Below are 88,878 nucleotides of genomic sequence, written 5' to 3' on the forward strand. Positions count from 1 at the left end.
GTGCGGTGCCCGCCGACGCCGTCTCCGCAACCGTTCCGGAACGGCTCCGGAACCGCGCCGGGGGGCCGCCCGGCGCTGTCACGGCGGAGGCGCCGTTGGGGAAGGGCGGGCCACATGACGTCTTCGCGACAGCTGGTGCACGAAGCACATCGAGGGCACTCACGGGTCACCCACGGCGGGTCCGTAAAGTGTGGGTCATGTCGGCGGAATCCCCTCTTGTACAGAGCATGCGAGCGGCCGTTGCAGCGGCGCCCGATGACGTGCCGCTGCGGCTGCACCTGGCCGAGTTGCTGCTGACCGCTGGGCACGGTGATGCCGCAGTGGAGGAGGTCTCCGTGGCGTTGCAGCACGCGCCTGCTGATGTCCAGGCCCGCGAGTTGATGGTTCGGGCCCTGACAGACGCTCCGGCAACCATGCCCGGTGAAGCCGCGCTGCCCGCGTCGCCGCAGGCCCCGCCCGCCCCCGCCGTCGTGCCACCACCTGCGCAGGTGCCAAAGCAGCCTCCGGCCGCTGCAGCCAAACCACCGCAGGACCCCGCGGCCGGGCACGCTCCGGCGCCCGCCCGCGCCTCGGGCCCGCGCTTCGACTGGAACGCCGCCGAGGATCAGGTCGGCGATGTCGTGCCGCCCCGGTTCGTGGAGGCGCCGCTGGCCGTCGACGGCGGCGCCCCTGAGGAGGCCGCCGCCTGGGACGTGGAACGGCCGGGCGCCCTCCGCCTCGCCGATGTGGGCGGCATGCAGGAGGTCAAGGAGCGGCTGGAGGCCGCCTTTCTGGCACCGTTGCGCAATCCGGAGCTGCGCCGCCTGTACGGCAAGAGTCTGCGCGGCGGGCTCCTGCTGTACGGGCCGCCCGGCTGCGGCAAGACCTTCATCGCGCGGGCCGTCGCCGGTGAACTCGGGGCGAACTTCCTGTCCGTGTCGGTCAACGATGTGCTGGACATGTGGATCGGCAACTCCGAGCGCAATATGCACGAGCTCTTCCAGACCGCCCGCCGCCAGGCCCCGTGCGTGGTCTTCCTGGACGAGATGGACGCGCTCGGCGGAAAGCGCAGCCGCACCCAGAGCGCGGGGATGCGCAACACCGTCAACCAGTTGCTGACCGAACTGGACGGCGTCGAGGCGGAGGCGAACGAGGGCGTGTTCGTGCTCGCTGCCACCAATGTGCCCTGGGACGTGGACATCGCCCTGCGCCGCCCCGGCCGGCTGGACCGGACCTTGCTGGTGCTGCCACCGGACGCACCGGCCCGGGAGGCGATTCTCCGCTACCACCTGCGGGATCGGCCCATCGAGAACGTCGACCTCGGCAAGCTCGTCAAAGCCACCGACGGCCTGTCCGGCGCCGACCTGGCCCATGTGTGCGAGGCCGCGGCCGAACACGCACTGCTGGACTCGGCCCGCACCGGGACCGTACGCCTGATCGGGATGAAGGACCTGCTGGCCGCGGCGGGACAGATCAAGCCCTCGACCCAGTCGTGGTTCGCGGCCGCCCGCAACGTGGCGATGTACGCCAACGACGGCGGCATGTACGACGACCTGGTGGCCTACCTGAAGAAGAAGCGGAAACTGTGACCGAACCGAACACGGCCGCGGAGCAGGCCCAGGCCCTCATCGACTTCGAACGCTTCGACCAGGCCCGGGACCTGCTGTCGCAGCACCTGGCCGAAGATCCCGGCGATATCCGCGCCTGGGTACGGATCGGCTACTGCCACGTGAACATGGGGCAGCGGGAGCAGGCACTAGAGGCGGCTGACGAGGCTCTCCAACTTGCCCCCGAGGACGTCGGCGCACTCCTCCTGCGTGCCCAGGCGATGGTCAACGGGCCCGGCAGCTCATGGCTCGAGGTCGAGCCCGTACTGCGCGAAGCGGTCCGCGTCGCGCCTGATCACTGGTTCGGCTATGCGATGCTCGCCGACGCCGTATGGCGCGACTCGGTCGGCCGTTACGCCCGGGAGGCCGGCACCAGGGACCTGCAGGGCCATGACCTCAGCGGCGTGTTGCGCGAGGCGGCCGACCTGGCCGCGGAGGCGCTGCGCCTGGGTCCGGAGGAGATCTACGCCCACGAAGTCGCCCGGAACATCGCCGGCATCTCGCTCAACACCACCCTCGCCGACCAGCTCGACCACGCCATCCTCCGCCTCGATCCCACCCACGCCGAGGCCCTGGCCCGGCAGACCCAGAAGGCCGCCAACGCCCCCGGCGTCAAGGCCGCCAGGGCCGCCGACCTCTACGCCACCGGGCTCGCCGCCGCACCGGACTCCGCCGAAATGCAACGCGGCCTGGACCAGGCCACGTACCGCATGCTGCGCGGGGTACGGTGGCTCGCCCTGCTCTGCGTCGCCTTCGCCGGGTCGGGGATGGACCTGTTCGCCGTCGCGGGCAAGGCGCAGCGGGAATTGCCACTGCCGCTCGGCCAACGCCTGTGGTACCTCGTGGTGGCGACCGCCATCTGGCTCGTCGGCGCCCTGCTGCGCTACCGGCGGCGGCGCGCCGGCGTCCAGCTCAACGTGCGGTCACTGATACGCCGCCGCCGGTGGCCCCGCATAGTGCTGGCCCAGGCGGCCTGGGCCATGCTGTGTGCCCTGGTGATCGCCGAAGTCCCCTGGACGGACCGGCCGTTGCCGCAGGTGCTTTTCTGGGCAGGTCTCACCCCGACATTCGCCACGATCTGGTTCGACCGGAAGAAGACCCGGTGAAGAAGGGCCCGAGCCGGGACCCCGCTATCGCGGCCAGGGCCTCGCGGTCACCCGCCCGCCTCCCGGTCTCCGGCCTCCGTCTTGGGGACGCTTCACCTCCGTGGACGGCACCACCCGCCGTAACAGCACCCACCAACTCGTCCGGCACCAGCCGCTCCACCAGATCAACCGTGAACTGCTCAACGGTCGTCGGCCCCAGCAGAATCGACACTTTAGACTCGACGGACACCATGCCGGATCACAGCTGAAAAAGGAGATGAAATGAATCGGCCTCCCTTCGCCTCCCTGTCCGCCGCACTTGCGGCGCTCGGGACGGTGCTGGGCTTTCTCGCAGTCCAGTTGCGTACGGACGGATACGAGCAGTACGTCGAGTCCGTGGCCACCGCCAGCGTCGTGATGTGGACGACCGCCTTGCTGACGGTCGTGACATGGTCCCGCTGGCGCCAGGGGAAATCGAGCTGAGCTCCCCACACGCCGACGGGTGCCGGGGCATCAACCCCGGCGCCCGTGGCCCGCGGCACAGCCGCGAAGTGCGCCACACACACGCGTAGTTCCCCGTACAGCCGCCGTTCGCGGCGTGCGCAGGAGCCGCCACCTGGCAGCAATACCCCAGCGCCGCAGCAACACAAGACCACAGCGCCTTCAGCAAGCACGTCCGTCGCGAAGGGATACCGCCGTCATGGACGATCTCCTGCACTTCCGGGCCGCCGGGGTCAGCCTGGTGCTGGATGTGTCCGGTGCCGGTCTGCCGCGCGTCGTGCACTGGGGCGCCGGCCTCGGTGCGCTCGCACCGGGCCGTCTCACCGAGCTGCGGTGCGGGGCTGGTGCGGCTGCACGCCGCCGTCACCAACACCGGCGGCGGCCCGTACCACCTCACCGAGCTCACACCCGCCCTTCCGGTGCCCGCACAAAGCCACCGAGCTTCTGGATCTCACGGGCCGGCATCTGCGCGAACGCGCCCCACAGCGGCATGTGTTCACCGTCGGCACCCATCTGCGTGCGAGCCGGCGGGGGCGCACCGGCGGCGATGCGACGCTGCTGCAGACCGCCGGGGAGGCGGGCTTCGGATTCCGGTGCCGATGCAGGCGCTGCTGGACGACGGGGACGAGGTGCTGGTCCCGGCCCCGGACTATCCGCTGTGGACGGCGTCGGTCTCGCTCTCCGGCGGCACGGCCGTGCACTACCGCTGTGACGAGCAGGCCGACTGGATGCCGGACCTCGCCGACATCGAGCGCAAGGTCACCGACCGCACCAAGGCCATCGTCGTCATCAACCCCAACAACCCCACGGGCGCGGTGTACGACGACGAGCTGCTGCGAGGCACGCGGTCGCCACGGCCCTCGGCGGCCGCCAGTCGATCAACGAACTGGTGCTGCCCGGCGGCCGGCTGCTGGAGCAGCGCGACACGGCGTACGAGCTGCTGACGCAGATCCCCGGCGTCAGCTGCGTCAAGCCGAAGGGCGCGCTGTACGCCTTCCCCCGGCTGGATCCCAAGGTCTACAAGGTCAAGGACGACCGGCGGATGGTGCTCGACCTGCTGCGCGCCGAGAAGATCATGATCGTGCACGGCACCGACTTCAACTGGCCGGAGCCGGATCACTTCCGCCTGGTCACGCTGCCCAGCAAGGACGATCTGACGGACGCCGTCACCCGGATCGGCTCCTTCCACGACGGTTACGGACAGTGCTGAGCCGGAGGAGGACCCGAGTAACACCTTGGTCGCGCCGTGCCCCATCCCCAAGTGGCGAAGTGGACCTCTCCGCAGGCGTACAAGACCGCGACACGCGGGCAGCATGGTCCAACCACGGCTGCGGAACACCCACCGGGCTCGGGGGTTGGCTCCACCCGAGTTCCCGACGCCCCGCGGGGGTCGTGGCGCCGGGAGTCTTCTACCTCTGCGCGTCCGCGAGCGGCAGGGCGTCGGAAGTAATCGGATCCGTGCTGGGCTCGGAGCGACGGATGAGACAGAAGCTTGCGACGGCTCCCAGGAGCGCGACACAGGCCCCGACGATGAACGAAGTGCGCATGCCGACGGAGAAGGCGTGATCGGCTGCGGTGCGGAAGGCGCTGCGCAGCTGGGCGGGCACGGTGTCGGCGGTGCCGGCGATGTTGCCCGTGGCCACTTCGGTCGCCAGCGTGCGGAGGTTTTGGTGCGGGCCGACCAACCGGCCGGCGTGGGAGGTCAGATCAGATGTGACGGCGCCGGCCAGGACAGCGCCGATACCGCCGAAGCCGGCAGTCATGCCCACGATGCGCATGGTGGAGTTGATTCCGGAGGCCATCCCCGATCGGGAGGCGGGCACGATGCTGATCGCCACATTGCTCATCTCGCCGTTGATGAGGCCGGTTCCGATCCCACTGATGAGGCCGCCGACGGCGTAGTTGGTCCAGGTGCTGTGCAGTGGTGCGAAGGCAAGGACCGTGGCACCCACGGCGACCAGAGCCTGGCCGAGGCCCAGCAGTGCGCGGGAGGAGATGCGGTGGGCCAGGCGAGCGCCGAGCGGGCCAGCTCCGAAGAGGGGGACGGCAAAGGGCAACATGGCCATGCCGGCCTGCAGGGGGCTGTAGCCGAGAACACCTTGGAAATACAGCGGGGTGTACAGGAACAGCCCCCAGAAGGCGATGGAAAGCACGAGGGGGGCCAGGCTGGCGCCGAGGAACGTGCGGTTGGTGAACAAGCGCAGGTCGATCAGTGGGTAGCGCTGCCGCAGTTCCAACGGGACGAAGACGATGACGAGGAGAGCTGCCGCGGCCAGCGTGACGAGGATGGTCGGGCTGGTCCAACCGATCTGCGGAGCAGTGACGATGGAGTACACGACCAGGAGCACCGCGCCGCTGAAGAGGACCAGGCCCTTGAGGTCCAGACGTGTGGCATGGGGGTCCTTGGACTCCCTGGTGCGCAACAGTCCCAGGATGAGCATGGCGATGCCGAACGGCGCGTTGAGGAGGAAGGCCCATCGCCAGCCACCCAGGTTGACTGCAAGGCCTCCGATGAAGGGGCCCAGGGAGGCTCCCAATCCGGAGGCGACGCCGAAGACGGCGAAGGCGTGGACCCGGCGTGGACCAGTGAACTCCTGGACGAGCAGGGCGAGCGAGGAACTGAACATCCCAGCAGCGCCGAGACCTTGCGCAACGCGCCCGACATTGAGCCAGATGACGGCCGGTGCCAGGCCGGCCAGGACAGAGGCTGCCGTGAAGATGGCCAGTCCTGACAGGAAGACCTTTCGGCGGCCGAACAGGTCGGCCAGTCCGCCGCCTGCCATCAGCAAGGCGGCAAACGCCATGGTGTAGCCGTTGATCACCCACTGCTGGTCGCTGAAGCTGACGGAGAAGTCACGGTGGATGTCGCGGAGGGCGACCGAGGCGACCGTGTAGTCCAAGGGCAGCAGGAACGTGGTCACACTGCTGGCGATCAGCGTGGCGGCCGCATAGCTGAGGCGAAATTTCGAGGTCATGCAATTCCTAGGTCGGTTGCAACACTTGAGGTGTGGCGATAAGCGTCTGAGAACGACGGCCCCCAGGGAGTCCTTGCGAGTTTTACATGCAGTGAGACTGCTCGTCGTCAGATGCCTTACGGATTCCCTCCGTGATACCGGGGGGAATTTCCATCATCTAGATCTTGGCAGGTTCTCGCGCAGGATCTCCAGCCGCTATCGGACCAGCACATCCACGTCAGGGGCCCGGTGGGTGATCGGTTTCGTCCGATGAGGTCGCCCAAGGCTGGTGCTCGCTATGCGTGCGCGGCAGGAACCACTGTGGCCTGCTCGACGATGAGAGCGCATGCGTGGCGCAGGAAGTGGGCTATCGCCGGCTGGGCCAGGCGGTAGTACCGGTGGCGTCCACGAGGCTCGACCTGCAGCAGACCGCCGGCGACCAGTTTGCTCAGGTGCGTGCTGGCGGTCGAGGCCGCAGTGCCCGCGGCGTCGGTCAGTTCGCTGGCGGAATAGTCCTGTCCGTCCAGTAGCTTGTACAGAATCCGTACGCGACTGGAGTCCGCCAGCAAGGAAGCGATCATGACCAGCCGCTTTTCCTTGTCATCCCGGAAGCGTCTTTGCTCCCCGTTCTGCCTTCGGCAGCGTAACTGATGTGACGAGCATATGGAGTAGACGGAACCGCTGTGCATTCCACTCAGCCCTTTCTTCGCTGGCGGCCGATGCCGGGGTGCCGACTGCTCCCCCGGCATCGGCTGCGACGTCTTGTAACGTGCTCAGCTGAAACTTTGGCCGTGCTGCTCTCAGAAGCCGATGTCGACTCCGTAGTTCTTGATCCACTTATTGAAGCTGACAATGCAGGACATGCTGTGCGCCGTGCTGGGAGCTGTGCCGACGCAGGGCACCGGCCGGGTGCTGTCGAGCATGGCAGCCACCTTGGCGCGGTCGAGGATGTCGAAGACCGGCTCCGTCGGCCGCTGTACGAGAGCGGCCAGTTGCGCACGGACGTGCTTGAGGTACCTGTCGTCGCGTGCTGCCGGATAGCCGCTCTTCTTTCGCCAGGCGACCGAGGCGGGAAGCGTGTCGGCGACGGCGTGCCGCAGGAGGCCCTTCTCCATTCCGCCCATCTGCTTGATCGGAACGGCTTCGATCGCACCATACGGTGTTACGCGGTTCTGGAGCGGCATGGCTCCCCTTTCCTGCGACTCCTCGTCGTCTGCTGGCCGAACGGTTACGCCGCCAAGATCGCGTGCCGTGAGGACGGCACGTGGCTCGGCGCGAACAGCTCAGAGTCACCGGACTGCTGGTGCCACAGCTGCATGACCGCGTAGGAGCGCCAAGGCCGCCACTGCTCCGCCCGGCGCATCACCGCGGAGAGCTCTGTCGGCTGCCTGAGAGCCCGCAGGGCGCGGGTGGTTGCTGGAGCCTGCGCGAGGAAGACATCGGGATTTTTCAGCGCCCGCATGACGAGATAGGCGGCACCTTGCCCGCTCAGGCCGGCCTGCATCAGTTGACGCTCGGTATCGGCACGATCGCTTCCGTCGCTCATGGTCAAGGCTCCGGTGGCCAGGTCGGTGGCAACGCGGTGCAGCAACTTCGCCGCACCGGCGGGGAGCAGGTCGTCCAACGGTGCCTCGGAGAGCGTCTCGGGCAGCGGGAACAGATGGGTCACGGTACCCATCGGGGACGACAGCGGACATCCGTACCGACGCGTGAGTTCGGCTGCCGCCAGGCGTCCCTGAGCTCCAGGCATCGCCTGCTGCAAGGTGGTGCGCAGCAACAGTTCCTCGGGGTCCGCCGCGCCCGCCACCCGCAACCCGGGATGGGCCTTGACGAGCGCGGCCATCAGCGGCTCATCGGCCAGCAGCTCGGTGATCGCGAGCGGGTCGGCATCCAGGTCCAGGAGACGTCGACAGCGGTGGATGGCGGTGGCCAGATCCCGTATGTCTTCGAGCCGGAAATGCGCCTCAACGTATCTGTTTTGTGGCGTGAGAGAGACCGCGGCCGCCCCGTGAGGCAGTGTCAGGCTCCGGCGATAGGTGTCCCCGTCGATCTCTTCGATCCCCGGTACGGCATGGGCTGCGAAGAACCGCAACAGCGCCGGCCCGTCGAAGGGTTCGCGGACCGAAAGGCGCACCACAATGCTCCCGGTCGCCTGGTCTGCCGGCGAGGCCGCCATCTCCCGCAACACGGTGGGAGTGCGGTCGAACACGGCGGCCATGGTGGCGTTGAACTGACGAACACTGGAGAAGCCGGCCGCCATCGCCACATCGGTGACGTTCAAAGTGGTTGTCTCCAGCAGGATGCGAGCGGTCTGCGCGCGCTGCGCACGGGCAAGCGCCTGCGGGCCGACCCCGACCTCAGCGGTGAGCAGCCGGTGTAGATGACGTGTGGTGTAGCCCAGACGGGCAGCGAGTCCGGCCACTCCTTCGCGGTCACAGACACCATCGGCGATGAGCCGCATGGCCCGGCCCACCACGTCAGCTCGAAGGTTCCACTCAGGCGATCCTGGGCTGGCGTCTGGATTGCACCGCTTGCAGGCGCGGTAACCAGCCTCCTGTGCAGCTGCCGCACTTCGGTAGAAGCGGACGTTCTTGCGCTTTGGACAGCCAGGGCAACTGGGACGACAGTAGATGCCGGTGGTAACGACAGCAGAATAGAACATTCCATCGAATCGGGTGTCTCGGCTGAGTGTGGCCCGCCAGCAGCGTTCAAAGTCAAGCACGGTTGAAACCTTTCCACTGAAGAGCGCGCGACGCTGGCAGCTATCGGACATGCAGGCCCCGTATCGACTTGGACAGCACTGGCACTGAAACTCAATCGCACAACCCAACTGATCCGGAACGTACGGTTCAGGCGAGCATCGGACTTCGCTCGCACCGGGAAGGTCGTGGTTCCACTCGGCCGACCCGCGACACAAGGCCACCACGACCCGTTCCGACATGGAGCCCGCCGAATTCCCTGGCAGACCCAGCCGACCAGATCGTTCAGCAATTCCGCCCCTTGGGTATGCCTTCAAGAACCGTGACGTCCGGCGATTCCCGCGTCTCACGATGCGGGAAGGGCCGGCATACGCTCCACCAGATGCGTTACGGCCCACAAGAGGGCGACGTCGCAGCAAACCGGATGGGGAGCTTCGCGCAGACGTGTTGCTCCGCAGCGACATCCTTCCTCCAGCCGCTGCCACCAGGGCGAGCAGCGGATTCAGCGCAGCGCTGTCGACCCCCTTGCCATCCCTCGCTCTTTAGGTTGCACTGACGTGATTGCGCCTCCACTTGTGTACCTCGTGGCCGAAAATTCGCCAGTCGGTCGCGCACGAACCGCCCCATTGCCACAGACAGACCAGGGGCCATGAATTCATAACCCAAACGCCTGCGAGAAGCCATAACCGGCATCTCGTGCAAGCTACACCTACCTCGCGACAGACAGGCAAGCAGAACAGAGGATGGGGTTCGATCACCGCAGAGCGAGGCATGTTGAGATTCACAGGGGTGCTAGAGAACCGCTTACTGCGAAGAGGGAGCCGTTCCAGGTAGTGGATTACTCGCGCTAGCCGCCTCCGATGAATGGCATGGTCGACCAGCAGGCGCTGTGACCATTCACCCTCTGTTGAGCCTACGTTGCGCCCAAGGGGCAGGCACTCTCCGGTCCGGCATTTGCGTCGTCAAAATTCCTGGGAGCGGCAGGACCACGTCACCGTCCGTGCCATCCAGGCGATAGCACGACGAATGCATATCGCTACGCTCTCCAGAACAGTCTGACCGTCGCTGGTGCGTAGTGCGAGGAGCCCCTCGGCGACTGACTCGCTGCGGCTTCAGACAGCGCACGAGATCGTCCTCCGCCTGGTGCCCAGCGGTGACAGCCCACCAGAAGAGCGGGCTGCCTGAAGACTCCGCCCGACTGCTGCGACCTTGCCGCCCAATCGCCATCGCTGTACTAGAAGTCGAGTTCGACGGAGTCGATGTCGCTGAACCCCACCAACAGCCCATCGGCCCGTCGGCCGCTCTCCTTGAACTCCCCGCGGCCGGTCACCCCGTACACCTGGGAGGCGGTCTACTTCGACCAGGACCTGGCCACGCTGACCCGGCTGGCGCAGGCGGCGGCCGAGGTCGGCGCGGAGCGCTTCGTGCTGGACGACGGGTGGTTCCGGGGGCGGCGGGACGATCGTGCCGGGCTCGGCGACTGGTATGTGGATGCGGAGGTCTGGCCGGACGGGCTGCATCCGCTGATCGATACCGTGCACCGTCTGGGCCTGCGGTTCGGGCTGCGGGTCGAACCGGAGATGATCAACCCGGACTCCGATCTGGCCCGTGCGCACCCGGACTGGATCCTGGCCGCCTCCCCGTCACGGCTGCCGCCGGCCTCGCGTCACCAGCAGGTTCTCGATCTGGCGCGCCCCGAGGCGTACGCACACATCCTGCAGCGGCTGGACACCCTGCTGCGCGAGCACCGCATCGACTACCTCAAGTGGGACCACAACCGTGATCTCGTGGACGCGGCAGCACACCACCAGACGACAGCCGCCTACCGACTGATGGACGAACTGAGGGCGCATCACCCGCAGTTGAAAATCGAATCCTGTGCGTCCGGTGGCGGCCGGGTCGATCCGGGGGTGCTGGAGCGCACCGACCGGGTGTGGACCAGTGGCTGTGTCGATGCGCTGGAGCGTCAGCGGATCCAGCGCTGGACCGGTCTGCTGCTCCCGCCGGAATTGCTCGGCGCGCATGTGGGGGCGCCGGTCGCCCATACGACGGGGCGCACGCACACCCTGGACTTCCGCGCGGGGACGGCGCTGTTCTGCCACTTCGGGATCGAGTGGGATCTGTAGAGTCCGGCCATGGCTTATACCTTCCAGGTAACCGTGGACTCGGCCGACCCGCACTCCCTCGCCGACTGGTGGGCCGACGCTCTCGGCTGGGAAGTGGAGCCGGGCGACGAGGCGTTCATCCGCCGGATGGTCGCCGAGGGCCAGGCGAGTGAGGACGACACCACCACCCACCACGGCACCCTCGTATGGAAGGGCGGCGCCGCGATCCGCCATCCGGAGGGCCTGGACCGGGCGCCGCGCATCCTCTTTCAGCTCGTGACGGAGCCCAAGGTGGCCAAGAACCGCGTCCACCTGGACGTGCGCACGGGTCCCGACGATCCCCGGACCGTGGTCGAGCGGCTGATCGCCAAGGGGGCCACGCTCGTGCACCACGGCAAGCAGGGTCCCTTTGCCTGGACCACACTCGCCGACCCGGAGAACAACGAACTCTGCGTATCGACCTGACGCGAGGGCGGACGGGCCCGACACCCGGACGGGCCCCACACCCCGGCGGGCCCGGAGCTCAGATCGCGCCGTGATGCTCCGCCCAGTACGGGTCCCGCAGCTGCCTCTTGAAGAGCTTTCCCGACTCGTCACGCGGCAGCAGTTCCTCGAAGACCACGGCCCGGGGGACCTTGTACCCGGCAAGCCGCTCGGCGACGTGGGCGCGTACCACCTCGGCGCTGAGCAGCACACCGGGTTCGGTCTGCAGATGGGCGGCGAGCACTTCGCCGAACTCCTCGTCGGGGATACCGAAGACCGCCACGTCACGGACCCCGTCGAGGGCGAGCAGGCAGCCTTCGATCTCCGCGGGGTAGATGTTGACGCCGCCCGAGATGACCATGTCGTTCCGGCGGTCACTGAGGAAGAGGTAGCCGTCCGCGTCGAGATGGCCGATGTCTCCGATGGTGACGTATCCGGGCAGGCCCGGTGCTTCCATGGCGGCGCGCCGGCCGGGGTCGCCGAGGTAGGTGAACCGGGGCCAGCCGTCGCCGGGTTTCAGGTAGATGTCACCGGTGACTCCGGCCGGCAGCGGCTTGTTGTCCGGGCCGATGACCGCCACCTCGCAGGTTCCGGTGGCGCGTCCGACGGTGCCGGGGTGGGCCAGCCACTCGGCGCTGTCGCACCAGGTCACAGCGCCGGTCTCACTGCCGCCGTAGTACTCCCGCAGTACCGGTCCCAGCCAGTCGATCATGGCGTACTTGATATGCGGCGGACAGGGCGCCGCGGCGTGTACGACGGAGGTGAGCGAGGACAGGTCGTAGCGCTCGCGTACGTCCTTCGCCAGCCGCAGCAGCCGTACGAACATCGTGGGCACGACCTGCACCTGCTCGATGCGGTGGTGGGCGATCAGCCGCAGGAATTCCTCGGCGTCGAATCGCGGCATGAGAGTGATGTCCAGGCCGGCCGCGAGGGCGAGGACGGCGTGCTGGCTGGGTGAGGCGTGGTAGAGCGGGGCGGGGATGAGCGTGCGTCCGCCGGGGACGACGGCGAAGCGCTCCAGGAATAACCGCACCCCTTCTTCGAGCTGCTGGGGAGCGACGGGTTCGCGCAGAACTCCCTTGGGGAGCCCGGTGGTTCCCGAGCTGTAGATCACGGTGGGCGGGCGTTCCCCGGCTTCCTGGTCCAGCGGGGCAAAGCCTTCCAGCCACCGGTCGAGCAGCGGGTGCTCTCCCGAGACGGGCGGCACGGCGATCCCGCAGGCGGCCGCGACCCCGGCGGGAACGGCGGCCTCGACGATCCGTACACCGTCCGGGAGCACGGCGGTCACCGCGTCGAGCATGTCGCTGTGCGCAAAGACGACCTTGCTGCCGCTGTCGGTGAGCACATGCCGCAGGTCGTCCTGGCGGAAATGCCAGTTGACGGGTACCGCCGAGGCGCCCAGCAAGGCGGCCCCGGCGGTGATCTCCAGGTGGGCGGGCTCGTTGCGCATCACGACGGCGATCCGGTCGCCGGGCTCGACTCCCGCCGCCCGCAGCCCGGTGGCGATCCGCGCCGCACGGTCGAGGAAGGACGGATAGTCGCGTTCATGACCCGCGCAGCGAATGGCCGGGGCGCCGGCGACGGGCGGGACGACGGCTTCCATGGTGCCTCCAGTGAATGCGACCGGAAGGCCCATTGAACCGACAAGTGCGGTGGTTATCCAGAGCGCCCGCCGCCGGCCGGCACTCCCCCGGGCCCTCGGCGGCGTCCCTTGCAACCCCTCTTTCCCAAGGCTCCGCTGAGATCCGAGGTCTTGCACCCTTCCAACCCTCCCCTTCACCAACTTCCTTACATTTTCCGGCAGATGCTCCGATGTTTGTCGCATCCAGGGTCTTCCGGTCCGGGTTCGGGCGCTGCACCATGCGGGGTGGCACAGGAGGCACGTACGTGACCAACTGACCCGAGGAGCGAGCGATGCACAGCCGCACCAGACCGTTCCGGCTGCTGGGGCTCATGGGGGTGCTGGGCACCCTGCTACTGGCCGCAGGCAGCCCCGTGGCCGCCGCGGAGCCCCCGCCGCGGCCCGCCGCCGGCCCCGGAACCAACCACGCGAACGACGATCCCTTCACCTCGTCGCGGACCTCGTGGTGGCGTCAGGACCGCTTCGGGATGTTCATCCACTTCGGCGCGTACTCCCACCTGGAGGGCGAGTACACCCGGCCCGACGGCACGGTGTGCCGCAACGCGGAGTGGATCAAGCGCGAGTGCCGGATCCCGGACGACGTGTACGAGCAGCAGGCCGCCGCCTTCAACCCGTCCGCCTTCGACGCCGGGGCGATCGTCCGGGCGGCCAAGGACGCCGGCCAGCGCTACATCGTCATCACGGCCAAGCACCACGACGGCTATGCGATGTGGCCGACGCGGCAGAACACCTGGAACCTGCGCGACCACTCCTCCTTCGACCCGCACCGCGACATCCTCGCCGAGCTGAAGAGGGCCGCCGACGCCGCCGGGATCAAGCTCGGCTTCTACTACTCGATCTGGGACTGGCACGACCCGGACTTCGCCGGCCCGGCGACCTTCCCGCGCTACAAGAAGCGGATGTACGGCCAGCTCAAGGAGCTGATCGACAACTACGACCCGGCGCTTTTGTGGTTCGACGGCGAATGGGACACGGACAACCCCACCAACCGCTGGTCGCGCCGGGACGGCGCCGACCTCCAGGCGTATCTGCACGGGCTGAACCCGCGCCTGATCGTCAACAACCGCGTCGGCAAGCGCGAGGTGGTCGACGGGGACTTCGGCACACCGGAGCAGGAGATTCCCGCGGAGCCGGTCGACGGGCAGTTGTGGGAGAGCTGTATGACGCTCAACGACCACTGGGGCTTCGCCAAGTACGACACCAACTGGAAGCCTGCGGCAACGGTGGTGCGCAACCTGCTGGACGTGGCGAGCCGCGGCGGCAACTATCTGCTCAACGTGGGCCCCGACAAATCCGGGCGGATCCCGCAGCCGTCCGCCGAACGGCTGCGCGAGACCGGCAGGTGGCTGGGCGCGCACGGTCAGGGCGACGCGGTCCACGGGGCCGGCTACACCGGGCTGGTGGCGGACCCGGCCTGGGGCACGGTCTCCCGGCGGGACGACGCACTGTACGCCTCGGTCACCTCCTGGCCGGCCGCCGGCACGCCCCTCCACCTCACCGCCAAGGGGCGGTTCGAGATCACCGCGGCCCGGGTGCTGGGCAGTTCTCAGCAGGTCAAGGTCACCCGGGCCGGGGACGGCTTCGACCTCACCCCGTCCGGCACCGCCACCGGTCCGCTCGCGACCGTCATCCGGCTCACGATCACACCGCCGGCCGCCGCACCCGCCGGCACCGGAAAGGGGCTGACGGCCCGGAGCTGGGCGAACGGCTCCTTCACCGGCCCGCCCGCGGTGACCACCGTCGACCCGACGGTGAACAAGGCCTACCGCTTCGACGGATCACCGGACCCGGCGATCCCCTCCGATCACTTCAGCACCCGCTGGACCGGCAGTATTCAGCCGCGCTTCGACGAGACGTACACCTTCACCACCGTCTCCGACGACACCGTGCGGCTGTGGATCGACGGCAAGCCGGTGATCGACAGCACCACCCCGCACGGCCCGAAGGCCGACAAGGGGACCGTCACCCTGCGGGCCGGTCACCGGCACAGCATCCGGCTCGACTACACGGAGCAGACCGGTGAGGCCTATATGAAGCTGCTGTGGTCCAGCCCGAGCCAGCCCCAGCAGATCGTGCCGCAACGACAGCTCTACGCCGACTGACCACTGCTGTCCTGGCCGACCACGGCCAGGCGGGCACAGCCGGGCAGGCACAGCCGAGCAGGCACAGCCGGGCAGGCGGCGGCGGAGAGGCGGAGAGGCAGAGTCGGGCAGGCGGGAAAGGGTTCGCGCCCGGTTGGGCCGTTCGGGTCGGTTCGAGCCCCCTGAGGTGCCCGGTTCGCTCCCGCGGTGGCGGCGCGGCCGATGCCGACGAGCTCACCCGGCCGCTGTGTCCGCTCGGGCGCCGGCCCTGACCCCGGAGGAAGAGGCCCACGGGTCAGGGCCGACGCCCGAGCGATCGGTGATTCAGTCGATGCCGCGGAAGATGTTCGGTTCGGCGGGATCGTCGTCGCAGCCGGCGAGACGCACGGGGGCGCAGCGGTCCCAGACTTCCAGATTGCGGACTTCCTTGATCCGTCCGGGCCGCTCGCCCTGCTTCAAACGGGGCTGCTTGTATTGAGCCTTGTGCAATGCCACCACGCACTCCTTCATCTGAGGTATTGGTCCGACGCGGTGGCGCCTTGTTCACAAACCGGGAGGTCAGCCAAGGTTTGTGGCGTTCCCGCGACGGGCCAATGGTGTTGGCGTCTCCCAGAAAGGTCGTCCGTCGCCCCTCAGAGTAACGACGCCGCACTCCGCGCGCTCGACGTTTTCCGGCGGCAAAGGCACGTCATCGGAAGATGCGGATACGGGGCCCCTGAACGAGGGGAAAGCGGGCGGAATATGTGACGCACGTCACTCACTCCAATGGCCCTCAGGTTGCTGCATTCGCCCCGATCCCTACGCTGAAGAGTGAGCGACGGATCCGGCTCCGGTCGCCGCGCGCCCTGCTGCGGGGCACGCGGCGGCAGTGCTACCCATGGGCAGGTGGCTTGGTTCTCGGATTCCGGTTACTGGCTCGGGCGGCTGGCCTTCCAGCGCATGCTGGCGGTCCTCTACGTGGTCGCGTTCCTGGCGGCGGCCCGGCAGTTCCGGGCACTCATCGGCGCGCGCGGCATGCTGCCGGTGCCCGTCTTCGTGGCGCGGGTGCCGTTCCGCGCGGCACCCTCGGTCTTTCACCGGCACTATTCGGACCGTTTCTTCGCCCTCTGGTCATGGAGCGGGGCGCTGCTGGCCGCGGCCGTGGCGGCGGGGGCGGCGGATGCCGTGCCGCTGTGGGCGTCGATGGTGCTGTGGGCCGTGCTGTGGGCGATGTATCTGTCCATCGTGAACGTCGGGCAGACCTGGTACAGCTTCGGCTGGGAGTCGCTGCTGCTGGAGGCCGGCTCCCTCGCGGTGTTCCTCGGCAACGGCGAGATCGCTCCCCCGGTGCCCGTGATGTGGCTGCTGCGCTGGGTGCTGTTCCGGGTGGAGTTCGGGGCCGGGTTGATCAAGATGCGCGGCGACCACTGCTGGCGTGACTTGACCTGCCTGTACTACCACCACGAGACGCAGCCGATGCCCGGCCCGTTGAGCTGGTTCTTCCACCATCTGCCCGGGCCCCTGCACCGGGTCGAGGCGGCCGCCAACCATGTCGCCCAACTCGCCGTACCCGTCCTGCTGTTCACCCCGCAGCCGGTCGCCGGGTGGGCCGCGGTCGCGATGGTCGTCACCCAGCTGTGGCTGGTACTGTCCGGCAACTTCGCCTGGCTGAACTGGGTGACCATCGCGCTCGCCCTGTCGGCCGCCGCTCCGTTGTGGGGGCCACCGTCCACGCCGCTGCCCGGGCCTCCGGTGTGGTTCGAGGTCCTGGCCCTCATCGCCACGGCCGGAGTCCTCTTCCTCAGCTATCGGCCGGCGCGCAATCTGCTGGCCCGGCAGCAGATGATGAACACGTCCTACGAGTCACTGCATCTGGTCAATTCGTACGGGGCCTTCGGCAGCATCACCCGAGTGCGCCGGGAAATCGTCGTGGAGGGCACCGCGGACGCCGTGACCGGGCCGGAGACGACCTGGCTTCCCTATGAATTCCGCGGAAAGCCGGGGGCGGTAGGGCGGCCGCCGCGCCAATTCGCGCCGTATCACCTCCGGCTGGACTGGCTGATGTGGTTCGCCGCGCTGTCGCCGGCCTATGCGCGGTCGTGGTTCGTCCCGTTCGTCGCACGGCTGCTGGAGAACGACCGGGACACACTGCGGCTGTTGCGCCACAATCCGTTCCCGGATCTGCCGCCGGCCCGGATCAGGGCCCGGGTCTTCCGCTACCGCTTCACGACCTGGCAGGAACTGCGGGAGACCCGGGCGTGGTGGCATCGCACCGAGGAGCGGGAGTTTCTGGCGCCGGTTGCGCGGTCAGCTCTGCACGGAAGGCGATGACCATATCGCGGGCGTGGCGCAGTCCGATGCGGGTGAAGTCCGCTTCCAGGGAGGCGAGTTCGGCCATGGTCTCGTCCCGGTCGCGGCCGAGGCGGGAGCGGGATTTGGCCAGGCCCAGCCGGGAGAGCGCCAGCCCGCGGGGCTCCTGCATCTCGCGGAACTCCCGCAGCGAGAGGGTGTACATCTCGCGCGCGGACTCGTAACGGCCCGCCCGGTAGAAGACATTGCCGCGCATCTTGTGGTTGTAGGCGAGCGCGCTGGCCAGGTCCATGGTGCGGCAGATCGCCTCCGCCTCGGACAGCAGCGTCAGCGCCCGTTCCGTCTGGCCCTGGACGGACAGGACGTCGGCGACGCCGCGCAGCGACCAGGCGCGCCCGCGGAAGTCATCGGCCTCGGCGGCGATGCGGGCGGACTCCTCGAACAGCTCCAGGGCCTTGTCGTAGCCGCCGGTGTTGCGGTGCATCTGGGCTATGCCGGACATCGCCCAGACCATGTGCCGGGCCTCGCCGTGCGCCCGGCCCTGGGCGAGCAACTGCTCATGGAGCTCGGCGACCGCTTCGTAGTCGCCCTGTATCCGGCCGGTCTCGGCGAGGCCGGCGAGCGAGTAGCCGTGGGCGAGCCGGTCGCCGCTGCCGTCGGCCAGCGTCACGGCATGGGTGAGCAGCCGGCGGGCGAGCGGCAGGGAGCCGCACTGACGGGCCAGGGTGCCGCCGCTCCACAGCGCCCAGGCCATCGCGCCCCGGTCACCGGCACCACGGGCACTGCGGTAGCTCTCCCGCCAGGCGTCGCCCGCCTGCGCCACCCGGCCGAGCCGCCGGTTCGCCTCGGCGACCGCGAGCGCGGCCCGGGACCGCTCCAGCGCCGTGCCAGCTTCGGCGTGCGCGCGGCTCGCCTTCGTCAGCACCTCCTCGTAAGAGGAGTTCACGCCCAGTGCCGTGCCCAACTCGCCCTGATATTCCGGGGCGAATGCCTTGCCGTACATAGATACCCGTGGCCTCTCGATCATCTTTGCGCCTTGATCAACAACCTATGAGCTGGGAGAGCGCGGCGAATCAGTCCGTGTATGGGTTGTGCTGTACGACTCGAGTGCTACGGGAGGGGTCATGGTCATCACGGGGATGTAGGGGGACGTCAGGGTCGCCCCTGCCGGGGTACCGCCATCGCGTTGCACCTCACGCCCTTCGGGGGCGTCACTTGCCGGAGCAGGGGCGGACGGGACACCCTGCTGCCACGACCACCCGATCACGGACCACCGACCGCCGAGCACCGAGGTGTGGCATGAGCGCAGCGCGTACGGGAACGCAGACCGGGACAGGGAGCAACCGCATCGGCCGCAGGCGGTTCCTCGGCGTCGCGGCGGGGCTGGCCGCGGCGGGCGGGGCAGGCGGGGCGGGACTGCTGACGGCGGAGGATCCGGCGCCCGGGCACGCCACCCGCCACGCTGCCGGGCACCGCCGGCGCCGCGTCCGGCCGCTCTTCCTGGGGACGTACACCTCGGCCGCGGGCGGCGGTGCCGGGGTCGGACTCGGTACGTACGACACCGTCACGGGCCGGATCACCGGCACCGGTGCCGTCGACGGGGTCGCCGACCCCTCCTACCTCGCACTGGCACCGTCCGGCCGTACCCTCTACGCGGTCGACGAGCAGGAGCGGGGCGAGGTGACCGCGATGGCGCTGAGGACGGACGGACCGCCCACGGTGCTGGGCACCCGGTCCACCGGCGGCGCCGGTCCCTGTCATCTGTCGGTCCACCCCAGCGGCCGCTGGCTGCTCAGCGCCAACTACCTCTCCGGCAGCGTCGCCGTGCATCCGGTCGACCTCGCCACCGGCTCCCTGGGCGCGCGCACGGATCTGGTCACCCACACCGGCCCGCCGCCCGGGCCCGGCCAGGACGGGCCGCATGCCCACCAGATCATCACCGCCCCGGACGGCCGGCACGTACTGGCCGTCGATCTCGGCAACGACACCGTCTACACCTACCGGCTGGACGAGTCGGCCGGAGAACTCACCCAGGTGTCGTATGCGTCGCTGCGGCCCGGCGCCGGCCCCCGGCATCTGACGTTCCACCCGTCGGGTGCCTTCGCCTATCTGGCGAACGAGGTCGACAACACGGTCGTGGTCTGCCGCTACGACCGCGGAACCGGGCGGCTGACGCCCGGTGCACCGCAGTCCACGGGAACCGGCCCGGGCACCAGCTATCCGGCGCAGATCCTGGTCACCCGCGGCGGCGGCTTCGCCTTTCTCGCCAATCGCGGTCACAACAGCCTCACCCGCTATGCCGTGGAGGCGGCCGGGGCACGGCTGCGGCTGCTGGACACCGTGCCGGTGGGCGGGGACTTCCCCCGGCAGATCGCCTTTTCGCCGGATCAGCGGTGGCTGTTCGCGGCGAACCAGAAGTCCGGGTCGGTGACGGTGTTCTCGGTGGATGCCCGGACCGGGTCGCTCCATCGCACGGACGCGCCGTTCGCGGCGCCCGTCCCGGTATGTGTCCTGCCGCTGTGAGCGCGGATCACGGCCCCACGCGGAACTCCGGTGCCGGAACTCCGCGGCCGGGGGAAACGGGCCGCCCGCCCGCGCGGTGCCGCCGCTGAGTGTGAGCGGCCGGCACCACGCCGGTCCGGGCGCGAGCCGCGGTTACTCGGAAGCGGCCCCGCCCCAGCTCTGGGAGATGGCGAGCTTGGCATTGCTCTGCTGGGTCTCGGTCGGGAAGCTCGGCGTACCGGAGACCTTCGGCAGCTTTGCCGCCGCGGCCTTGTCGAGCTTGCCGGCCTTCTTCATGGCGTCCATCAGGGCCGGGCGGGCGTAGCCCTTGAGTCTGAGGTTCTGGCCCTCGGGGCTGTAGAGGTACTCCTGCCACAGGCGCGCGGCCGCGGGGTGCGGCGCGTCCTTGTTGATGGCCTGCGAGTAGTACTGGGAGAACTTGCCGTCCGTGGGGACCGTGACCGTCCAGTCGAGGCCCTTGGACTTGAACGCGTCGGTGTACCCGGCGTTCAAGTAGTCCCAGTCGATACTGATCGGCGTCCGGCCCTTCGTGATGGTGGCCGCGGTGGATTTCACGGGCGCGAGAACGCCGTCCTTCTTCAGCTTGGTGAAGAAGTCTATGCCGGGCTGGATGTCCTCGAAGGAACCGCCGCGGGCGAGGGCGGCCGCGTACACGGCGCCGAAGGCCGAGCCCGAGGAGGTCGGGCTGCCGTTGAGCGCGACCTTCCCCTTGTACTGCGGCTGGAGCAGATCCTTGAAGCTGGTCGGGCAGGTCTGCACCCGCTTGGCGTCGCAGCCGAAGGAGATGTAGCCGCCGTAGTCGTTCGCCCAGCGGCCGATCGAGTCCCGCTGGACGTCGGGGATGTCGGCGAAACCGGTGACCATGTACGGCGCGAGCAGCCCGTCCTGGGCGGCGCTCTGTGCGAAGGAGCTGCCGAGGTCGAGGACGTCGGGCGCGTTGTCCTGGCCCTGGCGCGAGGTGACCGCTTTGATCTCGTCCTGGCTGGCGCCCTTCGAGTTCTCGACCTCGACCTTGATGCCGTACTTCTTGGTGAAGCCGTCGATCAGGGCGCCGTAGTTGGCCCAGTCGCGGGGCAGCGCGATCGCATGCAGGGTGCCTTCCTTCTTGGCCGCCTCGGCCAGGGCGTCGACGCCGCCCAGGGCCTCGGCCGTGGTCGCGGTGGCCGCGTTCTTTCCGTCAGCGGTGTTCGCGTCGGAAGCCCCGCCACATGCGCTGAGGGCGAGTGCGGCGGGGATGGCGAGGACGCCGGTGAGGACGGCTGTCCTCGGTGGGAACACGGTCACGGTCTCTCCAGAGGGGTACGCGCAGAGGGTTGAGGGGAATCATGCGGGGCCACACAGGGGATGCACGTGGGGGGTGAGCACCTGTCCGACGGGTTGTCTGACAAGTTGGGCCTCAGTAGGCCCAACTATGGGGACCGGCAGGTAAACATTGGTAAAAGTACTGACTCCGATTCGCTCGCAATCGCAGCTCGCGGGGGTCACGAAGGCACCTCGTCCGGGCCGGCCGCGCTCCACACTCCGCACACAACTTCGCGCACAACTTCGCGCGGTCCGGCGAGCAGAGCGGCGCGACACGAGGCGATCGCCGGCGAGCCGGGGCGGGCTGATTCACAGGACACTCCCTAGCCGGCCAGGTACTGCCGCAGCAGATCGCGCAGATCGGTCTCGAACACGGCGTACCGGCTGCGGAGCCGGTCGCCGGGCCAGGCCTCGGGCAGGAGCTCGGTGGGAAGCAGGGGGTCGGAGAGGAGATGCCGGAGTGCGGCCGCAGCGATGGTGAAACGGTCGGCGGGGGCGTCGGCGCGGTCCAGTGCGGAGGCCAGGGCGCGGGCACGGCGCGCCCATCCGGTCAGGTCCCACAGCCGGGCGGCGAGCGCGGCCGGGTCGCCGTCCGGGGCACCGGTGAGCCAGGTGCACTGCTCGGTGACGACGGCGGGGCGGGGCCGGTCGAGGTTGGCGGGGCGCAGCCAGCTGCCCTCGCGGAGTTCGGCCAGCCGCAGCGCCGCCATGGCCTGGCGCAGGGCGGTACGTTCGGCCGGCGGCCGGCCCTCCGCCGTGGCGACCACGGCGATCTCCCAGTCCCCGCTCCAGGGCCGGGTCCTCGGTGAGCGGCTCTCGTCCTGCCGGGCCTGGCGCGCCAGGAGGCGGGTGGTGAGGGCATAGGAGCCGTCGTCCTGCCGCAGGTCGTCGGCGGCCACCATGCGGGAGAGCGCGACCCGGACGGTTCCCTCGGCGATGCCGAACAGCTCGCCCACCCGTACCAGGGCGCGCGCGGGCAGCCGTGGCGGGTGGTGGCCGAGGAGAGTGCTCAGCACGATGGAGCGTGCGGTGAGCGGCCGCAATGCCAGTGCGGCGGCCTCGGTGGCGTCGGAGGTACCGGTGCCGTGGGCGGTGCCGGTGTCGTGGTCGTTCATATGTGCAGGGGATTCTAGGGGGTGGCTCCCCGAACGTCGCGGGCCCTCGGCGCCGGCCGGCGGGACGCCCGCCCGCGTGACAGCGCATGACCGTCTCCGCATGACCAACTCCGCATGCCCGTCTCCGCATGACGATCTGCGCGCCGTATCGTCATTACAGTCTTCCATCGACTGTTCTGGTTCTGTAACGTCAAGGCATGACCGTCACCCGTGAAGTCGTGAACCAGGCCCCGCCGCTGACCGGTTTCAGCACGGCGGACGAACCGGCCCTGAGGGAGGCGCTGGTCCGGGACGGCGCCGAGTGGGGCACCCGGGAAGTGGCCGAGCTCGGCGCGCTCGCCGGTTCCCCGGCGGTGCAGGACCAGGCCCGCTGGGCGGAGGAGCAGCCGCCCCGGCTGCACACCCACGACCGCTTCGGGCACCGCATCGACGAGGTCGCCTTCCACCCGGCCTGGCATCAGCTGATGACCGTCGCGGTGGAGCACGGTCTGCACGCCGCGCCCTGGGCCGACGACCGCCCCGGGGCGCATCTGGTGCGCGCCGCCAAGTTCTACGTCTGGTCGCAGGCCGAGGCGGGGCACGGCTGCCCGGTCTCGATGACGTACGCCGCCGTCCCCGCGCTGCGCGCCGCGCCGGAACTCGCCGCGCAGTACGAGCCGCTGCTCGCCGCCCGCAGCTACGACTTCGGACTGCGGGCGCCGCTGACCAAGTCGGGCCTGATCGCGGGCATGTCGATGACGGAGAAGCAAGGTGGCTCCGACGTGCGGGCCAACACGACCCGCGCCGTCCCGGCCGGCGACGGCACCTACCGCCTCACCGGCCACAAATGGTTCACCTCGGCGCCGATGAGCGATGTCTTCCTCGCGCTGGCGCAGACCGAGGAGGGCCTTGGCTGCTTCCTGGTCCCGAGGGTGCTGCCGGACGGCACGCTCAACGGCATGCGGCTGATGCGGCTCAAGGACAAACTGGGCAACCGCTCCAATGCGTCCTCCGAGATCGAGTACGACGAGGCGGTGGCCTGGCCGGTCGGCGAACCGGGCCGCGGGGTGCGGACCATCGTCGAGATGGTGAACATGACCCGGCTGGACTGTGTGCTGGGGTCGGCCGCCGGGATGCGGGCGGGGCTGCGGCAGGCGCTGCACCACACCGCGCACCGGCAGGCCTTCGGGCGGGAACTGGGCCGGCAGCCGCTGATGCGCTCGGTGCTCGCCGACCTGGCGGTCGAGTCGGAGGCGGCGACCGTGCTGGGGATGCGGCTGGCGACGGCGGTGGACCGGTCACAGGCCGGGGACGCCGGCGAGACGGCGCTGCGCCGGCTGGCGCTGGCGGCCGGGAAGTACTGGGTGTGCAAGCGCGGCAGCACCCACGCGGCGGAGGCGCTGGAGTGCCTGGGCGGCAACGGCTACGTCGAGGATTCCGGCATGCCGCGGCTCTACCGGGAAGCGCCGCTGCTGTCGATCTGGGAGGGCTCGGGGAACGTCGCCGCGCTCGATGTGCTGCGGGCGCTGGGCAAGGAGCCGGCCGCGCTGGACGCGTTCTTCGCGGAGGTGGAGACCGCGGCCGGCGCGGACCGCCGGCTGGACGCGGCGGTGGCCGGGGTCCGCAAGATGCTCGGCGGGCTCGCAGAGCCGGAGCGGGCGCAGCTGATGGCGCGGTCGCTGGCGGAGCGGATGGCGCTGGTACTGCAGGGGTCGCTGTTGGTGCGGTACAGCCACCCGGCGGTGGCCGACGCGTTCTGCGCCTCGCGGCTCGACGGGGAGTGGGGCAATGCCTTCGGCACCCTGCCGGCCGGCGCCGATCTGACCGCGATCCTGGAGCGCACCCGGCCGACGGCACCGGATGCGGCCGCGGCCGGGGCCGGAGCCTGATGTCCGTACGGGTGGAGCGCGCCGGACCGGTGACGACGGTGGTGCTCTCCCGGCCCGCGTCGCGCAATGCCGTGGACGGCGCGACGGCCGGACGACTCGCGGCCGCCTTCCGGGAGTTCGATGAGGACGACGGCGCACGGGTCGCGGTGCTGTGGGGCGAGGGCGGGACGTTCTGCTCCGGTGCCGACCTCAAGGCGGTCGGCACCGAGCGCGGCAACCGTGTGGCCCCGGACGGGGACGGGCCGATGGGGCCGACCCGGATGCGGCTCGGCAAGCCGGTGATCGCGGCGGTCGCCGGCCATGCGGTGGCCGGCGGCCTGGAGCTGGCTCTGTGGTGCGATCTCCGGGTGGCGGAGGAAGACGCCGTCTTCGGGGTGTTCTGCCGGCGCTGGGGAGTGCCGCTGATAGACGGCGGCACGGTGCGGCTGCCCCGGCTGATCGGGGCGAGCCGGGCGATGGACCTGGTGCTGACGGGGCGCCCGGTCCCGGCCGCCGAGGCGCGGGACATCGGCCTCGTCCATCGTGTGGTGCCGACCGGGACGGCCCGCGCCGAGGCGGAACTGCTGGCCGCGGAGATCGCCCGCTTCCCGCAGGCGTGCCTGCGCAGCGACCGCGCCTCCCTGCTGGATCAGGAGGGCCTGGACGAACAGTCCGCAATGGCCACGGAACTCCGCCACGGCCAGGCGGTACTGGCCGGGTCGTCGGCAGGCGCGGCCCGGTTCGCCGCGGGAGCGGGACGGCACGGGGCGCCGGACGGGGGGCCGGAAGGGGCGCCGGACGGGGCGCCGGACGGGGCGCCGGAAGGGGCGCCGGACGGGGCGCCGGACGGGGCGCCGGGGCGCTGAACGGGGGGACGCCCCGAGCGGACCCGGCCAGCGGCCGTGAGCGGGGCTGCTGGTCGCTTACGGTCTCCGCACAGCCGTCTCACTCACGGTCTCCGTATAACCGTCGCCTCCCCCACCCACACCCGCCCGCCCGCCCGCCCCGAGGAGCGCATGCCATGACCGGACTGAACTATCCCGAGGAGGGCGGAACTCGGCGTACTCCTCTGCCGCCCGGCTACCACCACCTTCATGAGGAGCTGCCGATCGGCCACGGCCCGGCGGTGCTGGCCGCGGCGGGCGAGGCGATCACCACCTTCCGGATGCATCGCGCGGCCGGTACCCGGATCCGGTCCGATGCCCCGCGGGCCGCGCCGGGGGTGGGCGTCGAGGTGTCGCTGGGCGTCGGCCCGTTCCGGCTGCGGGCACCGTGCACCGTGGTGTGGACGGTCGCCGAGGAGGACCGGATCGGCTTCGGATACGGGGCGAGGAAGGGGCATCCCGAGTGCGGCGAGGAGGCGTTCGTCGCCGAGCTGCGCCACGACGGCTCGGTGTGGTTCACCGTGACCGCCTTCAGCCGGCCCGCCAAGGCGGTCACCCGGCTCGCCGGCCCGCTGGTGCCCGTGTTCCAGCGTCAGTACGTCCGCCACCTGGGCCGGACGCTCCGTCGCCTGGCGAACTCGTGATGTTGCGCTGAGCCCGCCCTGCCGGGCGGGCGAGTCCGGGATCCCCCACGGCGGCTGGGCGTGCGCGCTCACCGCCTGGTTCGGCGATCCGCTCACCGCCTGATGGCCCCTGGAATACGCTTTGTTACCGGCGCGTAGCGGTGGGCCTCGTGATCGCCATACGTCCACCTCGGCTTCATCGTTTCGTCACCATCATCTCTGCCGACCGTGAAAGAAAACCAGGCATGTGTGAAGACGAAATGATCCCGCCGCAGGCGGACATGACCGAGCGGGAGTGGCTGCGGACCGGCTCGGCGGCAGCGGGCGGCGGGCCGCCGGTGCGTACGACGGGACGCGTTCCGCAGTGGGTGAACCGGCGGACCCTGCTGGGCGGCGCGATGGCCGGTGCGGCGCTTGCGGTGCTGCCGTCTCCGGCCCAGTCGCCCGCGTCCGCCGCGCCCCGCCACCAGGCCCCCGGCGCCTTTCCGTTCCCCGAACACCCCAACGGCAAGGGCGAGTTCACGATTCTGGTCACCGGGGACGCGGGGACGGGGGACGAGGCGCAGTATGCGGTGGCGGCCGCCGCGCGGGATGTCTGCAAGACCGAGGGCATCGGCCTCGCGGTGGGACTCGGCGACAATATCTATGAGAACGGCCCGGAGTCCGATGACGATTCCGAGTTCCAGGACAAGTTCGAGAAGCCGAACGGCGGCATCGACGTGCCCTGGCTGATGGTCCTGGGCAACCACGACTGCTCGGGGCTGATCCCCGGCAGCGGCGGCGACCCGTCGCGCGGTGACCGCGAGGTCGCCTATGCCGCCACTTCACGGCGCTGGTACATGCCCAGCCGCTACTACAGCGTGCCGCTGCCGGCCGCCGACCCGCTGGTGGAGTTCTTCGCGATCGACACCATCCCCTGGTCGTCGTATGTCGCCCAGCTCGACCCGCACTACCGGTGGGACGGGCCGTACATGCGCGAGCAGCGAAGCTGGCTGGACGGTGCGCTGCGCGCCTCGCGGGCCCGCTGGAAGGTGGTGATCGGACACCACCCGTACCTCAACAACGGCAAGCACGGCAGCGCCGGTTCCTACGACGGTTTCGAGATCGGGAACTACACCAGCGGTATCCATCTCAAGGACATGTACGAGAAGGTGGTGTGCGGACGGGCCGATCTGATTCTGTCCGGCCACGACCACACGCTGCAGATCCTGGAGCCGACGGCCCGTACGGGCGGCACCCGGCAGGTGGTGTGCGGAGCGTCGGCCAAGACGGAGGACGGCACGGCGCACTTCCACCACCCGGCGGCCTGGCAGAACTTCTCCGACCACGGGTTCATGGTGCTCAAGGTGTCCGGCGCGCGGCTGACCATCGATGCGTACACGGTCGATGTGGCCACGCGGAAGGCCACCCTGCGGCACCGCGCCCGGCAGACCCGGCCGGTCGCTGCGGTGCCGGCGCACGCCTGAGGGCGGAGGCCGTACCGGGCCCGGGGTGACGCGCCCGGGACGGCCCACCGTGCGGGGTGCGCCGCCGCCCTCGAACCGCTGGTAGGTCACCGAGTCGTCGACGGTGATGCCGCGGGCGCCGCCCGGGGTGATAGGGAGCGGGGCCTGCTTCTCCAGTCCCTTGACGACCTGCCGCCCGCCGGGTGTCCACCGGCGGTCCGGTGAGGTCACGGCCCTGCTGGTGCTGTCGCCGGAGTGGTCCCGGCCGGCGGTTCGGTCCGCCGGCCCGTGTCGGCCCGTCTGTCCGTGTCGGCCCTGTGTCCGTGTGGCCCGTCGAGCCGTGTCGGCCCGTCAGTTCCTCGACCGGGCATTGAAGGTACCGCGGCAAGAGCCCTGCTCGATGGCGGAGTTACCGGGGCGTAACGCCCGGCTGCGGGTCACCTCCGGCGCGCACGCGGGTGACCGGCGGCGGACGGCCGCCGAACGGCCGGGGCACACTGGCCCCACCGGCGCGTTCACCCCCACCGGCGCGTTCACCCCCACCGGCGCTTTCACCCCCACCGGCGCGTTCACCCCCACCGGCGCTTTCACCCCTCTTCCGTACCCCTGGACGGCATCCGGAGCACCGGACATGCGGGCCTTCCGGCCCCCGCCTAGGGTGAGCGCATGGCCGCGTTCCGGTGGATATCGGCCCCGGTCAACGGCCCGCGACCGTGGGCACGAGGCAGGCTCGGCCCGGCGTCGCCGGCCGCTGCCGCGATGCGCCGATGCCGCGGACGCGTGCGTACGGAGGTTCTGCGACGCGTGCGTGTGAAGGCTCCGCGCCGCCCGGCCCCCAGGCGTGGCACGCCATGACCGACATCCCTCCGCACCCGTTCGGCGAGGGCTACGACCCCCGCGACAACCGGGACTGGCGCCTCGTCGAGGAGGACGCGCCCGGGGTGTCGCACCATGAGCCGATCGGACTGCGCGAACGGCTCTCGCTCAACCGGATGGGCACCTTCGACTGGGATCTGGACCGCGGTTCCATGGATCTGGACCCCGGTGCCATGGACGTCTTCGATCTGCGCCCGGACGAGTACGACGGCGCGCCGGCGTCCCTGGTCACGCGGGTGCCGCCGGCGGAGGGCCGCCGGCTGGACGAGGCGCTTTCCCAGGCCCTGCTGGACGGCCACTCGTCCTACGGCGCCTACTTCCGGGTCCAGTGCCGCGACGGCACCCAGCGCTGGACACACTCCCAGGGCCGGATCCTGCACACCGCGGACGGAGTGCCCTACCGGGTCATCGGCATCGTCCGGGAGGCGACCAGCGAACTGGCGGACTCCGCACTGCTGCGCTCGCTCCAGCAGGAGCGGCAGCGGCAGACGGTGATGGTGCAGCAGACCACCGCCGCGCTGGCCCGTGCGCTGTCGGTCAAGGACGTGACCCGGGTGCTCACCGGCACCGGCGGCGCCCGGCGGTTCGGCGCGGACGGCCTGGTCCTCGGCTTGGTCGCGAACGACCGGTTCGAGATCATCGCCACCGCCGGGATGGAGGGCGAGGTGCCCGACGACATGATGACCTCGCGGCTCGACGACACCCTGCCGCTGGCCGACGCGGCGCGCTCGCGGCGTCCCATCTTCCTCAGCACCCGCGGAGAGCTGATCGCCCGCTATCCACGGCTGCGCCCGTATACCAGGGTGCTCCCGGCGGGCAGCGCGGCGTTCTTGCCGCTGGTCGCGCAGAACACCGTCATCGGGGCGCTGGGGCTGTTCAACGCCGAGCCGTCGGTGCAGTCGCCGGAGGCCAGGAACCTGGCACTGGCGCTGGCCGGTGTCGTCGCGCAGTCGGTGCAGCGGGCGACCCTCTTCGACCAGGAGCGGGAGTTCGCGACAGGGCTGCAGGCGACGATGCTGCCGCGCCGGCTCCCGCCCATCGAAGGCGGCGCGGTCACCGTCCGCTACCACCCGGCGAGCGTCGGGCGGGACATCGGCGGCGACTGGTACGACGTGATCGCACTGCCCCAGGGGCGGACCGGGCTGGTGGTGGGCGACGTACAGGGCCATGACACCCATGCGGCCGCCGTGATGGGCCAGCTGCGCATCGCCCTGCGCGCCTACGCCAGCGAGGGACACTCACCGGAGACCGTGCTGGTACGGGCGTCCCGGTTCCTGGCGGAGCTGGACACCGAACGGTTCGCGACCTGCACGTACATCCAGGCCGATATGGAATCGGGAGCGCTGCACCTCGCCCGGGCCGGCCACCTCGGCCCGCTGATCAGCAACAGCGCCCGGCACATCGACTGGCCCGAGGTCCGCGGTGGGCTGCCGCTCGGTCTGGCCACGGTCTTCGGGCACGACCACTTCCCGGAGACCCAGCTGTTCCTGGAGCCCGGGTCGACGCTGCTGCTGTGCACCGACGGCCTGGTCGAACAGCCCGGCCAGGACATCTCCCGCGGTATCGACGCGCTGTCAGCGGCGGTCCGCACCGGGCCCACGGATCTGGAGGCGCTTGCCGACCGGCTCTCGGACCATCTGTGGGCCGACCCCGGCTCGGAGGACGATATGGCCCTCCTGCTGCTGCACCGGCTGCCCGGTTCCGGCGCCGTCGCCACCCCGCGGCTGCGGCTGCACGTCCATCAGGCAGACCCGTCGGGCACCGCGGAGGTCCGTTCCGCACTGCGCCGCACGCTGGACCAGTGGCGGGCGGGCACCGTCATGCACAACATCGAGGTCGCCGCCTCCGAGCTGATCGCCAACGCGCTGACCCACACCGAGAGCGGCGCCCTGGTCTCGATGGAGCTGCTGCCGGGCTCCCCGCGCCGGATCCGGCTGGAGGTCGAGGACCGTTCCAGCCGGTGGCCGCGGCGGCGCAGCCCCGGCGAGACCGCTACGTCCGGGCGCGGGCTGATGCTGGTCGAGGCGCTGGCGGACGCCTGGGGCGCCGAACCGCGCGGCGCGGGCAAGGCGCTGTGGTGTGAGTTCGCGGTACCGGACGGCCAGGAGGCGGTGTGGTGAAGGCCCGGGCCGCGGTGTGCGGTGTGCGGTGTGCGGTGCGCTGAACGTCAGGGCTGCGGTGTGGCGAACGTCCGGTCCGGCGAGGGGTGGTGTTCGCCCAGGGAACATGTCCACGTTCAGGGGTGATGACAGCACGTCAACTGTGCTGCTGGAAACAGGGAATGGGCTTCCACGTCGGGGCCCGGCAGCGGCCGAGAAGTGGCCGAGCCGACCAACCTGGCCGTTGGCCGACTCGACCTGACCGGAACGTACACCTTCACGTCCGTGACGCAAACCGCTCCGGCGCCTGCGCCCTCCCGGGGCCACTGTTTCCGCCACCTGGCTCGGTCTTCTGTCACCAGCTCAGGTTCGCGGCGCCGGCTCGGGTTCCTGACTCAGCCTCCCGACACCGGCTCAGTTCTCCGACGCCTGCCCGGGTTTCCGACCCAGGTCCCGGCGCCGGCTCGCTCCCTCGGCACCTGCTCATTCCTCCGGCACCGGCTCATTCCTCCGGCCCGTACCACAGCGTCGTCATATTGCAGAACTCCCTGATGCCGTGCCCGGACAGTTCCCGCCCGTAGCCGGAGCGCTTGGCCCCTCCGAAGGGGAGGCCCGGATGCGAGGCGGTCATCCCGTTGAAGAAGACACCGCCGGCGTCGATATCGCGGGCGAGGCGCTGCTGTTCCTCGGGGTCCCGGGTCCAGGCGTTGGAACTGAGACCGAACGGGGTGTCGTTGGCGAGGCGGACCGCCTCGTCGAGGTCGGCGACGCGGTAGAGCGTGGCGACCGGGCCGAACGCCTCCTCGCGGTGGATACGCATCCCTTCGGTGATGCCGGACAGCACCGTCGGCTCGTAGAACCAGCCCGCGCTGTGCTCGGGCGGCCGTCGGCCGCCGCACAGTGCGGCGGCGCCCTGGTGGACCGCGTCGTCGACCAGCTCCTCCAGGTCGGAGCGGCCCTGCGCGCTGGAGAGCGGTCCGACGTCGGTGTGCTCGTCCATCGGGTCGCCGACGGTCAGCGCGGCCATGCGGGCGGTGAACCGCTCGGCGAAGGCGTCGTAGATGTCCTGGTGCACCAGGAACCGTTTGGCCGCGATACACGACTGCCCGTTGTTCTGGACGCGGGCGGTGACCGCGACGCGGACCGCCTTGTCGAGGTCGGCGGAGGGCAGGACGAGGAACGGGTCGCTGCCGCCGAGTTCGAGGACGGTCTTCTTGACCTCGTCACCGGCGATGGATGCCACCGCGCGGCCGGCCGGCTCGCTGCCGGTCAGCGTGGCGGCGACCACCCTCGGGTCCCGCAGGATGTCCTCGACCGCGCCGGACCCGATCAGCAGGGTCTGGAAGCAGCCCTCGGGGAAACCTGCGCGGCGGAAAAGCTCCTCCAGGTAGAGCGCGGTCTGCGGCACGTTCGAGGCGTGCTTGAGCAGCCCGGTGTTGCCCGCCATCAGGGCGGGCGCGGCGAACCGCACGACCTGCCAGAGCGGGAAATTCCAGGGCATCACCGCGAGGACGGGGCCGAGGGGGCGGTAGCGCACCACGGCACGGATCGCGCCGGAGTCGCTCACATCGGCCGGATCGGGGTGCTCGTCGGCGAGCAGTTCCTCGGCGTGGTGGGCGTACCAGCGCATGGTCTTGGCGCACTTCGCCGCCTCCGCGCGCGCCTGGGCCAGTGGTTTGCCCATCTCGGTGGTCATGGTGCGGGCGATGCCGTCCTGGTCGGCGTCGAGCAGGTCGGCGGCCGCGAGCATCCGCTCCCTGCGGTAGCCGAAGCTGGTGATGCGGTGCTCCTGGAAGGCCTGGTCCGCCCGGACCAGGTGATCTTCGATCTCACCTCCGTTGAGGGCGTCGAAGGTCTTCAGGGTCTCGCCGGTGGCCGGGTTGACCGTGGCGATGGCCATGATCAGCACCTCCTTGGTGGGTGCGGGAGCGGGATACCCCCGGTGGAGAGGGCGACGGGTCCGGGCGGCCCTCCTAGGAGAGCGGCGACGGCTCCGGGGACGGCTCCGGGACCGGATCGGGGTCGGGTCCGGGCGGACGGGGTATCGGCGACGGTTCCGGCGGAATGGGATCCGGTTGCCCAGGCGGGCTCGGTGGGCCGGGAAGCGGGTCCGGGACGGGCGGCGGGCCTCCCGGATCCGGGGGCGTGGGCTGCGGATCGCGGTCGAGCGTGCGCTCACTGCGCGTATGCGGTTGCCGCTGCACGGTGGGCCTCCAGACTGAGACGGCTAGTGGCACATGAGCCCCCGTACCCGAGTTTCGCCCGTCCATGGCCCCCGCGCACGGCGGATTGCCGCGGACGGGTTGCGCACGGCCCGGGGGCGGCGTATATGACCTGATCGGACGACGCCGGGCGGGCCGGTCGCGCTCTAGATTGCGGTCATGCCCATGATGCGTAGGAGGACGATGCGCCTGGTGACCGCCGGGAGCACGGCCGCGGCCGGGCGGGCGGTGCGGGCGGTGCGGAGGGTACGGACGGTCCGGAGGGTACGGACGGCGCGGGCCGTGGTCCGGCGCCGTGCCGCCGGGCCGCTGTCCGCGGTCGCCCCGGCGCTGCTCGCGCTCGCCGCGCTCGCCCCGGCGGCCGGCGCGTCCGCCGCCGCTCCCTTCCACCAGCCACCGCTTCCGGGCCACCGCATCCTTCTTCCCGGCCACCGCATCCCCCTTCCCGTCCTCATGGCCGACACCGGCGGCGGCGAGCAGCTGATCACCGCCCGTGCGCCCACGGCGCGCGCCACCACCGGGACCGTGCGGTGGTGGCAGCGGCACAACGGCCGCTGGCGGCAGGTGGGTTGGGCGCCGGCCCGCTTCGGAGCCGGCGGGCTGACCGAGGGAAGTACCCGGGTGCAGGGCACGTCGACCACTCCGGCCGGGCTGTACGGCCTGCCGTTCGCGTTCGGGACCGCCCCGCCCCCGCCCGGCACCGCCGTGCCGTACCGCCGGGCCGGCGCGGACTCCTGGTGGTGCGAGGACAACGCCTCCGCCTCCTACAACCGCTGGGTGGCGCCACTGCCGCCGGACTGCGCGGCGGGTGAGTCCGAACGGCTGGCGGACTATCCCACGCAGTACGCCCGGGCCCTGGTCATCGGCTTCAACTATCACCGTCCGGTGCACGGCCGCGGCGCCGGGATCTTCCTCCATGTCCACGGGAAGGGGGCCACAGCCGGCTGTGTCTCCGTACCGGCCGGGGCGATGGCACGGATCCTGTCCTGGATCCGTCCGTCGGCGCACCCGCACATCGCCCTCGGCACGGCGTACGGGCCGACCGCCGTCACACGCTACTGACGGCGGCCGCGGTGGGCGGGAGATGGGGTGAGCGGGAAGTGGCAGGCCACCCGGTGCCCCGCCGTCTCGGGTTCGGCCGGCAGCGGTTCCACCGTCGCGCACAGCCCGGTCGCGAGGGCACAGCGGGTGCGGAAGCGGCAGCCGGAAGGCGGGGCGGCGGCCGACGGGGCCTCACCGCCGGGCGGGGGGCAGGCCGGGACGGCATCAGGGTCGGGGGCATTGACGCTGTCCAGCAGCCCCCGGGTGTACGGGTGCAGCGGGCGGGCGAAGACCTGATGGGCGGGGCCGGTCTCCACGAGCTTGCCCAGGTACATCACGCCGACCGAGTCCGCGAGATGCCGCACCACCGCCAGGTCGTGCGAGATGAAGAGATAGCCGATGCCCCTCTCGCGCTGCAGCTCGCGCATCAGGTCGAGGATCTGCGCCTGGACGGAGACATCGAGCGCGGAGACCGGCTCGTCGGCGACGACCAGGGACGGGTCCAGGGCCAGGGCGCGGGCCAGGCCGAGGCGCTGGCGCTGGCCGCCGGAGAATTCGTGCGGGTAGCGCTCCACCGCGCCGCGGGGCAGCCCGACGTCGTCCAGCAGACCCGCGATCCGTCGCCGCTGCTCGGCCCGGTCACCGATGCCCTGGATGACCAGCGGTTCGCGCAGGATGGTGCCCGCGCGCATCCGCGGGTCCATGGACGCGGAGGAGTCCTGGAACATCAGCTGGACATGGCGCCGGTGAGCGCGCAGTTCACGCTTCTTCAGGCCGCTGAGGTCGCGACCCGCGACGTGGACGGTACCGGCGGTCGGCGTCTCCAGGCCGACCGCCAGCCGGCCGAGGGTGGACTTCCCGCAGCCGGACTCCCCGATGATGCCGAAGGTCTCGCCGCGCCGGACGGTGAGCGAGACCCCGGCCACCGCGCTGACCTCGGCGGCGCCCGTCGGACCCGGCTTGCGGCGGGTGAAGAGCCCGCCGTGCAGCGGGTAGCTCCTGCTGACGTCGGCGAGCCGCAGCAGTGGTTCGTCCGTCCGTACCGGGGGCTCGGCGGGCGCGGGCGGGCGGAGCCCGGGGGCCGGTCCGGCCTCCGGCGCGGCGGGGTGAAAGCAGGCGAAGGCGTGGGCGGCCGAAGCGGGCACAGCCTCATCGAGGGCGTCGGTGAGTTCCGGCTCGGCGGCGCGGCAGATGTCGGTGGCGAAGCCGCATCGTGGGGCGAAGCGGCAGCCGACGGGCCGGGCAAGGAGGGACGGCGGCAGGCCGGGGAGGGGGTCCCGCGGTCGGCAGTCGTCGGTGTGCGGGGCACTCGGCCGGTCCATGCCGACGGACCCCCCATCACCGAGCCGCACGGGGGCACCCTCACCGCACCGTATCGGGGCGCCCTCACCCAGCGGCGGCCGGGGGAGTTCGGGGCGGGCCCCGAACAGCGCCCGGGTGTAGCGATGCCGCGGTGCGGCGAACAGCGGTCGTACGGCGGCCCGTTCGGCGATCCGGCCTGCGTACATCACCGCGACCCGGTCGACCCGGCGGGCGATCACTCCGAGGTCGTGGGTGACCAGGATCATCGCCATGCCGAGGCGGGTGCGCAGCTCGTCGACGAGTTCGAGGATCTGGTGCTGGGTGGTGACGTCGAGGGCGGTGGTCGGTTCGTCGGCGATCAGCAGCCGGGGCTCACAGATCAGCGCCATGGCGATCGCCACGCGCTGCCGCATCCCGCCGCTGAGCTGGTGGGGATAGCTCTTCAGCCGTTCGGCGGGGCGCGGCATGCCGACCAGCCGCAGGGTCTCCTCGGCCTTGGCCCAGGCCTCGGCCGAGGTCACCTGCCGGTGCAGCAGCAGGGGTTCGGCGACCTGGGCGCCGATGGTGAGAGTGGGGTTGAGGGAGCTCAGCGGGTCCTGGAAGACCATGCCGGCGGTGTTCCCGCGGACCTTACGCAGGACGGGTTCCGGAGCGGCCGCGAGGTCGGTGCCCCCGAACAGGATCCGGCCGCCGGTGACCCTTCCGCCGGGCGGCAGCAGGCCGAGGACGGACAGCGCGGTCATGGTCTTGCCGCAGCCCGACTCGCCGACGATGCCGAGCGCTTCACCGGGGGCGAGGTCGAGGTCGATGCCGTCAAGGGCACGGACGGTGCCGCCGCGGCCGGTGATCTCGACGTGCAGGTCCTCGATCCGCAGGAGCGAGTCGGTCATGGTGTGGGTCCTCGCTTCCGTTCTTCCGAAGCCGTCAGTTCTTCCGAAGCCGCCAGTGCTTCCGGACCCGCCAGTGCTTCCGGACCCGTCAGTTCTTCCGGACCCGTCAGTTCTTCTGCAGCCGCACGTCGAAGACGTCCCGCAGACCGTCCCCGAGGCAATGGAAGGCCGCGACGACCAGCACGATCGCCAGGCCCGGCGGGAAGATCAGCCACCAGTGGCCGACCTGGGTGTAGGTGATGCCGGAGGAGAGCAGGGAGCCCCAGTCGGCGGCGGGCGGCGGGATGGACAGGCCCAGGAAGGACAGATAGGCGACGTAGAGGATGGCGTCGGCCACCTGGAAGGTGGCGTTGACGAGGACGGTGCCGACGGCGTTGGGGACGATGTGCCGGAAGACGGCCCGCCCCCCGCCGCCGCCCATCATCCGCATCGCATGGATGTAGTCGCGGCCGCGCAGTGCCAGTGCCTCGCCGCGGATGAGCCGGGCCGGGGAGAGCCAGGCGACGGAGGCGATGATCAGGATGAGGACAGGCTTGCTGGGGGTGACGATCGCGGCGACCACGACGAGCAGGAAGAGCGCCGGGACGGCGAGCGCGGCGTCGGTGATGCGCATCATCACGGCGTCCGTCCATCCGCCGAAGTAGCCCGCGACCGAGCCGTAGACCGTACCGAAGAGCGTCGCCAACAACCCGGCGGCCAGGCCGACTTCAAGGGACGTACGGCCGCCGTACATCAGCCTGCCGAGCAGGTCGTAGCCGAGATCGGTGGTGCCCAGCAGATGGCCGGCTCCGGGGGCGCGGCCGGCCTGGGAAAGATCGGTGTGGACCTGGTCGGTGGGGTGGACCAGCGGCCCGAGAAAGCAGAAGGCGAGCAGCACGAGCAGCACCAGGGCGCCGGTGAGGGCGAGCTTGTTGCGGGCGAAGAGGGCCGGCGTGCGGCGGGCCGGACCCGGGGCGGTCTGGTCCGCGGCTGGCTGCGTGGCGGCAAGGGCTGGAGGCGTCACGTCACGCTCCTGATGCGCGGGTCGAGGGCGGCATAGGCGATATCGGTGATCAGCGAGCCGAGGACGGTGGCGACGCCGACGACGAGGGTGACGCCGAGCAGGACCGGGAAGTCCGAGCTCTGGGCGGCGTTCCAGAACAGCAGCCCCATCCCCGGGTAGTTGAACATCGACTCGATGACGAGCGTGCCGCTGAAGAGGGTGGGGAGGTAGAGGCCGAGGAGGGTGGCCAGCGGGATGAGGGCGTTGCGCAGGACGTGCCGGACCATGATGCGGGTGTGCGACTGGCCTTTGGCCCGGGCGGTGCGTACGTAGTCCTCGCCGAGGTTGTCGAGGACGGCGGAGCGCATATAGCGGCTGAAGGCGGCGATGATGCCGAGCGCGCCCGTCGTCACGGGAAGGACGAGCGCGGGCGGCTCGGCGAGGATGCCGGCGACCGTGTCGGCCTGCGGCGCCTCGGCGGGCAGCAGGGGCAGTTGCTGGCTGAAGACGAGGATGAGCACCAGGCCGAGGAAGAACACCGGGGTGGCGTAGGCGAGGAAGGCCGCGCCCGTCAGGACGTAGTCGGCGGCCTTTCCGCGGCGTACGGCCTGCAGGATGCCGAGCGGGACGGCCGGCAGCGCGGCGAGCCCGACGGCGAGGCCGGCCAGCAGGGCGGTCTTGGGCAGTCGTTCGGCGAGCAGGTCGGCGACGCTCCGGTTGAGCTTGTAGGACTCGCCGAGGTCGCCGGTGAGCAGCCGTCCCAGGTATCTGACGTACTGCTCGGGCAGCGAACGGTCGTACCCCTGCTGATGGTTGAAGTGGGCGAGGGATTCCGGGGTGGCCTGGATGCCGAGGATGGCGCGGGCCGGTCCGCCCGGGAGCAGGTGCAGCAGGACGAAGACGATGACGGAGACCAGCAGCAGCACGACCAGGGCCTGCGCGAGGCGCTTGGCCAGGAATCGGATCACCGGCCCGGCCCGCCCTTCTTCACGTAGTACCAGTTCTGCGGGGCGAGGGAGAGCGTCGGGTTCTGGTCGACGCCCCGCAGGTCGTTGCGGATGACGGAGACCTGGTAGGCGGGGTTGGGCGTCCACAGGACCGGGAGCTGACGGGCCACCTCACGGCCGTAGTTGCCCAGCGCGGCCGGGGCGTCGGAGTACTCGGTGGCACGGATGAGCCGGTCGGTGTGGGGATCGGACCAGTTGCCCATGTTGGAGGGCGCGTGGGTGGCGAAGAGCTTCTCGCCGCTGGGGTCGGGCGGGAAGTACCAGCTGCCCTGGGTGCCGAAGAAGCCGAGCTGCCATTGCGCGCAGAGCGGTTCGGCCTGCCGGCAGGGGACGGTGGTTCCCAGGACGGTGTTCAGCGGCTGCTGGCGGATGTCGAGGGCGATGCCGGCCGTGTCGTATGCGGACTTGATGGCCTGCATGGTGTTGGAGGTCTCGGTCGAGCCGGACTGTGAGAGCAGGGTGAGCCGCAGTTCCCGGCCGCCCTCGATGCCCGCGCCGCACTCCCCCGCGCCGTCCCCGGGCCGGGTGCAGCGCAGCACGCCGTTTCGGCCGGTCCAGCCGTGCCCGGCGAGCAGCGTCTTCGCCCGCGGCGGGTCGTACGGATACGGGTCGCGGTCCAGGAGGCCGGCGGGGACCGGACCGAGGGTAGGTGCGGCGCTGCCGTGCCAGATCACCCGGGAGATCGATTTCTGGTCGATCAGGTACTGGAGCGCCTGGCGCAGATAGGCCTGGCGCAGCAGCGGTCCGGCCGTGGGGTGCTGGAAGTTGAGCACGATATAGGTGATCGCCCAGCCTTCCCACGGGTCGATGCGATAGCCCCGCTCCTTGAATTGCGCGGACCGCGCCATGACGGAGGGCGGGATATAGCCGTAGTCGATGCCACCGGCGCGCAGCACATTGAATTCGGAGTCGGCGGTGGTGAAGGGCTTGAGGACCACGCGGTCGAGATGGGGCCGGTCAGGCCCGCGGTATGCCCTGTTGGGGACCAGGGAGACCTGTCCGGACGTGGTCCATTGCGCGATGCGCCAAGGGCCGTTGACGGTCTTCCACAGCGGATCGGTGGCGAACGCCGATAACTGCCTGGCATGTCGCATCAGCCGGGCGAAGACCCGCTCGGGGCTCTGGTGGCCGGGGTTCCAGGCGTGTACGGGAAGGGCGACGAAGTCCTGGAGCTCATTGGCGGTGAACCACGCGGGGTTGTAGGCACGGTCCAGCCGGAGGCGGAAGGTGCGGTCGTCGACCGTCTCGAAGGCCTTGACGTCGTCCGGCATCAGCTTCGGCGCGTATCCGGCCCAGTTTCGCTTGTCGGCCTTGATCAGATCGAACCAGAACTTCACATCGCGGGTGGTGACGGGCTTGCCGTCGGACCACTGGTACCCCTTCTTCAGCGTGATGCCGACGGTGGTGTTCCCCTGGCTGTAGCGGGGCGGCTCCGCGAGGCCGCGGGGCGAGTCCATGGTCAGCGCGGCGCCCTTCCGCTCGGGTGCGAAGAGCGGCAGGAACAGCAGGTTCTGGATGGCGCTGTTGTACGTGGCCAGATAGCCGGGGGCGCTGATGGGGAAGATCCAGTTGGGGCCGGCGGCGGGCGGCAGGGCCATGGTGGCGGTGCCGCCCTCGACACGGGTACCGCCGGTGGCGCCAAGGTCGGTGACAACGTTGCCAGACGGCGTGCAGCCGATGAGCACGAAGGTGCCGAGCAGGAGGGCAGCGGCCACGCGCCCCAGGGGCCCGCGAATGCGTGTACTGCGCAGCCCCATACCGCCTCCGGGATATCGCCGGTCGAGAGTGCGAGCAAAGTACGGAGGGCCGGGAAAGGAAGTCAAGGCCCCCTGGCGAAACCACGCCGACTGCGGTCTACTGCTGGCGAGTTGCCCCCTGCCTCCCTTGCGATCGGCGAACCGAGTTGCCCCGGGGAACCCTTCCTTCACTGCGGCGCCGCGGACGGACCGCCCTCGGTCGGGCGCTGCCGACGGACCCGCCTTGGCCTGCCGCTGCCGCCGGGCACGACCGCCTGCCGCTCGGCCGCAAGCCCCGGTCGGGCCCCCTCACCCCCGGAAGGTGTGCCTCATGACCTCACCGACCAGCCGCCGTATCCGCATCGGCATCGGCGGAATGGCCATCGAGTCCAGCCAGTTCTGCCCGCACCGCTCGGCCTACGACGACTTCCGCATCACCCGGGGGCGCGCCCTGCTGGACCGCTACACCTGGACCCGGCCCGACGCCGGGCCGGCCGGGCCCGTCGAGTGGGTGCCGCTGGTGCATGCCGTCGCGGTGCCCGGCGGGCCGGTCGAGCGCACCGCGTACGATCGCATCAAGGCCGAACTGACCGGCAGGATCCGGGAGTCGGGCCCGCTGGACGGGCTGGTGTACGACATCCACGGCGCCATGAGCGTGGTCGGACTGGACGACGCGGAGGCCGATCTCACGGACGCGGTACGGGCCGCGACCGGCCCCGGCACCCTGATCTCGGCCGCCATGGACCTGCACGGCAATGTCTCGCGGCGCTTCGCCGCGCAGCTCGATCTGCTCACCGCGCACCGGATGGCCCCGCACGAGGACGCCTGGGAGACCCGGGAGCGGGCCGCACGCAAGCTCGTGGAGCGGCTGGTGCACGGGACGGGCCGCCCGCACCGGGCCTGGGTGCAGATTCCGGTGCTCCTTCCCGGCGAGAAGACCAGCACCCGGCTGGAGCCGGCCAGATCGCTCTACGGCCGGCTGGCCTCGGTCGAGGCCGTCGACGGGGTCGTGGACGCGGCGCTCTGGGTGGGGTACGCCTGGGCCGACGAGCAGCGCTGCCGGGCCGCGGTGGTGGTCACCGCGGACGATGCGGCACTCGCCGTGGCACAGGCCGGGTCACTGGCCCGCGCGTACTGGGACGCGCGCCGGGACTTCGTCTTCGCCGGCCCGACGGGCGATGCGGACAGCTGTATCGCCCGTGCCGTCGCCTCCTCGGCCCGCCCGTTCCTGATCAGCGACTCCGGCGACAACCCCACCGCGGGCGGGGCCGGCGACCTCGCCTACATGCTCGGCCGGCTGCTGGCCGACGAGGAGTTGGCGAGCGGACGGGTCACCGCGCTGCACCCGGGCATCACCGACCCGGAGGCCGTCGCCGTCTGCTTCGGTGCCGGAGTGGGCGGCGAGGTCACGCTCGCTGTGGGCGGCCGGTTCAGTGCGGGTACCGGTCCGCATGCGGAACCCTACGAGCTGACCGGCACGGTCACCGCCCTGGAGGACGGGGCCGCTCCCGGCTCCGGCGGGCCGCGGGGGAATCCGGCCTACGACGGGTCCGGCCGGTCCGCGGCCGTCACCCGTGGCGGGGTGACGGTGGTGCTGACCGAGCGCCGCCGGCCGTTCCACACCCGTGCGGACTTCGGGTCGCTGGACCCGCTGGCTTACGACCTGGTGGTCGTCAAGATCGGCTACCTGGAGCCCGAGCTCCATGCCATGGCGGCGGACTGGCTGCTCGCCCTCACCCCGGGCGGGGTGGACCAGGATCTGCTGCGGCTCGGGCACCACAAGGTGCTGCGGCCCCTTTACCCCTTCGACGACGAGGGTTTCGAGGAGCCGGACCTGACCCCGGCGTTGCTCCAGGGCCTGCCGGCACGGCCCCGTCCGCCCCGCGGGCGGACGACGGGACTGTGACGAGGGACTGTGACGACAGGCCCTGGCGAGTGGGCCGCGCGTCCCTCCCACGCGCGGCGCCCGCCGAACGCCGCACAGGCCAGGGCAACTTGACACCGGACCACCGGAATGCCGCCCGGGCCTGCCACCTCGTGGCTTTGCGCCACGGCACGCCCGCGGAACCCCGCGGCGTTCCGCGACCGGCGCTCGGTGCGTGCCCGCCGGGAGTCGGGGTCGCCGAGCCCGAGGACATGGAGCCGGTCCACTTCGGCTCCGCTCGTCTCGTCCGGCCGTGCACTGCCTTCCCCTCCAGCGTGTACGGGCCGCCATGACACGCGTCGACGGTTTCCGGCCGTGCGGGGGCGCCGTGTCGAGCCGGTGTCGTGCCCCGAAAGCGGCTTTCCCGTGGACATCGAAGGCGTGCGGGCGCAGGCTGGTGCCGACCGGACTTGGTCCGTGCGGATGGCCCTGCCGGCGGGCAACGCCCAGCGTCGATGGAAGGGGAATGGCATCCGGTGAGCGGAGTGCACGTGCGACGACTGGTCCGGTATCCGGTCAAGGGCTGCGCCGGGCAGGACATCACCAGCGCGTGGCTGCGCCCGGGACTCGGACTGCCGGGGGACCGCGTGCTGGCCATCGCCAACGGGCAGTGTCCGGCGCCCCAGGCGGGGCGATGGGCTCCCACCGAAACCTTCGCCCGGCTGACCACCAACACCGACCTGCTGCGGTTGAGAGCCGCCTACGACGACACCGCCGCCACCGTCACCCTGCACCCCATGGATCAGGGCCCGGTGACCGTACCGCTGGATCAGCCGGAGAGCCGCAAGGAAGCCGATGCGCTGCTGCGCCACTGGCTACCGGCCGGCCCCCATGGCGGACCGGAGCTGGTACGCGCCGATCGGGGCTACTGGGACGACCGGGAGGGCACCGTCTCGCTGATCAACCTGGACACCGTCAACGCCCTGGCTGACGCGGTCGGCACACCGGTCGATCCGCTGCGCTTCCGCGGCAACGTCTACCTGGCCGGACTCGGTGCGTGGGCGGAGATGTCCCTCCCCGGCGAACGTATCGCGCTCGGCGAGGCGGAACTCGAGGTACTGCACCCGATCAACCGGTGCCGGGCCACCTGCGTCAACCCCGTGACCCACGAGGTGGACCTCAACATTCCCGCCTCGCTGATGATCCACTTCGGGCATCTCTTCTGCGGCGTCCGGGCCCGCGTCGTCTCCCCCGGGGCGTTGCGCACCGGGGACCGGCTGATCCGCTTCCGGCACCGCGGCAGACCTCAGCCGCCCACGACGGGGCTGCCGCCCGAGCAGTGGCCCCGGCCTGCCCGCGTCGTCCGGTACGAGGCCGAGAGCGACGACGTGGTGAGCCTCTGGTTGCGCGATCCGCTGCAGCAACTCCGCGGCCCCCACAGCCCGGGACAGCACCTGCGTATCCACCTCACCGACGACCGAGGGCCGGTCTGGCGTTGCTACACCATCTCCGGCAGCCACCACGGCGACCTGCGCATCAGCGTCAAACGGCATCCCGGCGGACGCATGTCACCGTGGCTGCACCGCCACGCCCGCCTCGATACGACGCTGCTCGTCTCCGGCCCGCACGGGTCCCTGACCGCCGAGCCCGGATCCGGTCCCGGCTCCCTCCCACCGCTGCTGTTGGCCGGCGCCGGAATCGGAATCACCCAGACCCTCGCCCTTCTGCAGGCCGCAGCCCAGGAAGACCCCGGTCGTCCCCTCGTGCTCTGCCACACCGCCCGCAGCGGCCGCGGGCTCGCACTGTGGGAGGAAGCCCTCGCATTGATCTCCGCGCTGCCTCAAGGGCGCGCCCGTTTGTTCCTGACCCACCCCGACGAAGGCGACCTCACCCGGTGGAACGCCACAGCCGGTCGCCCCGATCTCGGCGCCGTCGCCACACCGCTGCTCGACCTTCCGACGGCGACGGCCTACCTCTGCGGACCCCCGAAGTTCATGGAGGCCGCTCGGGACGGCCTGATACGCCGCGGGCTGCCCGCCGAGGCGGTTCACCAGGAGATCTTCGCCTCGCCCCGCGCTCCGCTGCCCCCGCCCAAGCCCCCGCTCCCCGGACCGTTCCGCGTGTCGTTCACCGTCAGCGACCGCCAGGCACACTGGACACCGGACCACGGAACGCTCCTCGACCTTGCCGACGAAATGGGGGTACCGGCCCCGTCCGGATGCCGGGTCGGCGCCTGCCACCTCTGCCAACAGCCCCTCAGCAGCGGAAGCGTCACCTACACCACGCCGCCCGCCCTGCCTCCGAAGCCCGACTGCGCGCTCCTGTGCTGCGCCGTCCCCACCAGCGACGTCCATATCCCGCTGTGAGCCCGCTGGTCGGTCCACCTGTCGGGTCGCAAGGCGACCGGCGAGCTGCGGAAACAGACCCGCCCCTTGCTCCGCGCACGCGGGAATCGGCCCTCGGCGCTCCGCCGCACCTCTGTCCTCGCAGGGCGTGAGGTCCGTCACGGACGCGGCCGGAACAGGGGTGTGGTGGTGCCCGAAAGGGCACGACTCGGCCACCGCCGCGTTCCGCCCGGCGGGAGCTCGCCCCGCGGCCAAAGCGGTCTCTATTCTGCGGTAACTCACGATTACTCTGGTTTTGAACTCGGGCTCTGCGAACGAGCGGAAATTGATTTTCAGCCACTGCGTCCCGGCTCTGCCCAGCGTTGACGCCCGCCCGGAACCGCCGTAGATTAGCTGATGATCAAGAGGTATGCATTCACGCGGAGTCGCTGTTACGGGGGAGTCGAGAGCCGTGGTTGCGCAGTTCAGGTTAGTCGTCGCCGACAGCCACGAACTATTCCGTGAAGGGTTGTCTGCGCTTTGTACGGCGGAGCCGGGAATCCAGGTGGTGGGTCAGGCCGACGATGGGCTCGAGGCCCTGTCGCTCATCCGCAGGGAGCGCCCCGAAGTTGTGCTCATCGATGCCGAGCTTCCGGAAGTCGGGGCCGTACGGACGGCTCACCAAGAGCCCATGGCCCCGCGCTTGGTGATGCTGACCCCGCATGAAGATGCGCACTTGATGGAGCTGGCGATGTCCGTAAGGCCGCACGCGTGCGTCTCGAAGGATTCGACGCGTGAGGAGCTGTTCGAGACGGTACGGGCCATAGTGAGCAACGGGGACCGCATGTTCATCTCCTTCTCCAGAGGGGTGGCCGAGCAATTGAGGTTTCCCACGAAGAACCCCCTTACGGCTCGGGAGAAAGAGATTCTGCAACTCGTCTCCAGCGGATTCCGCAATGCGCAGGTCGCTTCGTCTCTGTGTGTCACGGAGGGGACAGTTAAACGACATCTCTCCAACATCTATGTGAAACTTGATGTCGGATCGCGTATGGAGGCCGTGCACACCGGCGTCAAACTGCGGCTGATCACGGGAATTCATTGAGCCTCTCTTCTGCCGTCGCGCCCAGTCGCCGGCCGCGGCGTGCCCGGGGGTGGCACCACCGGCGGTATGCGGGAGGACAGGGCCTGGCGGGGCGTCCGGCGTCCGGCGGGGCCGGCACGAAGCCGTACGGCGATGTCATTGATTCCTCGTCACCACTGCCAGGGACGCGGCCACCACACAGCCCAACGCCACCCATTGGCTGGGGCCGAGCTGTTGGGAGAGGACCACGAGACCGACCAGGGCGGCGATCGCCGGCTCCAGGCTCATCAGCACTCCGAAAACCCGCGGAGGTATCTGCCGCAGGGCCCTGAACTCCAGGGAGTAGGGAACCACGGAGGACAGCAGGGCGAGACAGAAGCCGATGGCCAGCACGTGCGGCTGCAGAAGGCTGGTTCCGGCGTCGGCGAAGCCCACCGGGAGAGCGAGCAGTGCACCCCACACCATGGCCAGGGCCAGGCCCGCGCCGTCGTTGGTACGGCTGCTGAGCTTCGCCCCGAGCAGGATGTACCCCACCCAGCACCCAGCGGCGATCAGCGCAAAGGCGACACCGACCCAGGAAAGGCCGCCGTCCACCTCGGTGAGCAGTACCACCCCGACGGCGGCCAGGAGTGCCCACGCGGCATCGGACCAGCGACGGGAGCTCACGACGGCAAGGGCCAGCGGTCCCAGCAGTTCGATGGCGACGGTGACGCCCATGGGGATACGGTCCAGCGCTTGGTAAAAGGCGAAGTTCATCCCGGCGAGCACCGTTCCGCAGGCGAACACGGCGGGCAGAGCGCGCCGTCCGACCCGCAGGGACGTGCGCCACGCGACCGAGAGGACCAGGGCGGAGAAGACCAGCCGCAGCGTCGTCACTCCGAACGCCCCGGCGACCTGGAACAACGGCTTGGCCAGTGCGGCACCCAGTTGCCGGAAGAGCATTCCGCACAGGATGAGCGCCGGCGGCGGCACCGCCGTCAGCAGGCGTCCGGCGCTCCGCCCGGCACCGGGCCGCGGCGCTGCCCGGTCGGTGTGCTGCACCGTCTGTGCAGTGGTGGTTTCTGGCGTCCCCGTCATGGTGCTCCTCGAAAATCTTCACAGTGACACAACGCCGGGCGGACAGCCGGCGCACACCCCCGCAGCGCCGGCCCGGTGCCGGCCTTCTTCTCCTGGTCCTCCGGTATTTTGGTCCGGCGGTTCCACGACCGGGTGACGACCGCCCGCCGGGGGCAGACGTCTCCCGAGCCGTGCCGTGCCGTGTGCCGCGCCGTGCCGCGGCCGGTCGGAGATCCTTCGGCTGCCCGCCCTCGGCGAGCCGCGCCCGGTCAGTCCGGGTTGATGCGGAGGGCGGCCGCGGGGCAGCGCTGAACAGCGTCTTCGACCGTACCGAGGGTGTCCGCCAGAGGTCCTTCGTCGAGCAGTTCGACGAGACCGTCGTCGTCGTTCTGGTCGAAAACGGCAGGCTCGATGAGCACGCACTGGCCCGATCCGACACAGGCTTCCCGGTCGATGGTGATCCGCATGACATGTCCTCCAGGTCACCAGGTGACGGGCAGTTCATGAACCCCGTACACGATCTGATCGTTCTTCAGCGGGAGTTCTGTCGCGGGAACTGCCAGGCGCAGACCGGGAACACGGGCGAACAAGGTGCTGAAGACGACCTCCAGGTTCATCCGGACAAGGTTCTGACCGATGCATTGATGCGGGCCGTAGCCGAATGCCAGATGACGGCCCACGTCACGATGAATGTCCAGAACTTCTGGATTATCGTAGAATTCACTGTCCCAATTGGCCGATGCATTGAGCCCGAGGACGCCGTCACCTTCCCGTATCGTCACGCCGCCGATCTTGATATCGGACAGAGCGACACGGAAAGTGGCCTGGTCCGAGATGCTGAAATAGCGCAGCAACTCCTCGACAGCTTGCGGGACAAGGCCGGGGTCGGCCCGCAGTTCCGCCAGTTGGTCAGGATGCTCCAGCAGACCGATCGTGCCGAGGGCGATCATGTTCGGCGTCGCCTCGTGACCGGCGACGAGGAGCAGCCTGGCCATGCCGAGGACGAGGTCCCGGTCGTAGGCTCCCGATGCACGGAGGTTGCTGATGAGCCGGCCGATCAGGTCGTCCGACGGTTCGCGCTCCTTGTCGGAGACCACCACCTCAAGATAGTCGAGGAGTTCGGCGTAGGCGTTCTCCTGCTCCGCCCGGGTCGCGTTGCGGGAGAGGATGACCGCCGTCTTGGCCAGGAAGAACGCGTTGTCCGCGTACGGCACTCCCAGCAGTTCACAGGCGATCATCGAGGGCACCGGGGCGGCGAAGGCCTCGATCAGGTCCGCCGTAGGGCCGGCGTCGAGCATGGACGTGAGGCATGTGTCCACGATCTCCTGGACGCGTGGCCGCATCTGCCGGATCCGTTTGACCGTGAACTCCGGGAGAACCAGCCGGCGTCGCGCGATGTGCTCCGGGCCGTCCATCCCGACCATGCCGACGAGTCGTTCTTTCGGCACCCCGACGGGAAGGCGCACCTGCAGGGGAGAGCCGGGGTGCAGGCGGTCCGTGCTCACCTGGGGATGGACGAGGAATTCTCGGATGTCTTCCTGCCGGGTCAGCAGCCACGCAGTGCTTCCGTGCTGCAGAGTCACCTTGGAAATGGGCGCCTCGGCACGTAGCTGCGCGTACTCTCCGGGTATTCGCATCGGGCAGGACCGGGGCATGGGGAATTCCGGGTATTCGCTTTGCACGCTCTGAGCTTCGGAATCGGTTGCATGAGGCACGTGCATGTCACCTGTCTCCTCGCATCTGATCAGTAATGCCTCAAACGTAGGTCGCTCAGGAATGCGGGCGCATCACCCGGCCGGGGTGTCCCGGAGCATGCCTGAGGGTGCAGTGGTGATGCATCAAAAGATGTAGCGCAGGTCCGGGCGGGTCGGGGCGGCTGCTGGATTCCGTCCGCCGCCGATCAGTGAGGTCGTCGACCGGACCGACCCGAGGGGGCACCTCCCTGAGCCGGCCTGAGCGCGGAGGCACCCCCTGGCGCGCCCCTAAGGCTGCGGATCCCGTGCGTCGTAGCGGGCGAAGGCGCGGCGGCCGAGGCCCAGGCCGGTCACCACCAGGACACACGCCAGGCCGCCGCCGATGACCGCGGTGGCCGGGGAGGTCAGATCGGCCATGGACCCGGCGAGGAAGTCGCCCAGCCGCGGCCCGCCGGCGACCACGACGATGAAGACGCCCTGGAGCCGGCCGCGCATCGCGTCCGGTGTCGCGGCCTGCAGCATGGTGCTGCGGAACACCATCGAGATGGTGTCCGCACAACCGGCCACGGCCAGGAAGAACAGGCCGAGCCACAGCTGCCGGCAGAGGCCGAAGGAGGCGATGGCCGCGCCCCAGGCGGCCACCGCGATCAGAATGGCCAGGCCGTGCCGGCGGATCCCGCCGAGCCAGCCGGAGAACAACCCGCCCAGTACGGCGCCCACCGCGGGCGCGGCGACCAGGAGGCCGACGGTCTTGGCGTCCCCGGCGAACCAGACCACCGCGACCGCGGGAAACAGGGCGCGCGGCTGGGCGAGCACCATCGCGGCCAGGTCCGAGAAGAACGTCATCCGCAGATTAGGCCGGGTGGCGAGAAAGCGCAGGCCGTCCAGTACAAAGGCCCGGCGCCGTGGGCCCTCCCCCTGCTCGGGCCGCATGGACGGCAGCCGCCACATCGCGTACAGCGAGCCGCTGAAGGCCGCCACATCGATCAGGTAGGCGGCCTGGTAACCCCACAGACCGACGATGACCCCGCCCAGCATCGGCCCGCCCATCAGACCGAGGTTGCTGGTCAGGGAGTTGAGGGCGTTGGCGGCCGGCAGCTGTTCGGTGGGCAGCAGCCGCGGGATCATCGACGAGCGGGCCGGCGAGTTCATCGCGAAGCAGACGGCCTGGAAGGCAACCACGGTGTAGAGCAGCCAGACCCGGTGGTATCCGGCCAGGGCGGCGGTGGCCAGCGTGAGGGACATCGCGGTGGCGCCCGTGGCGCTGTAGAGGCCCAGTTTGCGGCGGTCGACGGTATCGGCGATGGCGCCGCCGTACAGCCCGAAGACGACCAGGGGGACGAGTGAGCACAGGCCCACCAGGCCGACCGCGAAGGTGGAGTGGGTGAGGGTGTAGACCTGCAAGGAGACCGCGAGCGCGGTCATCTGCTGGCCCATCCAGGAGATGGTGTTGCCGCACCACAGGCGGCGGTAGTCCGGGGAGAGGCGCAGCGGGGTCAGATCGGCGAGTATTCGGGAGCGCGGGGATATGTCGCTCTTCCCGGGGGTCGTTGTAGGGGCCACGCGGCGCAGTAAAGCACGTGGCAGGGGCGCGGCGGACGGCAGGGAAGAAGCGGCGCCCGGCCCGATCGCCCCTTACCCGCCCGGCGTTCGGCACGCTCGGTGCGTACGGGCTTGACGGGCTCGTCCGGCCCTGGCGGCTTCGTCCGGCCGTGCGCGCTCGTCCGCCTCTGCCGGCCCGGTCAGCCGTCCGGAAGGCCGTACACCCGACGGGCGTTGTCCGCAGCGATCATCGCGCCCACCCGCCGGGCGTCCTCGTCGGACCACGCCCCGGACGCCGTCCAGTCGCCGAGGACGGTCGCCAGCGCGGTCCGGAACAGGGCGCTGCCGACGACATACAGCTCCGGCAGGCCGTAGGCGTCGGTGGAGAAGAGCAGTTTGCCGAAGGGTGCGAGCTCCAGGAATTCGGCGAGCACGGCCGCGGCGCGCGGGCCGGTGTGGGTGAGCGTCAGCCCGATATCGGCGTAGACGTGCGGGAACACGGCCGCCAGGTAGGCGGCTTGGCGGTGGTACGGGTAGCAGTGCAGCAGCACGAGGTCCGTACCGGTGCCGGCGGTGGCCCGCACCAGGTCGGTCAGCAGCGCCGGGTCGGCGTGGTCGAGCCGGAGGTCGGGGTCGCCGAAGCCGGTGTGGAGCTGGAGGGGGCGGCCGGTGGCAACGGCGAGTTGGACGAGATGGCGCAGCACTACCGGGTCGGTGAGCCGGGGCGCCGCGGCGGCCAGCCAGGAGCGGGCGGCGGTGTGCACCGCGCCCGGGGCGGGCGGCGCGGGGTCCAGGGCGAGACCGTGGCGGTAGGCGGCGACTGACTTGAAGGCGACGGCGGTGCGCGCGGCGTCCCGGACCGCACGGGCCAGGGCCTCGGTGAACTCCTCTGCGTCGCGGGAGCCGGCCGCGATCCGCTCGGCCAGTGTCTCCAGCCGTACGACCTCGAAGCCGGCGCCGCCCCCGTCCTCCGCGGTCTCGGCCGGGCCCGTCAGCTCGCCGGGCAGCCCGGTGTCCAGGAGGTAGGCGCCGATGCCGGTGGCACGCAGCAGACGGCGGCGGGTCTCGCCCGGGCCCAGTTCGGCGCGGCGGGCCAGATAGCGGTCGGGCGGGCAGTGCGCCGGCAGGTCGAGCAGCGGCGGGCACCAGCGGCGTACCGCGAAGCCCGCCTGGGTGTCGAAGAAGGTGGTGCCCGCGGCGGGCGGCCGGTCCGACTCGGTGAGGTAGGCGGCGAACGTCCCGGGGTCCGGGGCGTGCCGGAGCACCCCGTGGCAGTGGTGGTCCACCAGCGGCGGCAGGCCGTCGCCGGGGCCGCCTCCCACCGCGTCCGCGGGCCTCACCAGCGCCAGCGGGTGGCCGCGGCGATCTCGTCGTCCTCGCTCTCGGCGAAGTGGGCCTCCTCCGCGCGCCGGACGGCGAGCACCGCGCCGTGCAGCACCTCGCCCATCGCCTCGTACAGCGGGGCCGACTTCTCCAGCCGGTCGGCCGCCTCGGTGAGGGTGGCGGGCAGCCGGACGATGCCCCGCCGGGCGCGCTCGCGGACGCCGAGCACCCCCGGGTCACCGGTCTCCGGTTCCGGCAGCCGGTCAGCGGAGTCGACGCCGTGCAGTCCGGCGGCGATGACCGAGCCGACCGCGAGGTACGGGTTGGCGGCGGCGTCGAACGTCTTGATCTCGGCGTGGCCGCCGTCCGCGTCGTCCGGGGCGCCGGTGATCAGGCGCAGCGCCGCCTCCCGGTTCTCCACGCCCCAGCACTGGTAGACGCCGGCCCAATGGGAGGGCTGCAGCCGCAGGTAGCTGGCGGGTGAGGGGCAGCCGATGGCGAGCAGGGCGGGCAGGGCGCCGAGGACGCCGCCGAGGAAAGCCACCGCGTCCGGCGCCAGGCCCCAGGGGGCGTCGGGGCTGCGGTGCAGGCTGGTGCCGTCGCGATACAGGCCGAGGTGGAGGTGGCAGCCGTTGCCGACCTGCCCGGCGACGAACGACGGGGCGAAGGAGGCACGCAGTCCGTGCCGGACGGAGACGGCGCGGATGGTCTCGCGGACCAGCACCACGTCGTCGGCGGCGCGGACCGGATCGCCGGGGGCGGTGGTGACCTCGAACTGGCCGGGGGCGTACTCGGGGTGGAGCTGGAGGACGTCGATGCCCTGGACGCTCAGCGCCTCGGTGACATCGCGGAGGTAATCGGAGAGTTCGACGACCCGGGTCATGCCGTAGGCGGGGCCCGCGCAAGGGTAGTCGAGCGGTTCGTCCCCGGTGGGGGCCTGGTGCCCCGCGGGGGCGCGGGTGACCACCCACTCGGTTTCGAAGCCCATCCGCAACTCCAGGCCGGCGGTGGCCGCCCGCTCCGTCATCCGCCGGGCGAACTGCCGCTGGCAGGCGGGGTGCGGCAGCCCGAGCTGGTCGTAGCGGTCCGCCGGCGCCCAGGCCCAGCCGGGCTGTGCGGCGAGCGTGGTGACCCGGTCCAGGTCGGGGAAGAGCCGCAGGTCACCATCGGGTCCGCCGAGGTGGTCGGAGGCGGTGATGGCGTCGTCCGAGGTGAACACGTCGAAGACGGGCGACATCCCGACTCCGCGTTCCGCCGCGGCCGCGAGCCGTTCGGCCGGCACCGTCTTGACGCGGGCGATGCCCGCATTGTCCACCCAGGTCAGCGCCACGTTCCGGACGCCTTCCGCGGAGAGACGTGCCGCCAACTGGCGGGCTTCCTGGCGCTGTTGTGCAGCCCGCGATCCCATAGAGCCGTCCTCACTGACCATGCCGATGCCTCGGCGCCCGTTCGCGCTGGGTGCCCTTCCCGGTACGGTGCGACGCCTTCCCGGTCAGGAGCAGTTGAACTCGCACCATACGCACTTTCCGCTGCCGCGCGGTTCCACACCCCAGACATCGGCCAGGCGGTCCACGAGCAGCAGCCCGCGGCCGGAGACACCGGCCTCCCCCGGCTCGCGGCGCCGCGGCAGACTGCTGGAGTGGTCCTCGACCTCCAGCCGCAGCAGCCGCCCGACGCTGTGCGGCATGCGGATGTTGACCACGGCCTCGCCGTCGGTGTGCAGCAGCGCATTGGTGATCAGCTCGTCGGCGACCAGCTCGATCTCCTCGGATCGCTCCGCCGCGCCCCAGGCGCGTACCGCGGCCCGGATCATGTGCCGGGCAGCGGAGAGGCCTTCGGGGTCGGCGGGCGCGATGTGCTGGCGGAAGCGTCCGACGATGTCGTGTTCGGGGGCACCGAGGCGGCGGAGCAGAAGCAGCGCCATATCGTCCTCGCCGGTCCGCTCGTCCGCCGACTCGCACAGCCGGTCGGCGAGTTGCTGGACGTCATGGGGGCCCTGGCGGACCTCGCGGGCCAGGTGGCGCATCCCGTCGTCGAGGTCGGTGCCGGGCTGTTCGACGATGCCGTCGGTGCACAGCAGCAGGGTGTCGCCGGGGGCGAGCAGGACGGTGGTGACCGGGTAGTCGAGCCGCCGGAATTCGGAGGCGATACCGAGCGGCAGCCCGCCGGCCACCGGCAGCCTGCGGCAGATCCCTTCGGCGTGCCGCAGCAGCGGGTCGATATGGCCGGCCCGGACGATCCGGGCAGCGCCGGTGCTCAGATCCGCGTCGACGTAGATGCAGGTCGCGAAGCGGTCGGTGTCGAGCTCGTTGAGGAAGGCGGAGGCGCGGGCCATGACGGTGGCCGGGGCGTGCCCTTCGGAGGCGTAGGCGCGCAGCACGATGCGCAGCTGGCCCATGAGCGCGGCGGCCTGGGTGTCGTGGCCCTGGACGTCGCCGATGACGGCGGCGACCCGGCCGTCGGGCAGCGGAATCACGTCGTACCAGTCGCCGCCGATGTCCCGGCCCATCCGGGCGGAGCGGTAGCGGACGGCGATCTGCGCACCGGCGACGCCGGGGATCCGGCGCGGCAGCATGGCCTGCTGGAGACCGGCGGCGAGATCGTGTTCCTGGTCGTAGAGCATGGCGCGGGCCAGGCTCTGCGCGATGCTGCTGCCGAGCGCCACCAGGACGTTGCGCTCCTGGTCACGGAAGTCGCTCTCCCGCTCGAAGAAGAGGCCGATCACGCCGATCGGGCGGCCCTGTGCGATCAGTGGCAGGTAGGCCGCCGAGTGGACGTTGAGCGGCTCGATGGCCGGCCACAGCCGTGGGTAGTTGCGCTTGAATTCCGCGCGGCTGCCCACATAACGCGGAGTGAGGGTGCGGACCACTTCGCTCATCGGGAATTCGTCCCCCACCCGGGTGTACTCGAGATCGGGTACGAAGCTGCCCGCCTTGCCCTCGGAGACCAGCCGGATGCGCCCCGCCTCGACCAGCCCGAGGATCACGTTCTCGGCACCCAGCCGGCTCAGCCCCTGCTCGTCGGCGAGCACGGCGATCACTTCGCCGACCGTTCTGGCGTGTGCCAGGGCGGCGGTGGTGCGCTCGACGACGCTGGTGTGCCGGCGGCGCTCCTCGTCGACGGCGAGCCGCTCCGCCGCATGGGTGTATTCGTGGCTGGCGTCGCGGACCACGCCGATGATGCGGCGTGGCCTGCCGGTGCCGTCCCGGCGGATGCTGCCCTGACTGTGGGTCCAGCGCAGCTCGCCGTCGCGCAGCCGGACCCGGAAGTAGGCGCCGTAGGAGTCGCTGCCGTCCTTGAGCGCCCGTGCGACCAGGGCGTCCAGGCGGGCCGCCTCATGGGCCGGGACGCGGCAGCCGAGCGTGGCCGGACGGTCGTCGTACTCCTCCGGCAGCATGTCGAACACCTCGAGGGCGGGCGCGTCCATGTGCATCAGCCCGCTGTCGAGGTCCCAGTCGAAGCCGCCCATGCCGTTGAGGGCCAGGGTCAGGTCCGGGTGGGCGGGCCAGTCGTCCGGCACCGACACGGTGGGCCTCTTCGCTCCCCGGTCAGCCATGTCGTCACTTTGCCACATTCACCCGGATTGCGGCGGGTCCGGCCGCTTCCCCCTCCCCCGCTTCGGCGGCCTCGGCCATCGCACTGACTCATCCATCAGTTCTCCCGCAACACCTTCCCTCGAAGCCCACTGGGCCCGCACATTCCCGGGACTTCGCTCTCGCCGATCCGTTGCGATGTTCTCAACGCGCTGTTACGGTCCCTGACCATGAAGGACACCGCCGGAACCCGGGTCACCGACGACGCCGGAGAGGTCACGGACCGTGTCCGTGAGGTGATCGGCCGGATCGGCTGCAGCCACCGCGAATTCGCCCGCCGGATCGTGATGGACCCGTCGAAACTGTCCAGGTCACTGGGGGGCACCCGGCGTTTCACCCTGGCCGAGATCGTCCGTATCGCCGACATCGGCGAGGTCGGCACGGGCTGGCTGCTCGGCGCCCCCGAGCGGCCCTCGGCAGCGCCGGACCGCGCGCCGGCGGCCGTCCCCGAGGGCGGCCGGCCGCTGCAGATCGTGCGGGAGACCGTCCGGCTGATCGCCGAGCACGGCTTCCACGGCGTACGGGTCGCCGATATCGCCGCCGCCTGCGGTACCAGCCCGGCCGCGGTGCACTACCACTTCCCCGGCCGTGACGAGCTGCTGGAGGCGGCCGTGCGCTGGTGCATGGACGAGGACACCGAACGCCGCGCCGCGGGCCTGGCCGCGGCCCCCGACGCCCGCGGCGAGCTGCTGCATCTGATCGCGCTGCAGACGCCGCGCTCCGAGCAGCAGCGCCGGCAGTGGCTGGTCTGGCTCGATCTGTGGGCCCAGGCCGCCCGCTCCACCGCCGTGGGGCGGCTGCACGAGCACTACTACCGGCAGTGGCGCACCACCGTCGCCGACGTCGTGCGCCGCGGCGTCGGCCAGGGCGTCTTCCGCGCCGTCGATCCGGAGTTCGCCGCGCTGCGGCTGACCGCCCTGATCGACGGCCTGGCCACCCAGGTGCTCGCCACCGCGCCGGACAGCACCGGCCCCGACACCATGCACGCCGCCCTGCTCGCCTTCGTCGACAGCGAACTCACCGCCGCCCCCGCCGGCTGAGGGCGCCGCTCCCCCGCCGCCCACCCGCCGATCCCCTACCGCTCACCCGCCGCCCACCGGACCGGGCCCCGAGACACACCACAAGGCACGACACGAGGCACGACACCCCATCGAAGGGACCCCCGTGAACAACGAGGTCATCATCACCTGCGCGCTCACCGGCGCCGGCGACACCGTCCACCGCTCCCCGCACGTCCCCGTGACGCCCGAGCAGATCGCCGCGTCGGCCGTCGAGGCGGCCTCCGCGGGCGCCGCGGTGGTGCACATCCACGTACGCGACCCCGGGACCGGCGCCCCGTCGCGCGACCCGCGGCTGTACGCCGAGGTGGTCGAGCGGATCAAGGAGACCGGCACCGACGTCGTCATCAACCTCACCGCGGGTATGGGCGGCGACCTGGTGATCGACCCCGCCCGGCCGCTCCGGCAACTGCCCGGTACGGACCTGGTGAGCGGCCTGGAGCGGCTGCCGCACGTCGAGGAACTGCTGCCCGACATCTGCACCTTGGACTGCGGCTCCCTCAACTTCGGCGACGGCTCCAACCTCTACGTCTCCACCCCCGACATGCTGCGGGCGGGCGCCCGGCGCATCCAGGAGCTCGGGGTACGGCCCGAGTTGGAGATCTTCGACACCGGTCAGCTCTGGTTCGCCAAGCGGCTGCTGGCCGAGGGGCTGCTGGACGACCCGACGGTCTTCCAGCTGTGCATGGGCATCCCGTGGGGCGCGCCGGCCGACCCGGGCGTCCTGCAGTCGATGGTGAACCTGCTGCCCGAGGGCGCCCAGTGGGCGAGCTTCGCGCTCGGCCGCATGCAGATGCCGTGGGTCGCCCAGTCGATCCTCCTCGGCGGCCATGTACGGGTCGGCCTGGAGGACAACCTCTACCTCAGCAAGGGCGTCAAGGCCACCAACGGCCAGCTCGTCGAACGCGCCGTCCGGATCACCGAGTTGCTGGGAGCCACGGTCGCCACCCCCGACCGGGCACGTGCCCGCCTGGGCCTCAAGCCGCGCGGCTGAGCGCCCCTCGCCTTCCCTTCCCTCGCCTTCCCTTCCTCGCCTTGCCTTCCTCGCTCCGCCTCTGCGTCTCTCCCCTTCTCCCCTCCTCTCCACCAGGAGTCGCTTCCCCATGCCCGAAACCACCCCCGCAGCCTGTGCCCCCTGTGCCCCCTGTGCCCCCGAGGACGTACGCCGTATCGCCTGTATCGGCGCCGGAGTGATCGGCGGCGGCTGGGTCGCCCACTTCCTCGCCCGCGGCTACGACGTCGCCGCCTGGGACCCGGCCGACGACGCCGAGGACAAGCTCCGCCGCCTGGTTGCCGCCGCCTGGCCCGCGCTGGAACAGATAGGCCTGGCCGACGGCGCCTCGCCGGACCGGCTGACCCTCGCCCCCACCCTCACCGAGGCGGTCGCCGACGCCGACTTCGTCCAGGAAAGCGCCCCCGAGAACCTGGAGTTGAAGCGTTCCCTGCTCGCCGAGCTCGCCGCCGCGACCCGGCCCGGCGTGGTCATCGCCTCCTCCACCTCCGGCTACCCGATGACCGATATGCAGACGGCGGCCGAGGACGCCGGCCGCCTGGTCGTCGGCCACCCCTTCAACCCGCCGTACCTCATCCCGCTGGTCGAGGTCGTCGGCGGCGAGCGGACCGACCAGGAGGCCGTCGCCTGGGCCTCGCGCTTCTACGACCTGGCGGGCAAGTCCGTGATCACCATGGACCGCGAGCTGCCCGGTTTCATCGCCAACCGCCTCCAGGAAGCACTCTGGCGCGAGGCGCTGCACATGGTCGCGAACGGCGAGGCCTCGGTCGAGGACATCGACGCCTCGATCACCGAGGGCCCGGGGCTGCGCTGGGCCTTCATGGGCCCCTGTCTGACCTTCGCGCTGGCCGGCGGCGAGGGCGGGATGGCCCATATGCTCGACCACTTCGGCCCGTCCCTGAAGTCGCCGTGGACCCGGCTGGCGGCTCCCGAGCTGGACCGCGAGCTGCGCGGCGCCATGGTCGGCGGGTGTGCGGAGGCGGCGGGCGGCCGTACGTACGCGGACCTGGTCGCCGAACGCGACCAGGGCGTCATCGACGTCCTGCGCGCCACGGGCCGGCTGGGGAGCACCCGCCGATGACCGCCGACACCGCGGGCGGCCTCCCGCTCTTCCACCAGACCGTCCGGGACGACTGGATCGACTACAACGGCCACCTCAGCGAGGCCTACTACGTCCTGGTCTTCGGCTTCGCCACCGATGCCCTGATGGACGCGGCCGGCCTCGACGCGGCCTACCGGGGCCGTACCGGCTGCTCCCTGTACACGGTCGAGGCCCACGTCCGGTATCTCCACGAGGTCGCCCGCGGCAGCGAACTCACCGTCCGTACGACCGTGCTGGGCGTGGACGACGGGAAACTGCGCCTCGTCCACGAGATGTTCACCGGTGCGCCGTCGGGCTCGGCGGTGGCCACCGAGGAGCTGTTCGCCCTGCATGTCGACCAGGCCGCCGGGAGCGCGGCACCCCTGCCCGACGCGAGCCGGGAGTACTTCGCCGGGCTCCTGGCTCCGGCGCCCCCATGGGCGGGCAACGGGATCCGCGCGGTGCAGCCGCGCCGGTGAGGACGACCGCAGGCACGGCCGGGACGACGCCGTGGCCCCCCGGCCGTGCCTCCGCCACACACCTCCGTCATCTACCTCCGCCGCACCCCGCCGCCATGCCCCTCCGCCACGTGCCTCCGCCGGCCGGGCCCGCCCCATCGTTGCGGTGCCATCCTGGAAGGAGCGAGGATCTTCACCACTCACCGAGGGGAAGCCACCATGACCGCCACCAAGGGCCATCACATCGAGGTCAGGCAGGGCACCGACCGAGTCCGCGTCACGGTCGACGGCCGGTTGCTGGCCGACAGCCGCCGCCCGCTCCTCCTCCAGGAGACCGGCTACCCCGTGCGCTACTACCTCCCGCCCGAGGACGTCCGCACCGACCTGCTGACGCCGTCCGAGACGCACACCGTCTGCCCCTTCAAGGGCACCGCCTTCTACTGGTCGCTTCCCGACGGGCCGGAGGACATCGCATGGGCCTACCCGGAACCACGCCCCGAGGTGGCGCGGATCAAAGATCACTTCTGCTTCTACGAGGTCGACCCGGACTGAGCCGGGAGCGGGTCGGGCACCCCTCCCGCGCCGCGGGACCCGCGCACGGCGCACAATCGAAGGGTGAATGACGCGGAGCGACCCCACGACGAGCCCGGCACCTCCCGCGAGCCCGGCACCTCCCGCGAGCCCGGCGCGCTTGCGCCGCACGAGGGCGGCGACCCGGCCTGCTGGCTGGACCAGGTGTGCGACGCCTGCGGCCGGATCCGCGAACGGCCCCGCAGCGCGGTCTGCGAACACTGCGGGGCCGGGCCCGACGGCACGACGACGGAGGCGGCGCCGAGCGCGGCGGGCCCATCCGCCGCCGGCCGGCGGGCCCCCCGCCGGGATCGCGACGAGGAGGGCCGGGCCCGCAACGCCCGCCCGCGCGACGGCCTCGGCCGGCCGTTGCCGTACGGCTCCCCGGGCGTGGCACGGCAGCCGGAGGGGGTGCCCCGTACGCCCGCGCAGTCGCTGGCCGAGGCTCAGCGACTGCTCGACGAGGGGATGCCGTTCCACGCCCATGAGGTACTGGAGGACGCCTGGAAGGCGGCTCCGGAGGCGGAGCGGGAGCTGTGGCGGGGGCTCGCCCAGCTCGCGGTGGGCCTCACCCATGCGGCGCGTGGCAATGCCGTGGGCGGCACGGCACTGCTCGACCGGGGTGCGGCGGCCATCGCGCCGTATGCGGACGCCGCCCCCTACGGGATCGATATCGCGGGACTGGTGTCGTGGGCCGGGGAGCTGACCGGACGGCTGACCGGCACCGGGGAGGCCGTACCGGCGGCACGGACCGCGCCCCGGCTGTGCGCCACCGGGCAGGGCACCGGGAACGACACCGGGAACCGCCCCACCGGCAACAGGACCGGCGACCGCCCCGGCGCGGGCGGCTGACGCCGGGCTCCGCCGGGACGAGCGGAGCCACGGGCCCGGGCCGGCCGCTACCCGCTACCGGCCACCGGCCACCGGCCACCGGCCCAAAGGGTCTACGCCGCCCGTTGCCTGCGGCGCCCGCGAGCCTGGCGCCACCGGCCGAGCAGAGCGCCCAGCCCGAGGGCCGCGACGCCGGCGCCGCCCGCGCCCAGGACGAGGGTGGAGCGCCTGGGCTGACCGCCGTGTGCCGCGGCCCCGGTGATGTCGGCGGCCACCGGGCGAAGCGGCGCACCGCCGTCGTCGGGGGTGCGCACGGCGTGCAGGGTGCCCACCGGCTGGGCCTTTCCTGCGGTGTCGAAGCCCCAGTCCAGCAGCGAACCGGCCTCCTTGTAGACGGCGTTGCTCACGTTCGACTGCGGGTTCAGCACGGTGACCAGCAGGGTGCGGCCGTTCCGCCGGGCGGCGGCGATCAGGGTGTTGCCGGCCTTGCTGGTGTAGCCGTTCTTGACGCCGATGATGCCGGGGTAGCGGGACAGCCCGTGCGAGCCCACCAGTATCCGGTTGGTGTTCTCGATCATCGAGGTGCCGCCGGGGCCGGGGAAGGCAGCACGGCTGGTGGCGCAGTAGCGGGCGAAGTCGTCGTTGGCGAGTCCGGCGCGGGCGAAGACGGTCAGGTCGTACGCCGAGGACACCTGGCCGGGTGCGTCATAGCCGTCCGGGGACTTGACGGTGGTGTCGCGCGCTCCGAGTTTGCGGGCGGTCTCCTGCATCTCCTGTGCAGTGGTCCGCCAGCCGCCGTTCATCGCGGCCAGCACGTGCACCGCGTCGTTGCCGGAGCGCAGGAAGACCCCGCGCCACAGGTCGGCGACGGTGTAGCGGCGCCCCTCCCTGACGCCGACGACACTGCTGCCGGCCCCGATGCCCTTCAGGTCCGCCGAGCTGACCCGGCGTACGGAGCCGGACGGGAACTTCGGCAGGACGGTGACCGCGAACAGCGTCTTGAGGGTGCTGGCCGGGGGGAGCTTGCGGTGGGCGTTCTTCGCGGCCAGCACGCTGCCGGTGTCCGCGTCGGCCACCATCCAGGACAGGGCGGACAGACCACCGGGCAGCCTCGGTGCGCCGGGGGCGGCGACGGCCTGCACCCCGGCACCGGCCGCGGCGGGCTGACGCGCCGTCGAGCCGTGTGCCGTGGCCGGTATGGACGTCAGCGATACACCGGCGACGGCGATCAGTGTCATCGCCGCTGCCTTCTGGGACACTCGCGCGTCAATTGCCATGCCGACACGCTAAGAAGCGGTGCCGCGGCCCGCAGCACAGTTGAGCCAGACGGACCACGCGGTGTACCGCGCACCCGGCGTGTCGCAACTGCAACGGCTGCAAAGAAGGACCCGCCCGGTGCGACGGGGGATGCACACCGGGCGGGTCTCAGAGACCTTTCTACCTCATGAGCGAACGGTTATGCCTCAAAAACTTGTTCGTTCGCCGTTCAGAAGGCGACGGGGAGCGAAATCAGGCCACGTGACCGCAGGGACCGCCGATGCCGCAAATCGCCACGCGGGACGTCCAGACGCAGCCCAGGGAAGCGGTCGAGGAGCGCTTCCAGGGCAATGGCCGCCTCCATACGGGCCAGCGGGGCACCGAGGCAGTAGTGGATGCCGTGTCCCAGCGCGAGGTGCCCCGAGAGGTCCCGGCCGCGGTCGAAAGTGTCCGGATCCGCAAAGCGCGCCGGGTCGCGGTTCGCGGACGCTATCGACAGCAACACGCTCTCCCCGGCCGCGATCCGTACGCCACCGATCTCCACGTCCTCCTTGGGAAAGCGGCGGAGCGCCAGCGGGCCGGGCCCGTCGTAGCGAAGGAACTCCTCCACGGCGGCGGGCAGTTCGGCCGGATGGTGCTGCAGCCGGCGGAGCTGGTCGGGGTGGTCGAGCAGGGTGAGCACGGCATTGCCGATGAGGTGGACGGTGTTCTCGTATCCGCCGAAGAGGATGAGGAAGGCGAGCGAGGTCAGTTCGTCCTCGCTGAGCCGCTCGCTCCCCTCCCCGCCCGCTTCCCCGGCGCCCGGCTCATCGCGTACCGCGATCAGGTCCGAGAGCAGATCGTCGCCCGGCTCCGCGCGCTTGGCGGCGATCAGGCCGGTGTAGAACTCCAGCATCGCCCCGACCGCCTCCTTCATCGCCTCCGGGCGGTTCGGATCCGGTGTGATGAGCGCGTCCGACCAGGCCAGGAAGTCGCGGCGGTCACGGTGCGGAATGCCGAGCAGATCGCAGATCACGGTGATCGGCAGCGGCCCCGCATAGTCGGCGATCAGCTCCGCACGGCCCCGCTCCGCCATCGCGTCCAGCAGTTCGTCGGCGATTTTCCGTACGGGCGCCCGCAGCGCCTCGATCCGGCGCGGGGTGAAGGCCTTGGCCACCAGACGCCGGATCCGTGTGTGGTCCGGGGGGTCCATGTTCGCCATGTTGGCGTCCAGCGCGGGCGGCAGCGAGAACCCGCGGTAGCCGCCGGGCGCGGCGTGGCGCTTGTCCAGGGAGAGCCGGGGGTCGGCGAGACCCCGGCGGACGTCGTCGTAGCGGGTCACCAGCCAGGCGGGGTTGCCGTCGGGGCCGGTGATCCGGTGGACCGGCCCGGCTTCGCGCAGCGCGGCGTAGGTGGCGTACGGATCGTCGAGGAGCGGCGTCACGTCGAGGGGGGCATCGGGTCCGGTATCGGCGGTGTTCGGCATGATCCCGACCTTAGGCCCTTACCGCCCTGCGTCTTGCGGCAGGCCGGGGCCGGCCCGCCCAAGTCCCCTCCCCCGCACGCCGGCTGACGGCGGCGGCACCGATCCGCCGGACCGGTGCCGCCTGGGTGGTTCGGGCGGCCCGGACCCCCGTACCGGGCCACCCCGTCTGTGTGGTGCTTCCTCAGTTGCGCGCCAGTGCGCTCCGCTGCCTCAACTCGGTGAGCACGGTCTCGATCAACGGCGAATGGTAGACGTCCGCGACCAGGGCCAAGTGCTCGTACTCCGCCGCGAGTTCGACGGGTTCCGTGCCGCTGGAGACCACCACGCTGTCGGCCCCGTGGGCGGGGACATGGCCCACCGCGCGGTTCTCCAGACCACGGCGGAGTGCGGCGGCCTCCGCGACGGCGGCCAGCTGCCGGTCGTCCAGGGCGACCGCCCGGGCGCGTTCACGGGCGATGTCGAGGGCGTCGGACTCCACATGGCGGCGGATGCCGCGCTGTACGTCCCGGATCTCGGCCATCTGGCGGTTGGCCCGCCACTCCAGGTCCGCGAACGGCCACCGTACGGCCCACGCCGAGGCCTCCATCGTGACCTCCGGGGAGCGGGCGGTGACGGTCCGCCAGAGCGGGGAGAGCCGGCGCAGCCGGCGCCAGGCGGCGACCCGGGGGCCGGCCGCCGGCAGCGCGAATCCGGCGAGGACCATGAGCGCCGCGACCGAGGCGCTGAGCGGGGCCACCCCGTTGGAGAGCCACAGCGCCGGGTGGCCCGTCCAGGACAGGACGAAGCCGATGACCTTGCAGCCGCAGTAGCCCAGGCCGAGCCAGCAGCCGGCGGCCAGCAACCGCAGACCGCGGGCCAGATACGTCGTGCCGAGCCGGGCGGCGAGCCGCGGGCAGAGCGTCCCCAGGGCTGCCGAGCTCAGGCCGAAGATGGCCAGATACAGCACCAGGAAGAGCATGACTCCGGGTGAGTCGGTGTAGGCGGTGCTGAAGTCGCGGGGGTGCTCGACGGCGTCCGGCCTGCCGACCGCGAATCCGGTGACCGCCACCGCCCACAGCGCGGCCACGGCCCCGACGGCGGCGCGCGCTCTGGTGCGCGCACGGGCCCGCGCGGCCGCGCCCTCGCCCGCCGTCCAGCGCAGCAGCAGTACCAGCGCGCCCGCGGCGAACACCACGACGGAGGAGTACAGGAAGACCATGGCGAGGTTGGCGACGCCGGCCAGCCGGTCGAAGGCGCGGTAGAGGCTCGGCGCGGAGAAGAGGAAGACCGTGGCCACGCCACCGGTCATCACACAGGCCAGTCCCAGGTCGGCATTGCTGCGGTCGCGGAACCAGGCCAGGGACTTGTACCCGACGATCGCCCAGGCCGCCACGCCGAACGACAGATAGATGACGTCAAACACGCGGACCCCCGTCCCCCGCCGCGTCCGCACCGACACCGTCGTGGCCCGCACCGCCGGACGGCGCTTCCTCCCGCCGCCTGAGGTGCTGCAGCGCGGGCCCGAGCGCCGCCGCGAGCTCGGCCGCCTGCCCCTCCAGGGGGAGTTCGTGCTCGTCGGCGGACGGCGCCACCCGTTCCATCAGCAGCGTGCCGAGCACTTCGGTCTCCCGCTCGGCGAGGTTGTCATAGCCGTGGTGCCGCGCGAAGCCCATGGTCAGTCCCATGCGCCGCATGGCGGTGGCCACATCGACCGAGGGCGTCCACAGCTTCAGCGCGTCCTCGGTGACCGCGGGGTCCTGGCCGTGCCCCAGAAGGAGATGGCTCAGTTCGTGCAGCACGATGTGGGCCTGGTGCCAGGGGGAGGTCTTCAGTTCGTAGAAGACCCAGTAGCCGTCGTCGGTGACGGCCGTCATCCCCGAGACCACCCCGCCCAGGCTCATCGGCACCAGATGGACGGGCCGCGCCACCCGTGCGGCGACGATCTCGCACATCCCCCGTAGGTCGGTTGTGGCGGGCAGCGCCAGCTCCTTGATGAGCCGCTTGCACCGCCTGCGTATCTGCCCCACTCGCATGCTCGTCCCGTCCTCGTGTCCGGCCCGCTGCCAGGAAGCGAAAATCCGGCCGCGCTCAGCGGTCCGCGTCGGATCACTCACCGTTTTGGTCACCGCCCTGCTCCGGCGGATCGGCCGGCAGGTTCATCTGCTGCCGGAACTGCGAGATGATCGTCGTCAGGCTGTCCTGCACCTCCGGCGGCAGCCCCACGGAGCGCAGCGCGATGGCGCGCACCCGCTGGTCCCGCATGGCGGCGAGGAAGCGGACCTCTTCCTCCACCCGTGCGGCCTGCGGCTGCGAGAGGTCCCCCAGCAGATAACCGACCGGCACGGCAAAGAACTTGGACAGCGCGCGCAGCAGCTCAGGGCTCGGGTTCGTACGCCGGCCGTTGCGCAGCATCGACAGATACTGCTCGGTGACCTTGACGCCGCCGTACTCCCCGTCCCCGGCGCTGATCTCCTCGGCCACAAAGGCGTTGGTATACGGGGCCCCCGGCGGATGCATATTCGCGAAGAGGTGGCTCAGCCGCTCCGCGAGCGTGCTGCCCGCCTCGTCGGACCGGCCGTCGTCCCCCACGCTCATGCCCACCGTCCCCCATCGATCGGCCCCAACGAACAGTTAAGGCCCCGTCACCGCCGCTCTCATCCTGGCACGGGGGGTACGCGGCGCACCAGTCCACTTACGGACAGTAGGGACCGCACCGGCTTAACCGGGAGTTGAGCTGGATTTGAGGTTCGCCGGCGGCAGGGCCGGCCGGACCGCGTGGCTACCCCCGGCGGTGGTGAGTGCCCGGGGTGTATCCGTAGGCACGGCGGAAGACATCGATGAAGGCACTGGTGGAGGACCAGCCGCAGCGACGGGCGACGGTGGTGACGGGTGTGCCGTCGGCGAGCATCCTGAGGGCGTGATACAGGCGCAGTTGGGTGCGCCACTGGGGGAAGGTCATCCCGAGTTCGGAGCGGAAGAGGCGGCTGAGAGTGCGTTCCCCGGTATGCGTGTGGGCACCGAGCTCGGTGAGGGTGCGGGGGTCGGCGGGGTTGTCGTGCAGGAGGGCGCAGGCCGCGGCCAGCCGCGGATCGGCCGGCGAGGGGAGCTGAACGGGCTGCTGCGGTGAGGCGCGGAGCTGATCGAGGAGAACGGCGCGCAGTCGGCGGCGCTCCGGGCCGCTCCCGGTGGGCTCGCAGGTGTAGGCGAGGATCAGCTCGCGCAGGAGGGGGCTGACGGCCAGGACGGTGGGCGCGTCCAGACGCAGGGGGTTGTCGCCGACGGGCAGGCCGAGGGTGTGCAGATCGAGGTGGCCGTAGGCGCGGTGGGCGTGGACGGTACCGGCGGGGACCCAGATGGCGCGGGTACCGGGGGCGAACCAGGTGCCGGCGTCGGTGGTGACGGCCAGGACGCCGGAGCCCGCGTAGACGATCTGGTGGTTGTCATGGCGGTGGGCGTCGATGCGTTCACCGGCCGCCAGCGCCAGCGTGTGGGTCGGCGCGGCAGGCGTGTGGCGGATATTCGGCATACCTTGGCACTTTATCGGAAGCGGGACAGCCGGCGCGGCGGTGACGATCGGGAAATGTCCACCATCCAGCCACGGGCTCGCTCCACCACATCCCTCAAACTGCTGTCACTGAGCCACGCCTGCGTGGACGTCTACCAGGGCGCCGTGGCCGCGCTCGTGCCGTTCTTCCTCTCCGAGCGGGCGTACACCTACGCCGCGGCCTCCGGCATCGTCCTGGCCGCCTCCCTGCTCTCCTCGGTGGCGCAGCCGCTGTTCGGCGCGCTGACCGACCGGCGGGCGATGCCCTGGCTGCTGCCCGTGAGCGCCCTGACCGCGGGCGTCGGTGTCGCCCTCAGCGGCATCGGCGGTTCCTACGCGCTGACCCTGGCCGTCGTCGCCGTCGCCGGTATGGGGGTTGCGGCCTACCACCCCGAGTCCGCCCGCGTCGCCCGTATCGCGAGCCGCGGCAGCCACACCGCGATGGGCCTGTTCTCCCTCGGCGGCAACATCGGCTTCGCGACCGCGCCGCTGATGGTCTCCGCCGTGATCGCCACCGGTGGTCTGCGCGCCTCGCCCCTGCTGGTCGTCCCGGCCCTGGCGGGCGCCGCCCTGTGCGTGGCCGCACTGCGGACCGCCGGCCTCCCCGCCACGGCCGCAACCACCGCCTCCACCGGAGGCCGTCCGGCGGCCAGGGACGACTGGCCGGCCTTCCTCAGGATGTCCGGCGCCGTCGTGTGCCGCTCGATCGTCTTCGTCGGCCTGAGCGCCTTCCTCTCCCTGTATGCCCGCCAGCGCACCGGAGGAGGGGAGTTCGCGGGCACCGCGGCCCTGTTCGTGCTCTACCTCGGCGGCGCGATCGGCACCGTCGCCGGAGGCCGGCTCGCCACCCGTTACGGCCGTATCACGGTGGTCCGTTGGTCCTACGCCCTGACCGTCCCCGCCGTCGCCGGCGTGGTCCTGGTCCCCGGCCCGCTCCTGTACCTGTTCACCGCCCTGACCTCGGCCGGCCTGTACGTGCCGTTCTCCCTGCACGTCACCCTCGGCCAGGACTACCTCCCGCGGCGCGTGGGCACCGCCGGCGGCGTCACCCTGGGCCTGACCGTCAGCATCGGCGGCCTCGCCGGCCCGCTCATCGGCGCCGCCGCCGACGCCACCTCCCTGCACACCGCACTCACCCCGCTCATCGCCCTGCCCGCCGTGGGATGGCTGCTGCTGCGCACCCTGCACGAACCAGAGATGCCGGAAAAGGTGTCGGTCCCCGGCCCCGGTTCCGGTCCCGGTCCCGGTCCCGGTCCCGGTCCCCAGGGCAACATCACGCCCGCTTCCCGTTCGTGAGCCGGCCTCCGCCTCGCCGGCCCCCTTCAGGGCGGCCGGCCGGAAGTCCGCCGCGAAGGGCTGGTGGACCCCGCGGATCAGCCCCGACCCACGGCTGCCGCGTCGCATCGCACCCGGGCACGATGCGGACCCCGGTCATGGAGCGGCGACTCCGTAGAACGCCTCGCTGACATAGGGGACTTCGACCCGCCCGCCGTCCGCGTGACGCCCGCACAGCTCGCGCACGCGGTTCAGGAACTCCGGGCCGACGGCGGCGATGGCAGGCTGCGCCTGGGCGGAGGAAGCGCTCATGGTGACGAACTCCTCGACCGGCAGCGGCCGGCGCCACCGGGCCTCGGCTGGTTCGGGGCGGATCCGGGACAGCAGGCCGCCTCCGGTGATCATGTCAAGCAGGAAGGCCGCTGGCGGCACGAAGGCGGCGAGCACCCCGGTGTCGGAGCGGATCTCCCCCGGCCGAGGTCGAGGGCGATCATTGCGCCCTCAGCCGGCCGGGACACAGGTGTGCGGGGCACGGCCTCCGCCCCGCGCCGCCGCTGTACGGCCGGCGCCGCTACGCGGCCCGGCCCGACCGGGCGTTCACCCGTCCCCGGCGAGTCTGCGCACGGCCGCTTCGGCGTCCCGGTCATCGGGCAGGTAGCACAGCAGGTGATGACCGGGCTCGTCGACGGCTGCCAACTTGACGTAGCGCAGGCGGAGTTCGCCTGCCGTGGGATGCCTGAAGTGCCGCACCGCGGGACGGTAGAGCGCCGTCTCCCGCCCGCCGTACCAGCGGGCCGCGTCCGCGTCCTGGGTGATCTCGGCGACGATCTCGCCGTACCGCCGGTCCGCGGGGTGGCGGGCGGCGTTGGCGCGGAACTGCCCCAGCAGATAGCGCGCCTCGGCCTCCCAGTTGACGATCAGGCTGCGAGCGGGAGCCCAGCGGAAGACCAGCCACGGCAGATTGCGCCGCTCGGGCGGCAGTCGCGCGGGGTCGGTCAGCAGCGCCGCGTAACCGGCGTTCCAGGCCAGCAGGTCCCAGTGCGGGTCGATGACCGCGGCCGGGTTCGGCGAGACCGACTCCACCAGCGACAACAGGTTGCGCGAGACCCAGCCCGGCGGCTCCCCGGCCGCTGCCGCGTCCTCGGTGAACGACAGGACGTGCGCGGTCTCCGCCTCATCCAGCCGCAGGGCCCGCGCCACCGACCGCAGCACCTGCTCGGAGGTGCGCACCCGCCCCTGCTCCAGCCACGCGTACCAGGAGCTGCTGATGCCGGCCAGGTCGGCCACCTCGCCGCGGCGCAGCCCCGGGGTGCGGCGCCGCGGCGCCACCGGCAGGCCCAGCTCCGCCGGGGAAAGCCGCTCCCGGCGCGAGCGCAGGAACGCGCCGAGCTCCCGGCGCAGGGCCTGCGCCGTGCCGCCCTCACCGTACGGCCGCTCCGCCCCGCCCACCACGCACTCCCTTCCCCTGTCCGCCGAGCCACGGTGCCCACACAGCGGCGCACGGCAGGGTGTGAGTGATCGTAATCGCTTGGGACGACCATCCGGACGGCCAGGGTGGTGATCTTGAGGGGACCCCGGTACACCCCGGGCACCGAAAGGAGCCGACCGCCCATGTCCACCGCCCCCGCCACCGCGCCCACCACCGCGCTCCCCAACTCCGTCGTCTTATCCGCCCCTTCACTCCGGCTGCTGCGTTCGGCCGGATTCGTCAGCAACTTCGACCGCTTCTGCATCACCCCCATGCTGGTGCTCATCGCAGCCCAACTCGGTGCCGGCATGGCCACGGTGGTGCTCACGGCCAGTGTCTACTTCCTGTGCTACGGCCTGATGCAGCCGGTGTGGGGGCCGGCCAGTGACCGGCTGGGCCGGGTGCGGGTGATGCGGCTCTCGTTGGCGGCGGGCGCGCTCTCCTCACTGCTGTCCGCCCTCGCCCCCGATCTCACGTTCCTGATCGTGGCTCGCGCCCTCGCCGGGGCCTGCTTCGCCGCCTGCGTACCGGCCTCGCTGAGCTACGTCGGTGACGTCGTGCCCGCCGAGGTCCGCCAGCGCCCGCTCAGCGACCTGATGACCGCGTTCTCCCTGGGGACCGCGCTGGGCACCGTGGTGGCCGGGGCACTGGCGCACTACGCCGGCTGGCGCACGGTGTTCCTGCTGCCGGGCCTGGTCGCGGCCTACCTGGCCCGGGCGCTGCGGCACCTGCCCGAACCCGAGCGGGAGCCCGCCGGTTCCCTGCTGGCGCCCTTCCGTATCGTGCTGGGGTCGCGGTGGATGTGGTACGTCATGGCGCTCGCCCTGGCCGAAGGGGCCGTGCTGCTGGGCTTCTTGACGTACCTGGCGCCCGCGCTGGAAGCCCGGGGCGTGCCGACCGCCGTGGCCGGTGCGGTGTCCGCGCTGTACGGCGCGGGGGCCATGGGTTTCGCGCAGGTGGTCAAGAGGCTGGTGGGGCGGTGGAGCCCGGCGGTGCTGATCCTGGCCGGCGGGACGGCGGCGGCCGCGGCCTACGCCGTCGCAGCGACGAGCCGGTCCATCCCGGCACTGGCGGTCACCGCACTGCTGCTGGGCGGCAGTTGGTCGTTCATGCACACCACCTTGCAGTCGTGGGCGATCGCCGTCGCCCCGACGGCCAGGGCCACCGGCGTGGCGATGTTCGGGGTCAGCCTCTACGGCGGCAGCGCCCTCGCCGGCAGCCTGACGGCCACCACGGCGGCCGACCACAGGTACGGGCAGCTCTTCCTGACCGCCCTGTTGCTGACGGTTCCGCTGACCCTCGCGGCGGTGGTGGGGCGCAGCCGGTACCGGTGACCGGAGGACGCCGTGCCGGACGTGCGGCCAGGCAGGCCGCCCCGCCAACCATGATCATCACCGGTAGGGGAAGTCCGAGAGGGATCCGAAAACGGTCAAGAGCCCTGCTTCACTCTCGTGAAACAAGGCTCTGACCTGCGACAATGGAGAGAACTCCAGTCGGGACGACAGGATTTGAACCTGCGACCCCTTGACCCCCAGTCAAGTGCGCTACCAAGCTGCGCCACGTCCCGGTGCCCGTTTCGGCCGGGAATCCCCGGCTGACCGCGCACGAGAACAATACCGCATGTCAGAGGGTGGGTGCTGCCACATATCCCGGGTCGGCACACGTACGGCCGACAGGAGAGATGAGTACCCGTACTCATGCACCGTCGTCACCGCGCCGTCACGCTACGCGCATGACTACTCCATCGATTCAGCGGCCGACGACCACGGCCTTCTTCGTGCAGGCCGCGATCTCCTTCGGACTGTCGCTGGCGGCGCTGGTGATCGGGATCATCAAACTGCCGGTGGGGCCCTGGGAGCGCGGCTTCCTCGCCATCGGCCTGGTCTTCGTGGTGTCCTCGGCGTTCACGCTGGCCAAGTGCATCCGCGACCGTCAGGAGGTCGAGGAGGTGACGAACCGGGTGGACAAGGCCCGGATCGACAAGATCCTCATCGAGCAGGACGTCTTCAAGCCGGGGCAGGTCTGATCCCCGCACCCAGGGGGTGCCTCCCCGCCCTCCGGGGGAGGCACCCCTCGGGCCGCGGCACTCCCGGCCGCCACCTCCCCGCTGGACGCCCTCTGGGCGCGCCACGACCGGGTGCTGCGGGTGTCCCCCGGCACCGCCGAGGACCCCGGCCCGGACCGTTTTCTGCTCTCCAAAAGGCAGCCCGATGGCCTATTACGCCGTGCTGGCCGCCAAGGGCGTCTTCCCCGTCGAGTGGCTGCCGGGCTTCGGCGCGTACGACTCCCCGCTCGGCCGCCGGCTGGTCCGCCGCCACTGACGACGGCCGCGACCACCAGGCCCTCCACGAGGCCTGCGGCGCGCCGCACCCGGGCCGTCCGCATGCGGTGACCGCCTGCGCCGAGCCCGAGGGCGGCCGAGCGGCCCGCCCCCGCACCCCTGCCCACCAGGACTTCGCGAGGGTCTTCGCGACGGGCACCATGCGTGAGCGCTTCGCCGAGGCCGCGCAACGGATCCGGACCGGTGGCGCATGTCGGCGTCCGCGAGCAGGTACTGAGCGGCGTGGGCGGCGGGATGGCGCTCACCGGGCTCCGCCCGTTCCTGCACACCTTCGCCGGCTCTCCGTGGAGCGCCCCTTCGAACAGGTGAAGCTGGGCTTCGGCCACCAGGGCGTCGGCGGGGCGGGGCACCGCGGGCGCCTCCTACCGCACCGGCTGCTGGGGCTCGGCGTCGGCCGCCAGGAGCCGCGCCGGTACGGGCGGCCCGACGGGCACGTGGCGGCGCACAGCCTCGACCCGCACGGCCTGCACGCACGGTTCACCGGGTTCCTGGGGGCACGGCCCTGACGGTGGGCGTGGCGCCTTGCCCGGAGCGCGGCGGCGGCTCAGACGCGCTTGTCGAGCCAGGCCAGCAGGTCGTCCTGGACCTCGTCACGGTTGGTCTCGTTAAGGATCTCGTGACGGGCGTCCGGATAGGCCCGCCAGGTCAGATCGCGGGTGCCCAGGTAGCGGAAGTCCTCCAGGAGTTCATGGATCAGGGTCATCCGCTGATGGCAGGGGTCCTGGTCGCCGACGGCGAGGTGGACGGGCAGTCCGCGCGGGATGCGGGACAGATGCGCCGGGTCGTTGATCTTGCGGATGGCGCGTACCCAGTCGGCGGCGAGACCGGCGCAGAACGGGAAGCCGCAGTCCTCGTCGGCAACGTAGGTGTCCACCTCGGCGGCGTCGCGGGAGAGCCATTCGTAGCCGGTGCGGTGGGCGAAGGCGTCGTTGAAGGAGCTGAAGGTGCGCGGGATGAAGGAGGAGAGCGCGCCGCGGCCGTGCCGGGCGATCTCCTGGTCCAGTTCGCCGACGGCGCCGTCGAGGTCCAGGCCGGGCAGGGTGCGGAAGGCGCCGGTGAGAATCAGTCCGGCGAGGTCGGCGCCGTACTCCTGGGCGTAGTCGCGGGCCAGCATCGCACCCATGCTGTGGCCGAGCAGCACCAGTGGGACGCCGGGGTGGGCGGCCGCCGCATGGTTGCCGATGCCCTTGAGGTCGCTGACGATCGCCCGCCAGGCGTCCTCGCCGACCACCCCGCGGCCGCCGGTGGAGGCGGCGGTGGCACCGTGGCCCCGGTGGTCGGAGGCGAGGACGGCATAGCCGTGGCCGGTCAGGAAGCGTGCGAAGCGGTCGTAGCGCCGGCCGTGTTCCGCGGCGCCGTGGGCGATCTGGACCAGGGCGCGCGGGTGACCGGACTGCGGGAGCCAGGTGTAGGTGGCGATACGGGCACCGTCCGGGGCCTGGTGGAAGTCCTGCTGCATGGCCTGCATGGCGTCGTCTCCTGACTGCCGGGGCGGTGGCTGACGGGCGATAGCTGACGGGCGGTGGCTGACGAGTCGTCGGCGCCCACTCTTGCGCGCGAGGCGGCGGTGCGCCATGGGGCGCGCGTGGGCGTGGTTGCCCCGGCCCCCGGGCGGCGTGACACGATCAGCCGGTTCTTTGATGACTTTGTGCCGCAACCCCCCTTCGCAGGAGGAACGTTGGACACCACGGACCGTTTCGAGGACCGTTTCGAGGATCATTTCGAGAACTCCCCCCTTCCCCCCGCGCCGCTGTCCCGCCGCAGATTTCTGCAGGGCACCGCCACGGCCGCCGCGGCGGCGGGTCTGGCCGGCGTCACGGGCACGGGCGCCTGGGCGCAGGACGCCGGCGCGCGCGGCGCCGCCCTGTCCTTCACGGCCGCGACCAACGGCGCCGCCTCGCTCTCCCCGGCCGGTGACCGGCTGGTCGCCGAGGTTCAGAACGTCCTGTGGTCGCTGCCGCGGGCCGGCGGCGACGCGGTGGCGCTGACCCCGCCCGACCTGGAGCCCACCCGTCCGGTGTACTCCCCCGACGGCCGGCGGATCGCCGTCTGCGCCTACCGGGGCGGCACTTTCCATCTGTGGACGCTCGCCGCCGACGGCTCCGGACTCCAGCAGCTGACCGACGGCCCGTGGGACGACCGCGGTCCCGCCTGGTCACCCGACGGCACCCGGATCGCCTTCGCCTCCGAGCGGGGCGGGGACGCGGTGGCCGGCAGCCCGTACCGGATCTGGGTGCTGGAGGTGACGACGCGGAGGCTGACCCGGGTGACCGGCCTGTCCGGTCAGGAGGGCCCTCACCAGGACGCCGCCTGGGAGGACTTCGACCCCTGCTGGTCTCCGGACGGCAAGCGGATCGTGTTCGTACGGGGGCGGGTGGCGGGCACGGCGCTGGTCTCGCGCACCGTCGCCTCCGTGCCGGCCGACGGGCGGGGCGCGGTGCGCACCGAGCACACCGAGACGGCCACCGCGCAGGTGATGGCGCCGGCGCTGTCCCCCACGGGGCGGCTCGCCTATCTGCGGACCACGGACTACCCGGGACCCACCTGCGCGCTGGTGGTGGACGGCGGGAGGGTCGCGGTCGACGGCGATGTGGAGCCGGTGCCGCCGCGCTGGGTCTCGCGGGACGAGCTGCTGCTGACGGTCGGCGGACAGTTCCGGATCGTCCGGGCCGACGCCCCGCAGCACGCCGAGACCGTCCCGTTCACCGCGCGGCTGCCGCTGGACCGCCCCCGCTACCGCGTCAAGGACTACGGCTTCGAGCGGACGGCGGCCGGTCGGGTGCGCGGGGTGCATCTGCCCGCACTGTCGCCCGACGGCCGCAGGGTCGCCTTCGCCGCGCTCAACGGCCTCTGGATTGCGCCGGCATCGGGCGGCGGCGCCCCGCGCAGGATCGTCCGGGCCGACGCCACCCGCTACGTCCTGGCGCCGAGCTGGTCACGGGACGGGCGGGCACTGCTCTACGCCGACGACCGGGACGGACTGTTCGCGGTGCGGCGCCGCGATCTCGCCTCCGGCCAGGAGACGGTGCTGGCCACCGGCGGCCGGGTGCAGCCCGCGCTGTCGCCGGACGGCGGACGGCTGGCCGCACTGGACATGTCGGGGAACCTGGTCGTACGAACGCTGTCCGGCGGCCAGGAGAAGGTACTGGCCGCACCGATGGGCGCCGGTGGGCTGCCCGGCCGTCCCAGCTGGTCACCGGACGGGCGCTTCCTGGCGTACTGCGACCGAACCCGCCTCAACCGCCGCTTCCGCGAGGGTTACAACGTCATCCGGATCGTCGACACCGAGACGGGCAAGGACCGGCTGCACCCGGTCGCCGAGCACGTTTCGATCGCCGACCGCTACGACTCCGGGCCGGTCTGGTCGCCCGACGGGCACTGGCTGGCCCTGATCGTCGAGTCCGCGCTGTGGGTGCTGCCGGTGCGGCCCGACGGCACGCCGGACGGTGCGCCGCGGCAGCTCACGGAGGAGAGCGCCGACCATCCGTCGTGGTCCGGTGACTCCGGCACCCTGCTGTATCTCTCGGCCGGGAAACTGCGGCTGATCGGGGTGTCCGGCGGCGCTGCGCGGACCGTCCCGCTGTCCCTCGGGCACCGTCGTGCACGCGCCCGGGACACCGTGGTGCACGCGGGCCGGTTCTGGGACGGCACGGGCGATGAGGTGCGGGAGGACGTCGATGTGGTGGTGCGGGACGGACGGATCACCGCGGTGGAGGCGCACCGCCCGGCCCGCTCCGGCGCGGCCCGCCGGGTCGACGCCTCCCGCCAGACCGTGCTGCCCGGCCTGTGGGACGCCCACACCCACCCCTGGCAGACGACCTACGGCGGGCGGCAGACCGCGCTGCAGCTCGCCTACGGCATCACCACCGCGGTCTCCTGCGGGGGCTTCTCCTATGAACAGGCCCGCCTCCGGGAAGCCGTGGCGGCCGGTGTGCTGGCCGGGCCCCGTCTGCTGACCTGCGGAGAGCTGCTGGACGGCGCACGGGTCGCGTACAGCATGGGGCGGGCGCACCGCACCCGTGCGGGGCTGCGCCGCTCGCTGGAGCGCGGCGCGGCCCTGGACTGGGACTTCGTCAAGACCTATGTACGGGCGCCGGGCTGGGTGATGGAGGAGGCCGCGCGCTTCGCCCACCAGCGGCTGGGGGTCCGGACCGGGAGCCATCTGCTCTCCCCGGGAGTCCAGCTCGGACAGGACCTGACGACTCATCTGCAGGCCACCCAGCGCCTGGAGTTCGGTCATGCCGTCAGCGGGTCCGGGCACGCCTACCAGGATGTCGAGGAGGTCTACACCGGCACCGGCTTCCACCTCCTCGCCACGCCGTTCTCCGCGGCCGCGCTGCTGGGCGACGATCCTGCGCTGGCCGAGGACGTGCGGGTCACCCGGCTGATGCCGCCGTGGGACACCGCGCTCGTACGGGAGAACGCCGGGCATCGCCCCACCCCGGCACAGCTGGCCGATATCGACACCGAGGTCGGCGTCTACCGGCGGGTGCTGGAGGGCGGCGGGCTGGTCGCGCTGGGTACGGACCAGCCCCTGGTGCCGGTGGGGCTGGGCCTGCATCTGTGCCTGCGGGCGCTGCACCGCGGCGGCCTCAGCGTGAGCCGGACGCTGCGCACGGCGACCGCACTGCCCGCCCGGGTGTTCGGCGCGGAACGGGATCTGGGGACGCTGGAGGTCGGCAAGCTCGGCGATATGACGCTGGTGGACGGCGATCCGTTCCGGGACTTCGACTCGCTGGTGCGGACGTCGGCGGTCCTGCGCGGCGGACGGCTGTTCGTGCAGCGGGAGTTGACCGACTCCTTCCCGGCGCCCGCCACCCGTTCGCTGCGGTCGGCCGGCACCGACTGGCTGGAGGTGGGCCGGCAGCAGCGCCGCGAGTCCTGCTGCGGCGTCTCACACTGATGCACGGCACCCCGCCGAAGCGGGGTGGGAGGCGTGGGGTGGCGCGGTTCCGGAGCCCTCGGAACCGCGCCACAGCCGTCCTGGAGTCCGGGGGTGGTGTGCATCTGCTTCGTGCTTCAACTCTTTACTTAAATGCACCCAGTTGATGTTTTATGCGCCCCGGAGTAGGTATGCCAACGGGTATTGCACGGGGTAAGCGAAAGATCACTTTCCGGAACGTTCGCTGAGACGGCGCCACCGGGTGCCGTCCGAGGCGTGATGCGACCAGCACGGGGGAGATCGCGAAGGAGGGGCTCGTCTTGCATCGCTACTTCACGGACCAGCGGCATGAGGTACTCCGGCTCCAGGTGCGGGAGTTCGCCGAGAGGGAGGTCCGCCCCCGGGTGGCGGAAATGGAGGCGAACCGTTCCGTGTGCCATGACCTCTCTCGCCTGATCGCACGGCAGGGCTGGATAGGCGCGACCGTGCACCGCGCCTACGGCGGAATGGGGGCCGGTCATGTCGCCAAGACCCTGATCATCGAAGAGCTCTCCCGGGTGAGCGCCGCGATGGGCGCCATGGTGCAGGCGTCGCAGCTGGGCGTCGCGAAGATCGTCCACTTCGGCAGCGAGGAGCAGAAGAAGACCTGGCTGCCGGCCATAGCCTCCGGCGAGTGCCTGCCGACCATCGCGGTCACCGAACCGCAGTCCGGCGGCCATGTGCTGGGCATGGCCACCACCGCCGTCCGCGACGGCGACGACTACGTCCTCAACGGCCGGAAGATCTACGTCGGCAACAGCCATGTCGGCGATCTCCACGGCGTGGTGGCCCGCACCGGCGAGGGCTCCAAGGGCCTGTCGGCGTTCCTCGTCGAGTCCGACAGCCCGGGCTTCCGGGTCGGGCCGCAGAAGCCCGCGATGGGGCTGCACGGCTTCAGCTTCGGCGAGCTGTTCTTCGACAACTGCCGGATTCCGGCGGCGAATCTGCTGGGCCGGGAGGGCGACGGTCTGTCGGTCGCCTACTCCTCCAGCGTGCTGTACGGACGGCCGAATCTGACCGCCGTATCGCTGGGCATCCATCAGGCGGTGCTGGACGAGACCACGGCGTTCTGCGCCGAGCGGCAGCGCTACGGCAAACCCCTGGCCGACCTCGGCAACATCAAGCTCAAGCTCGGCCGGATCCAGTCCCGGCTGCTGCTGGCCCGGCTGTCCGCGTACCACGCGGTGCACCTGCTCGACCAGGGGCTGCCGTGCGATGCGGAGCTGATGAACGGCAAGCTGGTCAATGTGGAGTCGGCGCTGGAGTCGGCGCGCGACGCGATGGACATCCACGCCGCGTGCGGGCTGTTCACCGACCGGCCGGTGGAACGCTTCCTGCGCGACGCCCACCACATCTTCGCGCCGGCCGGCACCTCCGACATCCAGTTGCTGCGCCTGGGCGAGCTGGCCCTGGGACGGGCGCGGGGCGAGTGGTCCAGCCGGCTCGCGGATCTGCTGCGGCTGGAGCCCTCGGAGTGGCCGGAGGAGGGCGGTGCCCCGGCCGAGGTACCGGCTCCCGCCGGGCGGAGCGAGGACACCACGGCCACGGTGCCCGGCCAGCGCACCGGCCCGCCGTCCGGGCGCTCGTGGTGCGCCCGGCCGAGATGAGCGGCAGCCTCCGTCACGGGGTACGCGGTCATCGGCAGCCTGCCGATGCCGCGGCCCCGGGCCGGGCGGACGGCAGGGGGGAGAGATACCCCCTGGGGCAGTCCGCGCCGGGCACCGGGGCCGGATTCCGGACCGGGGAGGTGCCTCGGGGAGGCCCCCTGAGGGGAGGCCTCCCCGGACGCCTCCTCAGGCGTCGCTCTGCTGCTTCTCCATACGGTGGATCTGCTCGACGAGTTCGGCGGCCATCGACTTGATGGTCTCCAGCCCCTCCCGGCCCCAGGGGCGCGGTTCGAGGTCCACCACGCAGACGGTGCCCAGCGCCATCCCCGTACGGTCGATCAGCGGCGCACCGAGGTAGGAGCGGATGCCGATCTCGTCCACGACGGGGTTGCCGGCGAACCGGGGATAGTCGCAGACGTCCTCCAGCACCAGGGCCTTCCGGCGGACGATGACATGCGGGCAGTACCCGTGGTCACGGTCCATCACCCGGCCCGGCTGGGCGCTGGCGGGGGCCGGTCCCAGCTCGACGGCCCGGTCCTGCGCGGGGGTGTAGAGGCCGGCGAAGTACTGCCGCCGCTCGTCGATGAAGTTGACCATCGAGTACGGAGCCCGGGTGGTCCGGGCGAGCTTGCGGGCGAACTCGTCGAAGGCGGGCAGCGGGGACTCCCCGATCCCCAGGGCGCGCAGCCGGGCGACCCGCGCCGGGGCCTCGTCGTCCTGCGGGGTGAGCAGCAGATGACGCGTCGGATCGTAGGAGAGGTACGGGACGCGGGAGGCGGGGTGGTTCACGGCAGCTCCGGGGTCGCGGCGAGGGCGGGGGTGAGCAGATGCTGGACGAGCGAGACCAGGACATGGGTGGCCGAGCTGCACCGGCGGGCGTCGCAGAGCACGACGGGGATGTGGGGAGGGATGTCCATGGCGGTACGGACCTCGTCCGGGTCGTAGTGGTAGGAGCCGTCGAATTCGTTGACGGCGACGATGAACTGGATTCCGCGCCGTTCGAAGAAGTCGACGGCCGCGAAGCACTGGTCCAGGCGCCGGGTGTCGGCGAGGATGACCGCGCCGAGCGCACCGTTGGACAGCTCGTCCCACATGAACCAGAAGCGCTGCTGCCCCGGCGTCCCGAAGAGATAGAGGATGTGCGCGGGGCTGAGCGTGATCCGGCCGAAGTCCATGGCGACGGTGGTGGTGTCCTTGTTCTCGACACCCGCCAGATCGTCGGTGCCGACGCTGATCTGGGTCAGGAGCTCTTCCGTGCTCAGCGGCTCGATCTCGCTCACCGCTCCGACAAAGGTCGTCTTGCCGACCCCGAAGCCCCCCGCAACCAGGACTTTGAGCGCGGTGGGGAAGAGGTCGGTCGAGGGGTCCCCCGGGGTGTGGGGGTCACAGTCGTTTGCGAAGTCCATTCAGCACCGCCTCCAGCAGGGCTCGGTCGGTACGGGACGCGGGCCCTGCCGAAACGGCTGCGGGGGCCCGCGCGGTGAGCGCCCCGCAGTCGACGAGGTCGGCGAGGAGCACTTTGGTGACCACGGCGGGCAGCCGTATGTGGGCGGCGATCTCCGCGACGGAGACCGGACCGCCGCACAGCCCCAACACCTGGGCATAGTCGGGGCCCTGGCAGGAAACGGGCCGTCGGCCGGTGGCCATCACCATGGTCAGCAGGTCGAAGTGCGCCGTCGGACGGGTCCGGCCGTTGCTGACGGTGTACGGGCGGACCAGCCGGCCCGCCGCGTCGTCATACCACGGCTCTCCGCCCTGCCGCCGTCGGCGACGCACGGTCATGGTCAACGACCGCCCGCGGGCGTCTGATGGCGTGCGGGGGTGGACAGATAGGGCCGGACGCTCTTGACCAGCATCGACATCTCGTAGCCCAGCACCGCCACATCGGCTTCGCGGCCGGCAAGCACGGCCAGGCACGCGCCCGATCCGGCGGTGGAGACGAACAGGAAGGTGGACTCCAGCTCGACGACCACCTGCAGCACCTCGTCCCCCTCCCCGAAGCGCACACCGGCGCTGCGGGCGAGGGAGTAGAGGCCGGAAGACAGGGCGGCCATGTGGTCGGCGCTGTCCGGGTCGAAGCCGTGGGCGGCCTTCACCAGGCCGTCCGAGGACAGCAGCAGCGCGCTCCGGGCGTGCGGCACCCGCTGTACGAGCCCGGTCAGCAGCCAGGACAGGTCGGTGTGCTGGCCTCCCTGCAGCTGCGAATGCGCCTGCGCACGCACATCACTCACCATGGTTGCGGTCGTCTCCTCGGGGGCTGGCCATCGTGGCATCGCGGTCACGGTCGTAGTGCAGGTCGTTGCCGGCCGGGCTGCTGGTGTCGCCGCCCGGGGCCGGGGTGGTGCCGTTACCGCCGGCGGTGTCGCCGGCGTAGGTGTCGTCGGCGTAGGTGTCGTCGGCGTAGGTGTCGTCGGCGAGGCTGAAGCCGCGGCGGAAGGCGGCCATCAGGCCGGGGTCGTGCTCGGGCTCGGGCCCCGTACGCGGGGTCGCGGACGGCAGGATCGGGTCGCCGCGCAGCTCGGGCACGAGGTGCGTCTGCTTGCGCCGCCGTGGCAGCCGCGGGCGGGCACTGTTGTCCACGGCAGGCGGCGCGGGCGGGAGCACGACCGGGCCGGGATCGGCGGGGCGGTCGGCGGGAGCGGCGTCAGGGATGTGCGGCTCGGGCAGCCGCGCGCCGGGCGGACGGACGTCGGGAGTGTAGACGCCCGTTGCGCGGACCAGCCGGCGGCGAGCCGCACCGGAGTCGGGACCGGAGAGGGGATCGGTGTCCGTGGGGAGCGGGCTCGAGGGCGGAACCGGAGCCGGAGCCGTACGGTCGCCGTATCCGCGCGGTGTCACGTCGAGCGCGTCGGGGGCGGGAGCGGGGCTGGGGATGGCCACGGTCGGGCGGCCGGGGCTGAGGCCCGGGTCATGGCGCTCGGGAGGTTCCACGGCGCCGTGGTGCCGGGGGCGTTCGTGACGCGCAGGGCTCCCGTCGGGGTAGTCGGGGTCGTCGGCGAATCCGCCGGTGTAGCCCCCGTCGTGCTCGCGCGCCGGGTCGGTGTCCGGCGATCCGGTGCGCGCCCCCTCCGCTCCGTCCGCTCCCTCCGTGTCCCCGTCGGCCGGTTCGTCGCCGAGCAGTTCCTGGGGCACGATCAGCACGGCCTGTACGCCGCCGTAGATATTGCTCTGCAGCCGCACCACGATGCCGTGCCGCCGGGCGAGCGAGGAGACCACGAACAGTCCGATCCGGCCGTCGCTCAACAGCTCGGCGACATCGATGTGTTCGGGGTCGGCCAGCAGGGCGTTCATCCGCGACTGCTCGTCCGCCGACATGCCCAGGCCGCGGTCCTCGACCTCGACCGCGAGCCCCGCGGTGACGAGCTGGGCGCGCAGCAGGACCGGGGTCTGCGGGGCGGAGTAGATCGAGGCGTTCTCGACGAGTTCGGCGAGCAGGTGGATGACGTCGGCGACGGCGTGTCCGTGCAGGGTGCCCTCGATCGGCGGCACCAGCTTGACCCTCGGGTACTGCTCGACCTCGGCGATCGAGGAGCGCAGCACCTCGGTCATGGACACCGGGCGGCTCCACTGGCGGCGCGAGATGGCGCCGCCGAGCACCGCCAGGTTCTCGGCGTGCCGGCGGATCCGGGTGGCCAGGTGGTCGACGTGGAACAGGCCCTTGAGCAGGTCCGGGTCCTCGACCTGGTTCTCCAGCTCGTCCAGCAGCTCGATCTCCCGGTGCACGAGGGACTGCAGACGGCGGGCGAGGTTCACGAACACCTCGACCTTCTGCTCGCTGCCGCTGGCGTTGCTGCGGGCGATGGCGACCGCGTCGATGACGGCGGACTCGGCGGCCCGGCCCGCGGCGGCCACCTCGTGGGCGAGCAGGTCGAGCGTGTCACCGGTGGGCACCACGCCCTGTTCGGGCTCGCGGCGCTGGATCCATTCGCCCTGCCGTACGCGGTCCAGCAGGTCGTACAGGTCGGACTGGCTGCGGGCGCAGACCTGGCGCAGCCGGGCGTAGCGGGTGACGGTGGCGCGGGCCTCGGCGTTGGCGGCGGCGCTCGCGGTGAGCACGATGACGCAGACCAGCGCGAGACCGCCGCACAGCACCACCCACTCGCGGCCGGTGAGCCGGGCGCCGCCGGTTTGCACCACGAAGGCGGCGGCGGCCGTGCAGACGACGGCGACGAGGAGGCAGGGGACGGCGGCGAGCCGGACCAGACGGGCCCGTATCGCCGAGTCGGCAGCGGATTCGGGGAACGAGGCCCGGCCGTGTCGTCCGCCCTCACGCTCCCTCCGCCGGGCGGAGGCGGGGACGGGGACGACCCCCGGGGAACCCTGGGGCCCTGGGGATCTGTGAGCCTCCTGGAACGTCTGGTTCCCCTGGGGGAATGCGGTAGGCATCGGCGCCCTCCGGATCGGCCGTTGGCAGTTCGCGGAGCACGCACGCTAGTTGTTGCACGGGTGGGGTCCGGGCCCACTTCGGGGTTTCGCTACCCCTCGCCACCTCCTTGAGAGGGCGCCTTGCGCACACCAGTGCGAGCCAATCCGAACTCTCGTTCATAGAGGGTCAGTTGGAAGGGCAATTGCCACCGCAATCGGATACCGGGACGTCCACCGCACGCCGGGAGGCGGGACGCCGGGCCGCGAGGCTCGCCGGGCCGCCCCACGAGGCGTACGGAGCCACGCTCCACAGGGGCCACAGGGCGGCATCCCGCTGCCGCCTCAGCGGTCCGCGACGAGATCCACGTCGGCGGGGGAAACGGCCGGCGGCCAGGCGGGCCATCCATGGACGGGGGGCGCGGCAATCGCCCGCCACCACGGATAGACGGCCGGAGGGTCGGCGGGCTCGAACGGCTCGCCCGGCCGGGGGTGGGCGCTGGTGACCCCGGCCTTCTGGGCAGCGGTCAAGGTCCACTCGGCAGGCTCCGCCCACGGGTGCGGTGCGAGGTTGAACGTGCCCCAGTGGATCGGCAGCAGCACGCCGCCGGGCTCTCGGCCCTGCAGGTCGAGGTGGGACTGCACCCCCTGCTCGGGGTCCATGTGGATGTCCGGCCAGAAGTCGCTGTAAGCGCCGATCTGGATCATCGTCGCATCGAACGGGCCGTACGACGCGCCGATCTCCGCGAAGCCGGAGAAGTAGCCGGTGTCGCCGCTGTGGTAGATCCGGTGATCGGGTCCTGCGACCACCCAGGAGGCCCACAGGGTGTGCTGCGGGCCGCGCAGACCGCGGCCGCAGAAGTGCTGTGCGGGGGTGGCGGTGAGGGTCAGCCCGCCGATGCGGGTGGACTCGTGCCAGTCGAGCTCGGTGATCCGCTCCGCGGGCACACCCCAGAATTCCAGGTCGGCACCGACGCCGAGCGGGACGACGAAGGCCGCGCCGGCGCCGGTCAGGCCCTGGACCGTCGGCATGTCGAGATGGTCGTAGTGGTCGTGGGAGATCACCACGACATCGACCGGCTCCAGCTCGTCCAGCTCGATGGGAACCGGATGCATCCGCTTGGGGCCCGCCCAGGTGAACGGTGAACAGCGCTCGCTCCAGACGGGGTCGAAGAGCACCCGCTGCCCGTCTATTTCGGCCAGCACGCTCGAATGACCCATCCAGGTGAGCCGCAGCCCGGAGGCGGGCGGCTCCGTCCCGTCCGCGGCGGTCGGACGGTAGACCGGGATCCGGCCGACCGGCGCCCGGCGCCGCCGCCCCTCCCGGCTCAGCTGGGTACGCACCATCGGCAGCGCGGAGCCGTTGAGCAGCTGCCTGGTCTCCACCGGATTGCGGAACTGGCCGTCCACGAACTGGGGCGACCTGCGCAGCCTGGCCAGCCGCTCCCCGGTGGGCACGGCGCCGAAAGCCGCCGGCCGCAGCGCGGAGAGTCGGGTATGACGGGGTCTGGAACCGGTCACGGCACCTCCATGGTCGGGGCAGTCGCGAAGAGAACGGGCCGCGTGAGCGGCGGGTTCCGGTACGCCACGTCACACGGCGCCGCCGTACGGTTTCCGCACCACGACACCCGGACTCTCCACACCATCACCCGCAGACAGCAACGGCGCGACCGGCCGTGACATTCCGGAGTAAGGGTGTGACCTTCCCGGGCGTCAGCGCAGATGCCGGCCGGCCCGGCAACTCGAACACGGCCATGGGGGCGGGGCCGGACACGGGCGGCCGGGCGGAGGACCGGGCACGGGTCGACCCCACGGGAGGACCGGGCACGGGCGGCCTCGCGGAGGACCGGGCACCGGTTACGGCGGCCGACGTGCACCGCACGGGCATCCGGCGGGCCGGCCCGCGGAAAGGCCAGTAGCAGCTGCCGGAGCACGAACGCAGCCGCCCCCCCAGCCGCCCCCATTCCTCTCCCGGGCAGGCGGCCCTCACACCCTCACGTCCCGCACACCCCTCCCTCCCCGCACGCCCCTCACGCCCCTCACGCCCCTCACGCCCCTCACGCCCCTTCGACGACCGCTGGCGGGCCGGGGAGCCCGGGGCGGCGGGGCAGAAAGACCGTGCGCAGGAAGATCTGCGGGGCGACCAGGCGGGTGGGTGGCGCCGTGAGGCAGAAGACGTCCCGGAAGGCCGCCCCGACGACGGGGTCGATGGCGGCACGGGCGCCGAGCCGGTCGAGGTACCACGTGGCCAGCCGCTCCCCGAGACCCGCCGTGGTGTCGGTGGTACCCGCGTACGGGCGGTCCGAGCCGACCGCGGCGAGCCAGGCGGGTTCCACCGCGCGGGCCACCGCACGCTGCGCCTCGGCGGTGATCCCGGGGCGCGGACCGCCGCCGTCGGCGAACGTGGTGCGCATGGCCAGCGCGCCGAGTGCGGCGACCGACATGCCCTGGCCGTATACGGGGTTGAAGGTGCAGCCGGCGTCCCCGAGGACGAGGAATCCCTCGGGGAGGGCGCCGGGCCGCTCGTAGTGCCGGCGGCGGTTGCAGGTGTCGCGGAAGCCGTGGACCGGCGAGAGCGGTTCGGCCCGGGCGAGCAGTTCATGCACGTAGGGGTCGCCGATGGTGGCGGTGAAGGCGGTGAACTCCGCCGCGTCCGTCGGCGGATGGTGCCCCCGTACACCGGACAGCGTCAGCAGCCAGTTGCCGTCCTCGACCGGCACATACGCGGCGCCGCGCGGGCACTCCGGCCAGCCGGGCACGTTGACGCCCGCGTCGGGCGCGGTGGCCGGGTCCTTGGGGCGGTACATCCGGGTGGCGTAGGCCAGCCCCGCGTCCACGGTTTCTTCCTGCGGCGCGGCCCGGCCCAGTCCGGCGAACCACTGAGGGGTGCGGGAGCCACGGCCCGAGGCGTCCACCACGAGCGCGGCCGGCAGCTCCCGCTCGGACCGCGCACCCGGCTCACCCTCCCGTGACCGGACGCATACCCCGGTCACCCGGCCGGCGTCCCCGGTCAGCCCGATGGCCTCGGTCGCCTCCAGGACCTCCACTTGGGTGGCCGAACCCGCCGCGGCCCGCAGCGCCCGCTCCCGGACCACCGAGTCCAGCACCGGACGGGTGACGCTCAGCGTGAGGTGCCGGCGCTCGTCGAAGCGGCGCTGCCAGCCCGTGGGGGTACGGGTGAGCAGATCGCGCGGCAGATACAGGCTGCGCGCGCCCGCCTCGCTGAGCGCGGTGACCGTCCCGGGCAGCAACTCCTCCAGTGCGCGCTGGCCGCCGCTGAGGAGAACGTGCAGATGGCGGGCCTGCGGGACGCCCTTGCGGAAGGCCCGCCCCGCCGGGTAGCGGTCGCGCTCGACGACGGTGATCGCGTCGACCTGTCCGATCAGGGCGGTGACGGCCAGCATCCCGGCCAGCCCGCCACCGATCACGATCGCGGTGCGCCCGCCCTCGGAACGCTCTGCCGTCTCCGCCCTGTCCGCCCTGTCCGCCCTGTCCGCCCTGTTCACCATTTCCCCCTCATTCCCCCGCGATCGCCGCCCGCGCCGGCCTCGACACCCGCGCCGCCCGCGCCGTCCACGCCGTCCACGGAACCTGATCACCGAGGGACCTCAGGCTTCATCCCCTCACCATCATCCTGTCAACCGCCCTTTCCTCCAGCCGAATCAAGGGGACTGCCAGGTCCTGTCCGACGGGTCCCGTGCGAGCCTCCGTTCGGATCGGTTCGATCGCTTCGGCCGTCATGGGCGAACATCGGCGCGGCTTCTTGCTGCCCCTTTTCTCCCTCGTGTCACCGGAGTCCCTGACATCCCGTGATGAGCCGAGTGTGCGTCTAGACTCCCGGCAGCGGACGCACGTCGTCCGCAAACGGTTCCACCAGCAAGGGATTCGTCTCACCAGCAAGGGATTCAGGGACGCTTGTGACATTCCAGCAGGTTTCTGAGCCGTATGACGCATACGACGTACTCGTCGTCGGCGGGTCGGGCGTGGACACCGTCGTGTCGGTCGCCGCGCTGCCCGTACCGCTCGCCGACTCCTATGCGGTCCCCCCTCTTCACGAAGGGGCGGGACACACCGGCACCGGCGTCGCGCTCGGCTGTGCGGCGCTCGGGCTCACCACGGGGTTCGTGGATTTCCTCGGCGACGACCATCCGGGCAGCCTGGTCCGTGAGCGGCTGGCCGGTACCGGCGTCGACTTCCGGCCGCTGCTCTCGCCGCACGGCACCCGGCGGGCGGTCAACCTCGTGGCCTCGGACGGCCGCCGGATGTCGTTCTACGACGGCCGTGACCCGGTCGATCTGCGGATGCCGCCCGAGCACTACCTCCCCCCGCTGCGCCGCGCCCGGCACGTCCATCTGTCGATCATGCACTTCGCCCGGTTCCTCTACGACGACATCGAGGCTCTGGGCATCCCCGTCTCCACGGATCTGCACGACTGGGACGGCCTGACGGACCATCATCGCGAGTTCGCGCTCCGCTCGGACCTGGTGTTTCTCAGCACGGCGGGCGCGGGAGAACGGATCGGCTCCGTCATGCGGGAGATCCTGCACGAGGGACGCGCCGAGGCGGTGATCGCGACGGCAGGGGCGGGCGGCGCCTACCTCCTCACCACCGACGACCGCACCCCACGCCTGATCCCGCCCGCGGTCCCGCCCGGCCCGGTCGTGGACAGCAATGGCGCGGGCGACGCCTTCACCTGCGGGTTCCTCTACGGCCGGCTGGCGGGCCGGGACCTCGACGAGTGCGCGCGCCTGGGTGCGGTCGCGGGGGCGTACGCCTGCACGTCGCCGGGCACCCACACCCGCCTCGCCGGACCGGAGGAGCTGCGCCCGGCTCTCACCACGACGGCGCCGCCCCTCACCTCGACGGCACCGGCCACCGCCACCGCACCGCCCGCCGCCGCACCGCCCGGCGACGGGCAGCGGCTTGCGGGTCCGCCGGACGCCCGGGTCTCCCCCGCGGGCGCGTAGGTCGCCGGCCGGGAACCTCCGGCCGGGCCCGCGGGCCCGGCCGGTCAGCCCTTGCGGCCCACCCCACCGTAGAAAATGGTGTTGTTGAGCTCCTGCGCACCGGGCACAGGCCCGTCAGGACGCCACAGCGGCACCCGTACCACTCCCGGATCCAGCAGGGCGAACGGCCCGAAGAGGGGCGCGATCTCGGTCTTCGACCGCAGGTTGAGGGAGGCGGTGGCGCTCTTGTAGACGTTCACGACACCGTCGCGCGCCTGCTCGTCGGTGCGGCCCGCCGTATAGGCCTCGTAGGGCTCACCGGTCGCATGCGACAGGACGAGGTGGCTGCCCGCGGGTAGCGCCTCGGCAAGGGTGGCGATGAGGCCGGCGGGATCCTCGTCGTCCCGGATGAAGTGGAGTACGGCGACCAGCAGCACCGCCACCGGCCGGTCGAAGTCGATCAGCTCCCGGACGGTGGGGTGGTCGAGCAGCGCCTTGGGGTCGCGGACGTCGCCGAGCACGAATCCGGTGTGTTCGGTGTTGGTCAGCCGGGCCCCGGCGTGGGTGGCGACGATCGGGTCGTTGTCGACGTAGACGACGCGGGTGTCGGCAGCGGTCTCCCTGGCCACCTCATGGGTGTTGGGGGAGGTGGGGATGCCGGTGCCGATATCGATGATCTGGCGGATGCCGCAGGCCGTCAGTTCGCGCACCGCCCGGCGCATGAAGGCGCGGTTGGCGCGGGCGCTGAGCCGGACCTGCGGGTGGACCTCGATGACGCGCTCCGCGGCCACCCGGTCGACCTCGTAGTTGTCCCAGCCGCCGAGGTAGTAGTCGTACATCCGGGCCGGATGCGGCCGGCTGGTGTCGATCTCCTCGGCCGGGAAGCCCGAGGACTCGGGCCCCTGGACGTACGGTCCGATCTCGTGGACCGTGCCCTCCGGCGCTCCCGGGGGTATGTCCTGCTCGCTCATGCCGTCCTCCGCTCGGTGCGCCGGCCCGGCGCCGCCGAGAGCAGGAAGTCGGCGTGACCGGCCTTCGCGCCCTCGATGAAACTCACCATTTCGTGGTGGGTGTAGATCAGCGCCGGGCCGTCCGGATCGGTCGACTGGCGCAGCGCGATCCGGCCGTCGCCCAGCCGCATGGCCTCGACGCACTCGCCGCCGTTTCCGCCGCTCCACGGCTTGTGCCAGCCCTCAGTGCCCAGTTCCTTGGCGGGCATGCCGTTGTAGATGCGTATGCGATCCATGGTTCAGATCTCCTTGCGAAAGCCACCCAGAATGGCCTCGGTGGTGTGTGCCGGCGCGGCCTGCGCACACATCCGGTCCAGGGCCTCCAGGAACTGCGAGACGTCGTTGCGCTGGTCGAAGTACACGGCTCCGACGAGGCTTTCCGCGTAGGCGATGTCCGGGAGTTCCGGAATCGGGAAGCGGAAAATGTGAAAGGGGCCGTACATGGCGGGGTGCGGGCCCGCGGCGAAGGGCATGACCTGCAGCCGGACGCTCGGCAGTGCGGTGGCCTCCATCAGCCGGGTGAGCTGGTCGCGCATCACCTGGGCCCCGCCGATCGGCCGCCGCAGCACGGTCTCGTCCATGACCACCCACAGCATCGGTGCGCCCTCACGGGTCAGGAGCGACTGCCGCTCCATCCGCAGGGCCACGATGCGGTCGATGTCCGCCGCGGAGGCGTGCGGCATTCCGGCCCGCAGGACGGCGGCGGCGTAGTCCTCGGTCTGCAACAGGCCGGGGACGTAGTGCGGTTGATAGGCCCGGATGAGGTTGGCTTCGCTCTCCAGGCTGACGAATGCGCTGAACCACTCGGGAAGGACGTCCCGGAACCGGTGCCACCAGCCGGGCTTGTTGGCCTCGCGCGCGAGGGAGAGAAAGCCCTCGATCTCGTCCTCGTCGGTGACGCCGTAGGTCGCCAGCAGCTTCTCGACGTAGGGGAGCTTGAGGCCGACCTCGGCCTTTTCCATGCGTCGTATAGTGGCGTGGGTCACATCGAGGGCCGTGGCGGCCCGTTCGAAGGAGATCCCCGCCTTCTCGCGCAGGTCCTGCAGTCGCTTGCCGAGCACCACCCGCAGGACGGTCGGTGCACCTGCCGACCGTGGGTCCGCCACGTCCGATCGCCTCCAACTGACTTCAGTGTTCAGCAGTGTGTCATGCCGTCAACAGCACGAACAGACTGCGCCTTACGATTCTGCAAATTGCAGAGTGATCCTTGCCATCGGTGACCGGCATCGCACATAGTTACGGTGTGGCTTCCTCCAACAACGCTCCCTCGTTAGGGCGCTGTGGCGGCTTCGTCGCCCAGTACCCGCAGGACGCGTTCCACTTGCCGGCGCGACGCACGTCCGTTCCCGAGGCGCGCAGACGCGTCAGTGCGCTGCTGCACGAGTGGGGCGCGGCTCAACACGTTCGCGACGACGTGGAGTTGGTGGTCTCCGAGCTGTTCACCAACGCGGTGCGGCACACCGACAGCGAGAAGGTCGGCTGCGAACTCGCCCTCTTCGGGGCGCACATACACATAGAGATCACGGACCAGGGCGGCCCGGAGGATTCGGCGCCGCACGTCCAGCCCGGGAGCGTGGACAAGGAGTGCGGACGAGGGCTGTTCCTCGTCGGCGCGCTCTCCGACAGCTGGGGGTCGCGGCCCGCCGACAGCGGTCGGGGCCGGGTCGTCTGGGCGGATCTGCCGTACTCCTCGCTCGCCCACTGAGGCCCCGGCTCCGCATCGGCGGAAACGGGGCCTCCGGCACGCCTGGGGCCACTGACGGCCCCGGCCGTCCAGGGGGAGGCACCTGCTGGACGGGTGCCCCCTAGATGAATGAGTCCGATGTTTGTGCTGGCCGCGACCATGGCGAAGGGCGCCCGTTGGCTCGTGTGTGACGACAAACCTGGACGCCCTTCT

Annotated in this window: 69 protein-coding genes, 1 tRNA gene and 5 pseudogenes; 34 read left to right on the forward strand and 41 right to left on the reverse strand. The window is 71.4% G+C overall.

Features of this window, described 5'->3' with window-relative positions; all coding sequences use genetic code 11:
* Positions 1-197: 197 nt before the first annotated feature.
* The 5 genes and pseudogenes from ACGFR7_RS25115 to ACGFR7_RS25135 all read left to right on the forward strand — a co-directional run.
* On the forward strand, positions 198-1,568 hold the full coding sequence (locus ACGFR7_RS25115; RefSeq protein ID WP_393323351.1) for an ATP-binding protein: 1,371 nt from the start codon (positions 198-200) through the stop codon (positions 1,566-1,568).
* Entirely contained in the window at positions 1,565-2,692 is a 1,128-nt protein-coding gene (locus ACGFR7_RS25120) for a tetratricopeptide repeat protein (protein WP_393323354.1), read from the forward strand. The genes ACGFR7_RS25115 and ACGFR7_RS25120 overlap by 4 nt, the downstream gene beginning before the upstream one ends.
* A 261-nt stretch (positions 2,693-2,953) precedes the next feature.
* Positions 2,954-3,154 carry an SCO3870 family protein gene (locus ACGFR7_RS25125; RefSeq protein WP_393323357.1) on the forward strand — a complete coding sequence of 67 codons (201 nt, stop codon included), beginning with the start codon at positions 2,954-2,956 and terminating at the stop codon, positions 3,152-3,154.
* A gap of 483 nt (positions 3,155-3,637) precedes the next feature.
* A pseudogene (locus ACGFR7_RS25130) lies at positions 3,638-3,703 on the forward strand (hypothetical protein); the annotation flags it as partial.
* A gap of 56 nt (positions 3,704-3,759) precedes the next feature.
* Positions 3,760-4,382, forward strand: a pseudogene (locus ACGFR7_RS25135) (aminotransferase class I/II-fold pyridoxal phosphate-dependent enzyme); the annotation flags it as partial.
* A gap of 199 nt (positions 4,383-4,581) precedes the next feature.
* On the opposite strand, the gene ACGFR7_RS25140 reads toward ACGFR7_RS25135, so the two are convergent.
* The 4 genes from ACGFR7_RS25140 to ACGFR7_RS25155 all read right to left on the reverse strand — a co-directional run bounded on the left by ACGFR7_RS25140 (position 4,582) and on the right by ACGFR7_RS25155 (position 8,899).
* Positions 4,582-6,147, reverse strand: a complete 1,566-nt coding sequence (locus ACGFR7_RS25140) for an MFS transporter (RefSeq protein ID WP_393323359.1) — start codon at positions 6,145-6,147, stop codon at positions 4,582-4,584.
* A gap of 275 nt (positions 6,148-6,422) precedes the next feature.
* On the reverse strand, positions 6,423-6,707 hold the full coding sequence (locus tag ACGFR7_RS25145) for an ArsR/SmtB family transcription factor (protein WP_393323362.1): 285 nt from the start codon (positions 6,705-6,707) through the stop codon (positions 6,423-6,425).
* A 219-nt stretch (positions 6,708-6,926) separates the two neighbouring features.
* A complete protein-coding gene (locus tag ACGFR7_RS25150; RefSeq protein WP_393323365.1) occupies positions 6,927-7,310 on the reverse strand; it encodes an asparagine synthase-related protein in 384 nt (127 codons plus the stop codon).
* 44 nt (positions 7,311-7,354) lie between these two features.
* Complete coding sequence (locus tag ACGFR7_RS25155) at positions 7,355-8,899, reverse strand: DNA-3-methyladenine glycosylase 2 family protein (RefSeq protein ID WP_393323368.1); 1,545 nt, start codon at positions 8,897-8,899, stop codon at positions 7,355-7,357.
* A 1,239-nt stretch (positions 8,900-10,138) separates the two neighbouring features.
* Between ACGFR7_RS25155 and ACGFR7_RS25160 the strand changes: the two are divergent.
* Both ACGFR7_RS25160 and ACGFR7_RS25165 read left to right on the forward strand, forming a co-directional pair.
* Positions 10,139-10,948: pseudogene (locus ACGFR7_RS25160) on the forward strand (alpha-galactosidase); the annotation flags it as partial.
* Positions 10,949-10,960: 12 nt separating this feature from the next.
* Positions 10,961-11,395 carry a VOC family protein gene (locus ACGFR7_RS25165; RefSeq protein ID WP_393323370.1) on the forward strand — a complete coding sequence of 145 codons (435 nt, stop codon included), beginning with the start codon at positions 10,961-10,963 and terminating at the stop codon, positions 11,393-11,395.
* A 58-nt stretch (positions 11,396-11,453) separates the two neighbouring features.
* Here ACGFR7_RS25165 and ACGFR7_RS25170 read toward each other — a convergent pair whose 3' ends face one another.
* Positions 11,454-13,016 (reverse strand): AMP-binding protein, encoded by a 1,563-nt coding sequence (locus tag ACGFR7_RS25170; protein ID WP_393323373.1) that lies wholly within the window; start codon positions 13,014-13,016, stop codon positions 11,454-11,456.
* 311 nt (positions 13,017-13,327) lie between these two features.
* Here ACGFR7_RS25170 and ACGFR7_RS25175 point away from each other — a divergent pair, with 311 nt between their 5' ends.
* A complete protein-coding gene (locus tag ACGFR7_RS25175) occupies positions 13,328-15,157 on the forward strand; it encodes an alpha-L-fucosidase (RefSeq protein ID WP_393323376.1) in 1,830 nt (609 codons plus the stop codon).
* 303 nt (positions 15,158-15,460) lie between these two features.
* On the opposite strand, the gene ACGFR7_RS25180 is transcribed toward ACGFR7_RS25175, so the two are convergent.
* Positions 15,461-15,631 carry a hypothetical protein gene (locus tag ACGFR7_RS25180; protein ID WP_393323378.1) on the reverse strand — a complete coding sequence of 57 codons (171 nt, stop codon included), beginning with the start codon at positions 15,629-15,631 and terminating at the stop codon, positions 15,461-15,463.
* Between the two features lie 390 nt (positions 15,632-16,021).
* Here ACGFR7_RS25180 and ACGFR7_RS25185 point away from each other — a divergent pair, with 390 nt between their 5' ends.
* A complete protein-coding gene (locus ACGFR7_RS25185; protein WP_393323381.1) occupies positions 16,022-17,446 on the forward strand; it encodes a lipase maturation factor family protein in 1,425 nt (474 codons plus the stop codon).
* Here the strand turns inward: ACGFR7_RS25185 and ACGFR7_RS25190 are convergent.
* Positions 17,340-18,428 (reverse strand): tetratricopeptide repeat protein, encoded by a 1,089-nt coding sequence (locus ACGFR7_RS25190; protein ID WP_393323383.1) that lies wholly within the window; start codon positions 18,426-18,428, stop codon positions 17,340-17,342. The two genes, ACGFR7_RS25185 and ACGFR7_RS25190, sit on opposite strands and share 107 nt — an antisense overlap.
* 296 nt (positions 18,429-18,724) lie before the next feature.
* Here ACGFR7_RS25190 and ACGFR7_RS25195 point away from each other — a divergent pair, with 296 nt between their 5' ends.
* Complete coding sequence (locus ACGFR7_RS25195) at positions 18,725-19,948, forward strand: lactonase family protein (protein ID WP_393323386.1); 1,224 nt, start codon at positions 18,725-18,727, stop codon at positions 19,946-19,948.
* Positions 19,949-20,080: 132 nt separating this feature from the next.
* On the opposite strand, the gene ACGFR7_RS25200 is transcribed toward ACGFR7_RS25195, so the two are convergent.
* Together ACGFR7_RS25200 and ACGFR7_RS25205 are read right to left on the reverse strand one after the other, a co-directional pair.
* Positions 20,081-21,232, reverse strand: a complete 1,152-nt coding sequence (locus ACGFR7_RS25200) for an ABC transporter substrate-binding protein (protein ID WP_393323389.1) — start codon at positions 21,230-21,232, stop codon at positions 20,081-20,083.
* A gap of 341 nt (positions 21,233-21,573) precedes the next feature.
* Positions 21,574-22,365, reverse strand: a complete 792-nt coding sequence (locus ACGFR7_RS25205; protein WP_393323392.1) for a PaaX family transcriptional regulator C-terminal domain-containing protein — start codon at positions 22,363-22,365, stop codon at positions 21,574-21,576.
* Between the two features lie 197 nt (positions 22,366-22,562).
* On the opposite strand from ACGFR7_RS25205, the gene ACGFR7_RS25210 reads away from it, so the two are divergent.
* The 5 genes from ACGFR7_RS25210 (at position 22,563) to ACGFR7_RS25230 (ending at position 30,160) form a co-directional block, all read left to right on the forward strand.
* The gene (locus tag ACGFR7_RS25210; RefSeq protein WP_393323395.1) at positions 22,563-24,233 is read left to right on the forward strand and encodes an acyl-CoA dehydrogenase family protein; all 1,671 of its coding nucleotides are present in this window, start codon (positions 22,563-22,565) and stop codon (positions 24,231-24,233) included.
* A complete protein-coding gene (locus tag ACGFR7_RS25215) occupies positions 24,233-25,078 on the forward strand; it encodes a crotonase/enoyl-CoA hydratase family protein (RefSeq protein ID WP_393323398.1) in 846 nt (281 codons plus the stop codon). Before ACGFR7_RS25210 ends, ACGFR7_RS25215 begins: the two co-directional genes overlap by 1 nt.
* 155 nt (positions 25,079-25,233) lie before the next feature.
* Entirely contained in the window at positions 25,234-25,740 is a 507-nt protein-coding gene (locus tag ACGFR7_RS25220; RefSeq protein ID WP_393323401.1) for a DUF1990 family protein, read from the forward strand.
* A 224-nt stretch (positions 25,741-25,964) separates the two neighbouring features.
* Positions 25,965-27,185: a metallophosphoesterase gene (locus ACGFR7_RS25225; protein WP_393323403.1), complete on the forward strand. Its 1,221-nt coding sequence runs from the start codon at positions 25,965-25,967 to the stop codon at positions 27,183-27,185.
* Positions 27,186-28,015: 830 nt separating this feature from the next.
* Positions 28,016-30,160, forward strand: coding sequence for a SpoIIE family protein phosphatase (locus ACGFR7_RS25230; protein WP_393323406.1), 2,145 nt, complete (start codon positions 28,016-28,018; stop codon positions 30,158-30,160).
* A 481-nt stretch (positions 30,161-30,641) separates the two neighbouring features.
* On the opposite strand, the gene ACGFR7_RS25235 is transcribed toward ACGFR7_RS25230, so the two are convergent.
* Positions 30,642-32,039, reverse strand: coding sequence for an NADP-dependent succinic semialdehyde dehydrogenase (locus tag ACGFR7_RS25235; RefSeq protein WP_393323409.1), 1,398 nt, complete (start codon positions 32,037-32,039; stop codon positions 30,642-30,644).
* Positions 32,040-32,544: 505 nt separating this feature from the next.
* On the opposite strand from ACGFR7_RS25235, the gene ACGFR7_RS25240 reads away from it, so the two are divergent.
* A complete protein-coding gene (locus ACGFR7_RS25240; RefSeq protein WP_393323542.1) occupies positions 32,545-33,423 on the forward strand; it encodes a L,D-transpeptidase in 879 nt (292 codons plus the stop codon).
* Here the strand turns inward: ACGFR7_RS25240 and ACGFR7_RS25245 are convergent.
* The 4 genes from ACGFR7_RS25245 to ACGFR7_RS25260 all read right to left on the reverse strand — a co-directional run bounded on the left by ACGFR7_RS25245 (position 33,417) and on the right by ACGFR7_RS25260 (position 39,298).
* Positions 33,417-35,594 carry a dipeptide ABC transporter ATP-binding protein gene (locus ACGFR7_RS25245; protein ID WP_393323412.1) on the reverse strand — a complete coding sequence of 726 codons (2,178 nt, stop codon included), beginning with the start codon at positions 35,592-35,594 and terminating at the stop codon, positions 33,417-33,419. The genes ACGFR7_RS25240 and ACGFR7_RS25245 overlap by 7 nt on opposite strands.
* A gap of 106 nt (positions 35,595-35,700) precedes the next feature.
* The gene (locus ACGFR7_RS25250) at positions 35,701-36,597 is read right to left on the reverse strand and encodes an ABC transporter permease (RefSeq protein ID WP_393323415.1); all 897 of its coding nucleotides are present in this window, start codon (positions 36,595-36,597) and stop codon (positions 35,701-35,703) included.
* On the reverse strand, positions 36,594-37,544 hold the full coding sequence (locus ACGFR7_RS25255) for an ABC transporter permease (protein WP_393323418.1): 951 nt from the start codon (positions 37,542-37,544) through the stop codon (positions 36,594-36,596). Before ACGFR7_RS25255 ends, ACGFR7_RS25250 begins: the two co-directional genes overlap by 4 nt.
* Positions 37,541-39,298 (reverse strand): peptide ABC transporter substrate-binding protein, encoded by a 1,758-nt coding sequence (locus ACGFR7_RS25260; RefSeq protein WP_393323420.1) that lies wholly within the window; start codon positions 39,296-39,298, stop codon positions 37,541-37,543. Before ACGFR7_RS25260 ends, ACGFR7_RS25255 begins: the two co-directional genes overlap by 4 nt.
* 352 nt (positions 39,299-39,650) lie before the next feature.
* Between ACGFR7_RS25260 and ACGFR7_RS25265 the strand changes: the two genes are divergently transcribed.
* From ACGFR7_RS25265 to ACGFR7_RS25275, 3 genes are all read left to right on the forward strand, one after another.
* Complete coding sequence (locus tag ACGFR7_RS25265) at positions 39,651-41,225, forward strand: M81 family metallopeptidase (protein WP_393323423.1); 1,575 nt, start codon at positions 39,651-39,653, stop codon at positions 41,223-41,225.
* A 509-nt stretch (positions 41,226-41,734) separates the two neighbouring features.
* Complete coding sequence (locus tag ACGFR7_RS25270) at positions 41,735-43,549, forward strand: MOSC domain-containing protein (RefSeq protein WP_393323426.1); 1,815 nt, start codon at positions 41,735-41,737, stop codon at positions 43,547-43,549.
* A gap of 430 nt (positions 43,550-43,979) precedes the next feature.
* A complete protein-coding gene (locus tag ACGFR7_RS25275) occupies positions 43,980-44,609 on the forward strand; it encodes a LuxR C-terminal-related transcriptional regulator (protein ID WP_393323429.1) in 630 nt (209 codons plus the stop codon).
* A 135-nt stretch (positions 44,610-44,744) separates the two neighbouring features.
* Here ACGFR7_RS25275 and ACGFR7_RS25280 read toward each other — a convergent pair whose 3' ends face one another.
* The 7 genes from ACGFR7_RS25280 to ACGFR7_RS25310 form a co-directional block, all read right to left on the reverse strand.
* Complete coding sequence (locus ACGFR7_RS25280; protein WP_393323431.1) at positions 44,745-45,665, reverse strand: DMT family transporter; 921 nt, start codon at positions 45,663-45,665, stop codon at positions 44,745-44,747.
* A gap of 248 nt (positions 45,666-45,913) precedes the next feature.
* Positions 45,914-46,111 (reverse strand): ferredoxin, encoded by a 198-nt coding sequence (locus ACGFR7_RS25285; protein ID WP_393323434.1) that lies wholly within the window; start codon positions 46,109-46,111, stop codon positions 45,914-45,916.
* A gap of 15 nt (positions 46,112-46,126) precedes the next feature.
* Positions 46,127-47,326: a cytochrome P450 gene (locus ACGFR7_RS25290; RefSeq protein ID WP_393323437.1), complete on the reverse strand. Its 1,200-nt coding sequence runs from the start codon at positions 47,324-47,326 to the stop codon at positions 46,127-46,129.
* A gap of 300 nt (positions 47,327-47,626) precedes the next feature.
* Positions 47,627-48,901, reverse strand: a complete 1,275-nt coding sequence (locus ACGFR7_RS25295) for an MFS transporter (protein ID WP_393323440.1) — start codon at positions 48,899-48,901, stop codon at positions 47,627-47,629.
* A 179-nt stretch (positions 48,902-49,080) separates the two neighbouring features.
* The gene (locus ACGFR7_RS25300; protein WP_393323545.1) at positions 49,081-50,223 is read right to left on the reverse strand and encodes an amidohydrolase family protein; all 1,143 of its coding nucleotides are present in this window, start codon (positions 50,221-50,223) and stop codon (positions 49,081-49,083) included.
* Entirely contained in the window at positions 50,217-51,611 is a 1,395-nt protein-coding gene (locus ACGFR7_RS25305) for a glutamine synthetase (RefSeq protein WP_393323443.1), read from the reverse strand. Before ACGFR7_RS25305 ends, ACGFR7_RS25300 begins: the two co-directional genes overlap by 7 nt.
* Before the next feature lie 84 nt (positions 51,612-51,695).
* The gene (locus ACGFR7_RS25310) at positions 51,696-53,759 is read right to left on the reverse strand and encodes a SpoIIE family protein phosphatase (protein ID WP_393323446.1); all 2,064 of its coding nucleotides are present in this window, start codon (positions 53,757-53,759) and stop codon (positions 51,696-51,698) included.
* Between the two features lie 207 nt (positions 53,760-53,966).
* Here ACGFR7_RS25310 and ACGFR7_RS25315 point away from each other — a divergent pair, with 207 nt between their 5' ends.
* The 6 genes from ACGFR7_RS25315 (at position 53,967) to ACGFR7_RS25340 (ending at position 58,827) form a co-directional block, all read left to right on the forward strand.
* Complete coding sequence (locus ACGFR7_RS25315) at positions 53,967-54,836, forward strand: TetR family transcriptional regulator C-terminal domain-containing protein (RefSeq protein WP_393323449.1); 870 nt, start codon at positions 53,967-53,969, stop codon at positions 54,834-54,836.
* A 124-nt stretch (positions 54,837-54,960) separates the two neighbouring features.
* Positions 54,961-55,848 (forward strand): 3-keto-5-aminohexanoate cleavage protein, encoded by an 888-nt coding sequence (locus ACGFR7_RS25320; RefSeq protein WP_393323452.1) that lies wholly within the window; start codon positions 54,961-54,963, stop codon positions 55,846-55,848.
* Positions 55,849-55,957: 109 nt separating this feature from the next.
* Complete coding sequence (locus ACGFR7_RS25325) at positions 55,958-56,947, forward strand: 3-hydroxyacyl-CoA dehydrogenase NAD-binding domain-containing protein (RefSeq protein ID WP_393323454.1); 990 nt, start codon at positions 55,958-55,960, stop codon at positions 56,945-56,947.
* Positions 56,944-57,426, forward strand: a complete 483-nt coding sequence (locus ACGFR7_RS25330; protein WP_393323457.1) for a thioesterase family protein — start codon at positions 56,944-56,946, stop codon at positions 57,424-57,426. The genes ACGFR7_RS25325 and ACGFR7_RS25330 overlap by 4 nt, the downstream gene beginning before the upstream one ends.
* A 198-nt stretch (positions 57,427-57,624) precedes the next feature.
* Positions 57,625-57,957: a DUF427 domain-containing protein gene (locus ACGFR7_RS25335; RefSeq protein WP_393323459.1), complete on the forward strand. Its 333-nt coding sequence runs from the start codon at positions 57,625-57,627 to the stop codon at positions 57,955-57,957.
* 204 nt (positions 57,958-58,161) lie between these two features.
* Entirely contained in the window at positions 58,162-58,827 is a 666-nt protein-coding gene (locus tag ACGFR7_RS25340) for a DUF309 domain-containing protein (protein ID WP_393323547.1), read from the forward strand.
* A gap of 92 nt (positions 58,828-58,919) precedes the next feature.
* Here the strand turns inward: ACGFR7_RS25340 and ACGFR7_RS25345 are convergent, their stop codons facing one another.
* From ACGFR7_RS25345 to ACGFR7_RS25370, 6 genes are all read right to left on the reverse strand, one after another.
* Complete coding sequence (locus ACGFR7_RS25345; protein WP_393323462.1) at positions 58,920-60,083, reverse strand: D-alanyl-D-alanine carboxypeptidase family protein; 1,164 nt, start codon at positions 60,081-60,083, stop codon at positions 58,920-58,922.
* A gap of 209 nt (positions 60,084-60,292) precedes the next feature.
* Positions 60,293-61,528 carry a cytochrome P450 gene (locus ACGFR7_RS25350; RefSeq protein ID WP_393323464.1) on the reverse strand — a complete coding sequence of 412 codons (1,236 nt, stop codon included), beginning with the start codon at positions 61,526-61,528 and terminating at the stop codon, positions 60,293-60,295.
* 181 nt (positions 61,529-61,709) lie between these two features.
* Positions 61,710-62,930: an MAB_1171c family putative transporter gene (locus tag ACGFR7_RS25355; RefSeq protein ID WP_393323467.1), complete on the reverse strand. Its 1,221-nt coding sequence runs from the start codon at positions 62,928-62,930 to the stop codon at positions 61,710-61,712.
* Positions 62,923-63,534 carry a hypothetical protein gene (locus ACGFR7_RS25360; RefSeq protein ID WP_393323550.1) on the reverse strand — a complete coding sequence of 204 codons (612 nt, stop codon included), beginning with the start codon at positions 63,532-63,534 and terminating at the stop codon, positions 62,923-62,925. Before ACGFR7_RS25360 ends, ACGFR7_RS25355 begins: the two co-directional genes overlap by 8 nt.
* A 79-nt stretch (positions 63,535-63,613) precedes the next feature.
* Entirely contained in the window at positions 63,614-64,102 is a 489-nt protein-coding gene (locus ACGFR7_RS25365) for a helix-turn-helix domain-containing protein (RefSeq protein ID WP_393323470.1), read from the reverse strand.
* A gap of 184 nt (positions 64,103-64,286) precedes the next feature.
* Positions 64,287-65,033 carry an AraC family transcriptional regulator gene (locus ACGFR7_RS25370; RefSeq protein ID WP_393323473.1) on the reverse strand — a complete coding sequence of 249 codons (747 nt, stop codon included), beginning with the start codon at positions 65,031-65,033 and terminating at the stop codon, positions 64,287-64,289.
* Between the two features lie 54 nt (positions 65,034-65,087).
* On the opposite strand from ACGFR7_RS25370, the gene ACGFR7_RS25375 reads away from it, so the two are divergent.
* Entirely contained in the window at positions 65,088-66,347 is a 1,260-nt protein-coding gene (locus ACGFR7_RS25375; RefSeq protein ID WP_393323476.1) for an MFS transporter, read from the forward strand.
* 135 nt (positions 66,348-66,482) lie between these two features.
* On the opposite strand, the gene ACGFR7_RS25380 is transcribed toward ACGFR7_RS25375, so the two are convergent.
* Positions 66,483-66,731, reverse strand: coding sequence for a hypothetical protein (locus ACGFR7_RS25380; RefSeq protein ID WP_393323479.1), 249 nt, complete (start codon positions 66,729-66,731; stop codon positions 66,483-66,485).
* A gap of 192 nt (positions 66,732-66,923) precedes the next feature.
* On the reverse strand, positions 66,924-67,775 hold the full coding sequence (locus ACGFR7_RS25385) for a helix-turn-helix transcriptional regulator (RefSeq protein ID WP_393323482.1): 852 nt from the start codon (positions 67,773-67,775) through the stop codon (positions 66,924-66,926).
* Positions 67,776-67,937: 162 nt separating this feature from the next.
* Between ACGFR7_RS25385 and ACGFR7_RS25390 the strand changes: the two genes are divergently transcribed.
* Positions 67,938-69,128, forward strand: a complete 1,191-nt coding sequence (locus ACGFR7_RS25390; RefSeq protein ID WP_393323485.1) for an MFS transporter — start codon at positions 67,938-67,940, stop codon at positions 69,126-69,128.
* A 159-nt stretch (positions 69,129-69,287) separates the two neighbouring features.
* Here ACGFR7_RS25390 and ACGFR7_RS25395 read toward each other — a convergent pair.
* Positions 69,288-69,361: transfer RNA gene (locus ACGFR7_RS25395), tRNA-Pro, on the reverse strand.
* 165 nt (positions 69,362-69,526) lie between these two features.
* Between ACGFR7_RS25395 and ACGFR7_RS25400 the strand changes: the two genes are divergently transcribed.
* The 3 genes and pseudogenes from ACGFR7_RS25400 to ACGFR7_RS25410 form a co-directional block, all read left to right on the forward strand.
* Positions 69,527-69,820, forward strand: a complete 294-nt coding sequence (locus ACGFR7_RS25400; protein ID WP_030078864.1) for a YiaA/YiaB family inner membrane protein — start codon at positions 69,527-69,529, stop codon at positions 69,818-69,820.
* An 81-nt stretch (positions 69,821-69,901) separates the two neighbouring features.
* Positions 69,902-70,206: pseudogene (locus ACGFR7_RS25405) on the forward strand (hypothetical protein); the annotation flags it as partial.
* Between the two features lie 112 nt (positions 70,207-70,318).
* Positions 70,319-70,476, forward strand: a pseudogene (locus ACGFR7_RS25410) (transketolase); the annotation flags it as partial.
* A 203-nt stretch (positions 70,477-70,679) separates the two neighbouring features.
* On the opposite strand, the gene ACGFR7_RS25415 reads toward ACGFR7_RS25410, so the two are convergent.
* Positions 70,680-71,603, reverse strand: coding sequence for an alpha/beta fold hydrolase (locus ACGFR7_RS25415; protein ID WP_393323488.1), 924 nt, complete (start codon positions 71,601-71,603; stop codon positions 70,680-70,682).
* Positions 71,604-71,813: 210 nt separating this feature from the next.
* Here ACGFR7_RS25415 and ACGFR7_RS25420 point away from each other — a divergent pair, with 210 nt between their 5' ends.
* Both ACGFR7_RS25420 and ACGFR7_RS25425 read left to right on the forward strand, forming a co-directional pair.
* Positions 71,814-75,038, forward strand: a complete 3,225-nt coding sequence (locus ACGFR7_RS25420; RefSeq protein ID WP_393323491.1) for an amidohydrolase family protein — start codon at positions 71,814-71,816, stop codon at positions 75,036-75,038.
* Between the two features lie 299 nt (positions 75,039-75,337).
* Positions 75,338-76,663: an acyl-CoA dehydrogenase family protein gene (locus ACGFR7_RS25425; RefSeq protein ID WP_393323494.1), complete on the forward strand. Its 1,326-nt coding sequence runs from the start codon at positions 75,338-75,340 to the stop codon at positions 76,661-76,663.
* Positions 76,664-76,849: 186 nt separating this feature from the next.
* On the opposite strand, the gene ACGFR7_RS25430 is transcribed toward ACGFR7_RS25425, so the two are convergent.
* From ACGFR7_RS25430 to ACGFR7_RS25460, 7 genes are all read right to left on the reverse strand, one after another.
* Entirely contained in the window at positions 76,850-77,452 is a 603-nt protein-coding gene (locus tag ACGFR7_RS25430; RefSeq protein ID WP_350255716.1) for a GAF domain-containing protein, read from the reverse strand.
* A complete protein-coding gene (locus ACGFR7_RS25435; RefSeq protein WP_393323497.1) occupies positions 77,449-78,069 on the reverse strand; it encodes an ATP/GTP-binding protein in 621 nt (206 codons plus the stop codon). The genes ACGFR7_RS25430 and ACGFR7_RS25435 overlap by 4 nt, the downstream gene beginning before the upstream one ends.
* On the reverse strand, positions 78,047-78,445 hold the full coding sequence (locus ACGFR7_RS25440) for a DUF742 domain-containing protein (protein ID WP_088801078.1): 399 nt from the start codon (positions 78,443-78,445) through the stop codon (positions 78,047-78,049). Before ACGFR7_RS25440 ends, ACGFR7_RS25435 begins: the two co-directional genes overlap by 23 nt.
* A gap of 2 nt (positions 78,446-78,447) precedes the next feature.
* A complete protein-coding gene (locus ACGFR7_RS25445) occupies positions 78,448-78,897 on the reverse strand; it encodes a roadblock/LC7 domain-containing protein (RefSeq protein ID WP_328382733.1) in 450 nt (149 codons plus the stop codon).
* Entirely contained in the window at positions 78,887-81,049 is a 2,163-nt protein-coding gene (locus tag ACGFR7_RS25450) for an ATP-binding protein (RefSeq protein ID WP_393323500.1), read from the reverse strand. Before ACGFR7_RS25450 ends, ACGFR7_RS25445 begins: the two co-directional genes overlap by 11 nt.
* A gap of 321 nt (positions 81,050-81,370) precedes the next feature.
* Positions 81,371-82,546, reverse strand: coding sequence for an MBL fold metallo-hydrolase (locus ACGFR7_RS25455; protein ID WP_393323503.1), 1,176 nt, complete (start codon positions 82,544-82,546; stop codon positions 81,371-81,373).
* Positions 82,547-83,082: 536 nt separating this feature from the next.
* A complete protein-coding gene (locus tag ACGFR7_RS25460; protein WP_393323506.1) occupies positions 83,083-84,534 on the reverse strand; it encodes an NAD(P)/FAD-dependent oxidoreductase in 1,452 nt (483 codons plus the stop codon).
* A gap of 408 nt (positions 84,535-84,942) precedes the next feature.
* Between ACGFR7_RS25460 and ACGFR7_RS25465 the strand changes: the two genes are divergently transcribed.
* Positions 84,943-85,992 (forward strand): carbohydrate kinase family protein, encoded by a 1,050-nt coding sequence (locus ACGFR7_RS25465; RefSeq protein WP_393323509.1) that lies wholly within the window; start codon positions 84,943-84,945, stop codon positions 85,990-85,992.
* 44 nt (positions 85,993-86,036) lie between these two features.
* On the opposite strand, the gene ACGFR7_RS25470 is transcribed toward ACGFR7_RS25465, so the two are convergent.
* Genes ACGFR7_RS25470 through ACGFR7_RS25480 form a run of 3 tightly spaced genes read right to left on the reverse strand, consistent with a single transcriptional unit; the run spans position 86,037 to position 88,087 of the window.
* A complete protein-coding gene (locus ACGFR7_RS25470; RefSeq protein WP_393323512.1) occupies positions 86,037-86,942 on the reverse strand; it encodes an SAM-dependent methyltransferase in 906 nt (301 codons plus the stop codon).
* On the reverse strand, positions 86,939-87,217 hold the full coding sequence (locus ACGFR7_RS25475; protein WP_088801073.1) for a DUF397 domain-containing protein: 279 nt from the start codon (positions 87,215-87,217) through the stop codon (positions 86,939-86,941). The genes ACGFR7_RS25470 and ACGFR7_RS25475 overlap by 4 nt, the downstream gene beginning before the upstream one ends.
* A gap of 3 nt (positions 87,218-87,220) precedes the next feature.
* Positions 87,221-88,087, reverse strand: coding sequence for a helix-turn-helix domain-containing protein (locus tag ACGFR7_RS25480; protein WP_393323516.1), 867 nt, complete (start codon positions 88,085-88,087; stop codon positions 87,221-87,223).
* Positions 88,088-88,224: 137 nt separating this feature from the next.
* On the opposite strand from ACGFR7_RS25480, the gene ACGFR7_RS25485 reads away from it, so the two are divergent.
* A complete protein-coding gene (locus tag ACGFR7_RS25485) occupies positions 88,225-88,686 on the forward strand; it encodes an ATP-binding protein (protein WP_393323519.1) in 462 nt (153 codons plus the stop codon).
* Positions 88,687-88,878 lie beyond the last annotated feature (192 nt).

Origin of the sequence: Streptomyces sp. NPDC048516 (genome assembly GCF_043199875.1) — a bacterium.
Classification (GTDB): domain Bacteria; phylum Actinomycetota; class Actinomycetes; order Streptomycetales; family Streptomycetaceae; genus Streptomyces.

Excerpts from the sequence above, each read along its gene's own strand:
- ACGFR7_RS25265 (WP_393323423.1), top strand. The coding sequence starts at position 39,651 with ATGACCTCACCGACCAGCCGCCGTATCCGCATCGGCATCGGCGGAATG.
- ACGFR7_RS25445 (WP_328382733.1), bottom strand. The coding sequence starts at position 78,897 with ATGGTGAGTGATGTGCGTGCGCAGGCGCATTCGCAGCTGCAGGGAGGC.
- ACGFR7_RS25470 (WP_393323512.1), bottom strand. The coding sequence starts at position 86,942 with ATGAGCGAGCAGGACATACCCCCGGGAGCGCCGGAGGGCACGGTCCAC.
- ACGFR7_RS25330 (WP_393323457.1), top strand. The coding sequence starts at position 56,944 with ATGACCGCCGACACCGCGGGCGGCCTCCCGCTCTTCCACCAGACCGTC.
- ACGFR7_RS25400 (WP_030078864.1), top strand. The coding sequence starts at position 69,527 with ATGACTACTCCATCGATTCAGCGGCCGACGACCACGGCCTTCTTCGTG.
- ACGFR7_RS25305 (WP_393323443.1), bottom strand. The coding sequence starts at position 51,611 with ATGGGATCGCGGGCTGCACAACAGCGCCAGGAAGCCCGCCAGTTGGCG.
- ACGFR7_RS25140 (WP_393323359.1), bottom strand. The coding sequence starts at position 6,147 with ATGACCTCGAAATTTCGCCTCAGCTATGCGGCCGCCACGCTGATCGCC.
- ACGFR7_RS25450 (WP_393323500.1), bottom strand. The coding sequence starts at position 81,049 with ATGCCTACCGCATTCCCCCAGGGGAACCAGACGTTCCAGGAGGCTCAC.
- ACGFR7_RS25475 (WP_088801073.1), bottom strand. The coding sequence starts at position 87,217 with ATGGATCGCATACGCATCTACAACGGCATGCCCGCCAAGGAACTGGGC.
- ACGFR7_RS25310 (WP_393323446.1), bottom strand. The coding sequence starts at position 53,759 with ATGGCTGACCGGGGAGCGAAGAGGCCCACCGTGTCGGTGCCGGACGAC.
- ACGFR7_RS25285 (WP_393323434.1), bottom strand. The coding sequence starts at position 46,111 with ATGCGGATCACCATCGACCGGGAAGCCTGTGTCGGATCGGGCCAGTGC.
- ACGFR7_RS25165 (WP_393323370.1), top strand. The coding sequence starts at position 10,961 with ATGGCTTATACCTTCCAGGTAACCGTGGACTCGGCCGACCCGCACTCC.
- ACGFR7_RS25440 (WP_088801078.1), bottom strand. The coding sequence starts at position 78,445 with ATGACCGTGCGTCGCCGACGGCGGCAGGGCGGAGAGCCGTGGTATGAC.
- ACGFR7_RS25240 (WP_393323542.1), top strand. The coding sequence starts at position 32,545 with ATGCGCCTGGTGACCGCCGGGAGCACGGCCGCGGCCGGGCGGGCGGTG.
- ACGFR7_RS25230 (WP_393323406.1), top strand. The coding sequence starts at position 28,016 with ATGACCGACATCCCTCCGCACCCGTTCGGCGAGGGCTACGACCCCCGC.
- ACGFR7_RS25220 (WP_393323401.1), top strand. The coding sequence starts at position 25,234 with ATGACCGGACTGAACTATCCCGAGGAGGGCGGAACTCGGCGTACTCCT.
- ACGFR7_RS25155 (WP_393323368.1), bottom strand. The coding sequence starts at position 8,899 with ATGTCCGATAGCTGCCAGCGTCGCGCGCTCTTCAGTGGAAAGGTTTCA.
- ACGFR7_RS25390 (WP_393323485.1), top strand. The coding sequence starts at position 67,938 with ATGTCCACCGCCCCCGCCACCGCGCCCACCACCGCGCTCCCCAACTCC.
- ACGFR7_RS25225 (WP_393323403.1), top strand. The coding sequence starts at position 25,965 with ATGTGTGAAGACGAAATGATCCCGCCGCAGGCGGACATGACCGAGCGG.
- ACGFR7_RS25335 (WP_393323459.1), top strand. The coding sequence starts at position 57,625 with ATGACCGCCACCAAGGGCCATCACATCGAGGTCAGGCAGGGCACCGAC.
- ACGFR7_RS25350 (WP_393323464.1), bottom strand. The coding sequence starts at position 61,528 with ATGCCGAACACCGCCGATACCGGACCCGATGCCCCCCTCGACGTGACG.
- ACGFR7_RS25315 (WP_393323449.1), top strand. The coding sequence starts at position 53,967 with ATGAAGGACACCGCCGGAACCCGGGTCACCGACGACGCCGGAGAGGTC.
- ACGFR7_RS25115 (WP_393323351.1), top strand. The coding sequence starts at position 198 with ATGTCGGCGGAATCCCCTCTTGTACAGAGCATGCGAGCGGCCGTTGCA.
- ACGFR7_RS25145 (WP_393323362.1), bottom strand. The coding sequence starts at position 6,707 with ATGATCGCTTCCTTGCTGGCGGACTCCAGTCGCGTACGGATTCTGTAC.
- ACGFR7_RS25150 (WP_393323365.1), bottom strand. The coding sequence starts at position 7,310 with ATGCCGCTCCAGAACCGCGTAACACCGTATGGTGCGATCGAAGCCGTT.
- ACGFR7_RS25170 (WP_393323373.1), bottom strand. The coding sequence starts at position 13,016 with ATGGAAGCCGTCGTCCCGCCCGTCGCCGGCGCCCCGGCCATTCGCTGC.
- ACGFR7_RS25375 (WP_393323476.1), top strand. The coding sequence starts at position 65,088 with ATGTCCACCATCCAGCCACGGGCTCGCTCCACCACATCCCTCAAACTG.
- ACGFR7_RS25195 (WP_393323386.1), top strand. The coding sequence starts at position 18,725 with ATGAGCGCAGCGCGTACGGGAACGCAGACCGGGACAGGGAGCAACCGC.
- ACGFR7_RS25325 (WP_393323454.1), top strand. The coding sequence starts at position 55,958 with ATGCCCGAAACCACCCCCGCAGCCTGTGCCCCCTGTGCCCCCTGTGCC.
- ACGFR7_RS25210 (WP_393323395.1), top strand. The coding sequence starts at position 22,563 with ATGACCGTCACCCGTGAAGTCGTGAACCAGGCCCCGCCGCTGACCGGT.
- ACGFR7_RS25365 (WP_393323470.1), bottom strand. The coding sequence starts at position 64,102 with ATGAGCGTGGGGGACGACGGCCGGTCCGACGAGGCGGGCAGCACGCTC.
- ACGFR7_RS25245 (WP_393323412.1), bottom strand. The coding sequence starts at position 35,594 with ATGACCGACTCGCTCCTGCGGATCGAGGACCTGCACGTCGAGATCACC.
- ACGFR7_RS25345 (WP_393323462.1), bottom strand. The coding sequence starts at position 60,083 with ATGGCAATTGACGCGCGAGTGTCCCAGAAGGCAGCGGCGATGACACTG.
- ACGFR7_RS25235 (WP_393323409.1), bottom strand. The coding sequence starts at position 32,039 with ATGGCCATCGCCACGGTCAACCCGGCCACCGGCGAGACCCTGAAGACC.
- ACGFR7_RS25205 (WP_393323392.1), bottom strand. The coding sequence starts at position 22,365 with ATGAACGACCACGACACCGGCACCGCCCACGGCACCGGTACCTCCGAC.
- ACGFR7_RS25190 (WP_393323383.1), bottom strand. The coding sequence starts at position 18,428 with ATGTACGGCAAGGCATTCGCCCCGGAATATCAGGGCGAGTTGGGCACG.
- ACGFR7_RS25215 (WP_393323398.1), top strand. The coding sequence starts at position 24,233 with ATGTCCGTACGGGTGGAGCGCGCCGGACCGGTGACGACGGTGGTGCTC.
- ACGFR7_RS25460 (WP_393323506.1), bottom strand. The coding sequence starts at position 84,534 with ATGGTGAACAGGGCGGACAGGGCGGACAGGGCGGACAGGGCGGAGACG.
- ACGFR7_RS25415 (WP_393323488.1), bottom strand. The coding sequence starts at position 71,603 with ATGCAGGCCATGCAGCAGGACTTCCACCAGGCCCCGGACGGTGCCCGT.
- ACGFR7_RS25380 (WP_393323479.1), bottom strand. The coding sequence starts at position 66,731 with ATGATCACCGGAGGCGGCCTGCTGTCCCGGATCCGCCCCGAACCAGCC.
- ACGFR7_RS25370 (WP_393323473.1), bottom strand. The coding sequence starts at position 65,033 with ATGCCGAATATCCGCCACACGCCTGCCGCGCCGACCCACACGCTGGCG.
- ACGFR7_RS25125 (WP_393323357.1), top strand. The coding sequence starts at position 2,954 with ATGAATCGGCCTCCCTTCGCCTCCCTGTCCGCCGCACTTGCGGCGCTC.
- ACGFR7_RS25435 (WP_393323497.1), bottom strand. The coding sequence starts at position 78,069 with ATGGACTTCGCAAACGACTGTGACCCCCACACCCCGGGGGACCCCTCG.
- ACGFR7_RS25175 (WP_393323376.1), top strand. The coding sequence starts at position 13,328 with ATGCACAGCCGCACCAGACCGTTCCGGCTGCTGGGGCTCATGGGGGTG.
- ACGFR7_RS25280 (WP_393323431.1), bottom strand. The coding sequence starts at position 45,665 with ATGACGGGGACGCCAGAAACCACCACTGCACAGACGGTGCAGCACACC.